Source organism: Streptomyces olivaceoviridis (genome assembly GCF_014650115.1).
In the GTDB taxonomy this organism is placed as follows: Bacteria; Actinomycetota; Actinomycetes; order Streptomycetales; family Streptomycetaceae; genus Streptomyces; species Streptomyces olivaceoviridis.
Genome location: NZ_BMUI01000013.1, coordinates 56,116 through 170,933, shown reverse-complemented (window position 1 = coordinate 170,933; position 114,818 = coordinate 56,116). Strand labels below are relative to the sequence as shown.

The following is a 114,818-nucleotide window of genomic DNA, read 5'->3' as shown; positions in this document are numbered from 1 at the left end:
CGGCCCCGAGCACCGTGCCCGTCAGTGCCGTCGCCAGCCCCACCTGCGAGCCGAACAGCGCGCCCGCGGCCAGGTTCAGCAAGGGGCGCGGCACGAACGCCACGGTGCACAGTCCGTACGCCGCCGCGAAGACGACGGCCGCCGCGGCCCCGCCGAGCTGTGGCGGCCAGCCGTGCGTCAGCAGCCGCTGCGGCTCGAAGAGCAGCACGCACGCGGCGGCACCCACGAGCAGGGCGACCAGCAGCGACAGCCGTGCGTACGGGGACAGCAGTACGCGGGTGCAGCGGGCGGCCAACCCCGCGGGGCGCAGGGGGAGATCGGGGGCGACGAGCTCCTGGGCGGCGGCCCGGGGAGAGGCCGTGGCGGTGCCAGAGCGGTTGGCATCGAGCATCCGTCGACAGTAACCGACGAAGGTGTGTGATCGCCGTCAGCCGGGTCCCGTGACCGTCACGGCACGGCACCGGCGTCCCCCGGGGCCGGTGGACGGGAAGGCGAACGAGAAGGGGTCCAGGCGTCCGTGACGCCTGGACCCGTGCCTCACGCGGCGAGCCGGACCGCGTGCCTCATGCGGCCAGGGCGTGACCAGGGTGCAGGACCACCTTGGTGTAGCCCTCGATCCGCTTGTCGAACTTCTCGTACGCCTGCGGCGCCTGGTCCAGCGGCAGCTCGTGGGAGACCACGAAGCTGGGCTTGGCCCGCCCGGCGATGATCATGTCGCGCAGCTGGCGGTTGTACCGCTTGACGTTGCACTGACCGGTGCCCATCTGCTGGCCCTTCTCGAACATCCGGCCGATGGAGACCAGCAGCTGGCCGTGCTTGGCGTGCTCGTCGGGACCGCCGGGGTCCGAGGGCACGTACAGACCCGGTACGCCGAGCATGCCCGTCGGCCGTACCGTCTCGACCAACTCGTTGAGGACGATGGCGGGTTCCTCGTGGCTGGCGTCGTGGCTCTGGGCCTGGTAGCCGACGGCGTCGACGCCCTTGTCGGTGCCCTCACCTCCGGTCTGTTCCTTGATCTGCTCCGCCGGGTCGCCCTTGGTGAAGTCGATGGGGATGGCTCCCATCTCCTCCGCCTTGGCCAGCCGCTCGGGCACCCGGTCGACGGAGAAGACCTTCGCCGCGCCGCGCAGCAGTGCCGAGTAGGCGGCCATCAGGCCCACCGGTCCGGCGCCGTAGACGGCCACGGACTCACCGGGGGACACCTGGGCGAGTTCGCAACCGTGATAGCCGGTCGGGAAGATGTCGGCGAGCAGCACGAAGTCCGTCTCGAACTCCTCGCCCGGAGGCAGCTTCAGGCAGTTGAAGTCGGCGTACGGTACCCGCAGCCGCTCGGCCTGGCCGCCGATGAACGGCCCCATCGCCACATAGCCGTAGGCCCCGCCGGCGAATCCAGGGTTGACCGTCAGACAGAACCCGGTCTTTCCGACGAGACAGTTCTTGCAGAATCCGCAGGCGACGTTGAACGGCATCACGACGCGGTCGCCCTGGGACAGGGAGGTCACGCCGTCGCCGACCTCCTCGATGATGCCCAGGTTCTCGTGTCCGAAGACGATGCCCGCCTGGGCCGCCGTGCGTCCCTCGTACATGTGCAGGTCCGAGCCGCATATGGCGGTCGACGTGACCCGTACGAGGACATCGTTGGGGTGCTGGATCTGAGGGTCCTGGACCTCCTTCACCGTCACGCTGAAAGGCTCTTCGTAGACGACGGCTTTCACGTCTGTCACCTCCGCGTCGAGCGTCACCCCCTCTTCCAGGGAACGCCCCTCCGGAAGGGGTCGCAAGCCACGTCGAGAACGATCGATGTATCGGGCATCTAAGCCGCGGACGTGAACGAATCCGAAAACCATTCGACGCCGGACGCGGCCGTCGGCGATGATCGACGGCATGTTCCGGTACGCCTTCCTCGTCGCAGCGTCCGCCGTCGCGGATGCTCCGAAGGCTGCCGTCCCGCACCTCGTGGCCGCCGTCGACGGCGCCCGAAGCTGACCCTCTCCGGATCGTCCGGCGGACCCCGCAGGGGGAGGGTCGGCCGGTTCCCGGGGTCCGGTGTCTTCTGTCACGGCTGAGAGGCTTCGAGGTACAGCCATGTCCAAAACGGCCTACGTGCGCACCAAGCCGCACCTGAACATCGGCACCATGGGTCACGTCGACCACGGCAAGACCACCCTGACCGCCGCCATCACCAAGGTCCTCGCCGAGCGCGGCACCGGCACCTTCGTACCGTTCGACCGCATCGACCGCGCCCCGGAGGAGGCCGCCCGCGGCATCACCATCAACATCGCCCACGTCGAGTACGAGACCGACACCCGGCACTACGCCCACGTCGACATGCCGGGCCACGCCGACTACGTCAAGAACATGGTCACCGGCGCCGCCCAGCTCGACGGTGCCGTCCTGGTCGTCTCCGCGCTCGACGGGATCATGCCGCAGACCGCCGAACACGTCCTGCTCGCCCGGCAGGTCGGCGTCGACCACATCGTGGTCGCGCTGAACAAGGCCGACGCGGGGGACGAGGAGCTGACCGACCTGGTCGAACTGGAGGTCCGCGACCTGCTCACCACCCAGGGGTACCCGGGCGACGCCGTCCCCGTCGTCCGCGTCTCCGGGCTGAGGGCGCTGGAGGGCGACCCGCGCTGGACGGCGTCCATCGAGGCGCTGCTCGACGCGGTGGACACCTACGTGCCGGTGCCGGAGCGGTATCTGGACGCGCCCTTCCTGCTGCCGGTCGAGAACGTGCTGACCATCACCGGGCGGGGCACGGTCGTGACCGGCGCCATGGAGCGCGGGACCCTCCGGCTGGGCGACCGGGTGACGGTGCTGGGCGCGGACACCGACACCGTGGTCACCGGGATCGAGACCTTCGGCAAGCCGATGGAGGAGGCGCAGGCCGGTGACAACGTGGCGCTGCTGCTGCGCGGGGTGCCCCGGGACGCCGTCCGGCGCGGACACGTGGTCGCGGCGCCGGGCAGTGTGGTGCCGAGCCGGCGGTTCACGGCGCGGGTGTACGTGCTGTCCGCGCGCGAGGGGGGTCGTACGACGCCGGTCGTCAGCGGCTACCGGCCGCAGTTCTACATCAGGACGGCGGACGTCGTGGGCTCCGTGGACCTCGGTGAGGTGGCCGTCGCCCGGCCCGGGGACACGGTCGGGATGAGCGTCGAGCTGGGACGGGAGGTTCCGTTGGAGCCGGGGCTCGGCTTCGCGATCCGTGAGGGCGGGCGGACCGTGGGAGCGGGGACCGTCGTCGCCGTGGGGTGAAGGGACGGGGACGCGGACACCGACAATGGAGAAGTGAACGCATCGATACCCGTCACCCGCACCACCGACCACGGCACCGCCAAGCTGATGCCCGACGTCGACCGTGAGCGGGCCTGGCTGCTCACGGTCGACGGGGCACCGCAGTCGTACGTCGACCTCGACGAACCGGAATACCTGGAGTTCGAGTACGCGCGGCGGCTGGGGTACGTCCTGGACGCCGTCGCCGCGGCCGGGCGGGCGGTGGACGCGGTGCACCTGGGCGGGGGCGCGCTCACGCTGCCGAGGTACCTCGCAGCCACCCGCCCCGGTTCCCGGCAGGACGTCGTCGAGGCCGACCGGGGACTGCTGGAGCTGGTCACCGAGCGGCTGCCGCTGCCGGACGGCTCGGGCATCGCGCTGCACGCCGCCGATGCCCGGGCCTGGCTGGAGGGCGCGCCGGACGACCACGCCGATGTGCTGGTCGCCGACGTGTTCGGCGGGTCCCGGGTGCCGGCGCACCTGACCACGCTCGCCTACGTCCGTGAGGCCGAGCGGGTGCTGCGGCCCGACGGGGTGTATCTGGCCAACCTGGCGGACGCGGCGCCGTTCGCGTTCCTCCGGTCCCAACTGGCCACGCTGGCGACCGTGTTCGAGGAGCTGGCGCTGATCGCGGAGCCGGGCGTGCTGCGCGGCCGGCGGTTCGGGAACGCGGTGGTCGTGGCCTCGCACCGGCCGCTGGACATCGCCACGCCGGCCCGGCGCGCCGCGGCGGACGTCTTTCCGGCGCGGGTCGAACACGGGGCGGCCGTGCGGGAGTTCATCGGCGATGCGCGGCCGGTCGAGGACATCGACGCCGTACCGTCACCCGAGCCCCCCGACGGGGCGTTCGGCATCGGCTGACGGCGCCGGGGAGCCGGCGACCGGGTGCGTGCGGCGGGTGAGGTCGCGGACGTCCGGGACCAGCAGCACCAGGGCGGTGACCAGGACCACCAGGCCGGCACACCCCCACAGGGCGGCCGTGCGGCCGACGGCGGCCTCGGCCGGGCCGGCCAGGGCCGTGGCGAGCGGCATGAGGGAGACCGAGCCGAACCAGTCGTAGGCCGAGACCCGGGAGAGCTTGTCCTCGGGGATCTCCTGGTGCAGCGCGGTCATCCAGGAGACGCCGAACACCTCCACCGTCGTACCCGCGACGAACATCACCCCGTACAGCACGCCCGCCGGCACCGGCACGGCCAGCGCGGCCCCCGGCAAGGCCAGCGGGAAGACGCACAGCGTGCCGGCGAGCAGCAGACGGCGGGGCTTCCAGCGGGTCATCAGCAGGGCCCCGGCCACCGTGCCCGCGCCGAACGCGGCCAGGGCCAGGCCCCACGGGCCCGCGCCGCCCAGGCTGTCCCGGGCGACGAGGGGACCGTAGACCGCGTCGGCCGCGCCGACCACCGCGTTGGCGATCGAGAACTGCACGACGATGGCCCACAGCCAGGGCCGGCCGGTGAACTCCCGCCAGCCCTCGCGGAGATCGGCCAGCATGCCCCCGCCCGGCGCCCGCGGCGGGATGTGGCTGACGTCGAGGAAGGAGCGCAGCGCGGCGGCGACGGCGAAGGCCGCCGCGTCGAGGGCGAGCACCCAGCCGGGGCCGACGGCCGCGACCAGGGCGCCGCCCAGTGCCGCGCCGCCGAGGGCCGCGCCCTGGGTGGCCATGCGGAAGACGGCGAACGCCCGGCCCGCCTGTTCGCCCTCCACGGAGGACATCAGCATGCCCTCCGCGGCGGGGCCGAAGAACGCCTGGCCGGTGCCGCCGAGCGCGGTGAGCAGCATCATCTGCCACAGTCGGGGCTCACCGGCGAGGACGAGGGCCGCGAACGCCGCCTGGGAGAGGCAGTTGAGCGTGTTGGCGGCGACCATCACCCGGTGCCGGGGGAGCCGGTCCGCGACCGCGCCGCCGATGAGCAGGAAGACCACCAGCGGCAGGGTGCGGGAGGCGGCCACCAGGCCGACGTCCCCGCCGTCGCCGCCCGACTCCAGAACGGCGAACGCGGCGGCGATCAGCGAGCCGTTCGCACCGAGGCTCGTCACGATGGCCGCCGCGGTCAGCAGCGAGTAGTTGCGCCCCGCCCAGGCGGGTCCACGGGGGCGGACGGGGGAGTTGGAGGTCTGGGTCACCGGCCGACTATCCCCGCCCGGCTTCCGGCGTGCCAAGTGGTTTCGCGGACGTCGTGGGCGGGTGGCGGACCCCGTGGTGGTCAGTCCACGATCGGGTCGCCGTGCAGCCGCACCGTGCTGAGGATCTTGTTCATCGTCGCGTCGGGCACTTCGTCCTCGACGCCCTTCGCGCCGTAGAACGTCCACGAGACGAAGCTGCCCGTGGAGTTCTTGAAGGCGAAGGTGGTGGCCTTGCCGTCGGTGTCGCACTTGTTCTTCTTCGGCACGCCGAGGACGTACGACGTCGCGACGCTGCCCTTCACACCCGAGGTCGTGGTGAAGGGCTTCGCCTTGCCGATCCGCAGGTACTTCTTGGCGGCCTCCGACTGGTCGGTGTAGCCGCCGAAGGCGAAGGTGGCCGAGTCGCCGCGGGCGATGCTCGCGGTGTCCTTGGCGCCGTTCTCGCCCTTCGTGCCGCCGGCCGCGAGCGCGTGCGACTCCTTGGTGCCGCTGTCGTCGGAGGTGCAGTAGTCCGGCTTCAGGAACGTGGAGCCGGAGAAGCCGATGTACGCGGAGCCGTCGCCCTTCGTCTCGTCCTCGAAGAAGGAGAAGACGCCGGGCCGCTCGACCTCCCAGTCGGCGGGCACGTCGAAGGCCGTGCCGTACTTGGGGTTGACCACGACCTTCCAGCCCGCCACGGTCGGCTTCTCGGTCTCGTTGCCGCGCGGGTCGCCGGTCGCGGACGCCGTGGGCGAGGCGGGCTCGGTGGCCGTCGGCGACGGGCTCGTGTGCTGTCCGCCCTTGCCGTCGTCCGCCTCGTCGTCCTTCGAACCGCCCAGCACCAGATAGCCGGTCACGGCGGCGGTGACGACGACCGCCGTGGCCGCGACGATCGCGACGAGCTTGGTGCGACCGCCACCGCCGCCCTGCGGGGGCTGGGGCACGGGCGCGCCGGGGGGCTGCCCCGGCTGCCCCCACTGCGGCTGCTGTCCGTACGGGCCGCCCTGCGCCTGCTGACCGTAGGGGCCGGCCTGCGGGTACTGCTGGTAGCCGGGCTGCTGGTACGGGTTCGGCTGCTGGTAACCAGGCTGCTGATACGGGTTGTTCTGCTGGTTCTGCTGCGGGTTGGGCGCGCCCCCTGGCGGCTGCTGATCTGGCCACATGGCCAGTAACCCTAGTGGCTTCCCTGGTCAGGCTCGGCTACCCATGAGTAACATGACGGCCATGAGCGCAGACCAGATGTCGATCGGCGACATGCTCGCCGCCACCGTGCCCATGGCCCGGACCCTCAACCTGGAGTTCCTTCAGACCGCGCCCGACAAGGCCGTGGTCTCCCTGCCGGACCAGAGCGCCTACCACAACCACGTGGGCGGCCCGCACGCCGGCGCGATGTTCACCCTCGGGGAGTCGGCCAGCGGTGCCATCGTGCTGGCCGCCTTCGGGGACCAGCTCTCGCGCGCCGTGCCGCTCGCCGTGCGGGCCGACATTGCCTACAAGAAGCTGGCCATGGGCGTCGTCACCGCGACCGCGACGCTGGGCCGCCCGGCCGCCGAGGTCGTCGCCGAACTGGACGCCGGGCAGCGCCCCGAGTTCCCGGTGTCGGTCGAGATCCGGCGCGCGGACGGCGCCGTGACCGGCGAGATGACCGTCGTGTGGACCCTGCGCCCGACCGACCCGCGGAAGTGAGCACCGCGCCCCCGCGGAAGGCGGCGCGGTAGGCGCTGGGCGAGGTGCCCGGCGCCGCGCGGACGTGCTGCCGCGGACGGGCGCGGACCTCCGGGCAAGCGGGTCTCTGGGCAGGTGCCGCTCAGTCGAGACAGAACTCGTTGCCCTCGATGTCCCGCATGCCGATGCACGCGTCGGTGCCGTCGTACAGGAGTCGCTCGCGTACCGCGCCGAGCGCGACCAGTCGTGCGCATTCCGCCTCAAGCGCGGCCAGGCGCTCCTCACCCACGAGCCCGGTACCGACCCGCACGTCGAGATGCACCCGGTTCTTGACGACCTTGCCTTCGGGGACGCGCTGGAAGAACAGTCGCGGGCCCACGCCGGAGGGGTCACTGCACGCCCACCATGAACCCCGGTCCTCAGGTGGCCGCGAGCGATCGAAATCGTCCCACGTGGCGAACCCCGCCGGTGGCGGCGATACGACGTACCCCAACACCTCGCACCAGAAACGAGCGACGCGCTCGGGTTCCGCGCAGTCGAAGGTGACCTGGAACTGCTTGACCGATGACATCGGCGCACCATAGCAGGGGGCTGATCGGGGAGCGGTCGGAAATACCGACGGTAACTCTCAAGGCCGGTTCACAACACCTTCGCCCGGATCAGCGCCGACAGCACCAACGCCCCGGGCAGCAGCGGCACCCAGTCCGACAGCGCCCGGTACCCGATCACCGTGGCCGTCGCCACCGCAGGTCCCGCGCCGAACGTGACCAGCGTCCACACCAGCGCCGCGTCGACCGCCAGCCCGCCCGGCGCCGGCACCGCCCCGACGGCCGTGCCCGCCGCCAGATGGGCGAGCACCACCTGCTCCCACGGCAGTCCCAGCCCGAGCGAGGCCCCGACACAGGCGAGCGTGCCCGCCTGCACCAGCGGCATCGCGACCGCCCCGCCCCACAGGGCGAGCACCCGGCGGGGCCGGGAGTGCACCGCGCGCGCGTCGGCCAGGGCCGAGCGCAGCAGCCCGGTCACCGGCCGCCGTAACGGCCGTACGACCGTCAGCAGCACCCCCGCCACCGCGACCGCCCCGCCCGCGACGGCCGCGAGCGGCACCAGCAGCCGGCCGTCCGGGACCAGGTCCCCGAGGCGCCGCCAGGCCGGGGACACCGCCAGGAAGACCAGCAGGACCAGCGTCTTCGCCGTGGACCTGGCCAGCGAGTACAGCCCGATCGACGCGGTCGCCCGCTCCAGCGGCACCCCCCGCCCGCGCAGGAAGCGCAGGGTGACCGCGTGGGCACCGAGCCCGGCGGGGAGCGCGTGATTGGCGGCGCCGGCCGCGAACTGCGAGGCCAGCAGCAGCCCCGGCGGCAGCCGGTCGGGCAGGGCACCCTGCCGGGCACAGGAGGCGGCCACCCAGGTCAGACAGGTGAAACCGGCTCCGGCCAGCAGCCACCCCGGGTCGGCCGCGACCAGCCGCCGTACCCCCTCGTACACCACGGGCCGGTTGGCCACGGCCCAGCCGGCGGCGAGCAGCAGGGGAGCCAGGCACAGGGCCAGCCGTACCGGCCGGGCGGACATGCGGGACGCCGGCCGGGCCGTGGCCGTGGTCCCGGGACACGCCCCGGTGGCCGACGGGGCCGGTGCGGCGCACTCGGGGCGGGCGGCCGTGTCCGGGGGCAGCGAGCCGGACGGGGACAGTGAGGGCACGGGGACGTCGTCCTTCCGCGGCGGGCCCCCACGGGGGCCTGGGGGGAGGCGGGCCGGGCGGAACCGCGGAGAGCCTTCCCCTCCCGCGTGACACCGGGATGGCCGGAAACGTAAGGGGCGGGGGCGGGACGGTGCCGCGGGCCGGGCGCGGGCGAGCGGCCGTTCACCGCCGACCAGGTAGCCTTCCCTTGGGGCGCGCTTTACATGCGGTGACCCGACGGGCAGGGACAGCGACAGGGGAGGACCGGCGGTGCACGTCCAGGAATGGCTCGACTCGGTGCCGGCGGTCGCCGTCTACGCCGCGGTGGCTCTGGTGATCGGTCTGGAGAGCCTGGGCATCCCGCTGCCGGGGGAGATCATCCTGGTCTCGGCGGCGCTGCTCTCCTCCCAGCACTCGGGTGTCAACCCGGTCGTCCTCGGTGCCTGCGCGACCGCGGGCGCGGTGATCGGCGACTCCATCGGCTACGCCATCGGCCGCAAGGGCGGACGCCCGCTGCTGGCGTGGCTCGGGAGGAAGTTCCCACGCCACTTCAGCGCGGGCCATGTGGCCACCGCCGAGCGGTCCTTCGAGAAGTGGGGCATGTGGGCGGTCTTCTTCGGCCGCTTCGTCGCCCTGCTGCGCATCTTCGCCGGCCCCCTCGCGGGCGTCCTGCACATGCCGTACTGGAAGTTCCTCATCGCCAACGTCCTCGGCGGCATCTGCTGGGCCGGCGGCACGACGGCCGTCATCTACTACGTGGGCATCGTCGCCGAGGACTGGCTGAAGCGCTTCTCGTACGTGGGCCTGGGAGTGGCGGTGCTGATCGGCCTGGCCTCCATGCTGATCCTCAGGCGCAAGGCGAAGAAGGCCCAGGCGGACCAGCGAGAAGCGGAACCGGTGGGCGCCGGGGAGTGAGGCCCCCGGCACCCGCCGCCGCGCACGCTCCTACTGGTGCACGTCCTTGTGCGCCTTGCCCAACTCCGCGTACAGGGTGCCGTTGAGGGTGACCCCCTCCCGCTCCTCCTCGGAGAGGGGCCGCTTCACCTTCGCCGGCACCCCCGCCACCAGCGAGCCGGCGGGCACCACCATCCCCTGCGGCACCAGCGCCTGGGCCGCGACCAGCGATCCCGCGCCGATCACCGCGCCGTTGAGCACGGTCGCCCCCATCCCGATGAGGCAGTCGTCCTCGACGGTCGCCCCGTGCACCACCGCGTTGTGCCCGATGGACACCCGCTCCCCGATGGTGACGGGGAACCCGGCATCGGAGTGCAGGGTGACGTTGTCCTGCACATTGGCCTGCGCCCCCACGGTGATCCTCTCGACGTCACCGCGCAGCACGGCCCCGTACCAGACACTGGCCTCCGGGTGCAGGACGACGTCCCCGATCACGGACGCCGTGGGCGCCACGAACGCCTCCGGATCGACCTGCGGCTCCTTGCCCCCGATACCCACGATCAGCGCCTTGTGCGTCATCACCGTCTCCTTGTGTCAGCGGTACACGGCACCGTACGGCACCCGGTGGGGCAAAGATCACAGCAGCCCGCCCTCTGCGCCGGAAGCGACCGGTGAGTAACGTGACCCCGTGCCGAAGCGCAAGAACACGTTCTCGTCCTGGCGACAGGGCCTCGCCCAGCGAGCCGTACACGCGGCCTGGTCCTGGATGCAGCGCACCGGGTCCGTCACGGCCGAGCGCCCCGCGGGCTTCCGTTTCGGCTCCATCGGCGAGGCCACCCGGCTGGCCTTCCCGCTCGGCACGGTCTTCGGCGAACCCTGGATCCGGCTCGGCTCGCACTGCATCATCGGCGAGCAGGTCACCCTCACCGCCGGCCTGATGCCCGATCTGGACCTCGGTCCGGAGCCGATCCTGCGCATCGGCGACGGCGTGGTCCTCGGCCGCGGCAGCCACGTCATCGCGGACACCACGGTCACCATCGGCAGCGACTGCTACTTCGGCCCGTACGTCTACGTCACCTCCACCAACCACTCCTACGACGACCCGCACGAGCCCATCGGCAGGCAGTGGCCGCGGATGGAGCCGGTCGAGATCGGCCCGGGCTGCTGGATCGGCACGGGCGCGGTGATCCTGCCGGGCGCGCGGATCGGCCGGAACGTGGTCGTGGCGGCCGGCGCGGTGGTGCGGGGCACGGTGCCCGACCACGCGGTGGTGGCGGGCGCGCCGGCCAGGGTCGTACGGCGCTGGACGCCCGACGAGGGCTGGCAGCCGCCGTTGCGGACCCCCGCGCCGGTGCCGATCCCGGACGGCATGACGCCGGGGCAGCTGCGGGCGCTCGCGGATCTGGACGAGGACGCGGTGGCCCGGCTCGCCGCGCTGGAGCCCGAGGGCTGACGCGGGCCGGGTCAGCCGGTCGCCAGCAGCAGTGTGCCCAGCAGGGCCAGGCCCGCTCCCGCCGCCTGGACCGCGCGCAGCCGCTCGCTGAGGAAGCCGCGCGCGGCCAGCGCGGTCACCACCGGATACAGCGAGGCGAGCACGGCCGCGACGGTGACCGGGCCGCTCCGGGCGGCGACGGCGTACGTGCCGTTGGCCGCCACGTCGGCGAGTCCGACGAAGGCCAGCGCGGGCAGCGAGGCCCAGGGGAAGCCGCCCTCCGGGAGGGCGGTGCCGCCGCGCCGGACCGAGACGGCGAGCGCGGCCCCGCCCACCGCGACATTGGTCAGCCGCTGCGCGAACAGGGCGAGGAACAGGCCCGTGACATTGGTCGCGGCCTCCGTGATCAGCGCGAACACCGTGCCGAAGCCGAGCGCCGCGACCAGCGTGAGCAGGATCGCGCGCCGCTGCACGGCCGCGCCCCGCAGTTGCGGGCCGCCGGCCAGGACGACGCCCGTGACGGCGACCGCGATGCCCGCGACCTGGAGCAGCCCCGGCCGCTCGCCTAGGGCGAGGCCGACCCCGAGGGGGACCGCGACGCTGAGGGTGGCGAGGGGGGAGACGACGCCCATCGGGCCGAGGGCGAGGGCCTGGTAGAAGGAGAGCAGGGCCACCGGTCCGACCAGGCCCGCCGCGAACGCGAACCACAGCCGGGGCTCGGCCTCGCCCCAGCCGCCCGTGGCGAGCACGATCGCGCCCAGGACGGCCGCCGCGATGGCCTGCGAGACCACCACGACCGTGAGCGCCGGGGTACGCCGGGTCAGCAGTCCGCCGCCGAAGTCGGCCAGCCCCCACAGCAGGCTGGTGGTCAGGGCGAAGAATGCTGTCACGGCCGGCCTCGCAGTACAGTGCGGTGAACGATCAGGTGCACCTCACCGTAATGCAGTTCACTGAACTGAATCATCAATTATATTGAACTTCCCGAATATTGGACCCTACGTGTCGGACCTCGACCTGCTGACCCAGTCCCTGGCGCGCAACGTCAAACGGTGGCGCACCGAACGCGGCTTCACCCTGGACACGCTCGCCGCCCGCGCGGGGGTCAGCCGCGGCATGCTCATCCAGATCGAGCAGGCCCGGACGAACCCCAGCATCGGAACCGTCGTCAAGATCGGTGACGCGCTCGGCGTCAGCGTCACCACGCTGCTCGACTACGAACAGGGACCCAAGGTCCGCATCGTCCCCGCCGAGCAGGCCGTACGGCTGTGGCACACCGAGGCCGGCAGCTACAACCGCCTGCTGGCGGGAACGGAGGCGCCCGGCCCGCTGGAGATGTGGGACTGGCGGCTGATGCCCGGCGAGCAGAGCCCGTCCGACCCGCATCCGGCGGGCACCGTGGAACTCGTCCACGTCACCGCCGGTGAACTGACCCTCACCGTCGACGGGGTGAAGCACCTGGTCCCGGCCGGGGCGAGCGCCACGTTCGAGGCGAGTACGCCGCACACGTACGGCAACGAGGGTGCGGAACCCATGGAGATGGTGATGGCCGTCTCGGTGCCGCCGGTGCGCTGAACCGTGCCGGAAGGGGCTGCTAGCGTGCGGCCATGCGCGCACCCATCGGAGACTTCGACACCGCTGTTCCGGCGCCGGACTGCCTGGACGAACTGACCGCCCCCGTCGCCGACGCCGTACGCGACTGGCAGGGCGCGGTCCCGGCCGACCGGATCCTGTACGTCGACACCGAGCCGCAGTGGGCCGACACGGCCGTCTTCGTGGAGCACTACGGCCGGGACCTGCTGGAGCGGTCGGCGAACTGTGTCGTCGTCGCGGGCAAGCGGGCCGGCGAGACCACGCTGGCCGCCTGTGTGGTGCTCTCCACCACCCGGGCCGACGTCAACGGGGTCGTTCGGCGCCAACTGGGCGCCCGCAAGGCCTCGTTCGCCTCGATGGAGACGGCGACCGGCGAGAGCGGCATGGAGTACGGCGGCATCACCCCGCTCGGCCTGCCCACGAGCTGGCCGGTCCTGCTGGACTCGGCCGTCGTCGACCTGCCCTACGTCCTGGTGGGCAGCGGTCGTCGTCGCGGCAAGCTCCTGGTCCCCGGCAAGGCCCTGGCCGAGCTGCCCGGCGCGGTGGTGCTGGACGGCCTGGGCATCGCCTGACCGCTCGGCCGGCCCGTCGCCGGCGCGGCTCACGTCGTCGCGTGATGGGCCAGGGCCAGGTGCGGGTCCGCCTCTCCGGGGATCGGCGCCGGGTCGGCGTGGACCAGGGCGGCCGTCAGGCGGGGTACCGCGTGGAGCAGGGCGTGTTCGGTCGCGACGGCGATCGCGTGGGCCTGGCGCAGTGTCGCCTCGCCGTCCACCACCACCGCGAGCTCGGCCCGCAGGCGGTGCCCGATCCAGCGCAGGCGCAGCTCGCCCACCGCGCACACCCCCGGTACCTGGCGCACCGCGTGCTCGGCCCGGTCCACCAGCGCCGGGTCGACGGCGTCCAGCACCCGCCGGAACACCTCCCGCGCCGCGTCCCGCAGCACCAGCACGATCGCGGCCGTGATCGCCAGCCCCACGAGCGGGTCGGCCAGGTGCCATCCCAGCGCCGACCCGCCGGCGCCCAGCAGCACGGCCAGCGAGGTGAACCCGTCGGTACGCGCGTGCAGCCCGTCGGCGACGAGCGCGGCCGAGCCGATCTCCCGGCCCACCCGGATCCGGTACCGGGCCACCCACTCGTTGCCGGCGAAGCCGAGCAGCGCGGCCAGCGCGACCGCCGGCACCTGCGCGACCGGGCGCGGGTCGAGCAGCCTGCCGACGGCCGCCCACGCGGCGAACGCCGCCGACGCGGCGATGGTCAGTACGATCACCAGCCCCGCGAGGTCCTCGGCACGGCCGTACCCGTAGGTGAACCGGCGGGTCGCCGCCCGGCGGCCCAGCACGAAGGCGATGCCTAGGGGTACGGCGGTCAGCGCGTCGGCCGCGTTGTGCACCGTGTCCCCGAGCAGCGCCACCGATCCGGACACGGCCACCACGGCCGCCTGGGCCAGCGCGGTCGCCCCCAGTACGGCCAGCGAGACCCACAACGCGCGCATGCCGCGCACCGACGACTCCAGCGCCGGATCCAGTTTCCCGGCGGTCTCGTGGGAGTGCGGGGTGAGGAGATGGGCCAGGCGATGGCGCAGGCCGGGGGTGCCGTGCGCATGCCCGTGCGGGCCGTGCTGGTGCGGGCCGTGCTCATGAGGGTGCCGGTCGCTCACGTCGATCCCCTTCCGGTGGGCGGGAGTGGACGCTCGGCGCCCACGGAGCCATTATGTGCGTATGAGCGCACGCATGCACCTATCACCTGCGCACCATGCGCACGAGCGCAGCCCGGGCGAGGAGCAGTTCGCGCTCGCCGCCGAACTCCTCGCCCTGCTCGGCGACCGCACCCGGCTCGCCCTGCTGCACACCCTCGCGGCCGGCGAGGCCGACGTCGGCACGCTCACCGAGGCGTGCGGCGCCGCCCGGCCGGCCGTCAGCCAGCACCTGGCCCGGCTGCGGCTGGCCGGAGTGGTGGACACCCGCAAGGAGGGCCGCCGGGTGATCTACTCACTGCGCCACGGACACCTGCGGCGCCTGGTGGAGGAGGCTCTCAGGACGGCCGACCACCGCCTCGCCGAACGGGGCGGCGGGGTGGCGCGCTGACCGGATCAGCACGCTTCGGCGGTCCCGAGGTACTGCTCGGCGAAGGCCGCCGCCGCGACCGGCGAGGTGAATATCCGGCGCAGCCGGGCCAGCGTGGTGCCGGCGCGGTAGGGGTCGCCGGAGGAGGTGCCGTGGTAGATCTCGGACAGCCACTCCGAGAACTCCTGGTAGTCCCACACCCGCCTCAGGCACGCGTCCGAGTAGCCGTCCAGTCCCGTGGAGTCGCCCCCGGTCAGCTGGGCGACGAGGCCGTCACCGAGCAGGAACGCGTCGTGCAGGGCCAGGTTCATGCCCTTCGCGGCGATCGGCGCGACGAGGTGCGCGGCGTCTCCGGCCAGGAACAGCCGGCCGAACACCATCGGCTCCACCACGTAGGTGTGCATGTCCAGCACACGCTTCTCCAGCAGCCGGCCCTCCGTCAGCGGCGGGCGGTCCGCCGCACGCAGCCGCCGCTGGAGGTCGGCCCACACGCGCTCGTGCGACCACGCGTCCGGGTCGTCGCCGGGCGGGCACTGGAGGTAGTAGCGGGTCAGCTCGGGGCTGCGCGGCATGTGCCCGGCGAACCCGTCCGTGTGCATGCCGAACAGCACGCGGTCCGAGGACGGCGGCGCCTCGGCCAGCAGCGCCAGCCAGCCGATGCCGTAGTCGTGCCGGGAGATCCGCGCCCGTGACGGCAGCGCGGCCCGGCTCGCCCCGCGGGCCCCGTCGCAGCCGGCCACGAACTCGCAGGTCACCAGGTGCCGTTCCCCGCTGTCCGGGTCGGTGTACGAGACAGCGGGCCGGTCCGAGTCCAGGTCGTGCAGGCGTACGTCCCGCACGCCGAAGCGGATCTCCCCGCCGCGCACGTCGGCGTACTCGCGCACGAGGTCGGTCACGAGCAACGGCTGCGGGTAGACCCAGTGGTGGTAGCCCGTCAGCTCGGTGTAGGCGAAGCGGTGGCCACGGCCGTCGAAGCGGAACTCGCACTCGGTGTGCCGCTCGGCACGCTTCGGCAGGTCGCCGGCCAGGCCGCGCTGTTCGAGGCCGCGTACGACCCGTTCCTCGATCACGCCGGCACGCGGCCGCTGTTCGATGAACGCTCTGCTCTCGGTCTCCAGGACCAGGCAGTCGACACCGGCGGCGCGCAGGATGTTGCCGACGGTCAGGCCGGCCGGTCCGGCGCCGATGACGACGACCGGACAGTGCGCGGCGGAAGGGGACTCGGGATGGGGGGAAGGAGGCGTCACGCGGGGCATTATGACGGTGTCCCGTCAGCCGGTCGGCCGACGGGACACCGTGGGGGCGGTCAGTGCGCGGACGCGGTCAGTGCGCGGGCGCGTCCGTCACCACGACCTCGTCGATGCTCCGCTCGATCGCCTCGGGCCGCGACGCGGTGGCCTTGGCCCAGTAGTAGACGACCAGGGAGAAGGCCGCCACGATCAGCATGTCCCACCACAGGCCGATGGTGCCCCGGCCGCCGCCGAAGCCGCCCAGCCAGGAGATCAGGCCCATGCCCACCAGGTAACCGGGCAGCCACTGCGCGGCCCTGAAGTCCAGGCGCGGCGCGTCCGGCAGGCGCTTGCGGATCGCGTACCATGCGTACGAGCCGAGCAGCACGTAACCGAGCAGGATCGCGAAGCCCAGGCGCCACAGGGTGCCCCAGCCGGCCCAGTAGATGATGAGGTCGGCGACCACGAAGGACAGCGGGGAGACGATCTTGCCGCCGGGCAGCCGGTACGGGCGTTCACGGTGCGGCAGTCGGTCGGCGAACACACCGTAGGCCAGCGGCGCGCCCGCGTACATCAGCACGCTCGCCGAGGTGATGAATCCGACCAGCGTCTGCCAGCTCGGGAACGGCAGGAAGCAGATCACGCCGGTGACGAACGAGACGATCAGGCCGAACCACGGCACGCCGCGCTTGTCGGTCCTCGTGAACAGCTTCGGCGCGTAGCCGTTCTTCGCGAGGCCGTACGACACCCGGGAAGTGGCCGTCGTGTAGATCAGCCCCGTGCCGCCGGGCGAGATCACCGCGTCGATGTACAGCACCACGCTCAGCCAGCCCAGGCCGACCAGGGTGGCCAGGCCCGCCCACGGGCCGCTGATGCCCGGGAAGTCCAGGTGGGCCCAGCCGTGCGCGAAGGAGGCGTGCGGCAGGGCGGCGATGAAGACGATCTGGAGCAGGATGTAGATGGCGGCGCCGATCGCGACCGAGCCGAGGGTCGCGCGCGGCAGGTCCCGCTGCGGGTTGCGGCTCTCGCCGGCCAGCTGGATCGCCTGCTCGAAGCCCAGCAGGGCGAAGATGATGCCGCTGTCGCTGATGGCGCTGAGCACGCCCTTGGCGCCGAACGGCGCGAAGCCCTCGGAGGTGAAGTTGCCGGGGTGGAAGTTGCCGATCGCGATGATGAAGATCGCCGCGAGCGGGACGGCGATCTTCCACCAGGTGGCGGCGCTGTTGGTGTGCGCGAGGGCGCGGACGCCGAAGAAGTTGACGCCGACGAAGACCAGCATGAGGACCACGGCCACCGCGAAGCCGCTCGGGGTCAGCGTCTGGTCGTGGTGCTGGAGGCCGTCGGCCCAGCGCCAGTGCTTGGCGTAACCGATCATGGCCTCGACCTCGATCGGGGCCACCGTCGCCGCCTGGAGCCAGGAGAACCAGCCGAAGGACATGCCGGCCAGACCGCCGAACGCGTAGTGCGGGTAGCGGGCCGTGCCGCCCGCCACCGGGAACATGCCGCCGAGCTCGGCGTGGACCAGGGCGAGCAGCACGATCGCCACCGTGCCGATCAGCCACGAGATGATCGCGGCCGGGCCAGCCGCGACGACCGCCTTCTCGGCGCCGAAGAGCCAGCCGGATCCGATGATGGAGCCCACCGAGGCCCACATCAGACCGATGAGCCCGACGTGCCGGCGCAGACCGCCGGAATCCGTCGTGGCTACCGGCACAGCATGGTCGACTTTCGGCATGTCAAGTGGCCTCTCGGATCGCTGACGCGGGATTGACGAGCAAGGAGGCCACAGATTAGGGACGATTTCCGCGCCGACAGAAGACTGATAACCAAGTTTTGACTCGGGATCTCCGGTGTCTTGGTCGAGTCTTCGCACAGGTCAGCGCGGTACGGGAATGTCAATATTCAGCGCCGAATTGTGAGAAGAAAGTGAGACAGGCTAGTTCAGGCGGGGAATTTCGATCGCCGGGCACCGGTCCATCACCATCTCCGCACCCGCGGCCCGGGTCCGCTCGTAGGCGCCCTCGTCGACGACCCCCAGCTGGAACCACACCGCCCGCGCGCCCTTCGCCACGGCCTCGTCCGCCACCGCGCCTGCCAGGTCGCTGTTGACGAAGACGTCGACCACGTCCACGTCGAAGGGGATGTCCGCGAGGGAGACGTAGCCCTGCTCCCCGTGCACCGTCTCGGCCTTGGGGTGCACCGGCACGATCCGCTTGCCGAACTGCTGGAGCACCCGCGCCACCCGGTAGGCGGGCCGGTTCTGGTTCGAGGACAGGCCGACCACCGCCCAGGTGTCGCCCAGCTCGGTCAGGATCCTGCGGATCGTCGCTTCGTCGCCGTACATCGGCCGCCTCCTCGGGCTGCGGGGAACTGTGCGTCGGGGCAACATCGCCGCGACGGGTGCGGATTCCCGCCCTACCCCGCCACGTTGTCCGGAATCGGCGCAAGCCGCTGCATACGGCCGCCCGCCCGCCTACGCTCGCCCCGTGCAGCGCATTCTCGACGCCCGAACCGGTGAGCCCGTCCCCGCCGCGCCCGCCCGCCGCGGCCTGACCCGCATCGAGGCCCACGCCTCCGGCCTCGACCCGACGGCCCTGCGGGTGCTGCTCACCGCGGACCTGCTGGTACGGGCGCTGGAACTGGGCGGCACCCCGGTCTGGACGATCCTCACGGCCCCCCGCGACCAGCCGGAACTCCGCACAGCCGCCACCCACCTCGCCATCCGCCCCTTCGAGGACGACCGCGACGTCGCGTCCGGCTTGGGCGAGGCCCAGGTGATCCACGTCGCACGATGGCCTACGACGGGCGGGCGGGGGGTGGCGCCGGGGGAGCGGGGTGAGGGGCCGTTGGCCGCTGTCGCCCCGGTGGAGTGGGCCGGGTCGCAGCCGTCGCTTCCGGCCCTGCTCGCCGACCCCGCCGCGCTGCGGCTCGCCCTGCTCCGCGTCCCCCGGCACCAGCCCGCGCGGCTGGACGGCAGCGCCCTGGACCGGGCCGCCGGGCAGCTCGCGGACTGGCGGCGGGCCGTGGCCGGATGGGCGCGGCACCCCTCACGACCGGTACCGGAACCGGTGCGCGGACGGTTGCGGGCCGCCTGGGAGGACGATCTCGACCTGCCGGGGGTGCTGGACGTGCTGCGGGACGTGGCGTGTGCCCCGGACCTCACCGACGGCGCCCGCTTCGAGACGTACGCCTACGCCGACCGCCTGCTCGCCCTCGACCTCGCGCACGACCTCGGGAACCCCGCGTGAACGCGCCGACCGGTGCTGTTGCGGCGGGCCGAGTCCGGGGGGCCTCGGGGTGGCGGGGGCCGTGGTGGGTCGCCCGTGCCGCGGGGTGTCGGGAGGTCCGCGTGAACGGGTCGTCGGGTGCGGGTGCGGGTGCGGGTCGGCTGGGGCGGCTGCTGGTGTTGCGGCCGGCCGAGTCCGGGGGGCCTCGGGGTGGCGGGGGCCGTGGTGGGTCGCCGGTGCCGCGGGGTGTCGGGAGGCCCGCGTGAACGCCCCGGCGGGTGCGGGTCGGCTGGGGCGGCTGGTGGTGTTGCGGCCGGCCGAGTCCGGGTGGCCTCGGGGTGGCGGGGGCCGTGGTGGGTCGCCCGTGCCTCGGGGTGTCGGGAGGCCCGCGTGAACGCCCCGGCGGGTGCCGGTCCGCTGCGGCGGCTGGTGGTGTTGCGGCATGCGAAGTCCGCGTGGCCCGAGGGGGTCGAGGACTACCGCAGGCCGCTCGGGCCGCGGGGGCTGCGGGACGCTCCGGCCGCCGGGCGCGCCCTCGCCGCCGGCACGCTGCCCGACCTCGCCCTGTGCTCCACCGCCGTACGCGCCCGCCAAACCTGGGAGCTGGCCTCCGCCGAGTGGGCCACGCCGCCGCCGGTGCGCTACGACCGGCGGCTGTACGCGGCCGGCGTACCCGAGCTGCTGGAAGTCGTGCGCGAGGCGCCGCCGGAGGTCCGGACGCTGCTGCTGATCGGCCACAACCCCGGCCTGGAGGAGCTGGTCCTGGCACTGGCCGCGGACGGCCTCGACGACTCCCTGGACCGGGTACGGGCGAAGTTCCCGACCAGCGCCATCGCCGTGCTCGCCTGGCACGGCACCGACTGGCCGGCCCTCGCCCCGGGCGCGGCCCTGCTCACCTCGTTCACGGTCCCGCGCGGGAAGAAGAAGCGCTGACCGGGGGCGTCCCGGCGCTCGCATAGGCTGGCGGGATGCAGGACGAGTACCGCACAGTCGCCCGCGCGGGCGTGCACGAGACCGAGATCAACCGCTCCCGCTTCCTGTGCGCCCTCGCCCCGGCCGCCACCGAGCAGGAGGCCCAGGACTTCATCGCCGCCGTGCGCAAGGAGCACGCCGACGCCACCCACAACTGCTGGGCGTACGTCATCGGCGCCGACGCCTCCGTGCAGAAGGCCAGCGACGACGGCGAACCGGGCGGCACCGCCGGCGTGCCCATGCTCCAGATGCTGCTGCGCCGCGACATGCGGTACGTGGTGGCCGTCGTCACCCGCTACTACGGCGGCGTGAAGCTCGGCGCCGGCGGGCTCATCCGCGCCTACGGCGGCTCGGTCGGCGAGGCCCTGGACGCGCTCGGCACGATCACCCGGCGCCGCTTCCGGCTGGCCAGCGTGACCGTCGACCACCAACGCGCGGGCAAGGTCCAGAACGACCTGCGCGCCACCGGACGCGAGGTGCGGGACGTCCGCTACGGCGAGGCCGTCACCATCGAGATCGGTCTGCCCGACGCCGACGTGGACGCCTTCCGCGCCTGGCTCGCCGATGTGACGGCGGGCACGGCCGGCTTCGAACTCGGCGGCGAAGCCTACGGAGATGCCTGATAATTGGAGTGAATCGGGCATAACGGGCCTGCGCGGTGCCGGTCGTGACGGGCTGGTACGGGAGTAACCGCCCGTGATGTCAGACCCGGCCGTTAGTCTCGGGGATCATGAGAGTCCTGCACACGTCCGACTGGCACCTCGGCCGGGCCTTCCACCGGGTGAACCTGCTCGGGGCCCAGGCCGAGTTCATCGGTCACCTCGTCGCCACCGTGCGTGAGCGCGAGGTGGACGCGGTGGTCGTGTCGGGCGACGTGTACGACCGAGCGGTGCCCCCGCTCCCCGCGATCGAGCTGTTCGACACCGCCCTGCACCGCCTCGCGGACCTCGGCGTGCCCACGGTGATGGTCTCCGGCAACCACGACTCGGCCCGCCGCCTCGGCGTCGGCGCCGGGCTCATCGGCCGCGCGGGCATCCACCTGCGCACCGAGCCGTCCGCCGCCGGCACGCCGGTCGTGCTCCGGGACACCCACGGGGACGTCGCCTTCTACGGCCTGCCGTACCTGGAACCGGCCCTGGTCAAGGACGAGTTCGGCGTCGACAAGGCCGGCCACGAGGCCGTGCTGGGCGCCGCCATGGACCGCGTCCGCGCCGACCTCGCCACCCGCGCGCGGGGCACGCGTTCCGTCGTCCTCGCCCACGCCTTCGTCACCGGCGGCCAGGCCAGCGACAGCGAGCGGGACATCACCGTCGGCGGGGTCGCCGCCGTACCGGCCGGCGTCTTCGACGGCGTCGACTACGTGGCGCTCGGGCATCTGCACGGCTGCCAGACCATCACCGAGCGCGTGCGCTACTCCGGCTCGCCGCTCGCCTACTCCTTCTCCGAGGCCGGCCACCGCAAGAGCATGTGGCTGATCGACCTGGACGCGGACGGATCCGTCACCGCCGAACGCGTCGACTGCCCGGTGCCCCGCCCGCTCGCCCGTATCAGCGGCGCTCTCGACGACCTCCTCGCCGATCCGGAGCTGACCCGTCACGAGGACGCCTGGATCGAGGCCACCCTCACCGACCCCGTCCGCCCGGCCGACCCCATGGCCCGGCTCACCGAGCGCTTCCCGCACACCCTCAGCCTGGTCTTCGCCCCCGAGCGCGCCCCGGACGACCCCCAGGTGTCGTACGCCCGCCGCCTCGCCGGCCGCAGCGACCAGCAGATCGCCCAGGACTTCGTCGCCCACGTGCGCGGCGCCGGACCCGACGAGCACGAGGCGGCCGTGCTGCGCGAGGCGTTCGACGCCGTGCGCGCCGACGACGCCGTGCGGGAGGTGGCCCGGTGAGGCTGCACCGGCTCGACATCACCGCCTTCGGGCCCTTCGGGGGCGCCCAGAGCGTCGACTTCGACGCCCTGTCCGCCGCCGGACTGTTCCTGCTGCACGGCCCCACCGGCGCCGGCAAGACCTCCGTCCTGGACGCCGTCTGCTACGCCCTCTACGGCTCCGTTCCCGGCGCCCGGCAGAGCGGCCAGGGCATGACCCTGCGCAGCGACCACGCCCGGCCGGGCACCCGCACCGAGGTCCGTCTCGAACTCACCGTCGCCGGACGCCGGCTGGAGATCACCCGGCAGCCCCCGTGGGAGCGCCCCAAGCTGCGGGGCACGGGCACGACCGTCGACAAGGCCCAGACCTGGCTGCGCGAGTACGACGGCACGGCCGGCGTCTGGACGGACCGCAGCCGCTCCCACCAGGAGATCGGCGAGGAGATCACCCAGCTGCTCGGCATGAGCCGGGAGCAGTTCTGCCAGGTCGTCCTGCTGCCCCAGGGCGACTTCGCCCGCTTCCTGCGCGCCGACGCCGAGGCCCGCGGCAGGCTCCTCGGCCGCCTCTTCGACACCCAGCGCTTCGCCGACGTCGAGAAGCGCCTCGCCGAACGCCGCCGCGCCACCGAGGCACGCGTGCGCGAGGGCGACACGGCGCTGCTCGCCGACGCCCACCGCATGCAGCAGGAGGCCGACGACGCCATGGAGCTGCCCGACCTGGCCCCGGGCGACCCGGGACTGGCCGGGGCCGTCCTCGGCGCCGCCGCCGTGGCCCGCAGCACCGCCCGGGAACGCCTCACCGTCGCCCACTGCCGGCTCTCCGCCGCCGAGTCCGCCCACGCCGCGGCCCGCCGAGCCCTGGACGACACACGCGAACTCGCGCGCCTCCAGGCCCGGTTCACCGAGGCCCGGCAGCGTGCCGAGCGCCTCCAGGAGCGGTCCGGCGCCCACCGCGAGGCCCAGCAGCGCATGGAGCGCGCCCGCAAGGCGGAGGCGGTCGCGCCCGCCCTGGAGCTGTGGGACGCCACCGAGGCGGAACACCGCCGGGCCACCGCGGCCGAGGCACACGCGCGCGGACTGCTGCCCGACTCCCACGCCGACGCGGGCGCGGGCGGACTCGCCGCCGCCGCCCGCCGCGCCGCCGAGGAACTGGGCGGCCTGGACGCGGCCCGGCGCGCCGAACGAAGGCTCGCCGAAGTCGCCGAGGAGCGGGCCGGACTCGACCGGCAGGAGCGCGCCGACGAGGACGTCCTGAGCGAGGCCGAGGCCTGGCTCGCCGACTGGGACGGCGTCCGCGCGGCCCTCCAGACCCGCGTCGACGCCGCCCAGGAGGCGGCCACCCGCGCCGAACAGCTCGCCGTCCAGCGCGCCCCCATGCGGCGCCGGCTCGACGCGGCCCGCACCCGCGACCAGCTCGCCGCCGACCTCGAACGGGCCCAGCAGCAGGCGGATGCCGCGCGGCAGCGTGCCCTCGACGCCCGCGCCCACTGGCTCGACGTCAAGGAACAGCGCCTGAACGGCATCGCCGCCGAACTGGCCGCCCATCTCACCGACGGCGAGCCCTGCGCGGTCTGCGGAGCCACCGAACACCCCGCCCCCGCCCGCAAGGTCGCCGGACACGTCGACCGCGAGGCCGAGGACCAGGCCCTCGCCGTCTGCCGGCGGGCCGAGGAGCGGCACACCGAGGACGAGCGGCGTCTCGGCCACCTCCGCGAGGCCCTGGCCGCCGCCACCGCCGAGGCCGGCGACACGCCCACCGGCGAACTCGCCACCGAGGCGGACCGACTGGAGCAGGAGTACGCCCGCGCCCGCCGCGCGGCCTCCGCGCTGCACCCCGCCCAGGAGGAGCTGCGGCGCGCCGAGGGGGAGCGCGAGCAGCGGCTCGCCGACCGCCAGCAGGCCGCCGTACGGGCAGCCTCCCGGCTCACCCGCCGCGACACCCTGGAGCGCGAACAGGCGCAGCTGCGAGCGGAGTTGGCGCAGGCCCGGGGCAGCGCCGACAGCGTGGCCGCACGTGCCGCCCAGCTGGAGCGGCGGGCGGCCCTGTTCACCGAGGCCGCCGCCGCCGTGCGCGCCGCCGAGGACGCCGCCCAGCGGCTGAAGGACGCCGACGCCCGCCTCGCCGACGCCGCCTACCGGGCCGGTTTCGACACCCCGCAGGCCGCCGCCGCGGCCCTCCTGGACCCGGCCGCCCACCGTGAACTCCAGCACCGCCTGGACGCCTGGCAGCAGGAGGAGGCGGCCGTCCGCGCGGTCCTCGCCGAGCCCGGCACCGCGGCGGCTGCCCAGCAGCCGCCCGCCGACCCGGCCACGGCCGAGCGGACCGCTTCCGCCGCGGAACGGCGGCTGCGCGAGGCGGCCTCCGCGCGTGACGCCGCCGCCCGCTGCTGCGCGCAGCTCGACCGCCTCTCCGCCCGGGCGGCCCAGGCCGTACGCCGGCTCGGCCCGCTGCGCGAGGAGTACGACCGGGTGGCCCGGCTCGCCGCCCTCACCGCGGGCACCTCCGCCGACAACGAACGCCGGATGCGCCTGGAGTCGTACGTCCTGGCGGCCCGTCTGGAGCAGGTCGCCGCCGCCGCGACCGTCCGCCTCCAGCGCATGTCGTCGGGCCGCTACACCCTCGTCCACTCCGACGACCGCACCGGGCGCGGGCGCTCCGGGCTGGGACTGCACGTGGTCGACGCCTGGACCGGACGGGAACGGGACACCGCCACCCTGTCCGGCGGCGAGACCTTCTTCGCCTCCCTCGCGCTCGCGCTCGGCCTCGCCGACGTCGTCACCGACGAGGCGGGCGGCGTCCGCCTGGACACCCTCTTCATCGACGAGGGCTTCGGCAGCCTGGACGACCAGACCCTGGACGAGGTCTTGGACGTCCTGGACTCCCTGCGCGAACGCGACCGCAGCGTCGGCATCGTCAGCCATGTGCCCGACCTGCGCCGCCGAATACACGCCCAGCTGGAGGTCGTCAAGGACCGCTCGGGCTCGACGTTGCGGCAGCGGGGCGTCTGACGGCTGGCCAGCAGGCACCTGGCGGCCGGCTCGGTGCCGCCGGTCCGGACGGATGCGTCACCTGTCTCCGTGTCGTCGCACGGCGGCTGCCTATCGTGACCGATCCTGGGACAGGATGACGGCGCTGTAGCGACCGATGCCTATCTTGCCCGCCCAGGGCAGCCCGTCCAGCTCTGCGTCGTCCGCTGTGACGTCGTGGCTGGGTGACCCCTTGAACTGGGAGTCGTACTCCGTCGAGTCGCTGTGGAACCGTACTCGCCAGAGTCCCGGCCCCGGCAACCCCAGCCGGTAGTCGTCGTAGTCGTTGTCACCGAAGTTGAGGACGACGACGGTACTGTCGCCCGGACCGCCCTGGGCATAGCGGTGGAAGGCGATGACCTTGGCGGTGTCGTTGCAGTGGTACACATGCACCTGATCGCCTCTCAGGCCGGCAGTGGTGTAAGTGCGGTTGCGCCGCAGGGCGATGAGATCGCGGTACATCCGCACGATGCCGGCATGGCGTTCCCGCCCGGCCCAGTCGAGCGGGGTGCGGTCGTCGAACGGCCTGGTCTCGAGGAACTCCTGTCCCTGGAAGATCATCGGAATGCCAGGCGCGGTCATGACGGCGGCGGCGCCGAGCGTGGCCCGCTTCTTGGCGTGCAGACCTTCAGCGTCCCCAGGACAGACAGCCGCGGGGACGCGGCCCTTGCCATCTGTCACGTCGTCGTGGGACTCGGTGTAGACGACCCGGGCGAGCGCACGGCCATCGAGACGATGCTCGATCGCGTGGCGTACCTGGTTCATGTCGCGGTCCGCGTCGTCCACGGCCGTGAGCGCCGCGCGGAGCGCATGGCAGAAGCCCGCGTCCCACTGGGAGTCGAATCCGGCGCCCTCCGGGGTGCCAGTGGTGATCCAGGGGTCGTCGCGCAGGTCCTCCGCGATGCTTGCCTTCCAGGGCTGGCGGGCATTGATCTCATCGTTGACCTCACGGAGCAGACGCCAGCCGTCGGCCAGGTCCTTGCCCCGGTCGTCGCCGCCGTCGACGTTGCGGATGTACGCGGTGGCGTCCCAGCGCAGGCCGTCCACGCGGTACTCCTCCAGCCAGGACAGCGCACTGTCGCGCAGGTACTGGCGGACCTCGGGTCTGCCGTAGTCGGGACGCGTGTCGCCCCACGGGGTGCTGCGGCGCCAGTCGTTGTAGAAGTAGATGCCGTCGCCGTCGTTCTCGTACCAGCCGTCGAAGCGTCGCAGCCCGGCGTCGAGATCGGCCCAGCCGAAGTGGTTGTAAACGACATCGAGCAGCACCGCCAGACCGTGCTGGTGAGCCGCGCTGACCAGCGTCTTGAAGTCGGTGGGGGACCCGTAGTCGCCCGCCACCGCGAAAGCCGTCACGGGGTTGTAGCCCAAGGACGTCTCACCGGCGTACTCGGTGACTGGCATGAGCTCGATCGCGGTGACGCCGAGTTCGGCCAGTTCCTCCAGCTTCTCAACCACGCCCGAAAACCGGCCGGGTCGGTCGGCGGAGGTGCGGTTGAAGGTGCCGACGTGCACCTCGTAGATGACGAGTTCGTCCCAGCCCGGGGACCGCCACGGATGTGCGCCCCATGCGAAGTCCGCGGCGTCGATCACCGCATTCCCCGTTTCCGTCGAGCTGGTCAGCCGGCGCGCACGCGGGTCGATCTTCCACCGCTCGCCGCTCCGGCTGGTCACGACGTACTTGTACTCGTCGCCCGGCCCGGCGACGTCCAGTTGAGTGGACCAGCATCCGCCGCCGTCCATGGCCATCGGATGTCTCGCCGCCCACCCGTCGAACGATCCGGCCACCTCCACGCCCTTTGCGTGCGGGGCCCAGACGCGGAAGGTCGTGCCGTTCGGGCGGGCGACCGCACCCATGTCCGCGCCCATGCGAGCCTCCTTGGGCAGCAAGCTGTCTGGTTCGCCGCCCACCCAGGTCACGTCCTCGACGTCCGGTTCCTTGATCCAGCCGGCGTCCATGGCCTTCTCGACGACGTCGCGCCAGTCCTTGGCCTTGCCGCGCTTCTCGCCGCCGATCTTGACTTCGCCATCCGAGTAGACCGTTATCGGTTTGACCGACTCCCTGTAGAGCTGTAGGTACTTCTCACCCATCTTCGTTATTTGAAGATATTTTTTCAGAGGGAAGAATCCGTCTTCGGATTCCATCGCGTTTCTCAGGTCTGGCAGATCCGGCAGACCGGCGCGAGGCTTCAGATATCCCAGGTGCTGGAGGCGTACCAACTCCCGGTACATCTCCCACCTGTACTGCACCGAATCGTCACCTTTGCCGGCCAGTTTCCTCAGATGGCTGCGCTCGTGGCGGCTGAGCAAGCCGATGACGGCCAACTGGATCGACTCAAGCGTGGCTTCAATCCTGGTGATCCGCCATCGTACCTTGAATGGACCGAACGACAGCTCTTCGAGGGCTCCCGGACTCGCCAGTGCCAGAAATGCGAGAAGCAGCGCGCCGAGCACGCCGATGATCGAAGCTCCCTTACCGTTCTTCGAATCACCGAGGAACGTTTCAATGAGCATCCAGAGTACGGTCAGTGCGATCCCCACAGTGAGTATCTGAAGCACTCGGATGGCGGACTTCTGGGTGCACACCACCTGTCTCATTCGCTTGAGCTTGAGCCTGAGCCTGAGGTGGTGATCCCGGGTCGGTAGCGGGCGTGTCCCCATGTCGACCCTCCACGGCGAGCGTCGGCATTCACATTTTCGGGATGAGGTTCGCGGCGACGAGGCTGTTGTACGCGGCGTCGAGGTGCGAAGTCTGGGTCCGGGCGGGGTTGCTGCCCTTGGAAACGGGGACGAGGACATCGGACAGCGGATCGTCATCGCGTGGTTGTTCCAGGGTCAGGACGTCCCCGATGCCGGGGGCGGCGGCGTCACGACCCGTCAGTGGCTCCACGGCCCATCTCTGTTCGATCGTCTTGAGCAGCGACGTGTGGTCCAGCGGCACGCTGCCGTCGGGGACGCGGAAGACGGTCCCGGGCTTGATGAGGGGCGAAACCAGCACCGTGGGCACGCGTACCCCGAACCGGGTGAAGTCGAAGTCGAACTCCACTCCCTTGATGTCGTCGGGTGGCGTCGCGCCGGCGGGCGGAGGTACGTGGTCGTAACAGCCGCCGTGCTCGTCGTAGGTCACGACCAGCAAGGTCCTCGCCCAGTCCGGTCCGCGGCGCAGGGCCTGATACGTGTCGTACACGAGATGCTCGCCCAAAGCCACGTCATCGTTGGGGTGCTGGCTGTTTCCCGTGTTGCCCCACGACGGCTCCAGGAAGGTGAACGCGGGCAGTCGGCCGTTGGCAGCCGCGTTCGTGAAGTCCATGAACTGGCCGAAGTGACTCCTGTCGGCCTGCTGGGTGTCGGGGAAATCAGCCATGGTCTTCGGCCACTTGTTGTACCCGTAGACCATCCAGTCGATTGTGTCACCGAGTCGACCGAAGATGCTCGGCGTGTCGAACATGGGTTTCTTCGTTTGTTCCGCGAGTTTCAGACTGGTCTTGTCGAGCAGGTAGCCCAGGCTGGTCCCGGCAAGGGCGAAAGCCCGGTTGGGCAGGGTCTGGGTGGGAACCGAGCAGTACCAGTGGTCGCATACCGCGTAGCCCCGGGCCAGCCCGGACAGGACCGGCACCCCTTCCGGGGTGAAGCAGCCCATGATGTCGCTCGCGGTGACGCCTGGAGAGTTGCCGCTCCGCGTCGGATAGACCTGCGCGTAGTCGATGACGAAGCCGTCGTTGGTCGCGTCGGGGGTGGGGGCCGGCGGATGCTCCGTGCCGAACAACTGGACGTTCACCCGGTCGAATTCCTCCCCGGGGATGGAGCCCGGCATGAAGTACGCCCCGGGTTTGGCCGGGTCGATCCGGAAGACGGTGACCTTGCCGCCGTTCCCGTCGGGGTTGGCCTCCGCGCCGGTCAGTCCCTCGAAGGCATCGCCGGAGGGCGAGCGGTTTTCCTGGTCGGTGTAGAGGAATCCGAGCATGTTGTCCAAGGAGCGGTTTTCCAGCATGAGGACCACGAGATGGTCTATCTGGTGCAAGGGTGTGGTGTCCGATGTCATCTGGAATCTCCCGCGGTTCGCGCGGACTGGGGGGTGAGGCCCCACCGGCCACGGCGGTGGCCCCACTTCCACCGTAGGACGAAGGGCCATACCTCGCTCGGCGGCGGCGCGCATCCGGAAGACGCGGCCGGCGGACCATGCCGGCGAAGCCGGCCCGAGGAACGGGCGGGCGTCCAGGGCGTTGAGCACCCCAACGCCTTCCGGAACCGCGGAACTTCACATGATCAGTGTCGATCTCCGTGAGCGATCACACCGCACACTGGGTCGACCCCGATCCGGCCGTCGCGGCAGCGGGAGCGGTCTAGCGGCCCAGCGGGCGCCGGGGCAGCGGGGACGAGTACACGACGCTGGTGGTCACCGAGCCCAGCGCGCCGATCCGTCCCGAGATCTCCTCCAGGTGGGACATCGACCGCGCGGCGACCTTGATGACGAAGCAGTCGTCGCCCGTGACGTGGTGCGCCTCCAGGATCTCGGGCGTCGCCGCGACCAGGTCGTGGAACGGCTTGTAGTTGCCGTTCGGATAGCGCAGCCGCACGAACGCCAGGATCGGCAGGCCCAGCCGCTCGGGGTCGACCACCGCCGCGTACCCCTGGATCACACCGGCCTCCTCCAGCCGCCGGACCCGCTCGGTGACGGCGCTGGGCGACATGGACACGGCCCGCGCCAGCTCGGCGTAGCTGGCCCGTCCGTCGCGCTGGAGGACGTCGAGGATGCGCCAGTCGGTGGCGTCCGGGGAATGCGCGGTCACCCCGGATGGATAGCAGGGGAATCCCCGGCCGGGCAAGGGCGATCCCGGGGATCGTGCCTTCAGGGGCCGGCCGCCGGACCGTAGATTTCCCCACATGATCAACACCGCTAGCGAGAACCCCGTCCTGCGCGTCGCCCCGGCCCCTCCCGCCCAGGCCGCCGCCTACTTCCGGGCGAGCCTCGCCTTCCACGCCGACGTCTCCGACGTCGCCGCCGCGCTCGCGGCCGGCGGCGACCCCGGCTTCGTCGTCGTGGACTCGCGCTCCACCGAGTCCTGGGACCAGGGCCACATCCCCGGCGCGGTCCACCTGCCGACCGCGCTCGTCCCGGAGCAGGCCGCACGGCTCCTCGACAGGGACGTGCCGGTGGTGACGTACTGCTGGGGCCCCGGCTGCAACGGCGCCACCCGCGCCGCCCTCGCCCTCGCCGAACTCGGCTACCGGGTCAAGGAGCTGCTCGGCGGCTTCGAGTACTGGGCCCGCGAGGGCTTCCCCTACGAGACCTGGCAGGGCCCGGCGCGCCGGGACGCCGACCCGCTGACGGCGCCCGTGGCGGGCGAGTGCGGCTGCTGAGGCGCGCCCCACGCGCCGCGCCGCGGTCGACCGGTCGGCGCAACGCAGGTGGCCCCGGCACCCCGTCCGGGTACAGTCGGGCAGTGCCCGAGCTGAAGCGGCTGCACGCCAGCCACGCCCCCGCGGTCCTGGACTTCGAGCTGTCGAACCGCGCCTACTTCGCCGCCTTCGTCTCCGACCGCGGCGACGACTACTTCGAGCAGTTCACCGACCGCTACAACGCCCTGCTGGCCGAGCAGGAGGCCGGCAGCTGCGCCTTCTACGTGCTCCTCGCCGAGGACGGATCGGTCCTCGGCCGGTTCAACCTGGTCAACATCGAGAACCGCACCGCGGAACTCGGCTACCGGGTCGCCGAGCACGCCGCCGGCCGCGGCGTCGCCACCGAGACCGTCCGGGAGCTGTGCCGCCTGGCGGCACGCCGGTACGGACTGCGCGTCCTGCGGGCGGCCACCTCCCACCAGAACGTCGCGTCCCACAGGGTGCTGACCAAATCGGGGTTCGTCCCGATCGGACCGGCCGACCCGGCCGACCTCGGCGGCAAGCCGGGTACCTGGTACCAGTGTGACCTGGCCACGCTGCGGCCGTAGACCCGGTGGGACGACCCGCCGACCGGCGGGGGTGGTCCGGCCACCTGCCGGAGGTTGCGGGAGCACCTTTCCTGGAACCTTGTGACCAAGGGAAACGGCTCTGCCCCGGCTGGTCCGCCGGCCGCGTGGCCCTCCCGATCGGAGAAGGAGGTCGGACAGTGACGGTGCGACTGACGATGCTCTGCGCGACCACCGCCGAAGGCGGCCTCGGCCGGGCCTTCGGGGACGGTGCCGTGAGCGAGCGCCGCCGGCGTGAGCTGGCAGCCATGACAGCGACCCTTCCGCCGTACGCGGTGGCCCTGCGGGGGCCCTCCGACCGCTGCGCGCAGACCGCCGATGCCCTCGCCGTCGCCGCCGTGCCCGAGTACGCCCTGCGCGACCTGGATCACGGCACGTGGGACGGCCGTACACCCGAGGACGTCGCCGCGGTGGACCCCCATGGTCTGTCCGTCTGGCTGACGGACCCCGACGCCGCGCCGCACGGCGGCGAGACCGTCCGCGAGCTCTGCCGCCGCACATCCGCCTGGCTGGACACCCTGCCCGCCGACACCGGACGCGTCCTCGTGATCACCGAGGCGTCCGTCATCAGGGCCGCGCTGATCCACGCCCTGTCCGTCCCCGCCCGCTCCTTCCGGCACCTCCAGGTCCCGCCCAAGTCCGCGGTCACGCTGACGCTGAGCGACGGCCGCTGGAGCACCCGGACCGACCGGCTCACCGTCCCCCGGCGCCGGAAGCCGGCCGACCGCGTCCCCACCGTCGCGGTGCCGGCCCTGCCCACCACGCGACAGCGCATGTGCCTCACCGGCCGGCCCTGACACGACCGGGGGGACGCGCCCCCACCTGAGCACGGCACCGACAGCCATGGCCCCTGTCCGTACGGCGCCCGGCGGCGAAACCGCCCCGGGCGTGGTACGAATCGGACAGTGGTTCCATACAGGCTGGAGCGCACGTGATCCGGGTACTGGTGGTCGACGACGAAGCCCTGATCCGCACGGGCTTCCAGCGCATCCTGGCCGCCGCCGACGACATCGAGGTCGTCGGCGCGGTGTCCGGCGGCCAGGCCCTGCGGACGGTGCGCGAGAAGCGCCCCGACGTGGTGCTGCTGGACATCCGCATGCCGGACGTGGACGGGCTCACCCTCCTGGGCGAGATCCGCCGGCTGCGGGAGCCCCCCGTGGTGGCCATGCTGACCACGTTCGACATGGACGAGTACGTGGAGACGGCACTGCGCTCGGGCGCCGCCGGCTTCCTCCTCAAGGACACCGATCCCGAGGCGCTGCCACTGGCCGTGCAGAGCCTCGCCCGCGGCGGCACGGTACTGTCGCCCAAGGTCACGCGCACGGTGGTGGACGGCTATCTGAGCGCCGGGGCGCCGGAGCGCCCGCCCAAGGCCCTCGCACGGCTCACCGGCCGGGAGCGTGAGGTGCTGCTCCTCATGGCCGAGGGCCTGTCGAACGCCGAGATCGCCACCCGGATGCACCTGAGCACCGGCACGGTCAAGGACCATGTCAGCGCCATCCTCACCAAGCTGGAGGTCAGCGGCAGGGTCCAGGCCGCCCTCTTCGCCCAGCGGGCCGGGCTCCTCGCGGAGGAGACGGGATGACCCGCCGTCCGTCCCCGCTGCTGCTGGACTGCGTGGCGATGGCCATGGCCCTCCTCGACGTCTGGGCCCACTGGGACATCGCCGAGCCGTTGCGGATGGCCTGCGCCCTGGCCGCCGCCGTCGTCCTGCTGCTGCGCCGGCGGCAGCCGCTGCTCACCTTCCTGCTGACCCTCCCGGCCGTCCTGCTGTCCGACGCGGTCGTCGCCTGCCTGGCCGCGCTGTACACGCTCGCTTCCCTCAGCCGCCCCCGGACGCTGCTGCTCCTGTGCGTCCTGGCCTTCGCGTTCTGCGACACGACGGCCCTGCCGTCACCGAACTTCGATCTGACCCGGCTCGCGAGGCTCATCCCGTTCGGCTACAGCGCCGCCACCGCCGCCGCCGCCGTGTTCCTCGGGCAGCTCGTACGGACCCGGCGCGACCTGTCGCTCAGACTGACCGAGATCTCCGAGGCGCGCGACCACCAGCAACTGCTGACGGCCCAGGCCGTCCTGGCCAAGGAGCGCGCCCAGCTGGCGCGGGAGATGCACGACGTCGTCTCCCACCAGGTCAGCCTGATCGCCGTGCGCGCCGGAGCGCTCCAGGTCGGCGCGGACGACGCGGACACCAAGGAGGCCGCGGCGACGATCCGGCGCCTGAGCGTGCAGACGCTGGACGAGCTGCGCCACATGGTCGGCGTCCTGCGCGCCTCCGGCGGCCACCCCACGGAGCTGACCCCGCAGCCGGCGCTCACCGACATCCAGCGGCTGGCCGACAGCTGCGGTATCGAGACCGAGTTGAAGACGGACCTGCCCGAAGGACTTCCGGCCACCGTCCAGCGCGCGGTCTACCGCACGGTCCAGGAAGCGCTGACCAACACCCGCAAACACGCTCCCGGCGCGAAGGCGCGTATCGACCTGCTGCACGCCGACGGCTCCGTCCGGGTCCGGGTCACCAACACCGCGCCGACCCAGCCGCCGCTGCCGCTGCCCGGTGCCCACCACGGCCTGATCGGGCTGCGTCAGCGCGCCGAACTCCTCGGCGGCACCATGACCGCGGGCCCGACGAGCGACGGCGGTTACGAGGTCTGCGTGGTGCTGCCGGCGGACATCACGGGGTGAGCGGACGACGTGCTCAGCGCAGCCCGTCGAAGGCGACGCCCAGGTGCCGGGGGCCGCGCAGCACGGCGTTGCGCCGGTACGGCGGCGGGTCCTCGACCAGACGGGGGCCCTCCAGCCGCCGGGCCAGCTCGGACAGCGCGATCTGGGCCTCCAGCCGGGCCAGCGGGGCGCCGAAACAGCTGTGGATGCCGCTGCCGAAGCCGAGGTGCTGGATGTCGCCGCGGTCCGGGTCGAACCGCTGCGGGTCCTTGAACCGCTCCGGGTCCCGGTTGCCCGCGGCGAGCACCAGCCAGATGCGCGAGCCCTTGGGGATCGTGACCCCGCGCACCTCGATGTCGGCGATGCAGGTGCGCTGCGGCACCAACTGCACGGGCGGTTCGTACCGCAGCAGCTCCTCCACGATGTTGACCGACAGACCCGGGTCCTCCCGCAGCCGCTGGAGGATCTCCGGGTGGCGCAGCAGGGTGAGCATGCCGTTGGTGATCAGGTTGACCGTCGTCTCATGACCGGCGATCAGCAGCAGCACCGAGGTGCTGAGCACCTCCATCATCGACAGGGAGCCGTCCGGGCCCCGGCCGGCCGCCAGGTCGGACAACAGGTCGTCCCGCGGTTCCCTGGTGCGCTCCTCGACCAGCCCGGCCAGGTACATGCCGAGCTGCATACGGGCTTCCCGCGCCGCCTTTTGGGCGTCGGTGTCCCGGTCCGGGCCGGCCGCCGGGTCGAGGCTCGCGACCAGCGGGTCGACCCAGGCGCGGAACCGCGGCTCGTCCTCCCGGGGAACCCCGAGCAGCCGGCAGATCACCGTCACGGGGAACGGGTAGGCGAACTGGTCGACCAGGTCGACCTGGCGCGCGTCGCCGAAAGCGTCGATCAGCCCGGTGACGATCTCCCGCATCTCGCCCCGCATGTTCTCGATCCGCCGCGGCCGGTGCGGCGGTCCGAAGGCGCTGTTGGCGATGCGCCGCAGCCGGTCGTGCTCGGGCGGGTCCAGACGCAGGAACGACGGCGGCAACCCTCCCGTCTCCTCCGTCCGGTCCAGCTCGTCGCCCCCGGCGGCGGCCACGTTGGCGGCGTCGGAGCTGATCCGCGGATCGTGGAGGAGGGCCTTGATGTCGTAGTACGAACTGATGAGGTACGGGCCTCCCTCCTCCTCGTGCAGCACAGGCGTCCTGCGGAGTTCCTCGTAGACCGGGTACGGGTCGGCGCGGTTGGCGTAGTCGGTGATCTGGCGCGCGATCGAGGCGTGCGGCATGGCGGGTCCTTGGGGCGTCGGGGCCGTGGGCGGGGTCAGTGGCGGGCGGGGTGGAAGACCAGCTGCTGGTCGGCCGGCGAGTAGCCGCTGAGGGTGACCATGGGGCCGTGCGTCGGCAGGGACGGGTCCGGGAATCCCGCCGGCACCGGCCGGCGGCCCTCGGGACGCCGGTCCACCGTCGGGTACTCCACCGGGAACGGCGCCCCCCGCTCGATCTGCCCCCGGTAGAACTCCAGCCACCGGGTGTTGTCGAAGCTCACGGCGGCCACGACCCGGCCCTGGTAGCCGTAGACCCCGACGAACCGGCGCTCGGCCAGTGAGCCCTGCGTGATCATGAGCTGCTCGCCCATGGGCGGCACCCCGACCGACTTGATGTTCACACCGAACATCGACGACCAGAAGGCGGGCATCCACAGGTGTGGCCGCCGGTCGGCGCCGTGGCAGATCATGTTGTGCGCGGCGGTCTCCGCCTGGGCGACCGCATTGCCCCAGTGCTCCAGCGACAGGAACTGGTACCCGAAGAGCGCGTGCGGGGAGCGCGCCACATCGCCCGCCACGAAGACGTCGTCCGTGACGATGCCCCGGAAGTCGAAGGCCCGGCAGCCCGCGTCACAGGCGATGCCCCGGGGCCCGGCACCGAGCCCCGACCCGGTCAGCCACTCGGTGTTCCGCAGCGAACCCAGCGAGACCACGACCACGTCCGCCTCGACCACGCTCTCGTCGGACAGATGGACGGCCCGCACCCTGCCGACCGCGTCACCCACCAGCGCGGTCACCGTGACATGCGTGCGCAGATCGACGCCGTTCTCGGTCTGGAGGTCCGCCGCGACCGCGCCGACGACCCCGCCGAGCGCGCCCACCAGCGGCGCGCCCGCGCGCTCCGCCACGGTCACGGGCAGGTTCATCTCCCGGCACGCCGAGGCGACCTCCGAACCGGCGAACCCGGCGCCGATGACGAACACCCGGCGCGGCCCCGCCCTCAGCCGCCGGTACAGGTCCGCCGCGTCCTCCCGCGTGCGCAGCAGACAGACGCCGTCCAGCCGGGCCTCCTCCTCCTTCGGCCACGGCCGGGCCCGCACGCCGGTCGCGATGAGCAGCCGGTCGTACTCCACCTCGTCCCCGTCGGCCAGCCGGACCCGCTTGGCCGTCAGGTCCAGGCCGGTCGCCGCCACGCCGAGGCGCCACTTGGCGTCGATCTCCCGGCGGTGCGGCAGCTCGGTGTGGTGCGGGGACGCCTTGCCCAGCAGCACGGCCTTCGACAGCGGCGGCCGGTCGTACGGCTCGTGGGGCTCGTCACCGACCAGGGTCAGCTCACCGGCGAAACCCTCCGCGCGCAGCGTCTCGGCGGCCCGCAGACCGGCCAGCGAGGCACCCACGATCACGATCCGGCCCTCACGCCTGAGCCACTCCACGTAGTCAGCGACCATCGGAGGCCTCCCGCACCCCTCCCGTGCGATCCAGTCCGTCGGCCGTGATCGCCTGCACGGGGCACGCGGCCACGGCACGCGCCACCCGCTCCCGCTGCTCCTCGTCCGCGCGCGGGTCGTAGATCAGCGCCTCCTCGCCGTGCATGGCGAAGACGTCGGGCGCGAGGAACGCGCACTGCGCGTACCCCTGACACTTGTTGAGATCGACGACGAGCCTCATCGACGCTCCGCCCTTCCCATGGCCCAGGTCCGGGCGTACCGCGCGGCGAGCGCGGGCGGCTCCGGACGGCGGTCGGCCCCCGCCCGCCAGCATGCGAGCCCGGACGGGGTGACCGCGCGCCGGGCACGCCGATCGAGTGAGCGGCCGGCGCCCCGGGCGTCATCAGGCGACGGCGGGCCGGGGACCGTCCCGGCGGCCGGCCACGAGGATGTGCACGCCGAGCAGCAGCGACCAGGCCGGGAAGACGAGTTCCGCCCACGGCACGTTGGACGACAGGAACAGCAGCGTCACAGCGGTGAGGAGGCCCAGGACCGTGAGCCAACGAGGCAGCACACCGAGGCGGTGGCCGATGACCGACATGGACGACACGAAGACGGCCGCCATCCGCATGGCGTACTCCGTCAGCAGCGTGTACGCGAGGTGGCGGCCGAAGTCCCAGGTCGCCGGCGGCGGTGACACACCGGCCGGGTGGGCCACCACGAGCACGGCACTCGCCGCCGAGGCCGCGCCGAACAGCGTGGCGGTGAAGACCAGCCCGCTGCCCAGGAAGACCGTCGCGACGAACTTGTCCTCGCCCGCGCCGACGTGCGCGCGGATCGCGCCGATGAACCACAGGAAGAAGATGCCGGCGAACGGCACCAGCGCGAGGGCCGTCCGCACCGCCCGGCGCTGCGTGGAGTCCGTGAAGCCGGCCGCGGCGACCGCACCGGCCCCTTCCGGGATCCCCAGCCGGACCAGGACGATCGCCGCCGCCAGCAGCAGCGCGAAGACGACCCCGGCCAGCCCCGCGGCGCGCGGTGTCCGCAGCGCCTGCTGTCCCGGCCCCGTCTTCCGCATGCCCGGCCCGCCTTCCGCATCGGCCCCGGGCACCAGCTAGCCGTCCGGGGCCCGCCCGTGCCACCGGAGGCGGCCGTACGGCCGAGCGGGAAATCCGCTCGCGCCCCCGGGCCGTGCTTCCTAAGGTGTGCCTCCATGCCCACACCCCCGCGGCCGACCCCGGCCGAACTGCGACGCGACCCCCTGCCCCTGCGCGGCCGTACCGCACTCGTCACCGGCGCGAGCCGGCGGGCCGGGATCGGGCACGCCGTGGCCCGGCGGCTGGCCGCCTACGGCGCCAGTGTGTACCTGCACCACCACGTGCCGCACGACGCCGCCATGCCCTGGGGCGCGGACGACCCCGACGCCGTCGCCGACTCCGTGCGCGAGGCGCTCGGCGCCCCCGGGGCGCGGGTCGTGCCGGGCCCCGGCGACCTCGCGGACCCGACGGAACCGGCCCGGTTGGTCGCCACCGTGGTGAAGGAGTTCGGCCGCCTCGACATCCTCGTCGCCAACCACGCCCTCAGCGGCTCCGACGGCACCCTGGACGACATCGACGCCACGATGCTCGACGCCCACTGGGCCGTGGACACCCGCTCGGTGCTGCTGCTCGTCCAGGCGTACGCCCGTGCGCGCGCCGACCTGCCGCCGGGCACGCCCGGCGGGCGCGTGGTGCTGATGACGTCCGGACAGCACCTCGGCGGCGGCCTGCCGGGCGAGATCGCCTACGCCCTCCAGAAGGGCGCCCTCGCCTCCATCACCCGCTCCCTGTCCACGACGCTCGTGGAACGGGGGATCACGGTGAACGCCGTGAACCCCGGCCCCGTCGACACCGGGTACGCCACCGGCGAGGTCCACGCGGCCGTCGCCGAGCGGTCCCCCGCCGGACGCTGGGGCGCGCCCGACGACCCGGCCCGCCTCATCGCCTGGCTGGCCACCGACGAGGCGGGCTGGATCACGGGGGAGGTCGTCACCTCGGAAGGCGGCTTCCGGCACTGACGCGGGCGGTCACCGCAGGGCGGCCCGGGTGGTCACCGCCGGACGGCGCGAGCGGTCACAGCCGGGACAGCTCGTCCACCAGGTCGTCCAGGCCGAGGGAGCCCTGCGACAGCGCCGCCATGTGCCAGGCCTTCAGGTCGAACGCGTCGCCGTGCCGCTCGCGCGCCTTCTCCCGGCCCAGCAGCCACGCCCGCTCCCCGAGCTTGTAGCCGATCGCCTGGCCCGGGATCGTCAGGTACCGGGTCAGCTCGCTCTCCACGAAGTCCGCCGGGCGGCTGCTGTGCGCGCCGAAGAACTCCTGGGCCAGCTCCGGCGTCCACCGCTCCCCGGGGTGGAACGGCGAGTCCGCCGGGATCGGGAGCTCCAGGTGCATGCCGATGTCCACGATCACCCGGGCCGCCCGCATCATCTGCGCGTCCAGGTAGCCGAGCCGCTCCTCCGGGCCCGTCAGGTAGCCGAGCTCGTCCATGAGCCGCTCCGCGTACAGCGCCCATCCCTCCGCGTTGGCGCTGACCCCGCCGACCGTCGCCTGGTAGCGGGAGAGGTTCTCGGCCACGTGCGCCCACTGCGCGAGCTGGAGGTGGTGGCCGGGCACGCCCTCGTGGTACCAGGTCGAGACCAGGTCGTAGACCGGGAAGCGGGTCTGGCCCATCGTGGGCAGCCAGGTGCGGCCGGGCCGGGAGAAGTCCTCCGACGGGGCGGTGTAGTAGGGGGCCGCGGCGCCGCCGGGCGGGGCGATGCACGACTCCACCCTGCGCACCCGCTCGGCGAGTTCGAAGTGGGTGCCGTCCAGCTCCTCGATCGCCTTGTCCATCAGGCCCTGGAGCCACTCCCGGACCTCGTCCACGCCCTCGATGTGCCGGCCGTGCTCGTCCAGGTGCGCCAGCGCCACCCACGGCGTCTCCGCGCCGGGCAGGATCTTCTCCGCCTCCGCCTTCATCTCGCCGAGGATGCGGTGGAACTCCGCCCAGCCGTACGCGTACGCCTCGTCCAGGTCCAGGTCCGTGCCGTTGAAGTAGCGGGCCCAGCGCGCGTACCGCTCCCGGCCGACCACGTTCGGGGCGCCCTCGATCGCCGGCGCGTACACGTCCCGCAGCCAGTCCCGCAGCTCCACCAGGGCGCCGGTCGCCGCACGCGCCGCCTCGTCCAGCTCCGCGCGCAGCGCCTGCGGGCCCGCGGCGGCGAAGTCCTCGTACCAGCCGCGGCCCGTGCCGTCCGTGTCCGTCCACTCGGTGAGCTGGTCGATGTAGGTGGCGGTCGGCCGGGGAGCGGCGAACAGCTTGCGCTCCAGGCCGAGTCCGAGCGAGGCGCGGTAGCCCGCGAGCGCGCCGGGCACCGCGCGCAGCCGCTCCGCAATCGCCGCCCAGTCCTCCTCCGTGTCCGCCGGGGTGACCGTGAAGATGTCCCGCACCGAGTGGCCCGGCGTGCTCATGTTGCCGATCGCCCGCAGGTGCTCGTCCGCCTCGTGCACGGCGAGTTCGGCGGTCAGCCGCTCCCGCAGCAGCCGCGCGCAGCGCCGCTCGACGTCGCTGTCCGCGCCGGGCCGCCGCTCGGCCTCGTCCAGCTTCGCGAGGGTGGTCCGTGCCAGCGCGGCCAGGGCCTCCTGACCGGCCGGCGAGTAGTCGGGCAGCCTGCTCGAACTCTCCTTCACACCGAGGTACGTACCGGTGACCGGGTCGAGGGCGATGAGGTCGTCCACGTAGGCGTCGGCGACCTGACGGGGCAGCGGGCTTAGGGTCTCAGACATGCGGCCCATCCTCGTACGAGGACGATCGCCGCGTCATCCGTGTTTGCCGGGATTCAGCTCTGGGCGTGGCCGGGCGGCAGCAGCGGTCCGCACTCCCACTGCTGGAAGATCAGCCGGGTCTCCACCCGGGCCACCTCGCGCCGGGCCGTGAACTCGTCCAGCACCAGCCGCTGGAGATCGGTCATGTCCGCGACGGCCACGTGCACCAGGTAGTCGTCGGGCCCGGTCAGATGGAACACCGACCGCGCCTCCGGCAGCGCCCGGATCCGCTCCACGAACGGTCCCACCAGCTCCCGCCGGTGCGGTCGCACCTGCACCGACAGCAGTGCCTGGAGGCCACGCCCGAGCTTGGCCGGGTCGAGCCGCAGCCGGTGCCCGAGGATCACGCCCGAGCGGCGCAGCCGCGTCACCCGGTCCAGACACGTCGACGGCGCCACGCCCACCTGCGCGGCGAGGTCGCGGTAGGTGGTCCGGGCGTCGTTCTGCAACAGCCGCAGCAGATGCAGATCGACCGGATCCAGTACGACGGAATCGGCCACCGGCCGAACGTAGCACGGCATCCGGCTCCCAGGAACCGTTCGCTGTTCACCCTTCCGGCCATGGACACATCGAGCCCGAGTGCCTACGACGACGTACGCACCGCATCGAGAGCGCTGGCCACCGAGGCCGTGCACGCCGGCCGCGACGACCTCGCCCGCCAGGGCCTGCACGCCCCGCCGATCGACCTGTCCACCACCTACCCCTCCTACGACAGCCGCGCCGAGGCCGCCCGCATCGACGCCTTCGCCACCGACGGCGCCGACCCCGTCGGACCGCCCGTCTACGGCCGCCTCGGCAACCCGACCGTCGCCCGCTTCGAGACCGCGCTCGCCCGCCTGGAGGGCACCGGGTCCGCCGTCGCCTTCGCCAGCGGCATGGCCGCGCTCAGCGCGGTCCTGCTCGCCCGGTCCGCCATGGGCCTGCGCCACGTCGTCGCGGTACGGCCGCTGTACGGCTGTAGCGACCACCTGCTCACCGCCGGGCTGCTCGGCACGGAGGTCACCTGGACCGACCCGGCCGGCATCGCCGACGCGCTGCGCCCCGACACCGGTCTGGTGATGGTCGAGTCCCCGGCCAATCCGACCCTCGCCGAACTGGACCTGCGGGGCATCGCGCACGCCTGCGGTTCGGTGCCGCTGCTGGCCGACAACACCTTCGCCACGCCCGTGCTGCAACGCCCGGCCGAGCAGGGCGCCCGGCTGGTGCTGCACAGCGCCACCAAGTACCTGGGCGGCCATGGCGATGTGCTGGCCGGGGTGGTCGCCTGCGACGAGGAGTTCGCGGGTCGGCTACGGCAGATACGGTTCGCCACCGGGGGAGTCCTGCATCCGCTCGCGGGCTACCTGCTGCTGCGGGGGCTGTCCACGCTCCCGGTGCGGGTGCGGGCCGCCTCCGCGAACGCCGCCGAGCTGGTCCGCCGGCTCGCCGCCGACCCGCGGGTGGCCCGGGTGCGGTATCCGCGGCTCGGCGGCGCGATGATCGCCTTCGAGGTGCACGGCGACCCGCACGAGGTGATCTCCCGGGTCCGGCTCGTCACCCCCGCGGTCAGCCTGGGCAGCGTCGACACGCTCATCCAGCACCCCGCCTCCATCAGCCACCGCATCGTGGACGCCGAGGACCGCCGCGGGGCCGGGGTGAGCGACCGGCTTCTGCGGTTGTCGGTGGGCCTGGAGGACGTCGACGACCTGTGGTCCGATCTGGACCAGGCCCTGGGCGCGCCCCGCGAACGCCGGGTGACGCCGCTGCGGGAGGCGGTGCGCTGAGCAGGAGGCCCCCTCTCGGGTGCTCCGCGCGGGGCGCGGCACCGCCGGTGACCGCCGAAGTGGCCGAGCGCCGCCGCGGCTGAGTGCCGAAGTGGCTGAGCGTCGTGGTGGCGGAGCGAGGGGGCCGTCAGCCGAGGTGGGGCGGCTGGGGGCCGGGCGTGGTGGCGACCGGCGCGGGATCGAGGCGGGCCGTGATGACCAGGGTGCCCTCCTCGACCTGGTAGTCCAGCGGCAGACCCAGGCCGCGCATCGCGGCGACCATGCCGGTGTTGGACGCCTTCGTCACGGCGTACACGCTGTCGCAGCCGGCCTCCGCCGCCAGCGCCACCAGCCGGCCGAGCAGCTCCCCGCCGACACCGCGCCGCTGCCAGTCGTCCTCGACCAGCAGTGCGACCTCGGTCTCGTCGCCGTCCCACAGCAGGTGCCCGAGGCCGACGATCCGGCCGGAGCCGGTCTGCGCGGCCAGCGTCCGGCCGAAGCGGGGGCTGAGCAGGTGGTTCAGATAGCGGTCCGCGTCCCCGACGGGGCCGTGGTAGCGCAGGCCGAGGGTGTGCGGCGAGCACCGGTCGTGCATCGCCCGGGCCGCCGCCAGGTCCCCGGTGTCGACCCGGCGCACGGTGATGTGGTCGCCCTCGGGCAGGGTCAGCACATCGTGACCACGGGGGATCCGGGGTCCGAGCCGGGTGTCCAGCTCCACGAGCGCACGGGCGCGCGCGAACTCGGTCGGGGTGAACGGCAGATACGGCCGCTCCACGGTCAGCACACCGCCCTCGGGCGCCGGCAGCCGCATCACGGTGTCCTCCAGGACCCCTTCGACCGGTACCGGCTCGGGACCCCGGCCGCCCCCGGCCGGCGTGCCGGGCAGCGTCCGGATCGTGCAGCGGCCCAGCAACTGGCGCAGCGCGAGGGGCAGTTCGGCGGTGTCCAGGGCGGTGCGGGCGGCCAGCCCGAGCACCCGGGTGGGCGCGTCGACCAGGTCATGGGCGTCGGCCCGCTCGATCCACGTGTCCGTGCCCCCGGCCAGCGCGACCGCCCGGGTGATCTCGGCCGCGGCGAGCGCGCCCGGCGCCCGCAGCAGGAACTCGTCCACCGTGCCGTCGGCCAGCGGATGCGTCTGGAGGCTCAGGATGTCCACCCGGCCCTCGGCGAGCGCCGTGCACAGGACGGCCAGGGAGCCCGGCTCGTCCTTCACCGTCGTCCGCATCCGCCACAGCGCGCCCGTGACCTCGTCGGCGGCGGGCTGCTCGGAAGGCCCGGCCGGCCGCGTCTCGGCGGCCGGCCGGGCACCGGTATCGCTCACCGGCGGCGCGTGTCCGTGGCGGCGTGACCACCACACGTGGAAGCCCGCCGTCGCGGCCAGCACGATGGCCGAGATCACCAGCAGGGCCGGGCCGTCGGGCCCGTGTCCGATCAGGTTGGCCACCGCGTCCGCGACGGCCACGGCGGTGAAGAGCGCGGCGAGTTCGACGACGTCCCGCCGCCAGTGGTGCACGGGCCGCCCGTGCCTCGCCCGGGTCACGTCAGGCATGTCTGGAGTCATGCAGCCACTGTGAAGGAAGGGTGTTGCGTGATCACGAACTGATTGTGACCGATGGGTAAAGCATGCTTCCGTCCTCTTTGTTGCATTTTCTACTGTTGAGGGGCGCGGGAACTGGAGCGGTCGCGGGCGTCGCGGTCCGGATCAGGCGGCCACCTCCACCCCCGAGGGCGTCCCGCAGCCGCCGGGCCTGGGCGACCAGCCGGGAGGAGCCGGCACGGTCCGCGGTCTCCGGCAGATGCGGCACGTCTCCCCGGGCCCCGCACCGTTCGCCGCACTCCGCCGCGACGGCCGGCAGGTCCCCGAGGCCCCGAGCCGCCACGGCCGCCGCCTCCGGACGGGCGGTCGCGAGACCCGCCAGCGGAACGGGCAGGGCGTGCCGCAGTACCTCCCACACCGTCGCATGCGCTCCCGTGGCGGCCCCGGTCCGCGCCGACTCGGCCGGCCGCCGCGCCTTCACCGCGCCTCGCCCCACAGTTCCCCCGGATCCGTGCCCAGCCGCACCGCGTCGAGCCGTCCCCGAGCGGCGAGCACCAGCAGGGCGTCCACCGCGGCGAGCCGGTCCTCGTGCGGGCCGGCGGGGACGGAGCCGGGCCGCGCACTCGGGCGCCGCGTGGTGCCGCGCACCGGAAGCGGCACCGGTGCGCGGCACGGTCCGAAGCGTCCGGGAGCTCCTGGCGGCGGCCCCGCGGATGCCCCTACTGACCGACCCGGCCCGGCTGGAGCGTCTGTGTGAACAGCACGGTGCCGTCCTGCTCCCGCAGCCGTACCGTCAGCTCGCCGCTGTCCCCGTCGATGTCGACCTCGCCGAAGAACTGGTAGCCGCCCGCGGGCGAGACGTTCGACGCGGTCGGCGCCTTCACGAACACCCGCTCCGGGCCGAACGTGTCGTCCAGCGCGCTGGCCGGGAACGCGCCGGCGTTCAGCGGTCCCGAGACGAACTCCCAGAACGGCTCGAAGTCGGTGAACGCGGCCCGTGACGGCTGGTAGTGCTGGGCGGAGGTGTGGTGCACGTCCGCCGTCAGCCACAGCGTCCCGGTGATCCGCCGGTGCTTGATGAACCGCAGCAACTCGGCGATCTGCAACTCACGGCCGAGCGGGGCGCCCGGGTCGCCCTGGGCCACCGCCTCGAAGTTCGGCTTGTTCTCCACCGGGTCGGGGACGACCAGGCCGAGCGGCATGTCGGCGGCGATCACCTTCCACACCGCGCGGGACCGGGCCAGCTCCCGCTTGAGCCACTCCAGCTGCTCCCGGCCGAGGATGCCCTGCGGGTCCACGGTCTGGTCGTCGGGGGAGTTGGCGTTGCGGTAGGTCCGCATGTCGAGCACGAACACGTCCAGCAGCGGGCCCTGGCGCAGCACCCGGTAGACGCGGCCCTCCTTGGCGCCGGGGCGCAGCGTGGAGAGGGGGAAGTACTCGCTGAACGCCCGCCGGGCCCGCGCGGCGAGGACGTCGATGCTCTTCTCCGTGTAGCGGGTGTCCGAGGAGGCGATCACCTCGCCCGGGTACCAGTTGTTGCGCACCTCGTGGTCGTCCCACTGGATGATCGACGGCACCTGGGCGTTGAACCGGCGCAGGTTGGCGTCGAGCAGGTTGTAGCGGAAGTTGCCCCGGTACTCGGCGAGGGTCTCGGCGACCTTGGACTTCTCCTCGGTGGTGATGTTCCGCCAGGTGCTGCCGTCGGGCAGCGCCTGGGTGGCGGTGATGGGGCCGTCGGCGTAGATGTTGTCGCCGCTGCACAGGAAGAAGTCCGGGTCCAGCTTCGCCATCGCGTCGTAGATGCGGTAGCCGCCGAGGTCGGGGTTGATGCCCCAGCCCTGGCCGGCCAGGTCGCCCGACCACAGGAACCGCACGCCGTCCCGGCGGCGCCGGGAGACCGTGCGGAAGGTGCCGGTCACGGGCTCGCCGGTGCGGCGCGGGTCGTCCGGGTCGGCGAGCAGCACCCGGTAGTGGATCTGCTCGCCGGAGGGCAGGCCGTGCAGCCGGGTGGTGCCGGTGAAGTCCGTGCCGGCGTCCAGCAGCGGGCCGTGCCATCTGCGGGGGTTGCGGAACGACTCGGTGGCCGAGGTCTCCACGGTCATCCGGGCGGGCCGGTCCGAACGCACCCACACCAGACCGGAGTCGGCGGTCACGTCACCGGTCTGCACGCCCCAGCCCGCCGCGGGCCGTCCGGAGCGGGCGAACGCCGGGGCCGCGCCGAGGCCCACGGGCAGGGTCAGGGCCGCCGACGCGGCGAGGGAGCCGCGCAGAACGCTGCGGCGACCGGGGAGCGGGTGGTGGGACATGGCTGCGCCTCCAGGGACGGGATCCGGCCAGTGTGCAGAGCCACACCTACTGGGGCGCTGCGGCGCGCACACGAACCGGAAGTGAACTCCAGTCGGCCGGAGGGCGGTCAGCGGTGCTCAGCGGCTGCCGTCCAGGATGACCCGCGCGACCAGCGCCGGGTCGTCGTTCATCGGACAGTGGCCGCAGCCGGGCAGCCGCACCAGCCGGGCGTGGGGGATGAGCTGCTTGGCGCGGACGCCCTGGCGGCGCACGAGGATCCGGTCCCGGGTGCCCCAGGCCACCGTGACCGGCAGACCCGACAGGTCGTCGGTGAACCGGACGGTGGTACCGGCGCGCAGGGTCGCCTCGAAGCCGGCGGCGCCGACGAGCGCGAGCGTCTCGGCGACCACCGCCTCCGGCGGACGGCGCGCGGGACGGGCGTAGATGGTGCTGGTCAGCGCGGTACGGCCGGCCGCCGTGCGGGACAACTGCTCGACCAGCGGGAGCGGGAGCCGCTGGGCGATGCCCCGCATCGCGAGCAGCACAGTGAACGCGTACCGCCGCTCGGCCTCGGACCAGAAACCGGCGGGGGACAGGGCGGTGACGGACCGTACGAGCTTCTCCCGGCCCAGCTCCAGGGCGAGCAGGCCGCCCAGCGAGTTGCCGGCGACGTGCGGACGCTCCAGTTCCAGCGCCTCGAACAGGGCGCCGAGCACGGAGTTGGTGGTGGGCAGGTCGTAGCTCAGGCCGTCCGGGAGTCCCGGGGACGCGCCGAAGCCCGGCAGGTCGACGGCGATCACCTCCCGCTCGGTGGCGAGGATGTCCACGACCGGGTCCCAGGCCTGCCGGTGATGGCCGATGCCGTGCAGCAGGACCAGGGGTTCGCCGCGGCCCACGCGCGCGTAGGACACGCTGACATCGCGCGGGCCGTGCGGGGTGGGGACCTCGAAGGAGACGGTGGCGGACATGGGGTGCTCCTCGGCTGGGCTGCTGACGGACGCCGTAGACAGCTTGTCAGCAATTACTACCGGCCGGTAGCCCCCGGCGTCGTCCCCGTAAACACGTCCCCGTAGCACGGTCCCTTCGCGAGGCCCTGTCGTACGGCCCCTTCGCGCGGACCCGTCGCACGGCCCTGTCGTACGGTCCTCAACGCGCCCGGCGCACCTCGACGTTGAAGTCGGCGTTCCCGAAGCGGCCGAAGAGCGCGAGCCACAGGGGCAGATACATCTCCACCGCGCGTGCCGACCGGATGCCGCCCAGGTCCAGCACCCGCCCGGCCGGCCAGCCGAACTCCCCGAGCAGCGCCGTCACCTGCTGCTTGGCGCCGGGGTCCGCCCCGCACACGAACACGTGGTGGTCGCCCGGGACCCGCCGCGGGTCCACCATCACCTGGCAGTTGACCGTGTTCAGCGTCTTGACCACGCGCGCGTGCGGGAACGCCCGCTGGATCCGCTCGGCCACGCTGTCCGACTCCACCGGATCCAGCCGCGGCTGACCGTCCTCGAACGCCAGCGGATTGGAGACGTCCACCAGCACCTTGCCGTCCAGGTGCTCCGCGCCCGCAGCCGCCAGCGCGTCCAGCGCCACCCGGCCGCCCACCGCGTTGACGACCACCTCGCCCGCCGCGGCGGCGTCCGCGAACGTCCCCGCGTGCGCCCGGCCGGCCGCGGCCGTCGCCCACTCCGCCGCCACCGGGTTGTCCCGGGAGCGGGACCCCAGGGTCACCTCGTGCCCCAGTTCCAGCAGCCGGCCGGCCAGCGTGCGGCCCACCTCGCCCGTGCCCAGCACCGCGTACCGCATCGCCCACCTCACGGTCACCGGCCGCCGACCGCCGGCGGTCCGCGGTCATTGTGATCCGGACCGCTCCTGGAGCCGGGCATTCCGGGTGGACAGCGCACGGCGTGTCGGCTGGGATGGACCCCGTGACCGCCGACCTCGCCACCGATGTCTTCGAAGAGCACCGGCCCCTGCTCACGGGGGTCGCGTACCGCATGCTCGGCCGGGTCGCCGACGCCGAGGACGTGGTCCAGGAGGCCTGGCTGCGCTGGTACCAGGCCGACCGCGCGGCGGTCCGCGAACCGCGCGCCTACCTGGTGCGCGTCACCACCCGGCTGGCCATCGACCGGCTGCGCCAGGTGCAGTCGCGCGGCGAGGCGTACGTCGGGCCGTGGCTGCCGGAACCGTACCTCACCGAGTTCGCCGACACCGCACCGGACACCGCGGACCGCGCGGTGCTCGCCGACACGGTCTCCCTGGCCGTCCTGGTCGTCCTGGAATCGCTGTCCCCGCTGGAACGGGCGGTGTTCGTGCTCCGGGAGGCGTTCGGCTACCCGTACGCCGAGATCGCCACGCTGCTCGACCGCGCCGAGCCGGCGGTACGGCAGCTCGCCGGGCGTGCCCGCCGGCACGTGGCGGAAGGGCGCCCCCGGTACGAGGTGGACCCGGTGCGGCGCCGGGACCTGACCGAACGTTTCCTCGCCGCCGCGTCCGGGGGCGACCTGGAGGGGCTGCTGTCCCTGCTCGCCCCGGACGTCCGGCTGGTCGGCGACAGCGGCGGCAAGGCCAAGGCGCCGGTGCGCGTCCTGCACACCGCCGACAAGGTCGGCCGCTTCCTCGTCGGCGCCGCGCGCTCGGGCCCGGCGGACCTCTCCTACCGCCTCCTGGAGACCAACGGCGGCCCGGCCCTGCTCGTCCTGTCCGGCGACAAGCCCGACAGCCTCTTCCAGGTGGACATCGCCGACGGCCGCATCACCGCCGTCTACATCGTCCGCAACCCCGACAAGCTGCGGCACCTCACCGGCCACTGAGCCACCGCCCCGCCGCGCGCCCGAGCCCCCGTCGTCCGGCGGGGGCTCCGTCGTGCGACAGGCGCGTTGCCGCGATGTCACACGTACCGCCGCACACGAACGCCCGGTGAACGCCGCGCGCGGGTCACCCGTCCGTTCCCGCAGGGACCGAGGATTGGTCTTGACCAAGGGTGACGGCCGCCCTATCGTCGCAGAGAAGTGCAACAACCTTTAATAAACAAGGGCGCTAAAAACCGCCGGACCACGGCTCTTGCGGAGGACAGGGTGGGGACCACGCAGCTGGAATCGGTACCGGAACCGAAGTACTGGCATCTGAAAACCGTGCTCACCGAGGCACTGGACTCCGAGTTCTCGGTCGGCGAGATCCTGCCCAACGAGCGTGATCTCGCGGCCCGCTTCGGCGTGGCCCGCGCCACGCTCCGCCAGGCACTCGAACAGCTGGAACTGGAGGGCCGGCTCCAGCGCCGCCGCGGGGTCGGTACGACCGTCGCGCCCCCGCGCGTGGGCGTGGCCGTCGGCACCGAACAGCACACCTGGCCCGGCGCCGCCGGAGACGCCTGGCAGCCCGTCGACAGCGTCCAGGCGCCACCGCCCGCCGCCGTCGCCGCGGCCCTGGAGACCGGCGCGGACGAGCCCGTCCACACCGTGCGCCGCTCCCGCATGTCCCACGGCCAGCAGGTCGCCACCGAACTGCTCTACATCCCGGTGGCCTCCGTGCCCGGCCTGACCGCGATCGACGCCCCGTCCGGCGCGGCACGCGCGCGTGCGGTGCTGCGCGAGTTGCAGCACCTGCCGCTGGAAGGGGAGGACCGCGCCGTCGAGCTGGGCTCCGCGCGCGCGGACGACGCCAAGGAACTCGACCGGCTCCCCGGTTCACCCGTCCTCGTCGTCACCACCCGCTTCTTCGTGCAGGGCCGTACCGCGGCGCTCTCGGTCGCGACCTACCGCGCCGACACCTGCCGGCTCACCTTCGGCGAGTCGGCCGGGGTGGAAATACACCACGACCCGGAGAAGCGAGCCTCCTGACGCCGGGCGGACAGCCGCCCCGGGGGCGCGGGGCCGCATTCAGGTGCGGCTCCGCCGTGCGGGCGCGACCCGCGACGAGGCGCCCCACCTGGCAGGATCACCCCACCTGGCAGGATCACCCCACCTGGCAGGATCACCGCGCCTGGCCGGACCACCGCAGCGGCAAGAGCGCCGCAGCGGCAGCAGCGCCGCACCAGGCAGGATTCGCTGGACCCGGCGCGACCGGCGCGATCGGCGCACCCGGCGTCCTGGTCACCGGCGGGCGGTCACCGTGCCGTCGACCGCGAACAACTGCTCCTCCACGTGGTCGAGCGCCAGCCGCAGTGCCCCCGTGGCCACGGCCGCCTCCCCCAGCATGGACAGCGCCACCCGGGGCGGTCGCAGGCAGTAGCGGGCCAGCTCGCACCGCAGCGGCTCCAGGACCCCGTCCAGTCCGGCCGCCCACCCCCCGATCACGACCAGCTCCGGATCGAGCGCCAGCACCAGCGCGGCCACGTCGTGCACCAGCCGCTGGATGAACCGCTCCACGGCCGCCCGGGCCCGCTGGTCGCCCTTGCGTGCCAGCGCGAACACCTCGGCCACCGCCTGCTCGTCCAGCGGGTGCAGCGGCTCGTCGGTGGTGGACAGCAGCGCCTCCGGCGTCGCCTCCCGGCCCAGCAGGTGCAGCGCGCCGATCTCCCCGGCCGCTCCGCCGTAGCCCCGGTGCAGCCGTCCGCCGATCAGCGAACCGGCCCCCGGGCTCAGCCCGGCCAGCACGAACACCACGTCGTCCGTCTCGGCCGCCGCGCCCTTCCAGTGCTCGGCGACCGCCGCCGCGTTGGCGTCGTTCTCCACCAGCACCGGACACCGGAAGGAACGGCTCAGCCGCTCGCCCAGCTTCAGACCCGTCCACTGCGGCAGGGCCGTGCCCAGCCGCACCGTGCCGTCCGCCTCCACGATGCCCGGCGTGCCCACGCCCACGGCCCGCAGCGAGCTGCGCGCGACCCCGGCTCGGCGCAGCAGCTCCGCGACCGCGCCGCGCAGCCGGTCCAGCCGCTCGTCCGCCGGGGCCGTCTCGCCGACCTCCTTGGCCTGCGCGCCGAGCACCCGCCCGTCCAGGTCGGACAGGAGCGCGGCGACCCGGTGCGGACCGATCTCCAGGCCCAGCAGATGCCCCGCCTCGGCCCGGAACCGGAACCGCCGGGCGGGCCGCCCCTGCCGCCGGGCACCGCCGTCCTCGGGCGCCGTCTCCACCACCAGGCCACCCTCGATGAGGCCCTCCACGACGCCCTCGACGGTCGGCCGGGACAGTCCGGTGACGCGGGTGATCTCGGTGAGCGTCGCGCAGTCCGTGGTACGCAGCGCGTGCAGCACCACCGCGGAATTGATCCTTCGCAGCAGCGAGGGATCGCCACCGGTCAGCTGCCCCACCGTCCGTCCTCCCAGCTCGCGGGCGTGTTGGCCGGATCGTACTCGGCCCGGTCCGCCCCCGGCGAGTGTCGGGCCCCGCTCGCGGCCGGGCTCTTCGTCACCCAGATTCCATGAACCCGGACTCGTAGGCCGCGATCACCGCCTGGGTGCGGTCGCGCGCGCCGAGCTTGGCCAGCACGGCGCTCACATGCGACTTCACCGTCTCCGCGCCCACCACGAGCCGGGCGGCGATCTCCGCGTTCGACAGCCCCCGCGCCATCAGCCGCAGCACCTCCGCCTCCCGCTCCGTGAGCCGGGTGTGCGGCGGTGTGGCCGGCGCCGGCCGGGCGCCGTCGCCGTACCGGACGGCGAGGCGTCGCACGGACGCCGGGAACAGCAGTGACTCGCCCTCCGCGACCAGCCGCACCGCGTGCACGATCTCGGCCGGGCGGGCCCGCTTCAGCAGGAAACCGTCGGCACCCGCGCGCAGCGCCTCGTACACGTACTCGTCGTCCTCGAAGGTGGTCACCACGAGGATCTTCGGCGGTTCCGCCACGGTGCGGAGCACCGCGCGCGTGGCCTCGATGCCGTCCATCAGGGGCATTCGCACGTCCATGGCGACCACGTCCGGCCGCAGTCGCCGTACGAGCGGGATGACGGCCGCGCCGTCGGCCGCCTCGCCCACCACCTCGATGTCGGGCTGCGCCTCCAGCACGGCCCGCAGACCCGCGCGGACCAGGGGTTCGTCGTCGACGAGGAGTACGGTGACCGGCATCCGGCCAGCGTAGATCAGCCGACCGGCAGCTCCGCGCGGACCTGCCAGTCGCCCTCGTCCGGGCCGGTCCGGGCGGCGCCGCCGAGCAGCGCCGCCCGCTCCCGTATGCCCCGCAGGCCGCTGCCCCGCCCGGCGCCGGGTATCGCTCCCGGCAGCGGATTGCGGACCTCCAGGGCGAGCGTCCCGTCGCCGACCGTGACCCTGACCCGTACGGCCACGGCCCCCGCGTGCCGCAGCACATTGGTGAGCGCCTCCTGGAGGATGCGGTAGCCCTCGCGGGACACCGGGCCCGGCAGGGCCTCGACCGGACCCGTCACCTCGGCGTCGACCTTCGCCCCCGAGGCCCGCGCCGACTCCAGCAGCCGGCCCGCGTCGGCCAGCGTGGGCCGCGCGCTCACCGGCCGCTCGGCCTCCCGCAGCACGCCCAGCACCCGTTCCAGATCCTCCAGCGCGGCCCGGCCGGTCTCCTCGATGGCGCCCAGCGCCCGGTCGGTGAACTCGGGATCAGCCGCCGCCCGCGCCGCGCCCGCCTGTACCACGGCCACCGTCAGGGCGTGCCCGATCGAGTCGTGCAACTCCCGCGCGATCCGGGCGCGTTCCAGCAACTGCTCGGTGCGCTCCTCCAGCGCGGCGAGCCGCTCGGCCGCCGACGGCCCGAGCAGCCGGCGCGCACCGGCGGTGACCAGCTCCCCGAGCCCGACGACCAGTCCGTACAGGGCGATCAGCGGCAGCGGCGCCAGCAGCGCCCAGGCGCGGTGCGCCGGCAGCCGGTCCAGCAGCGGGACCCCGTCCGGCGCCTCGCCCCAGGCGCACCGCGCCAGTTCGAAGCAGAGGACGGGCAGCCACACCGAGGCGAACACGGTCACGGCGCCGAGCAGCATCCGCAGCTCCAGCCACAGCACCGTGCGCAGCCGGTCCCGCCAGGTCGCCGCCGGCGCCTCGGAGATGCCCGGCTCCGGCTCGCAGGGCGTGAGCAGCAGCCGCGCCTGCACACCCTCGCCCCTGCGCACCGCGGGCACGAGACCGAGCGGGACGAGGAACAGCGCGGGCACCCAGGGGGTCGACGGGACGACGAAGAGCCAGACGCTGACCACCAGCATCGGCACCCACAGATGCAGCAGGCGCGTGTACGTCGTCCCGCGCAGCAGCGGGCGCAGAAGGCGAGCCATGACCTCATCGTCGCAGGCGGCACTGACAACGGACCTCCCCCGCACGGGGGAGACGGTCCCCACCGGCGGGGGAGGAGCCAACCGCCGTTCCCGGCGAGGCTGTCGCCATGACCAGCATCGACGTGCGAGACCTCACCAAGGACCACGGCGGCCGGCGCGCCGTCGACCACCTCACCTTCCGCGTGCGCCCCGGCCGGGTCACCGGCTTCCTCGGACCCAACGGCGCCGGCAAGTCCACCACCCTGCGCCTCGTCCTCGGCCTCGACCGGCCCACCGCCGGCACCGCCACGATCGGCGGCCACCCCTACCCGCGGCTCGGCGAACCCCTACGCAGGGTGGGAGCCCTGCTCGACGCGGGCGCCGCGCACGGCTCCCGCACCGCCCGCGATCATCTGCTGGCCCTCGCCGCGAGCAACCGCATCCCGGCCCGCCGGGTCGACACGGTCCTGGAGGAAACCGGGCTGGCCCCCGTGGCACGGCGCAGGGTACGGACGTACTCCCTCGGCATGCGCCAGCGGCTCGGCATCGCCGCCGCCCTGCTCGGCGACCCCGAGGTCGTGCTGCTCGACGAACCCGCCAACGGACTCGACCCCGAGGGCATCGTCTGGATCCGCACACTGCTGCGCCGGCTCGCCGCCGAGGGCCGTACGGTCCTGGTCTCCAGCCATCTCATGGGCGAGACCGCCGCCTTCGCCGACCACCTGCTGATCCTCGGCCGGGGCCGCCTGCTCGCCGACACACCGGTGCGCGAGTTCATCCACGCGCGCGTACGGCCCCACGTCCGCGTCCGCACCACCGACCCCGCGGCCCTCGCCGACCTCCTCGCCCGGCACGGCCACGACGCCTCCAGGGACGAGGACGGGACCTGGACGGTACGGCACGCGCGCGTGGACGACCTGGGCCGGCTGATGTCCGAGGCGGGCGTCCCCGTCCTGGAACTCTCCGCCCACGAGGCCACCTTGGAGGAGGCCTACCTCGATCTGACCGCCGCCGAGGCCGAGTTCACCGCACAGCCCCAGGGGGCCTGACCATGTCCTTCGTACCCGCGCTCCACGCCGAGTGGATCAAGATCCGTACCCTGCGCCCGCTGCTGGGCGCGCTCGCCGCCGTCCTCGTCGCCACCGCCGCGTTCTCGGCGCTCGCCGCGGCCGACACCGGCGACGCCGACCCGCTGTTCTCGGTGTTCTTCGGCGTCAACTTCGGGCAGATCGCCGCCATCGCCTTCGGTACGACGGCCGTCGCGTCGGAGTTCCGCGGCGGCGCGCTCCGGCTGACGCTGTCGGCGGTGCCCGACCGGGGGCGCTGGTTCGCCGCGAAGACGACGGCGATCGCGCTGCCGGCGCTGGCCGTCGGGCTGCTCACCGGGTTCGTCACGCTCCTGGTGGGCCGGGCGGTGCTCGGCGCGTCCGCTCCCGGCTGGGCCGAGGGCGTGCGGGGCGCCGTCGGCTGCGGCCTGCACCTGACGCTGATGACCCTGTTCGCCGCCGGACTCGCGGCCGTGCTGCGCAGCGCCGTCGCGACCCTCTCCGTGCTGATCCCGTTCCTGCTCATCGTCTCCTTCGTCGTCGGCGATCTCTCCGGCGGTGCCGCCGACTTCCTCCCCGACCGGGCCGGCCAAGTCGCCCTGCACAGCACCTGGGACGGCACCCTCGGCCCGTGGAGCGGGCTGGCGGTGACCGCGCTGTGGACGGCCTCGGCCCTGGTGGCGGGCGGGTGGAGCGTGCGGCGCAGGGACGCCTGACTGACGCACCGCCAATTGTCAGTGGCCCCCGCTTTACTGGATCCCATGGACATCGCGAAGTGCCTGACCCTCATCGACCTGCTGTGCGCCCGGGAGTTCCCGTCGGCATACGGCAGGACGGAGCACGGCGAGAGCGGGCCCGGCTACCACATAGCCGCTTTACAGACGAGCGAGGAGTTCTGGGAGGGCGACGGCAGCGAACGGGAGGAGACGGAGGCACAGTACGAGGCCGACCGGGACGGCCTCGCGGAGCGGCTCGGGGAGCGGTGGGGCCCACCGCAGCACATCAGCCTGTACAGCTCGTTCGACCGGACGATGGCGGGCGAGGACATCGCGGAGCCCTGGGCCGGGCTCAGCGGTCACGTCCCCGACGTCCACCTGTGGCGGGTGCCGGAGACGGGCCGCTGGATCGCCCTCGGTGTGTCCCAGTGGGACAAGGAACTGCCGTTTCAGCTGCTCGGGATAGTGACGGAGACCGACCCGCCCTGATCCGGCGCGCCCGCCGCCTCCCGCAGCCGGGCGAACTCCTGCGCCATCGTCGCCGCCGTCCAGTGCGCGTTCAGCCCGCTGGGGTTGGGCAGCACCCACACCCGGGTGTCCCCGATCGTCCGCTCCTGGGGACCGACCTGGGCCGTGCGGTCACCGAAGGCGGCCCGGTACGCGGTCACACCGACCACGGCCAGCCACCTCGGCCGCAGCCGCGTCACCTTCTCGGTCAGCAGCCGCCCGCCCTCGACGTACTCCTCGGCGGTCAGCTCGTCGGCCCGCGCGGTCGCCCGCGCCACCACGTTGGTGATGCCGAGGCCGTACGAGAGCAACTCCCGCTGCTCGGCCGGCTTCAGCAGCCGGGGCGTGAAGCCGGACAGGTGCAGCACCGGCCAGAACCGGTTGCCGGGACGGGCGAAGTGGTGGCCGGTCGCGGCCGTCATCAGCCCCGGGTTGATGCCGCAGAACAGCACCCGGAGGCCGTCCGCGACCACGTCCGGGACGAGACGGTCCCGGGCGGCCTCCAGCTCCGCCTTGGTGAAGCGCGGTGAGCGCGGTGAGTGCGGTGTGCGCGGTGTGCGGGGTGCGCCGGTCAGAGGATCGCTCCGGGGGTGTAGCCGGCGGCCTCCGGGTGCTGCTTGACGATCTCCTCGATCCGGCCGAGGACCACACCGACCTGGTCGGCGGCGGCGCCGGTGAAGGAGAGCTTGTCGGCCATCAGCGCGGCCAGCTGCGCGCGGTCGAGCGGCAGCCGCTCGTCGGCGGCGAGCTTGTCGAGCAGGTCGTTGCGCTCGGCGCCCTGCTCGCGCATCGCGAGTGCGGTGGCCACGGCGTTCTCCTTGATCGCCTCGTGCGCGACCTCACGGCCGACCCCGGCCCGCACGGCGCCCATGAGCACCTTGGTGGTGGCCAGGAACGGCAGGTAGCGGTCCAGCTCACGGGCGATGACGGCCGGGAAGGCGCCGAACTCGTCGAGGACGGTCAGGAAGGTCTCCAGCAGGCCGTCCAGGGCGAAGAAGGCGTCCGGCAGCGCGACGCGGCGCACCACCGAGCAGGACACGTCGCCCTCGTTCCACTGGTCGCCCGCCAGCTCCCCGGTCATCGAGGCGTAGCCGCGCAGGACGACCATGAGGCCGTTGACACGCTCGCAGGAGCGGGTGTTCATCTTGTGCGGCATCGCCGAGGAACCGACCTGGCCCGGCTTGAAGCCCTCGGTGACCAGCTCGTGCCCGGCCATCAGCCGGATCGTCTTGGCCAGCGAGGAGGGCCCCGCCGCCAGCTGCACCAGCGCGGTGACGACCTCGTAGTCCAGCGAGCGCGGGTAGACCTGGCCGACGGAGGTGAACGCCTGCGAGAAGCCCAGGTGCCGTGCGATCCGGTTCTCCAGCTCGGCCAGCTTCGCCGCGTCCCCGCCCAGCAGGTCCAGCATGTCCTGCGCGGTGCCGACCGGGCCCTTGATGCCGCGCAGCGGGTAGCGGGCCAGCAGCTCCTCCACCCGGCCGTGGGCGACGAGCAGCTCGTCGGCGGCGGTCGCGAACCGCTTGCCGAGGGTGGTGGCCTGCGCGGCCACGTTGTGCGAGCGGCCGGCCATGACCAGCTCGGCGTACTCGCCCGCGAGCTTGCCGAGGCGCGCCAGCACGGCCACCGTACGGTCGCGCATCAGCTCCAGCGAGAGCCGGATCTGGAGCTGCTCGACGTTCTCCGTGAGGTCGCGGGAGGTCATGCCCTTGTGCACGTGCTCGTGCCCGGCGAGGTCGTTGAACTCCTCGATCCGCGCCTTCACATCGTGCCGGGTGACCTTCTCGCGCTCGGCGATCGAGGCCAGGTCGACGGTGTCGAGCACGCGCTCGTAGTCGGCGATCGCCTCGTCGGGCACCTCGATGCCGAGGTCCTTCTGGGCCCGCAGCACGGCGAGCCAGAGCTGACGCTCCAGCTTCACCTTCTGCTCGGGGGACCAGAGCGTGGCGAGCTCGGCGGAGGCGTAGCGTCCGGCGAGGACGTTCGGGATGCGGGGCTTGGCGGGCGCAGAAGTCACGTGTCCAGAGTCTACTGGCGGTTCGTGCAGGCCAGCGCCATGGGTGGGTTCGGCGGAAGCTACGAGACCCCGGTCACCTCGTCGGCGCCGGCCCGCTTCCTCTCCCGGGAGCGGCCGACGTGGACCGCGCCGGCGGGCGCGTGTTCCGGCCGGGGACCGAACGTGTGGATCCGGCCCCGGACACCGATGACACGCGAGGTCATGCCGGGGAGGCTACGCCTGGCCCTCGTACGGCAGCAGCTCCGCCCGCTTCGGCGGGAGGCCGTCGCCCGAGGAGCGGCCGGTCAGGCGCCGGCCTATCCACGGCAGCAGGTGCTGCCGGGCGAACCGGACGTCCGCGGCCCGGCGCGTGACCCAGCCCGGCGGGGCCGTCGCCGCCATCGGCACGTGCCACTCGGTGTCCTCGGCGTCGTACCCGAGCGTCTGCCACACCGCCTCGGCGACCCGGCGGTGTCCCTCCGCCGTCAGATGCAGCCGGTCCACGTCCCACAGCCGCGGGTCGGCCAGCGCGGGCGCCCCGTACAGGTCGACCACCAGGGCGCCGTGCTTGTCGGCCAGCTCGTCCACGCAGGCGAACAGCTCCTCCATGCGCGGCCGGAACCGCTCCAGCACCGGGCCCTGGCGGCCGGGGCTGCGCATCAGCACCAACTGCTTGCAGGACGGCGCGAGCCGCTCCACGGCCTCGGTGAGCAGGCCCCGGACCCGGCCCATGTCGCACTTGGGGCGCAGGGTGTCGTTCAGCCCGCCGACCAGGGTGATGACGTCGGCGTTCATGGCCGCGGCCACCGGCACCTGCTCGTCGACGATCTGCCCGATCAGCTTCCCGCGCACGGCCAGGTTGGCGTACCGGAACCCGGGCGTGCGGGCGGACAACCGCGCGGCGAGCACGTCGGCCCAGCCGCGGTAGGAGCCGTCGGGCAGCAGATCCGACATGCCCTCGGTGAAGGAGTCGCCGACCGCGACGAGGCTGGTGTACGGCGGAGGTGTGGGGTTCGTCTGCATGGCGACAGAGATGGTATCCCGAGGCCAATACCTGCCGGTCGGTCGGCTCGCCCCGCCCGTACGGCCCAGCAGCCTCGGGCAGCCGCGGCACCGGCGCGCCCCGGGCCACCGCGGCCGTCCCGCGTCAGCGCCCCCTCACCCCTGCACCGGCTGGCCGAACAGTTGTCGGAGCACGTCCTCCATCGTCACCAGGCCCGCCAGCCGGCCGTCCTCGCCCAGGACGGCTGCCAGGTGGGTGCGGCTGCCGCGCATCGCGGTGAGGACGTCGTCCAGCGGGGTGCTCTCGCGGACGCGGGCGATGGGCCGCATGTCGCCCAGGCGGAACGGCAGGTCCCGCGGCGAGGCGTCCAGCGCGTCCTTGACGTGCAGGTAGCCCACGATCCGGCGGCCGGTGTCGACCACCGGGAAGCGGGAGAACCCCGACTCGGCCGACAGCCGCTCCAACTGCTCCGGCGTGACGCCCACGCGCGCGTAGACGACGCGTTGCAGCGGTACGACCACGTCGCGCACCGGCCGGCTGCCCAGCTCCAGCGCGTCGTGCAACCGCTCCTGCGCCCGGTCGTCGATCAGGCCGGCCTCGCTGGCGTCCTTGACGATCTCGGCCAGCTCGGCGTCCGTGAAGGTCGCCGCGACCTCGTCCTTCGCCTCCACGCGCAGCAGTTTCAGCAGCCCGTTCGCGAAGGCGTTGATCGCGAAGATCACCGGACGCAGCGCCCGGGACAGCGCGACCAGCGGCGGGCCGAGCAGCAGCGCGCTGCGCACCGGTTCGGCGAGCGCGATGTTCTTGGGCACCATCTCGCCCAGCAGCATGTGCAGATAGGTCGCGAGGCTCAGCGCGATCACGAAGGACACCGCGTGACCCGCGCTCGTGGGCACGCCCACCGCGTGGAACACCGGTTCCAGCAGATGCGCGATGGCCGGCTCGGCGACCACGCCCAGGACCAGCGTGCACAGCGTGATGCCGAGCTGGGCGGCGGCCAGCAGCGCGGACACGTGCTCCAGACCCCACAGCACGCTCCGCGCGCGCCGGTCGCCCTCCTGGGCCAGCGGCTCGATCTGCGAGCGGCGCACGGAGATCAGCGCGAACTCGGCGCCGACGAAGAAGGCGTTGACGACGAGGGTCGTCAGACCGATCAGCAACTGTACGGCGGTCATCGCGTCCCCTCCCGCGTTCCGCGGTGCCCGTCGGTCCCACGGCGTCCTTCGTTCCCGCGGTTCCCTCCGGTCCCGCGGCGCTCCTCGGTCCGGCGTCCCCTGGTGCGATCGGTCCGGTCGGGTCCGACGGGGCGTTCGTCGTCCAGCGGCGCGTGCATCAGCACGCGGGCGGCCCGGCGGCCCGAGGCGTCGACGACGTCCAGCAGCCAGCCGGCCACCTCGACGCTGTCCCCGGCGGCGGGTATCCGGCCCAGCTCGGTGGCGACCAGTCCGGCCAGGGTCTCGTACGGGCCCTCGGGCACGCGCAGTCCCACGCGCGCGAGCTGGTCGGTGCGGGCGGCGCCGTCCGCCGCGTACAGGGCCCGGCCCCGCTCGTCCGCGCCGGCGGGGGCGAGGTCGGGCGTCTCGTGCGGGTCGTGCTCGTCCCGCACCTCGCCGACGACCTCCTCCACGATGTCCTCCAGGGTGGCGACCCCGGCCGTACCGCCGTACTCGTCGATGACGACGGCCATGGTGCGCCTGCCGCCGAGCCGGTCCAGCAGCCGGTCGACGGTCAGGGACTCGGGCACCAGCAGCGGCTCGCGCATCACCTGGGCGACGGTGCGGTGGCGCCGCTGGTCGGCGGGGACGGCCAGCACGTCCTTGATGTGGGCGGTGCCGACGACCGAGTCCAGGTTGCCCCGGTAGACCGGGAACCGGCTCAGGCCGGTCGCCCGGGTGGCGTTGGCCACGTCCTCGCAGGTCGCCTGGGTGTCCAGGGCGACGACCTGGACGCGCGGGGTCATCACGTTCTCGGCGGTGAGGTCGGCCAGGTTCAGCGTCCGGACGAACAGCTCGGCGGTGTCCGCCTCCAGGGCGCCCTCCTTGGCGGAGTGCCGGGCGAGGGCGGCCAGCTCCTGCGGCCCGCGCGCGGAGGCCAGCTCTTCAGCGGGCTCGATGCCGAGCCGGCGCACGAAGCGGTTGGCGGTGTTGTTCAGGTGGGTGATGAAGGGACGGAAGGCGGCGCTGAACAGGCGCTGGGCGTTGCCGACCCGCCTGGCCATGGTCAGGGGCGAGGAGATCGCCCAGTTCTTGGGCACCAGCTCGCCGACGACCATCAGGACCACCGTCGACAGGGCCGTGCCCAGGACCAGCGCGGCCGAGCTCGCCGTGGTCCGTGACAGACCCGCCGCCTGGAACGGCCCGGCGAGCAGTTTGGCGATCGACGGCTCGGCGAGCATGCCGACCACCAGGTTGGTGACGGTGATGCCGAGCTGCGCGCCGGACAGCTGGAAGGTCAGGTTCCGTACGGCCTTCAGGGCGCCGGCGGCGCCCCGCTCGCCACGCGCGGCGGCCCGCTCCAGCTCGCCGCGTTCCACCGTGGTCAGCGAGAACTCCGCCGCCACGAAGGCGCCGCAGGCCAGCGACAGCAGGATCGCCACCAGAAGGAGGAGCACTTCGGTCATCGGGTCACCCCCGTCCCAGGATCGGACAGGGTTCGGGAGAACGCGCGGTATCGCGGACTGGGAGGCTCGCCCATGGGCGGACGCTCACAACCTTTCATAGAGGGCCGAGTGCTCCCTCAAGCGTAAAGGATGAGCAAAGAAGCTTTTCGATCTCAGTCCGTGAGCGGCTTCACCCAGCGCCGCCAGTGCTCCTCAGGCCCGTACCCGGCCGCACCCCAGGCGTGGTGCGCGGTCGCGTTGCGGACCAGCACCATCGCGTCCGCGCGCCGCCCCCCGAGCCGTACGAACCGCTCCTCGGCGGCGGCCAGCAGCGCAGAGGCGATGCCCTGCCGCCGCCGCTCCGGGTGCACCGCGAGCCGGTACAGATGGCACCGCCAGCCGTCGAAGCCGGCGATCACCGTGCCGACCAGCTCGCCGTCCTGTTCGGCGAGGATCAGGGCCTCCGGGTCGCGGTCGGTCAGCCGCTCCACCCCGGCGCGGTCGTCGCTGATGCTGGCGCCCTCGGCGGCCGTCCTCCAGAACGCGAGGACGGCGTCGAGATCGTCGGACCCGGCGGTGCGCAGACGCAGATCAGTCATGCGCTCATCATGATCGGGACCGTCCGCGCGCCGCCCCGGATTCCGTCATGCGGACTCCGCGCGCAGCCGTTCCATCACCGGCGCGAACGCCTCCATGAAGGGCTCCAGCACGGTCAGGTACGAGAACCCGAACCGCTCCCGCTGGGCCCGCGCCTTCGCCACGACCTCCTGAAGGGGGCCGACCAGCACGAGGGGCAGCGCCAGCACCTGGTCCACGGTCAGGTCGGGCCGCCGCTCCAGCAGCGGCCCCAGCACCGGCTCGGGGTCGTCGGTGACGGCCACGGCCTGGACCAGCAGGTTCAGCTCGGCGGGCGCCGCCCGGTCCGCCGCCAGCGCGCGGTAGCGGGCCACCCGCTCGTCCAGTTCCTCGGCACCCAGCGGATCCAGCGTGCCGGGCGTCCTGCCCGGCCGGGCCCCGGTGAAGGCCGCGATGTCCGCGTGGGCGGCGGTCAGGCGCAGCATCCGGTCTCCGTTGGCACCGATCAGCACCGGCACCCGGCACTGCACGGGCCGCGGCTCGTGTTCCGCGGAACCGAGCAGCCGCCCCAGCTCCGCCACCGTGCGCTCCAGGTGGTCCACCCGCTCGCGCGGGGAGCCGTACGGCAGCCCGGCCGCCTCGTGCTCCGCCTGTACGTATCCGGTGCCGAGGCCGAGTTCGAGCCGGCCGCCGGTCAGCGCGTCGGTGGTCGCCACCTCCCGGGCCAGCAGTGCCGGGTTCCAGAAGCCCGCGTTGAGCACGAACGTGCCGAGCCGCGGCCGTTCGGTCGCCTGTGCCGCCGCGACCAGCGCCGGGAACGGCGCGACCATGCCGAGGTGGTCCGGGACGAGGATCACGTCGTACCCCAGCTCCTCGGCGCGGCGGCACTTGGCGCGCCACTCGTCGGCGGGCGCGGAGGCGAGCAGGTTGACTCCGAAGCGGAACGGACGCGTCATGAACTCTCCTCGGGCAGCGCTGACTTGAGTCGCTTCCATCATGTCCGACCCCGGCCCGCACCGACCGGGAACACCCCCGTGCCCGGCGCCGTGCTTCCGTGCGCCCTTGCCGCCGCTAGCGTTCCGGCGCTAGCGTCGAGGCATGGCGAAGACCCAGCTGAACGTGCGCGTGGACGAGGGCACCGCCCGTGCCGCCCGCGAGCGCGCCCTGGCCCGCGGCATGAGCGTCAACCGCTACATCGAGGAGCTGGTCAGACAGGACACCGGCGAGGCGGGCCGCACCTTCGTCGAGGCAGCCGCCGACTTCATGAAGCAGTACGAGTCCGTGTTCGCCGAGGAGTTCACCGAGACCCGCGGCACCGACGCCGGTGAAGGCCGCCGCTGATCCCTTGAACGATCTCAGCATCGACCTCGCCTGGCTGCTCATGCTCGCCGAACAGAAGACCCCGGGGGATCCGCAGGTCACCGACTGGGGCGCCCTGGTCGCCGCCGTCGCCCGGCACCGGGCCGAGATATTCGGCGTGCCCGTGTACGACACCCCGCACGCCCGCGCCGCCTCCCTGCTCCAGCTGCTGATCCACGTCCCCGCGCTGGAACGGGCCAACGCACTGTTCGCCTCGGCGGTCGCCTACGCCTATCTGGTCGCCAGCGGCGAGAAGATCGCCACCACACCCGAGCAGGTCCGGGACCTGGCACGGCTGGTCAAGGACGGCTCCGCGAGCGTCGACGACATCGCGCGGGAGCTGCGCGGCTGGAGCCTGTGATCAGCGGGCCTCCGGCTCGTCCGGCCGCCAGGCGACGCCGAGCGCGCAGTAGGAGGTCGGCAGCGCGGGGCCCTTCTCCGGCAGCAGTACCCGTCGGTGCGGGCCGAGGCGGAATCCCGCGGCGCGCAGCGCGGCGACCGGCTCCCGGGAGAGATGACAGCCGCCGTTCAGCACCGGCCAGAGGGTGCGGTCCAGGGCCTGCTGGGTCACCGTCATCAGCCGGCCGCCGCCCCGCCCGTGCTCGAAGAACCGCACCTCGCCGCCGGGCCGGAGCACCCGTCGTACCTCGCCGAGCGTCCGCGCGACATCCCGCACGCTGCACAGGACCAGCGACAGTACGGCCGCGTCGAACGCCTCGCTCTTGACCGGCAGGGCCTCCGCCGCTCCCGGCACCACGTCGACCGGCACCTCGGCGCGCAGCGCGGACTCCAGTGCCATCTGCCTGAGCAGGGGTTCCGGTTCGATCGCGACGACCTCCGCGACGGTGCCGGGGTAGTGCCGGAAGTTCAGCCCGTTGCCCGCGCCGATCTCGATCACCCGCCCGGCCAGCCCGGTGAGCAGCCGTTCCCGCATCGCGGCCATGCCGAGCCGGGACTCGGCGGCGACGCTGATCCGGGCGTAGGAGCGGGCGAACAGCGGATGGTGGACGGGACCCCGCGCCACCTGGCCGGAACGGGTGGACAGCAGCCGCATGGCAACCTCCCTGGACAGCACGCCCCTGGGAAGAGTGTCCCCCGGCCCACCCCGGCGCACCCCCACGGAGCAGCCTGCGGCACGCCCGGCCGGGCACCGGGTCGGCTACCCCAGGCCGTACGCGGGGAAGCCCGCCCGGCACGGCTGCCCGTTGCTGGGGAGGGGGGCGGCGGTTGAGTCGTTCCTGTCACCCCTTCGGCGCTGCCGGTGAGCCGGCCGGGTCACCTGGGCACCGCCGCCGACGACCCGGTACCGCTACGGTGCCTCGCGCACCCGGAACGCCTCCGCGTCCCATGTGCCGTGCAGGCGGGGGGACAGCCAGGTCGGGGCCGCCGTGCGGAACTCGGCGGGGGGCAGGGCACCGGCGCCGGCGGGCAGCGCGCCGAGCAGGGGAGCGGCGGCGACCTCCGGCAGGTCGGCGACGTTGCAGCGGGTGGCGAGATCGGGCGTGGCGGGCCAGCTGCCGATCACCACACCGGCCGGCTCCAGGCCCCGCCGCCGTAGTTCACGTGCCGTCAGCTCCGTCACGTTGAGCGTGCCGAGCCCGGCCTGCGCGACGACCAGCACCGGCGCCCCCAGCAGCCTGGCCGCGTCGGCCAGCGTGCCGCCGGCCGCGTCGAACCGGACGAGCAGCCCGCCCGCTCCCTCGACCAGCACCAGATCGTGCTCGGTGGCCAGCTTGGCGGCCCGCTCGGCCACCTCGTGCGGACGCACCGGCGCCATCCCGGCCCGCCGGGCAGCCGTACCCGGCGCCAACGGCTCGGTAAATCGGGCGAGTTCATCGGTCGTGACCGGGCCGGCGAGGCGCCCGACCTCGTCGGCGTCCCCACGCTCGTCCGGCCCCACGCCCGTCTGGGCGGCCTTCAGCACGGCCACCGAGCGTCCGGCCGCGAGCGCCGCGGCGGCGACGGCGGCGGTGGTGACGGTCTTGCCGATCTCCGTGCCCGTCCCCGTGATCACCAGTACCGGCATGTCATCCCTCCCGCGCGGCGGAGCACACCGCACGCGCGATCCGTGCCACGTCCTCGTCCGAGGTGACGTACGGCGGCATCGTATAGATCAGGTCGCGGAACGGGCGCAGCCACACGCCCGCCCGTACGGCGGCGTCGGTCGCGGCCTTCATGTCCACCGCGTGGTCGAGCTGGACGACCCCGATCGCGCCGAGGACGCGGACGTCCCGCACCCCGGGCACGTCGAGCGCGGGCGCCAGGCCCTCCCGCAGGCCCGTCTCGATCCGCTTGACCTCCGCGAGCCAGTCCTGTCCCCGCAGCAGCTCGATGGAGGCGCTGGCCACGGCCGCGGCCAGCGGGTTGCCCATGAACGTCGGCCCGTGGGCGAGCACCGGCACCTCGCCCCGCGAGATGCCGTCGGCGACCCGTGAGGTGCACAGGGTGGCCGCCATCGTCAGATAGCCGCCGGTCAGCGCCTTGCCCACGCACATCACGTCCGGGCTGACGGACGCGTGGTCCGCCGCGAACAGCGCGCCGGTGCGGCCGAAGCCGGTGGCGATCTCGTCGAACACCAGCAGCACGTCGTGCGCGTCGCACGCCTCGCGCAGCACCCGCAGATAGGCGGGGGAGTGGAACCGCATCCCGCCCGCCCCCTGCACCACCGGCTCCACGATCACCGCGGCCAGCTCGTCGGCGTGCCGCGCGATCAGCTCCCGCAGCTGGTCCGCGTACGCCTCCTCGTACCCGGCGGGCGGCGCGTCCGCGAACACCTGGCGGGGCAGCACGCCGGTCCACAACTGGTGCATCCCGCCCTCGGGGTCGCACACGGACATCGGGTTCCAGGTGTCGCCGTGGTAGCCGCCGCGCCAGGTCAGGAGCCGCTGCTTGCCCGGACGGCCGAGCGAGCGCCAGTATTGGAGGCACATCTTCACCGCGACCTCGACCGACACGGACCCCGAGTCGGCCAGGAAGACGTGCTCCAGACCGTCAGGCGACATGTCGACAAGGAGCTTCGCGAGCCGGACGGCGGGCTCGTGCGTGAGCCCGCCGAACATGACATGGCTCATCCGCCCGAGCTGCTCGCGCACGGCCTCGTCGAGGACCGGGTGGCGGTAGCCGTGGATGGCCGACCACCACGACGACATGCCGTCGACCAGTTCGCCGGCCCCGTCCGCCAGCCGCAGCCGGACCCCGCTCGCCGCCTCCACGACGAGCGGTTCCGCGCGCCCGGGCATCGGGCCGTACGGATGCCACACGTGCCGCCGGTCCAGTTCCAGCAGCTCCGGCACGCCGAGCTCAGGCATTGGGCGCGAGGTCCGTCCCGGCGCCCCGGCGGCGGACCGCGACCAGGTCGGTCCGCGGCTCGCCCGCCACCGCCGGCGCCGACCCGCGGACACCGCCGCCCTCGTGGCAGCCCCCGGTGTCCCCGCAGCCCCCGATCTGCGACCGGTGCTCCGGCAGCGTCACCTGGTCGGCGCCCTCCACCTCGAACCCGGCGTCCGCGATCATCTCCAGGTCGGCCTTGCCGGCCTGGCCCTCGCTGGTCAGGTAGTCGCCGAGGAAGATGGAGTTGGCCAGGTGCAGTGCCAGCGGCTGCATCGTGCGCAGGTGGACCTCACGGCCGCCCGCGATCCGGACCTCCACGTCCGGGCAGACGAACCGGACCATCGCGAGGATCCGCAGGCAGCGCTGCGGGGTGAGGTTCCACTCCTTGGCCAGCGGGGTGCCCTCGAACGGGATCAGGAAGTTCACCGGGACCGAGTCCGGGTCCAGCTCACGCAGCGAGAACACCACGTCGACCAGGTCCTCGTCGCTCTCGCCCATGCCCGCGATCAGGCCCGAGCAGGCGGACAGACCGGCCGCGTGCGCCTTCTGCACCGTGTCCACCCGATCGGCGTACGTGTGGGTGGTGGTGATGTCCCCGTACGTGGACTCCGAGGTGTTGAGGTTGTGGTTGTACGCGTCCGCACCGGCCTCGCGCAGCCGTTCGGCCTGGCCGTCGGAGAGCAGGCCCAGGCAGGCGCACACCTCGACGCCCTCGTTCTGCTCCTTGATGGCCTTGATGGTGTCCGAGACCCGGTCCACGTCCCGGTCCGTCGGGCCGCGTCCGCTGGCCACCAGGCAGACCCGCTTGGCGCCGCCCGCGAGGCCCGCCGCGGCGGCCTGCGAGGCCTCGTCCGGCTTGAGCCAGGTGTACTTCAGGATGTCGGCCTTGGAACCGAGCCGCTGGGAGCAGTACGAGCAGTCCTCCGGGCACAGGCCCGACTTGAGGTTCACCAGATAGTTGAGTTTCACCCGGCGCCCGAACCACTGCCGGCGCACCTTGCCGGCCGCGGCCACCACGTCGAGCAGGTCGTCATCGGAGGTGCCCAGCACGGCGAGCGCTTCCTCACGGGTCGGCAGCTCGCGCCGAAGCCCCTTGTCCACCAGCGTGTTCAGCAGGTCCATGAGGCCTGATCCTGTCCTACGGGACCGCCCCGGGCCAAGGAGACTTCACACAACGGAGCAGGTTCACCGTGTGGGTATTGCCACACCCTGGGCGGCTGGTCGTACCGCTAGGGTCTGTCCGCTACCTACAAAAGCACCGGAGGATCCATGGCGTTCGGCTGGATCGACGAGGAGGCCCGGACGCGCCGCCGCGCCGGACTCGTCCGCACCCTGCGTCCCCGTCCCGCCGACACGCCGCTGCTGGATCTGGCGAGCAACGACTACCTGGGTCTGACCCGCCATCCGGAGGTCGTCGAGGGAGCGGCCGAGGCCGCCCGGACCTGGGGCGGCGGCTCCACCGGCTCCCGGCTGGTCACCGGCACCACCGCCCTGCACACCGAACTGGAGCGGGCGCTGGCCGCGTTCTGCGGGTTCGAGGCGGCCCTGGTGTTCTCCTCCGGGTACGCCGCCAACCTCGCCGCGGTCACCGCGCTCGGCCCGCACGGCTCGCTGATCGTGTCCGACGCGGGCAACCACGCCTCCCTCATCGACGGCTGCCGGCTCGCCCGGGGCGGGACACAGGTCGTCGGGCACGCCGATCCGGAGGCCGTGCGCAAGGTCCTGGCCGCGCACACGGGAGCCGCGATCGTCGTCTCCGACACGGTGTTCTCCGTCGACGGGGACCGCGCACCGCTGACGGCGCTGGCCGAGGCGTGCCGGGAGCACGGCGCGGGACTGGTGGTGGACGACGCGCACGGGCTCGGCGTGCTGGGCGACGGCGGCCGGGGCGCGCCGTACGCGGCCGGGCTCGCGGGCGCCGAGGACGTGGTCGTCACGGCCACCCTGTCCAAGTCGCTGGGCAGCCAGGGCGGGGTGGTGCTCGGCCCGGCCCGGGTGATCGACCACCTGGTCAACGCGGCACGGACGTTCATCTTCGACACCGGCCTGGCGCCGGCGGCGGCCGGTGCCGCGCTGGCCGCGCTGCGGCTGCTGGAGCGTGCACCCGAACGGGCGGCGCGGGCCCGTGAGGTGGCCGCGGAACTGTACGCACGGCTGACCGCCTCGGGTCTGGAAGCGGTGCGTCCGGACGCCGCGGTGGTCTCCGTGCGGGCTCCGTCCCCGGAGCGGGCGGTGCGCTGGGCGGCCGACTGCCGTACGGCAGGCCTGGCCGTGGGCTGTTTCCGTCCTCCCTCCGTGCCCGACGGCATCTCACGGCTGAGGCTGACCGCCCGGGCGGACCTCTCCGGGGCGGAGATCGAACGCGCTGTACGAGTCATCGGCGAAACGCGACCATGAGTCGGCGTACACGGTCGTGTGTCGCACGAGGGTGATGAACGGGTGAGGGGGTCTGGTCAGGGGAAGGCGACCTCTGATCAGAGTGTGGTGACGAACTCCGCCCAGCTGCCGGCGGAGAAGAGCAGCGCGGGTCCGGCGGGGTTCTTCGAGTCGCGCACGGCGAGCAGTCCGGCCGCGGGGCCGGAGCGCGGCCGGGCCGTCTCCACGCAGTTGTTCGCGCCCGTGCTGTAGCTGCTGCGCAGCCAGCGCACGGCGTGCAGGTCGGTACTGGCAGGGACGTTCCGAGGCAGAGCTGACATGGTGCCTCCTTACGCGCCGTCACCTATCCCGGCGATGTAGTCCAACGATTCCTCGGGGGAAAGGGCGTGGAACTGAAGGGTGTTGAAGGCCTCGGAGTAGGCCATGAGGTCTTCTTTCCGCTCCAGGTAGAGGCTACTCGTCAACTGGTCGAGAACAACCACGTCCAGATCAGAAGTGCTCGGAAAGGAGAAGATAACGAAAGGCCCGGTGAGTCCGACATGCGCCCCCGCCGCGAACGGCAGCACCTGGAGCCGTACCTGCGGCAGCCGGGCCGCCTCCATCAGCCGTTCCAGTTGCCGGGCCATCACCTTCGGACCGCCGACCTCCCGGCGCAGCACCGCCTCGTCCAGTACGGCGCTCAGCACCAGCGGCGGATCGGAACGCAGCACGTCCTGCCGCGCCAGACGCACCTCCACCAGGGTGTCCAGGCGGTCCTCGTCCAGGTCCTTCACGGCGGCCCGGGTCACCGCGCGGGCGTACTCCGGCGTCTGGAGCAGCCCCGGCACCACGGTCGTCTCCAGGGTGCGCATCGCGCTCGCCTGCGACTCCAGGCTGATGAAGTCGCGGTAGGTGGGCGGCAGCACCCCGCGGTAGGCGTGCCACCAGCCGTGCCGGCCGCCCGCGTCCTCCGACCCCGCCAGCATCAGCAGCAACTCGCGCAGATGCGCGTCCCGCACCTGATAGGCGTCGAGCAGTAACCGCAGGTCGGCCGGTTTCACACCGCTGGCGCCGGTCTCGATGCGGCTCACCTTCGACTGGTGCCAGCCGACCAGCCGGGCGGCCTCACCGCTCGTGAGCCCCGCACCGGTACGCAGCATGCGCAGTTCGGCGCCCAGTTTGCGGCGGCGCACTGCCGGACCGTTCTGCATGGGCTCCTCCTTACTCCTTCCGGGCCGCCCACATACGGTTTCGCGTCGCAGAGTTCACCGCTTCGAGCGACAGATATATGCATATCCTGGTGGATCGCTCCCCGTGACCGCCCGTTGGTGGCAGTCTGGCGAACAAGCACCAGTCCGGGACCGTACTCGAACCCTCCGCCACATGTCGGACCACGGCCCCGTGGGAAAGGGACGACGTCGCCATGGCAGACCACCTGGAAGCATCCGTCACTCTGCCGAGCGATCCGGCCTCGGTCTCGGCCGCCCGCTCCTACGTCGTGGGCACCCTGGCGGAGTGGGGCCTGCCGTCCGACACCGACGTCGCCGACACCGTGCGGCTCATCGTCTCCGAACTCGCCACGAACGCCGTACAGCACACCTTCGGCCAGTCACCCACCTTCACGGTCGACATCGCGCTGCACCATGACGAACACCTGCGCATCGGCGTCACGGACAGCCATCCCCGCTTCCCGAAGAGACTGCCCGCCGCCGTCCAGCAGGACAACGGCCGCGGCATGGTCATCATCCGCTGGCTCACCGCCGAGTGCGGCGGCAGACTCCGCATCCGCCCCACGCGGGAGGGCGGCAAGACGGTCTCCATCGAACTCCCCTGGACGCTCCCGACGGCGCCGGTACCGGCGGGCCAGCAGGAGCCGTAGCCCCCGGGCAGGGCGGAGGCGTTGTCAGATGGGCTCGGAGGGGGCGAGCGGTGCACCCGGCGCGCTACGGTGGCTGGGCGCGGGGCAGCCGGCGGACACCGCCGGCACCAGCGGCGCCGGTGTGGCCCCCGCCTCGGCGAGCGGGGCCCCGATCTCCCGCCGGGTCGGAGGGTACGGCGCCACACTGATCAGCGGCTGCCCGGAGAGCTCCACCAGGCGGAAGCCGGGACGAGGTTCGGCGAACGCGTGCCCCGGGGCGGGCGGTCACCAGGACCGGTTCCTGCACCTGGGTCGGCCCCGGCCCGGCCGCCACCGCGGTGCCCCGGGCCGGCCGGTCGTAGTCCATGGGCGAGACGCGTACACCGGGATGCGCCCGGCGGACCGCGCTCAGCGCGGGCGGCAGCAGATGCCGACGGCGGCCGGGAAGGTGCCGAGCCGTCACGTCCGGGTGAGCCCGGTCGGCCAGGCCCGTTCGTGCCGGGCCCGCTCCAGTTCGGGCTTCGCGTCCCGAGGGCGCTTCGGGGGCACGCTCGGACGCCGGAGGGAGGCGCGGTCCGGGACCGCCCGTCCGTGTCGGCCCCGGACCGCCCGCGAAGGGTCGCGGGCGGGCGTCGGAGCGGCGCTGGGAGCGGCCCTGCTGCTGGAGCCGCTCCTGGCCCGGGGGCGGGTCAGCTGACCCGGCCGTACCAGACGCTCCTCGTCCAGATCCTCTCCAGCTTCACCACGTCCCCGGTCTTCGGGGCGTGCCAGATCTTGCCGTGACCGGCGTAGATGCCGACGTGGTAGACGTACGAACCTGAGTGGAAGAAGACCAGGTCGCCCGCCTTGCGGCTCCTGGAGGAGATGTGGTGCGTCTTGTTGTACTGCTGGGCGGCGGTGCGCGGCAGCTTCTTGCCGACCTTCTTGTACGAGTAGAGCGTCAGCCCCGAGCAGTCGAACCGGCGCGGCCCGGTGGCTCCCCACGCGTAGGGGGCACCCTTCTTCGAGGCCGCGACCTTGAGCGCCTTCGTCGCCATGGTCGCGGCGGAGGCGTCGGTGGCGAGACCGGGCACCGCGATCGAGCCGCCCACGGCGGCGAGGGTCAGAGCCGAGGCCGTGCCGGCCCGGGCCATCAGCGACGGGACACGATTGAGCGCAGTCATGCGCAACCCTTCGTCAGCCGCCTGTGAAGGATGACCTGTCGGATTCGGGCTGGCGAAGTTGCCCGGCCGCGTTGCCACGGCTTCACCCCAAGGGTTGCCCGGAGCCGACGACCGTCCGTGTCGTACGGACGAACATCTGTTCCGGCGACCCGTCTTGCTCGGGTCCTCCACTCCTGCCGATCCACTCCGTCGACCGGTCATCCGGGCGGCGGCAGGACTCGGCGTCCGCCCGGATCGCCCCGCCGCGGTGGCGGGGGCTTGTCGTCAGACACGGATCTTGGCTCACAACTGTCGGAAAATCCCAACGCAATCGGGGATTTGTGGCGTTACTCACCACTCACCCGTTCGGGTGGACACTGCTCTGTTCGAGCGTCCGTCAGATCCCGGACGTAGCCGCCGACCTGGGGCGAAGCGCCTCCCGGCGGCTCATGTCGTGGCGCTTGGCGCAACTCGGCGGGCCCGGAAAACGATCTGGATGTACACCGGTCGGCGGTACGTCGTTCGGGCCGTTTCAAGTCCCGCCCGAACGACGCGTGTCGACGCGCGGGCCCGCCGAGCCGGCGGAGCGTCCGCGTCAGCCGACGCCGTCCGGCGGGAGCGCGACGCGAGCGGCCCGGCGCTCACCGTCCAGCACCCGCAACGCCCGTGCCAGCGTGTCCCCGTGCAGCTCCGTCTCGCCCCGTTGGTGCATCAGCGCGAGCGCGTCCCGCAGCTCTGCCGCCTTGCGCACCAGGGCCTGGGCCGCGCGCAGCCCGCGGTAGGTGTCCCCGGGCCGGGCCGGGTTGATGCGACCCAGCAGGTCGACGGCCTCCAGGTAACGGTCGATCAACTCACCCTCGGCGCGGGTCAGCGCGGGCAGTGGTGGGAGGTCCGGCAGCATGGGCGGCTCACCTCGCGTCCGGTGCGCCGGGCGTGTCCCGGCGGCTCGGCACGATGCCGTCCACGAGACCGTAGGCGACCGCCCCGGCGGCGTCCAGGATCAGGTCACGCTCCAGGTCCTCGTGGACCTGCCCGGCCGTGCGCCCCGTGTGCCGCGCGAGCATCTCCGCGAGCGTCGCGCGGATCCGGGTCAACTCCTCCGCCTGGATGAGCAGGTCGCTGGGCTGTCCGCGCACCGGCTCGGGCAGCGCGGGCTGCTCGATCACCATGCGGGCGCCGGGCAGGGTGAACCTCTTGCCCGGGGTGCCGGCCGCGAGCAGCACCGCGGCCGAGGCGGAGGCCTGGCCCAGGCAGTAGGTCGCCACGTCGCAGCCGACGTACTGCATCACGTCGTAGATCGCCGCCATGGCGTCGAACGAGCCGCCCGGCGAGTTGACGTACAGCGTGATGTCCCGGTCCGGCGCCGCGTGCTCCAGGTACATGAGCTGGGCCGTCACGTCGTTCGCCGCCGCGGTGTCGACCGGCGTGCCGAGGAAGACGATCCGGTCCTCGAAGAGCTTCGCGTACGGATCGAGGGTGCGTACTGCGCTCCCGGTGCGCTCGGTGAACTCGGGCAGGACATGACGGGCGGACGGTCGGGACATGGACGTACCCCTCCTCATGACGAGGCCCCGATGGGCTCGGCTCCTGTAAAAAATGTACAGGATGTACGTGACGTTATGATGGACCGAATTCTAGTGATCAGGTCAAAGCCCAGGTCAGAGGGCCTTTTACTCCTCGCTGGTCACAGATACCTCACAACTGTTCCTGGAACTGCGGCAATAAGGCCGAGATGCATCGGATGACCGGGCGGGTCGTCGAGTGCCCGATCGACGAGATGGGCCGGCCGCGGGGATCCAAGGACGCAGCCCTGCGGATCCCGCCGACCGAGCCGGAGGGGGCTTGTGCGAGCGCAGGTCAGATCGGCGGCGCTCAGAAGCTGTTGTCTTTCCGAGAGTGACGGGTGCCTCTCCGCTGGTCAGGTGTAGGTGCGGTGTTTCGGCGGCAGGGACGAGGTGTCGTGTCGTCTGTTCGGTGGAGGTGCCGGGATGTCGTCGGTGATGGGGTTGCTGGAGGAGCGTGAGCGCGCCGCTCGGCAGCGGGTGGAGGAGGCTCCTCAGGCCGAGCTGCGGGAGGCCGAGGCCGTGTGGGAGCGGTTCGTGATCGCCCGTGAGACGGTGGGCGAGGTTCTGGCGGAGCTTCGCGGTGGTGAGTCCGTCCCGCCAGTCGTGGTGGCCCGCGAACGGCCAGTACGGGTCACGGCGGCGGTGCCCGGTTCGGTGGTGCCGCACTGGCAGGAAGGACTCGCCCCGACGGTTCTCGCGCCGGGCTACCAGCGGATCATGGACGTCCTGGCCGGTGGGACCGGGACGCACGGGGAGGCGATGGACTGCCGGCAACTCGCGGCGATTGTCGGGCTGGAGCCGGTCCCGGCGAAGGTGGAAGGGGTGCGGTCGAAAGCGAAGCGCCTGGCCGCACGGGGCTGGCTGGCGCAGGAAAGCCCGGGGCTGTTCAGCGTGCCCGTCGCACGAGCCGGCGGCTCATGACCATGCTCATCGACCACCGGATCACCGCCTCCGAGGTGTCGGTGCGTGTCTCGCAGTCGCGGGCCAGTCGGCGTGAGTGCATCAGCCACGCGAACGTGCGCTCCACCAGCCACCTCTTCGGCAACACGGTGAAGCCGCTGGTGTCGTCGCTGCGTCTGACCACCGTCAGCGCGACGTGCAGGACACCGCGGGCGAAGTCGACCAGGCGCCCGGTATGGCCTCCGTCGGCCCACACCCGCGTGACGCGCCAGTGCCGCTCACGCAGCCGGACCAGCAGGGTCTGCCCCGCATCCCGGTCGGTGACCGAGGCCGCGGTCACCATCACGGCCAGCAACAGTCCGAGGGTGTCCACCACGATGTGCCGCTTGCGGCCGTTGACCTTCTTTCCGCCGTCGAAGCCCCTGGTCGCGGCCGGCACCGACGCGGCTTCCCTCACCGACCGAGCGTCGATGACGGCCGCCGTCGGCTCCGGATCCCGGCCCGCAGCCATGCGGACCCGGTCACGCAGCCGGTCGTGGAACTCGGCGGCCAGGCCCTCGTCCCGCCAGCGCCGGAAGAAGGCGTAGGCGCGATCCCACGCGGGGAAGTCCGCGGGCATCGCCCGCCAGGTGATGCCGCCCGCGACCAGGTAGCGCACCGCGTCGACCATCTGCCGGTGGCAATAGCTCTCCGGCTGCCCACCGCGGCCCTCCAACCAGCCGGGGACCGGCATTGCGTCACCTACGACCGCCCACTCCGCGTCGCTCATGTCGGACGGATACCTCGGTCGCCTGTACGGCCGATCCCCGGCGTTCCCGAACCGGTGAGCGAGACAATCACACGACAGGTACGCCGAGTTGGACGACATCAGCGCCGGCACGGAAGAATGCAGCACCAGGGGCCTCCTATTGCTCGGTTGGATTCGACACCCACGAGCTGTGCGGGAGGCCCCGCTCTCATGCCCGGACAGCCAGAAGATCACCCGACCGAGTCGACGATTTCGAACTCACGCTCACCAAGATCGATAGAGCAACGGTTTCTGAGGAACACCTGCCACCACAGGTCCACGTCTGCCGGGGCGGCGTCGGTCCTAGAGGACCACAGCCATACCGGCGGTGCCTCCCAAGGTGCCCTCGACGACGGGGAGTTCACCGTCGTGCTCCAGCCAGGCCGAGCGGTGGGTCAGCCTCGGGTGGACTCGGTCCCACGCCTGGGCTTCGGCCTTGCCGTAGTTGGTGGTGTCGGTGACGGTGGTGATCGCCGCCTCGGGCCAGGTCTCGGGTTTGGCGAAGCGGAACTCCTTGCCGTGCTTCGGCTGCCGGCCGCCCTGGGGATAGGCCAGGGCGTACTCCTTGGGCGAGGGCTTCGGCAGCCGCATCACCCGGTCGCTGCGGATTCGCCCGACCAACTCGACAGGAAGATTCCGCAGAACCCAGGCCAGGCGGGTGACGTCGTAACCCGCGTCCATGACGATCGTGATGTCCGGGTCGCCGGGTGTCCACTGGCCGGCTGAGATGAGCGGCTCGGCCACCGCTCGGAGTTGGGCGGCGGTGACGGCGGTCGCATCATCTCCGGGTCCCAGCCGGACCACGTCCAGGATCGATGTCCACGAGGTGGCTCCCGGTTCGAGGACGGCGACGAAGGAGTACGGCCAGCCCGGGATGAACTGGGAGGCGGACTTCGCCCGGCCGTAGACGTGGCAGAACAGCCGGTCTGCCGAGCACGGCACGTCCGAGCGCAGCCACGGCGACACGTCGACCGCCAGCACCAGGTGGCCGCCCTCGAACCGGGGCAACGGCAGCCCGGCGAGCAAGGTCCGCAGCCTCTCGACGTCGATCCGGCCCCGGTTGAGAGCTCCGTACAACGCGCCGTGCCCACGCCGGTGCTCGGGCACCATCGTGAGGTCCACCGGCGAGGTGACCGGCCCGCGGACGCACAACAGCGCGTCGGCTAGTTCGAACAGTTCGTCACGCCGGGGAGAACAAGCTCAGCATGACCCACACATCAAGCAGGAGAGCCCAATAGTCCACCAGGGCACTGCTGCTATTTCGCAGTGCACTGATCCACCGTGAAGGCGTGAGAGGCGGTGCGACTCCTGCCAGGATCGATTCCGAGCAAGTGAGGACGCACCCCGCAGCACACGGGTCCGGCACGGCCCGGACCGATCCTTCGATTAGACGCACGGAGCGAACCGTTCGTCCTCCACTCCCCGCCCTCCCGCAGGAGTTCTCGTGACCAGTACCAGTACGGTGCAGATCGGCACGGACCGCGAAGCCGACTCGGCCGAGGCGCCCCACCGCTCGTGCGCATCAGGGGTCTCGACAAGTACTACGGCGCCACCCAAGTGCTGCACGGCGTCGACCTCGACGTCGCCGCCGGCGAAATGGTGGCGATCACCGGGCCGTCCGGCTCCGGCAAGTCGACGCTGTGCCGCTGCGTCAACCGGCTGGAGTCCGCGACCGTGGGCACCGTCACCCTCGACGGAGTGCCCCTGCCCGCCGAGGGACGGGAACTCAGCCGGCTCCGAGCGGAGGTCGGCATGGTCTTCCAGTCCTTCAACCTCTTCGCCCACCTGACGGTGATGCAGAACCTCATGCTCGCCCCGGTCAAGGTCCGCGACGGGCCGCGCCGCCGGGCGCCGCCCCATGCCCGCCTGTCCCCGACCGCGCCGCCCTGCTCGCAGCCGAGGCTCGGGGGCTCCGCCCTGCCGGGCGCCGGTCGGCTGAAGATGGCACGCGCCGGTGTGCCATGGCCATCAGAGCCAGATTCTACCTAACAAGTCTATTGAGGTGACACCGACTCATGTCCACTCCCCAGCCGGGCGCATCCGTGATGTATCGCCTCTTCTCCCGCCAGGCGGCAGCGCACGCCGACAAGACGGCGGTCCGCGACGACCGTACGGCCCTGACCTACCGGGAGTTGTCGCAGCGGGTCGACGTGCTCTCCGCCGCTCTCCGTGAGCGCTGCCCGCAACCCGGCGCGCGCATAGGACTCTTCCTGGGCCGCACCGTGGACCTCCTCACGGCCGTCCTGGCGGTGACCGCGGCCGGTCACGCCTACGTACCGCTCGATCCGGCCTATCCGGCCGAACGGGTGAGCTTCATGGCGGCTGACAGCGGACTGTCCTTGGTGCTGTCCGACCGGGCGGTACCGGAGGAGTTCGCCGTCGAGGACCCGCTGCGTCTGGACCAGGTCGACTGGTCGCACCGGGTGCCCCCGCAGCCGGGCGCCGACACCGATCCCGACGCGGTGGCGTACGTCATCTACACATCGGGGTCGACGGGCCGCCCCAAGGGCGTCGAGATCCGCCGGCGCGGTGTCGTGGCGATGGTGGACGCCATGTGCCGGCGGTACGACTTCACGGACCGCGACGTGTGGACGCTCTTCCACTCCGCCTCCTTCGACTTCTCCGTGTGGGAGATGTGGGGCGCGCTCACCGTCGGCGCGACCCTCGTGGTGGTGCCCGCGGAGACGGCGCTCTCCCCCCGAGCCGCTGCCGAACTGCTGGTGCGCGAGCGGGTGACGGTGCTGAACGTCGTGCCCTCGGTGTTCCGCTATCTGACCGCCGCCGCCCGGGAGTCAGCGGAGCCGCCGGTCACCGTACGGCGGATCGTCTTCGGAGGCGAGGCCGTCGACGTGGCGGACATCCGCTCCTGGCGGCGATCGGTCAGCGCGGACTGCGCCTTCGTCAACACCTACGGCCTCACGGAGGCCACGGTGTTCGTGAGCACCCGGGAGCTGTCCGCAGAGGAACTGGACGCCACGACGGACGACCGCGAGTTCGCCACCGATCTCGGCACTCCGCTGAACGGCTGGGACTACCACGTCCTCGACGAGCACGGCCGGCCGGTGGAGAGCGGCGGGACGGGGGAGATCTGGGTCTCCGGCGAGGGGCTCGCGGTCGGCTACGCCAACCGGCCCGAACTCACCGCGGAACGATTCCGCCTGCTGGACATCGACGGCGGCGCCGCCGTCCGCTGTTACCGCAGCGGTGATCTGGCGGTCAGGGCCGCCGGCGGTGCCTTCTGTTACGCGGGCCGGGCCGACGACCAGGTGAAGCTGAACGGTTTCCGTATCGAGCCCGGTGAGATCGAAGCGGTGCTGCGGCAGGTGCCCGAAGTCCGCGATCTCGCGGTGGTCCGGGTCCGCAGCAGGATCGGCGGAGACATCCTCGCCGCGTACTACGCCTCGGACACCGGATGCGACCTGCCCGAACTCGCGGACCGGGCCAAGGCCCTGCTGCCCCGGCACATGGTGCCCAGCCGCTTCCTCCGGCTGGAGGCACTGCCGCTCACCCCGTCGGGCAAGACCGACCGGCGAGCGCTCGCGGAGACGTCGTGACGAACCAGGGAAAGGAAGCCGCCGCCATGGCAACGGCCACCCGCAACTCCGACAGCGATCCGGACCGGGAGAGCTTCCTGGAGGAGCTCTACCAAGGCCGGTTCCGGTGGGACCTGATCCGTGACTTCCCCGAGCAGAGCAGGCAGGACGCGGAAGCCGGCGACGCGTTCATCGAGGAGATGACGGACCTGCTCCACGAGCGGGTCGACCCCGATGCCGTCGACCTCGACAAGAGCCTGCCCGACGGGTTCCTCGAGGAGATGGCCGGCCGAGGGTACTTCAAACTGCAACTGGACTCCGGACTCGGTGGCCACGGGCTGTCCCACTACAACACCTTCCGGGTCATGGAGGCGGCGGCCCGCTGGTGCGTACCCGTGGCCATGTCCCTCGCGATCGAGAACACGCTCGGCTCGGCCGCCTTCCTGCCCCTAGTACCCGAGGGCCCCTTGCACGACCTCCTGCGGCGGCACGTACTGGACAACGGCCTGTCGGCCAGCGCGGACACGGAACCCGCCGGCGCGGCGAACCGGGGCAGGACCACCACCGCCACGGCCGTTCCCGGAGCGGACGCCTACCGGATCAATGGGGAGAAGGTCTTCGCCGGGCACGCACCCGTCGCCGGCCTGGTGGGCGTGACGGCCACGGTGGGCGATGGCGCGGACGCCCGGATACGGGAGTTCTTTCTGCGCACCGACAGCCCCGGAGTGACGGTGGGGCAACTGCACGAGTACATGGGTGTGAAGGGGTTCCCCAACGGCCATCTGCGGCTTGACGACGTGGTCGTACCCGCCGGCCAGATGCTCGTCGAACCGGACACCGAGCATCAGGTGAGGATGACGGCCACATCGTCGGCTCTGGTCAAACGGGGAAGGTTGCACCTCATCGCGGCTCCCTCGCTCGCGGCAGCCAGGCTCTGTGTTCGGTGGATCCGGGAGTTCGCCGTACGGCGGACGGTCGACGGACGGCCCCTGGGACAGTACGACGAGATCAGACACCAGGTGGCTGAGTCGCTCGCCGACACCTTCGCCATCGAGACGGTCACCCAATGGTGCCTGATCCCTGAGGATCAGGGCGGAAAGATCAACCTTCAGTTCGAACGGAACGCCATCAAAAGCATCACCTCCGAACTCGGCTGGGCCCTGGTGGACCGGACGATGTCGCTGATGGGAGCCGAGGGGTACGAGACAGCCGAGAGCAAGGCGCGGCGGGGTGCACCCGCGGTACCGGTCGAACGGCTCATGCGGGACGTGCGCAACTTCCGTATAAGCGGCGGGGTCAATTTCCAGATCGACAACTGGATCGCGCAGCGCTACATCCTCTCCTACTACTATCCCGAGCCGGATGCGACCGAGCGGGCCGGGACGGATCCAGCCGACCCCGGTACCGGTGCCGCCGCCCTGAACGACCGCAATCTCGCCCACCTCGCCGCCGTCGCCGCCGCGGTCCACGAGTTCGGGCGCACCTGCTCCGGTCTGGCCCGCGCGCACCCGGTCCGTTCCGATCTCCTCGAGAAGGAACGCACCCTCATCCAGTTGACCAGGCTCGCGAGGGAACTGCTCACCATGTCCCTCGTCCTGGCCCGCGCCTCGGCCATGACCGAGCGGGGAGACGACGGTGGGCAGGACCTGGCCGACGTCTACTGCACCTCGGCCCGGCACCGCCTCGCCGACCTGCGACGGCGGCTGTCCGGCGCCCCGTCGCCCGCTTTCGCCGTGCTCAGTGACTCCTGGCTGGCCGGCCCGTCTCCAGCGCCTCCCGTACCGGACGCGCCCGCCGCCGCCCGGAACGGCAGCACGGAAGGAACGCAGTCGTGAACGACCCCGTCGAACAGATACCGCTCTCCGTCGGTCAGGAGGCGATGTGGATCGTCTGGCAGCGCGACCCCGGGCAGTGGATCCACATCATCCCCAGCCCCTTCGCGGTGCGCGGCACGATCGATTTCGCGCGTCTCGGCCAGGCCGTCGCGGCCCTCGGCTGTGCCTTCCCCCAGCTCCGCGGCCGGGTGGTCCCGAGCGCGCGGGGGCCGGTGCTCGACTGGTCCGACGCCCCCCACATCCCGGTGCGGGAGTCGACCACGTCCCTGGCCTGCGACGAGGCCGTACGCCGCGTCTGGCAAGTGCCCTTCGACCTGCGCCGCGGACCGCTGGCCCGGGTGGACCTGCTGCACGGGCCCGATTACACGGTTCTCGTCCTCGCCGTCCACCACCTGGTGTCCGACGGCACGTCCGTCCTGATCCTGGCCGACGCGCTGCGGCGCGCCTACGCGGGCGAGCCGTTGCCCGCCGGTGACCCCGCACCCGCGCTGCGGGCCTTCGCCGACCGCTCCCGGGAGCTGGCCGACACCCCGGCGGGCGAAGCACACCGCGCCTACTGGAGGCAGGCCCTCGGACAGGACGCGCCGGGGCCGCTGCTGCCGCGCAGCGTGGACGAGCCGGCGTACACCGCGCTCGGCGAGCCCCTGCCGGCCGACCTCGTCGCCCGCCTCCGCTCCAGGGCGGAAGAACTGGGCGTCTCCTACGTCACCGTACTGCTGGGCGCCTACTACGCCCTGCTGCACCGGCACAGCGGCGCGAGCGACCTGCTGGTGTTCCTGCCCTTCCACGGCCGGACCGACGACGCCCTGCGGGACCGGGTCGGCTATTTCGTCAACCCCCTTCCGATCCGTCTCACGGTGCACGAGCGCGATACCTTCGCGGACCTGCTGTCCCGGGTCCGCGGTCGGATGAAGGACGGCATGCGCCACGGCGACCTGCCGCTGCCCGCCATGATGCGTGCCGCCGGACTGACCGGCCCCGACGCGCACGCCCGCACCCACCAGACCGTGTTCCAGTACTGGAACAACGGGCGGCGCGACGGCGTGGACCTGACGGAACTGCGGCTCGAAGCCCCCGGCTCGTCCGCAGTCCTGAGCCTGCTGGACAACGAGAGCAGCGCCGGTTTCCCGCTCACGTTGATGGTGCGCGAGGAGCGCAACGAAACCCACGTCCTGTGGAAGGACCCGACCGGGGCCGTGGGCCCCACACAGGTGTCGGCGCTGGCCGCCGGCTACCGGGAGGCGCTGGAGGCGATCGCCGCCGACCCGCACACGCCGCTGCCCGCCCCGGACCCTGCGACCGCGGCCGGGACACCGGCCGCCGAACCGGCGCCCGGCACGGACCCCGTGTCCCACGCGCCCGCACGGTCAGTCCCGCCGGCGCCGGCGGACCCGGCTCCGGAGACACCGGCCCCGGTCGCCCCGGGGAGCCTGGCGGCGATGCGGCGGGTCTGGGAGGACGCCCTGGGCATCGAGGGCATCGACGAGCACGACTCGTTCTTCGAACTCGGCGGACACTCGCTGCTCGCCGAACGGCTCACCCTCGCGGTCTCCGACCAGTTCGGCCGCGAGGTCCCGCTCCGCACCCTGTTCGAGCACCCGCGGCTGTCGGAGTTCACCGCCGCCGTCCTGCCCGAGGACGCGGCGGAGCCCGCCGTGACGGACGCCGCGCCCGTGCCGGAACCGGTCCCGGCCTCCGCCTTCCAGCAGCGCGTCTGGCTGGCCGAACAGCTCGAGCCCGGGCGCGGCGCCTACAACGTGCCGATGGCCTGGCGGGTCGCGGGCGATGGGCTGGACCCGGCGGCACTGCGGGACGCGCTGGCCCGGCTGGTGGAACGCCACGAGATCCTCCGCACCGCCTTCCTGGAGCGCGACGGAGAACCGTGGCAGGTGGTCGGACCGCCCTGGGTGCCCGAGGTCCGCCACGTCGACCTGCGCCACCGGCCCGACCCCGAGGCGGCCCTGCGCGACTGGCTGCACGAGGCATGCCTGGAGGACTTCGACCCCGCCTCGGGACGGTTGCTGACCGCCGCCCTCGTCGAGACGGGACGAGGCGGCCAGGTGCTCTTCCTGTGCGTCCACCACCTGCTGTGGGACGGCGAGTCGACGGGTGTCCTGCTCAGGGAACTGGCCGCCCTCTACTCCCTCCCCGCCCCGGCGGGGGCCCCCGCCGGATCCGCCGCAGTCCGTAAGGCCGCTCTGGTGCAGGAACGGCTGTGGTCCGCCGCACCGGACGGCCGGCCCGGACTCTCGGTGTCCCTGCGCCTGTCCCGCCTGCCGGGCGACGAGGCACTCCTGGAGGCGGTCCACCGGGTCACACTGGCGCACGACGCGCTGCGCACGCACCTCGGCCTGGCCGGGGACCGGGTCGTGCAGTACGTACGGAGCCAGGCGGCGGTGACCCCGGTCCGGCTGCCCGTGCGGCCCTCCACCGGGAACGCCGAGGTGCCGGACGCGCTGCGGGACTGGGCGGCCGAGCCCTTCGACCTGGCCCGCGGCCCCCTGTTCAGGATCGCGGTGCTGCCCGAGGAGTCCGGCGGCGGCTGGCTCACCCTGGCCGGGCACCGGGCGGTGCTGGACGAGCGGTCGCTGCGACTGGTCGCCCGGCAACTCCTCGCGGCCCTCGACGACGCCGCGCTGGCCGAGCCCAGCAGCTTCCCCGACTGGCTGGAGAACACCGCACCCGCGACCACGGCGGAGGAACTCGAGGCGCGCGCGGCGGCGCTGCGTCCGGCCGCCGAAGCGCTGGCACTGCCCGAGCGGCGGCCCCGGAAGACGGACGCCCCCGTCCAGGAGTACGAGGAGGGGGTCGTCACGTTCGCCGTGCCGGGGGAGCGGGCGGTGCGCGAGGCGGCCGATCGCCTCGGTGTCGGGCACCGGGACCTGCTGCTCGCGGCCTTCGCCGCCCTGCTCGGCTGGTACACCGGCCGGCAGGACCTGCTGGCCGGCGTCGCACACGGGGCCCGGCTGCCGGCGGACCGCTACGTGGTGGGCCCGCTCGCCACCGTCCTGCCCGTGCGGCTGCGGCCCGAGGTGGGCGAGGACTTCGCCACGCTCGCCACCCGTACGGCCGCCGAGCTGGCGGAGGCCACCGCCCACGCGGGGACACCGGCCGAGGAGCTGATGCGGCTCGTGGACCCGTCGAGGACCGACCGGCCGGCCCCGCCGACCGAGGTGCTCTTCGACTTCGACGACCACGACGGCTTCGACGGCTTCGACGGCTACGCCGGAGACGCCGACGGGTCCGCACCGGACGTGCCCGCTTCCGCGACCGGCGCGGTGCGCGCCGTCGTGGAGACGCCCGGCGGCCAGGACGCTTATGACGTGGCCCTGCTGCTGCGGCGCCGGTCCGGGCGGCTGGAGGGGCGGCTCGTCTTCGACGCGCGGTACTTCGACCACGACCAGATGCGGACGCTGGCCGAGCACTACCTCCGCCTGATCGAGTTGTTCGTCGAGGCACCCGGCCGAGCCGTCGGCGAAGCCGATCCGCTGACCGAGGCCGAGCGGCACACCCAGTTGGCCGTGTGGAACGGCACGGAGGCCGACTACCCGGGGACACCTGTCCACGAGATGATCCGGCGGCACGCCCTCGCCCGGCCGCACGCCGTCGCGGTGACCGCCGGCCAAACCGAACTCACCTACCGGGAACTGCTGGAGGACGCCGAGGCCATGGCCCGCGGGCTTCGGGCGGCGGGCGTCCGAAGCGGCGACCTGGTGGCCCTGGTGCTCCCCAGGGGAGCCGAGCAGGCCCTGACGACACTCGCCGTCCTGTTGGCGGGCGCCGCCTACCTGCCGGTCGACCCCGCCGTCCCGGCCGACCGGCTGAGCTTCCTCCTCACCGACTCCGGCGCCCGCTGGGCCGTGCTGCCCGACGAGCCGGCCGCGCCCCATCCGGGCCTGGAGGGGTTCGGGGGGCAGGTACTGCGCGGGAGCGGGCTGCGTACCGCCCCGGACGGCGTCCCGCTGCCCGCCGTTCCGCTCGACTCGCCGGCCTACTGCATCTACACCTCCGGTACCACCGGCCGTCCCAAGGGCGTGGTCATCAGCCACCGCAACGTGGTCCGGCTGCTGCACAACGACCGGTTCCCGTTCTCCTTCGGCTCGTCCGACGTCTGGACCCTGTTCCACTCCTACACCTTCGACGTCTCCGTGTGGGAGCTGTTCGGGGCGCTCAGCCACGGGGGCCGGGCGGTGGTCGTCTCCGAGGAGCAGGCCAAGGACCCGGTCCTGTTCTGGGACCTGGTCCGGCGGGAGCGGGTCACGGTGCTGTGCCAGACGCCCTCCGCCTTCCGCGGCCTGATCCAACCCCAGCCGCGGCTGGCCCCCGCCCTCGACGCGCTGCGGTACGTGTTCTTCGCGGGCGAGGCACTGCACCCCGCCGTACTGAGCGCGTGGGCGGAGCGCCATCCGCACGTACGGCTGGTGAACATGTACGGCCCCACGGAGACCACCGTGTACGCCAGCGTGCACACCGTGACCCGGGCCGACATCGACGCGGATGCCAGCGTCATCGGCCTGCCGCTGCCCACCACCACGCTGCTGCTCCTGGACCGGCACACCGGCCGCAGGCTGCTGCCGGTGGGCGCGGTGGGCGAGATCCACATCGGTGGCGAAGGAGTCGCCGAGGGCTATCTCAACCGTCCGGAACTCACCGCGGAACGCTTCGTGGACTCCCCGGTCGGGCCCGGCCGGCTCTTCCGCAGCGGTGACCTCGCCAGCTACGGCCCGGACGGCGCGCTGCGCTACCACGGCCGCGCCGACGCCCAGCTGAAGCTGCGCGGGTACCGGATCGAGCCCGCGGAGGTCGAGGCGTGCCTGCGCCGGCATCCGGCCGTCACCGACGCGGCGGTCTTCGCCGAGGACGAGCGGCTGGTCGCCGTCGTGCAGAGCGCCGAGCCGCCGACCGCCGAGGCGCTGCGCGCCCATCTCGCGGCGACACTCCCGCAGTACATGGTCCCGTCGCTGTTCAAGACGGTCACCCGGATGCCGCTGACGCCTCAGGGAAAACTGGACCTGAGGACACTGCGGTCGACCGCCGCCGTCCTCGCGGCCTCGGACCGGTCACGGCCCCTGACCCCGACCGCCACCGCGCTGGCCGACATGTGGGGCCTGCTGCTGGACGTCCCCGCGGCCGGCGCCGACGACTCGTTCTTCCTGCTCGGCGGGCACTCCATGCTGGCGGTCGAGCTGACGAGACGGATCGGCGAGCGCTTCGCCGTCACCCTGCCGGTGCGGGCCGTGTTCGAGCAGCCGCGGTTGCGGGACCTCGCCGACCTCGTCGACCGGGAACTGGCCGCGCGCACCGATGAGACCCCGGACCTGCCGCACGCCGGGCCGGCCACCGGACGCGTGCCCGCCGCCGCCTTCCAGCGCGGTGTCTGGCTGGCGGAGCAGGTGGAGGGCCGGGGCCGGCACAACGTGTCCCTGGCCTGGAAGACGTCCGGCCGGCTCGACACGGAACGGCTGGAGAGGGCGTTCGCCCTCCTCGTCGACGGGCACGAACTGCTGCGCACGGCCTTCGTGGCCGAGGACGGCGTCCTGCACCAGGTGGTGAACGAGCCCTGGCGCCCGCGGGTCGACCGGCTCGACCTGAGCGCGTCGCCGGTCCCCGACCAGGAGCTGACCCGCCGGCTGCACGAGGAGGCCGATCACCTCTTCGACCCCGCGTCAGGCCGCCTGCTGCGGGTCGCACTGGCCGAACTGGGCGCTGGAGAGCAGGCCCTGCTGGTCTGCGTGCACCACCTGGTCATCGACGGCGAGTCCGTCCCGGTCCTCCTCCGTGAGCTGGAGCGCTGCTACACGGCCGCGGCCCACACCGACCCTCCGGAGCCCCCGCCGGTGCAGTACCGCGACTTCACGGCGGCACAGGAGGCGCTGCGCGGCACTCCACGGCACCAGGCCGACCTGGCCCACTGGCGGGAGGCACTGGCCGGCGTCCCGGTCCACACCGACTTCCCCGAGCCCGCGCGGACCGGACCCGACGGGGTGGTGCCGGTACCCCTGCCCGCAGGCCTGGCCGACACCCTGCGACCGCTGCTGACCGAGCACCACGCCACCCCCTTCATGGCGTTCGGCGCCGCGCTCGCCCTGGCGCTGCACCGCTGGACGGGACAGCGGTGCCTCACCTTCGGCGTGCCGATGACGATCAGGGACCGCGCCCGCTTCCGGGACCTGCTGGGCCCGTGCCTCAACACGGTGGTACTGCGCTCGCGGAGCGGTGCGCAGACCGGTCCGGGGACGGACGCACGGACCGGCGCGGAAGGCGGAGCGGCCCCGGACGCGTTCATCACCGCCCTGCGCGCGGTGCGCCGCGAACTGCTGGCCGCGGGGGAGCACTCCGCGGCGGCCTTCCCGGACGTCATGGACACGCTCCGGCCCGAGCGGGCCGCGGGACGCACCCCGTACGTCGACGTGATGCTCAACATGAACCCGCGCCCGGGCACTCCTCCCGTGCTCGGCGGCGCCCCGCTGGAGCCGTACCAGCCCCCCTCCCTGCTGTCGCACGCGCCCAAGTTCGGCCTCGTACTGACCGTCACGGAGCGGCAGGGCGAGCTGACGGCGCTGCTGTCCTACCAGGGTGACCGGGTCGCCGAGGCCGACGCCCGTGCCCTCGCCGACGACCTCGCGCGGCTGCTGACCCGGTCGCCCGGCGAGCGGCCGGCACCCGCCCCGGACCCGGCGTCCGCACCGGCCCCGGAACGGACCGCGCAGTACCGCGACTTCACCGCGTCCCAGGAGGCGCTGCGCGGCACCCCCCAGCACCGGGCCGACCTGGCGCACTGGCAGCGGGCACTGGCCGGCGCGCCGGCCTACGCCGACTTCCCCGTCCCCGAGGAGCCCGGACCCAACGGCCTGGTGGACATTCCGCTGCCCGCCCGGCTGCCGGAAATCCTGCGGCCCCTGCAGGCCCGGCACGGTGTCTCCCTCTACATGGCCGCCCTGACCAGCCTGGCGGCGGTCCTCCACCGCTGGAGCGCGGAGCCGGACCTGGTGATCTCCAGCGAGATGAGCAACCGCGGCGCGCCCGGCCTCGCGGACGTGCTGGGACCGTGCCAGAACACCGTGGCCCTTCGCTCCCGCATCACCGAGGGCACCACCTTCCTGGATGCCCTGCTCGCCCTGCGCGCGGAGGTGCTGGCGGCCCTGGAACACGCGCAGACACCCTTCGACGAGGTGGTGCGGCTCCTCAACCCGCCGCGCCTGCCGGGGCGGACGCCCTACGGCGACGTGTCGCTGGAGTTCCGGACCGCCCCCGGGAGCGGAGCGGCGCTCGTCGGAGGGCAGGCCCTGCACGCCGTCGGCGTCGGCCGGACCGGTGCGGGATTCCTCGGCAAGACCGGCGTCACACTGTCGCTCGTCCTCGACGGCGACCAGGTGTCCGGTCGGATCAGCTACCGCGGCGACCGCTACCGGCGGCAGGACATGGAGCGGCTCGCCGCGGACTTCGGCCGGACGCTGGGGAGCCTTCCGGACCGACTCGCGGAGCCGGTGGCCGACCCCGCGGAACGGGACACCCCGCGGACACCGCCACCGGCCCTCGTCCTGCACGGCCGCCGGGACACCCCCGAGGCCGGGAACGCCCGCGCCCCCCGGCCGGAGGCGGCCGAGCCGTCGGCCGCCGGACTGGAACGCCGTTTGCTGGCCCTGTGGTCGAAGGCGCTGGACGTTGACGGCATCGGGACGCACGACAACTTCTTCGACCTCGGCGGGACCTCGGCGGCCCTGGTCCAGCTCCGCGGCGCGCTCAACGCCGAACTGGGTCGGGAACTGCCGGTCACCTGGCTGTTCGAGCACCCCACCGTCGAGGCGCTCGTCAGGTCGCTGACGGCCGGGGACGGCCGGTCGGACGCACCCGCGGCCGCCGCGCCGCAGCGGAGCGCCCCGGAGCGGCGGCGGGAACTCTCCGGCCGGCGGAGGCGGGGCTGACGTGGCCGTCGCACGAACGGATGCCCTACGGCTGAGCGCCCATCCCGTGCTGCGGGTCGTGCTCGCCGCCGAGGCGGTGTCGATCCTGGGCACCCAGCTCAGCGCGGTCGCCACACCCTGGCTGGTACTCACGCTCACCGGCTCGGCGCGCACCGTGGGGCTGGTGACGGCGGCCCAGTTCGCCGCCGTCACCGCGTCCGGACTCTTCGGCGTCTCCTGGGTGACCCGCCTCGGCCCGCGGCGGGTGATGCTGTACGGAGACGCCCTGTGCGCCGTGCTCATCGCCCTGCTGCCTCTCCTCCATGCCCTCGGCTGGCTGTCGGTCGGCGTGTTCGCCGCGGTGATGTTCCTCGTCGGACTCACCTTCGCGCCGTACATGGCGAGCCAGCAGAGCCTCCTGCTGGACCTCGTCGGAACCGACGAGTCCCTGCTGAGCAGGGCCAACGCGGCGTTCCAGGCGGCGACACGGCTGAGCATGCTCCTCGGACCGCTCCTCGCCGGGCTCCTCATCGCCACCCTGACGGCTTCCCAGGTGCTGCTGCTGGACGCCCTGAGCTTCGCCGTCTCCGCACTGCTGCTGTACCGGCGGCTGCCCCCGGCCACCGGCACCGGCGGCCACGCCGACCGCCCGCCACTGCGCGAGGGGCTGCGCGCGCTGCGCTCGGACCGGCTGGCGACGCGCTGGACACTGGGCCTGGCGCTGAACGAGGCCGCCTGGCAGGCGATGTTCGCGATGATCCCGCTCGTCGCCCTGATCAGAGCGGACGCCTCCCCGGTCGCCGCCGGGGCGCTGCTGGGCTCCTACGGCGGCGGGACCCTGCTGGGGACCCTGGCCGTGGGACGGCTGCTGCGCCGCGTACCGCCGCGCGCCCTGGCCGTGGCCGGACGCGTGGCCCTGGCCGCCGCGTTCCTGGCCTTGCCGCTGCCCCTGGGCCTGGGCGCGATGGCGTGCTGCCTGGTCCTGGTGGGCCTGCTCAACGGCGTGTCCCTGGCACCGGCCACCGCGGTGCGCGCCCTGCGCCTGCCGGAGCGCTCCCGGACCGAGGGCCTGACCGTCGCCACCGGCCTCACCCTGGCCGGTGGCACGGCGGGGTGGGCCCTGGCCGGCTTCGCCGCCCAGTCCGCGGGCCTGAGCACGACGTTCCTGGGCCTCGGAGTCCTCCAGGCAGGCGCAGCCGTCCTGTTCGTGTCCGGCGCGCTCGGAACGCGGGCCGGCACCTCCCGGGGCCGCGGCACCCCGGACCCCACCACGCGTACCCGATCCGACGACACCGTCCCCGTGGCGTCGGCCCACACCGACGCGCCGACCGCCGGCACACCGGCGGAGCAGGAAGGCACAGCATGACAGCCACTGATCCCACAGGCCCCGCACACCGCACACACCCCGCGGACCGGACCGACCCGGCGGACCCGACCGACTCCGCGGACCAGGCCGGCCACATCGCCGTCATCGGCATGGCGGGCAGATTCCCGGGCGCCCCCACGGTGGAGCGTTTCTGGCGCAACCTCCTGGACGGCCGGGAGTCCGTCACCGTACTGCGCGACAGGCTTTCCCCCCACCAGCCCGAGTACACACCCGCCTACGGGGTGCTGACCGACGCGGCCGCGTTCGACGCGGAGTACTTCGGCTACTCCCCCCAGGACGCGCTGATCATCGACCCCCAGCAGCGACTGCTCCTGGAGTGCGCGCACGAAGCGCTGGAACGCGCCGGACACGGCAACCCCGACAGACCGCTGACGGGGGTGTTCGTCGGCGGATCCAACACCCGGCACGGTGAACGCGTGCGGGCGCGACTGGACGAGCTGCCGTTCGTCGACGAGTGGCGGATCGCCCACGGCAACGACGCGGACTTCCTCAGCACGCGCATCGCCTACAAGCTCGGCCTGACCGGACCCGCGGTGTCGGTCCTGACGGCGTGTTCCACCTCCCTCGTCGCCGTGCACTCGGCGGTCCAGGCGTTGCTAGCCGGAGACTGCGACATCGCCCTCGCGGGCGGGGCCAGCGTGCTGCCCGAGGCTCCCGCGACACGCTACGTGCCCGGCAGTGTCATAGCCCCCGACGGCCACTGCCGCGCGTTCGACGCCGCCGCGGCGGGCACCGTAGGAGCCAGTGCCGTGGGACTGGTCGTGCTGCGCCCGCTCGCCGACGCACTCGCGGACGGCGACCACGTGCACGCGGTGATCCGCGGCTCGGCCGTCAACAACGACGGCCGCGACAAGATCGGATTCACCGCCCCCAGCGTCTCCGGCCAAGCGACGGCGGTCCGCAACGCCCAGCTCGTCGCCGGGGTGGACGCCGAGGAGATCGGCTACGTGGAGGCGCACGGCACCGCCACCCCGCTCGGCGACCCCATCGAGGTCGCCGCCCTCACCAAGGCGTTCCGCGAGAGCACCGACCGGCGCGGCTACTGCCGGATCGGCTCGGTCAAGACCAACATCGGCCACGCCGACGCCGCCGCAGGCGTGGTCGGGCTGATCAAGACCGTGCTGTGCGTGGAGAACGGGATGCTCCCCGCCAGCCTCCACTTCGAGTCCCCCAACCCGGACATCGACTTCGCCGCCTCCCCCTTCGAGGTCAACAGCAGCACCCGTCCCTGGGACAACGCGGACGGCAGGCCGCGCGTCGCCGCTGTCAACTCGCTCGGCGTCGGCGGGACCAACGCCCACGTGGTGGTGGCCGAGGCACCGCCCCCCGTTCCGACGACGGGAGCACGGCCGCAGCAGTTGCTGCTGGTGTCCGGCAGGACACCGGCCGCGGCCGACCGGGCGGCCCGACAACTCGCGGAACACCTCGCCGACAACCCCGCGACCGGCCTGGCGGACGCGGCGTGGACGCTCGGGACGGGCCGCGACCACCACGCGCACCGGCGGTTCGTGGTGGCGGACGACACGGCGCGGGCGGCGGCCGCCCTCCGTGCCGACGGTCTCGCCGGCGGGACCGCCGAGCCGACCGGACGACCCGTGGCCTTCATGTTCCCCGGCCAGGGCGGTCAGGACGTCGGCATGGCCGCCGAACTGTACGCCCACGAGCCGGTGTTCCGCCGGTACCTGGACGACATCAGCGAACTGGCCACGGACCCGCTGGGGATGGATCTGCGCGACGTGCTGTTCCCCGACGGCGAGCGGGAGCGCGCTGCCGCGGCCGAGCGGATGGGCTCCATCGCGGTCGGCCAGCCCGCCGTCTTCGCCGTGCAGTACGCCCTGGCGCGCCTGCTCGTGTCCTGGGGCGTACGGCCGCGCGCCGTCGTCGGGCACAGCCTCGGCGCGTACGCCGCCGGCTGCCTGGCCGGGGTCTTCTCGCTGCCGGACGCCGTACGGCTGGTGGTCGAACGCGGCCGGCTGCTCGGTTCCCTGCCGGCCGGCGGCATGGCCGCCGTACGGCTCCCGGAGTCGGAGGTGACACCGCTGCTGCCCCCCGGCCTTTCCGTGGGAGCGGTCAACGGACCGGGCCAGTGCACCGTCACCGGACCGGCCGACCTGGTGGCCCGCTTCGCCCGGCAGCAGGCGGACAGAGCGGTCGAGACCCGCCTGCTGCGCATCGCGACCGCGGGACACTCCGCCCTGGTCGAGCCGATCATGGCGCGGTTCGCCTGCATCCTGTCCGGCCTCGAGCTGACAGAACCGCGGCTGCCCATGGTCTCGGACACCACAGGGGAGTGGGCCGGACCCGGCGCCCTGCGGTCGGTGGACCACTGGGTCAACCACCTCAGGCGTCCGGTCCGCTTCGGCCAGGCCCTCACCACGCTGTTCGACTCCCCGGACCTCTCCCTGCTCGACATCGGCCCGGGCCGGACGCTCGCCACGCTGGCCCAGCAGCACCCCGGGTACGACGGGCGCCTGGTGGCGCACGCCTCACCCCACCCCGCGGAAGCCACCTCCGCCCGGACCACCCTGCTCCGCGCGGTGGGCCGACTCTGGTCGTCCGGGACGGACGTGGACCTGGACGCCCTGCACTCCGGCGAACGCCGCCGCCGGGTGGCCCTGCCCACCTACCCGTTCGAACGGCGCCACTTCCTCGTACCCGCCACCGCGCCCGGGCGCACGGGGACCGGGACGGCCGGGCACACGCCCACCCTCTGGACCGGCTCACCGGCCACGGAGGCGAACCGGGGGACGCCGCCCGGCGGGACGGCGGAGGGGCACTCCCCGGACCGGCACCGGCCGCGGGAGGCGGCGGACGAGCGCCAGGACGGACACGAGGTGCTGGAAGCGGTGGTCGACGCCTTCCGGAACGCCCTCGGGATACCGGATGTCGAGCCGCACGACGGATTCCTCGACCTCGGCGGCGACTCCCTGCTGGCCGCCAAGCTCGCCGCCTGGGCCGCGGCGGAGTTCCGGGTACCGGTCTCGGCCGCCGACGTGCTGCGCGGTACCGACGCCGCGTCGCTCACCCGGCTGATCCGGGAACGCGGCCGTACCGCCGCCGTCCCGGCCCCCAGGCGGGCCCCCGACACGACGGACCGGAGCGGCATATGACCACCGAGCACACCCGCGCGGCAGGCCCGTGGATCGTGGGCAAGACCGCGCCGGGCGATCCCGACGTCGTCCTGTACTGCTTCCCCCACTCCGGCGGTCTGGTGGGCGAGTACATCCGCCTCGGCCGGGAACTGCCCGGCGTGCAGGTCTACGGCGTCTCCCTGCCGGGCAGGGGCGGCCGCGCGGCGGAGCCCGGCCTCGCGGACATCGGAGAGCTGGTCACCGCCCTGCTGGACGACACACGGTTCCGCGGCCCGTTCGCCTTCTTCGGGCACAGCCTCGGCGCGCTCGTCGCGTTCGAGGTGACCCGTGAACTGCGCGCACGCGGACGGGAACTACCCACCCGGCTGATCCTGTCGGCGTACCCCGCCCCGCACCTGCCCCGCGCCTTCCCCGGTCTGTCGTCACTGCCCGACCACGAGCTGACCGGAGCCGTGCACGACCGCCACGGTGGGATACCCGCGGAGATCGCCGCGGACGACAGCCTCATGGAACTGCTGCTGCCGGCGCTCCGGACGGACTTCGCGATCCTGGAGAACTACCGGTACCGCCCCGACGAACCGCTGCCCGTACCCCTGGAGGTCCTGGGCTCGGACCAGGACACGGTGACGGCCGGACAACTGGCGCCGTGGTCACGGCACAGCACCGCCGGCACCCGGACGCACACGTTCACCGGCGGCCACTTCTACTTCCGCGAGGACCCGGCCGCGCTGACCGCGACCCTGCGCTCGGTCCTGACCCCCGACCGGTCGACGGACGCGGCGGAAGGACACCGGCGCCCGGCGCGGACCGGCCCGGACACCAGCCCAGCGAAGGAGAGCAGCACGATGGACGCCCCGGACCGGTCTCTCGCCGAACTCGGGGGACCCGTCGAGCCCGACGAGCAGGTGCCGCACGCTCCCGACGACGGACGGCACGCCTGCGACGGTCCCGTCCGGAGCGACGCCCCGGCCCGTGCGGCATCGCTGGATGAGGCAGTGCTGCCGGAAGCCGGGCCCCCGTCCCCGCGGACGCTTCTCGACGTCTTCCGGGCCACGGTCGCCGATCACCCGGCCCGGCACGCGATCGACGACGGAGCTACCGTACTGAGCTATGCGTCCCTGGCCGCGGAGGTCGAAGCGGGCGCCGAGCGGCTCCGCGCGCACGGCATCGGCGTCGGGGACCGGGTGGGCGTGCGCATCCCCTCCGGAACCGCGCAGCTCTACGTGGCGATCCTCGCCGTCCTCGCCTCCGGCGCGGCGTACGTCCCGGTGGACGCCGACGACCCCGACGGCCGCGCCGAGCGGGTGTGGTCGGAAGCCGGAGCGTGCGCCGTCCTCGAGGCCGGGGGAGCGCTCCGCCTGCGCGACGGCGTTCCGGCCCGGTCCGTGACCGGCGCCGCGACGCCGGACGACGACGCGTGGGTGATGTTCACCTCCGGCACCAGCGGCCGTCCCAAGGGCGTCGCGGTCACCCACCGCGCCGCCGCGGCGTTCGTCGACGCCGAGGAACTGCTGTTCGCGCGGAGCGGCTTCGTGGACTCCGGCGACCGGGTGCTCGCCGGACTGTCCGTCGCCTTCGACGCCTCCTGCGAGGAGATGTGGCTCGCCTGGCGCAACGGGGCGTGCCTGGTCCCCGCCCCGCGCGTCCTGGTCCGCGCGGGAGCCGAGATCTGCCCGTGGCTGGTGGAGCGCCGCGTCACCGTCGTCTCCACCGTCCCCAGTCTGGTAGAACTCTGGCCCGCGCAGGCGTTCGCCGGCATCCGGCTGCTGGTACTGGGCGGCGAGGCGTGCCCACCGGAACTCGCCCACCGTCTCGCCGACCACGTCGACCAGGTGTGGAACAGCTACGGGCCGACGGAGGCGACCGTGGCCTCCTGCGCGGCCAGGCTGACCCGGACGGACATCGTGCGGATCGGTCTGCCGCTGGCGGGCTGGCGGCTCGCGGTCCTCGACGGCGACTCCCGGCCCGTCCGGTGGGGCGAGGTCGGCGAACTCGTCATCGGCGGAGTCGGCCTGGGCCGGTATCTCGACGCCGCGGTGGACGCCGAGCGTTTCGCTCCGCTGCCCGGACTCGGATGGCCACGGGCGTACCGGACCGGCGATCTGGTGCGGGCCGAGCGGTCAGGGCTGGTGTTCCTCGGCAGGGCGGACGAGCAGGTCAAGATCCGCGGACACCGGATCGAACCGGCTGAGATCAGCTCACTGCTGGCCGCGCATCCGGCGGTCGGGCAGGCGCATGCCAGGGCGGTCGACGACGGCGACGGGCCGTACCTCGTCGCCTACGCGGTGACCGGTGAGGAGAACATCGCGGAACTGCGCACGTATCTCGCCGAGCGCCTGCCCGCGGTGATGCGTCCCGCCGTGATCATCCCGATGACGGGTCTGCCGCTGGCGACCAGCGGAAAACTGGACCCGCGCGCGCTTCCGGCCCCCTCCTTCCGGGCACCGGAGAGCCTCGCGCCAGACTCCCCGAAGACCACGCAGGAGATCGTGACCCACGCCTGGCTCAGTGTGCTGAGGGCCGAGCACGTGGGCACGGACGACAACTTCTTCGATGTGGGGGGCCATTCGATGCTGCTGGTCCAACTGCGGCGGCAACTGGCCGACTCGCTCGACCTTTCGATCCCGGTCGTCGAGCTGTTCGCGCATCCGACGGTACGCGGGATGGCCACCTATCTCGAAGGTCTCCGAGCCGGAGCCTGACGCACGCGAGCGGCCGGACTCCAGCCGGGCCCGGCCGCTCCGCCCACCGATCGGACCGGAGCGGCCGCCGGCCATCGGCGCCGTGTGTGGGTGCGGGTGCGTGTGGCGTGCGCGCGTGCGTGTGGCAGACGGTTGGGCGCATCCCGCCAGCGCGTGGCCCCGAGGCTCCCCCGCCGTTCGCGGCGATCCGGCCGTCCCCCGCCCTCGGCGGCATCTCCGGGCGCCCCCCTCCTGCTGCTCGCGATCGTCCTGCTGGCCGGCTCCGCCCCCGCCAAGGCCGTCCTGGTCACGCCGCCTGCGGCAGACGTCGACCTTGGCGACGTTCACGCCGAATGTGTACGGATTACCCGATACCGGCCGCCAGTTCAGCGGCCGGGCGGCGTTGGTAGCCTGCGATCCGGCTGGTCCGGTTGGCGGTCAATACCCCGACCATGTTCCCCCGGCGGTAGTAAACGACCGCGAGGCGCCGAGCGATGGAGTCGCTCTCAACAACCTCCGCCTCGTCACCCAGGGCCGGAATGCCTACGGAGCGGAACCTCACGCCGTATTGTTCGGACCAGAACGACGGCACGGGCAGATAGGGACTCAGCTCGCCTTTCTTTGCCAGGAGTGTTGCTGCTGCAGCCTCCGCCTGCTCGATGGCGTTGCTCCAGCGCCCGAGGGAGACGGCGCTGTCGCCAGCCCAGGGATGAGGCCATCTGGCCACGTCCGCGGCCGCCACTACGGCAGGCGCGGGGCTGCCGTTGGACAGCAAGGCGCGGCACTAGGTGTATTGCCCTGTGAGGTTGGGGACGCGGCTGGCGGGTGGTTGGCCCTTGAGCGCGGTGTGTCCGCGGTGGTGATTGTAGGTGTGCAGCCAGGCGGGGAAGGCGTCGCGTCGTTCCTGCTCGGAGCGGTAGGGGCGGGCGTAGGCCCATTCGTCGAGCAGGGTGCGGTTGAAGCGTTCGACCTTGCCGTTCGTCTGGGGCCGGTAGGGCCGGGTGCGCTTGTGGGCGATCCCGGCTGCCGCCAGGGCGTCGCGCCAGTCGCGTGAGCGGTAGCACGAGCCGTTGTCGGTCAGTACCCGTTCGACGGTGATCCCGGCCTGGGAGAAAAACGCCTGGGCCCGCTGCCAGAAGCCGGTGGCGGTCTCCTTCCTCTCGTCCGCGTGAATCTCGCTGTAGGCGAGGCGGGAGTGGTCGTCGACGGCGGTGTGCAGGTAGCTGTAGCCGGTGCCGGAACGTTTCTTGCGGCCCGCTTGTCGGCCCAGGACCTTGTGACCGCCCCCGTCGGGGATATTGCCGAGCTTCTTGATGTCGACATGGACCAGCTCGCCGGGCCGGTCGCGTTCGTAGCGGCGTATGACTTGGCCCGTTGCCCGGTCCAGGTGAATAAGACGGGCCAGGTTGTAGCGGGCGAGCACGCGGTGGACCGTGGAGGGCACCAGGCGCAGCAGGCCGGCGATGCGGGCCGGCCCCACCGGCGCAGGACGCGGACCTTGATGATCCGGCGCTCTGTCCGGGTCGGGGTGCGGCGCGGGCTGACGTGCGGGCGGCTCGAACGGTCGGTCATGCCGCTTCGCCGTACTGCCGGTAGCGGTCGGCCCATCGCTGGGCCGTGGTCGGTGAGACCTGGAAGCGTTCAGCGGCCCTGCGCAGGGTCCAGCCGTCCTCGACCACGCAGCGGGCAAGGCGCAGACGGCCGGTCTCGGTCAGGGGTGCATTACGGTGGGGCACGAGGGCCTTTCTGTTGCCGGTGCAGATGTCGCAATCCACACCGAGCCAGAGGGCCCTCACCCATTTCAAGATCTCTCAGCCGAGACCTGCGTCACCAACCTCCGTGAAGAGAACAACTAGAGCACATACCGCCATTCGTGGCACCGGTCGTTGCTGCACCGAGCGCAGTGACACGCGATCCGGTGGCACTGCGCATTGCCGAGGCGATACGGGACGTGTTCGGCGCCTTCGGCTCCGAGCACGGCCTGAGCCGCGGTGAGATAGCCCAGGCGTGTGCAGCGGTGGCTTCCGCCGGCGAGTTTGATGCGAGATTCCGGGTCTTCATCAAGCTTCGTCTGCTGGAGTCGCTGCGCGGCAAGGCCCACGATGATCCAGGTGCGGGAAGATCGAGAAATCAACCGCGCCCAGCGCGCTGTCGCCGCCGGTGGGCGGCTTCCAGCTCACGAACTCCTCCCCGACGCGGGGGGTCATCACACAGCTCCCCGCGCTGAGACCCACGTAGACCGTGTCGGGCAGCGACGGCAGGAGTTCAGCCAGCCCGGACTCCCGCATCCAGTGGCACAGGTACAGCGTGTCACCGCCGTTGACCAGCAGGACGTCGGCCTCCCGGACCCAGGAGACCCAGAGCGCCGCCTCGATACTGGGCAGCGCGGTGAGCTCCAGCACGCCCATCGACTTCCACCCCAGCTCGGTCATGGGGCTGGGAGATCGTCCGCTGATGAATCGCCATGGCCCGCCCGGATCAGCGTACGGGCCCCGTACCCCGCGGTGGGGATGCACAGGGCGCTGGACTCGGCAATCGGCTTACCCAGGAGGTCAACCAACGCATCCTGGATGCTCGCGTTCTTGACGCCGGAGTCGGTGAGGAGAAGCTTCATCGTGTCCTTCCCGGGGAACGCCGCACGCGCCAACAACAAGCCGTTCGTCAACGTGTCACAGACGCCACCATGTCATGGCCGCATCAGGACAGGCACTCGGAATCACGGAGCACGAGCCTCTCGGTCCTGATGGGGGCCGGCGGCCAGGCGACTCACATCCCCCTCCAACGGGCCATAAGCCGCGCCGCTTCACCCTGCGGGTGCAAGGTGAGGTTCTGACGTCATTTCTCGTGAACATCCACGGCCCCGCCGACCGCCCATCGCCACCCAAACTGATGGACAAACGCTGCTGCTTGAAGTGAACGAAGCCACTCGTGGTCACCGACAGCGCCACCCAGTAGCACCCCTGGAGCGCCGAGCCCTGCCCTTCCCGGCCGGGCGCGGCGCTCCGCCGTTCCAGCCCTTCGCTCCGGGCAGGAGGCTCCCTTGCATCCGATCCGTCTGATCTCGTTCGGTTACCTGCATCTGCCCACCGGCCCGGACGGCTCCCCGGTCCCGCCCGCCGCCGACCGGATCGAGGACGTCCACGACCGGCTCCGCGACCCGGCCGCCGCCCGCGACATCCTCGACCTCGACGGTCTCAACCCCCGCGCAGGACGTCGTCCTGAACACCTCCGGCACCCGCGAGCTGCTCGCCAACCTCGCCGACTACGCCGACCTGCCCGCCGGCCCCCGCCGCATCGCCATCGGCTGTGCGGGCGGCAGGCACAGACCTGTTGACCGGACTATGGGAGGACACGCCGGGCGGGAGTGCATCCCCGCTCGGGCGTCGACGGTTTCTACGACTGGCCGGTGGCATCGGATGGCCGCTTTGCCAGGATGCGCCGGTTCCCGCCCGGAGCCGACCGCGTGGTCAGCCCAGTGCGGGGCGTGTGCGGCGTGCGGTGTGCGCGGGCCGCCCGACTGCGGCGTACCAGACCAGGGCCGCACATATGAAGGCCGTCGCCGCGGAGACCAGTGACCTTGTGAGGGTGTCGTTTCGTGCGCCGGAAACGAGGGCGATGACCAATGCCACCGTCAAGGTGATGACGGGCAGCGCACGGGTGCTCCGCGTGGCGCCTGGCGCGGCGGCCGGCGGCAGCAGCCAGGTTGCGAGGCCGTACCAGGCACAGGCCAACAGTGTGGCCCCCAGCACTTCGCTGGGCCGGTGACCGCCCATGGTCGCGCTGGCGGCGGCGATGCAGGCGAGCCAAAGCACACCGGCCGTGGCGATGTAGGGGCGGATGCGGGGGGAAACCACGAGGACGGCGGCGAGAGTCAGCGCGGCGGGGATGGCGGTGTGTCCACTGGGGAAACCCTGATCAAGGAGATTCTCGGGCGCGCCCACCAGATCGGGGCGGGGCAGGGTCGATTTGAGCACCTCCTTGCCTCCGGTCGTGAGAATGACGACGCCGAGCGCCGCGCACCCCTGCCACCAGCACCGCCGCACCAGGGTGAGGACCACGATGACGGCCAGGCCCACCATCAGGGTGGGCTTGGCGCTCAATTCCAGCGGCGGCAGGGGCGTCGAGCCGTAGGCCGCTCCTGACAGGGGGTAGATCCATGCTTCTTCGCCGCCCTGCTTACCGAGACCAAACAGGGCGTTCTCAGCTCGTTGCCCCCACGGGGTGCAGATGGCGAGCAGGTAGACCGTCAGGAACCCCAGGGTGTACAGCAGAGCCGGCATCCACGGCCGTGTCGTACGCGACAGGCTGGGGGCGTCGGGGGCCTCGGGGGCCTGCCCGGAGGCCCCCGGACGGTGCGCGGGCAGGGCCGGAGAATCGTGCTGAGTCATCGCTCTGTTTCTTCCGTTGAGGGGAGTTGGGTCACGCACGTCTTGTGGCACGACGTGGGCCGCCGGGCTCGGCCGACCCACCAGGGGTCCGCTCCTATTCGGGGAGCGCCTGCCCCTGTTGGCGCTGGGCTGTGATTGCCAGGGCGGGTAGGGGCGCGATCAGCAGGAGGAAAACGACCAGGTCCGGAAGGGACTGCATGAACGCGTCAGGCTGGACGACGATCGCCTGCGTGCGGACGATCGCGACAGCCGCGACGGGGATCAGCCACCGGTGGTCGCCGGTGGCGGCCGTCGCCACCCACGCGCCGAGCAGCGCGGTGACCTCGAGGACGAACAAGCCGCGCTGGAAGGCCGGACTGACGGAGATGATGTGCAGGCCCCCGGCCACGAACATGGCGAGCACGACAGGGGCCAGCCAGCGGTAGGAGTGGCGTCGCAGGCGGCTGGGACGGCAGAGCGCCAGCACGGCGCACGCGGCGCACAGTGTCCCCGAGAGCACCAGGTCACGGGCTGTCAGCGGGGCGCCCAACCCGTAGTAGCTCAAGCCCGCCTTGCCCTCGCTGCCGAACAGGGTGCGGCCGTGGGTCGTGGCGCCGGCCCAGATCATGGCTGCCGCGGCCGGCAGCGCGATCCACGCTCTGCCACGCAGCAGAGCGGTCAGGCAACCCAGCGGGAGCAGCCCGTAGGGCAGCAGCCGTATCCGCGTGGGACCTCCGGCCCACGGATACCAGCCGGAGAAGTGGAAAGCGATGGCATGCTGTCCGGGGTCGATGTGCAGTGCCCAGTGCCACACGTCCTGTAGGTACGGAACCAGCGCCAGCGCGGCGAGGGCCAGGGCGGCCAGGTGGATGCCGTCCAGCCACCACGGACGAGCCGCGTCGTCGACGACGGCACGGGCGCGGGCCTGCACCCCGGCACACGCCAAGGCGGCAACTTCCCGTGGCGGGGGCCAGGAACGGCCGGGATACGCCTCGGCCAGACAGGCCAGCAACTCCTCTCCTTGCAGGGAACGGTAGGACTTGGGATAGGCCGCAAGCAGCAAACGGTTCATGCCGGGGCCGCTCCGGCATCCCGCGAGCGTCCGATGACGACAGCCGCCGCCTGCTGCATCCGCAGCGCCTCCCGGCCGAGCGCCCCGGTGCCGTCCTCGGTGAGCCGGTAGTAGCGCCGCGCCCGCCCGTCCACGATCTCCTCATGGTCGGCGGCCAACAGCCCGGCCCGCTCCAACCGTTCCAGCGCGCCGTAGAGAGTGCCGACAGCGATCCGGAGCCGCCCGTCGCTGGCCCGCTCGGCAGCCTTGATGATGCCGTAACCGTGCAACGGTCCATCCATGAGCGAAGCCAGGATGAAGTACTGCGGTTCCGTCAAGGACGGGTTCTGGCGTGTCATGCGTCGAATATATATCGAGCCGCGAAGTATCCTGCCGACCCTGGGTGATCATCGGCGGCACCTCCACGCCCGCGGCGAGCGTCACCCTCCCCCAGCCGGCGGGCGCGACGGCGGTCTCCTCGACACCCCCGCGCGGCGTTGACGGATGCCCACCGCGACCTGGTCCGGGAGCCATGTCATTCCCACCGTGTCCGCCGGACCCGACTCGTCTCCGATGAATCTTCCATGGACGAGACTCTGTTCACCCGGGCCGACAGGGCGCAGCCGGCGAGGCAGAGTCCGCTGAGGCCCGGCCCGAGCGGCCGCTTCCCCAGTGCCTCCGGGAAGCGTAGATCGCCGCCTATGGCCGTCTGCCATGCCCCGTCGATGATTCCTCTCGGAAGGTCTTAATCCGGTTAAGGGCAGCCGGACTCACCGAACTCCTGGCCCGCGCACTCCGGGACCGCGGCCGCGAGGTCGAGCACCTACACGTCCATCTGCCACGCGTCCTCAAGACGCCCGCCGGGCCCCGCGCCACCAACCCCGAGCAGGAGACCGCCCGATGACCCGTCGCTTCCGCCGCTGCGGCGGCAGGCCAAGCACGGGCCAGGCCGGCTCGCTGCCGACCTACAGCGGCTGCACGGCGTCACACTCGCGCCTGCGACCGTTCACCGCATCCTGGTGAGGCGAGTACTCACCCGGCTCCGGGACCTCGACCTATCGGCCGGCGAGCAGCTGCGCGAGGTCATCCGCTACGAGCACGACGGGGTCGGTGGCCTGGTCCACGTCGACGTCAAGAAGCTCGGACGCATCCCGACCGGCGGCTGGCGGATGCACGGCGTCGGTACCGAGTCCGCCCGCGCCTGCCAGCGCACCGGTCCCGGCACCGGCAAGGTCGGATACCGTACCTGCATTCGGCGCTCGACGACCACTCCCGGCTCGCCTATACCGAGGCCCTGGACGATGAGAAGGCCGTCACCGCGGTCGTCTTCTGGCACCGGGCCGTTGCCGTCTTCGCCGCCCACGGCATCACACCGATCCGCCGCTGCCTCACCGACAACGGCGCGTGCTACCGGTCTACGACCTGGGCTGACGCGCTCGCCGCGACCGGTACGAAGCACAAGCGGACAAGGCCGTACACGCCGCGCACGAACGGGAAGGTGGAGAGGTATCACGGGACGCTCTCCCGCGAGGGGGCGTACGTCCGCGACTACACAACCGAGCGTGAACGCCGTCGCACTCGCGGAATTCGTGAATTACTACAACCACGAGCGGCCGCACGCCGCGCTCGGCGGCCGGCCGCCCTTCAGCCGGACCGCCGGGAGCGACTACCGGATCGTCTTCGACCAGCCGCCCGAACCACTCGCGGACATCCCGCAGCAGCTCACCTTCGAGGACTTCGTGTAACCAAGGTCCCGAGACACCACACCTAACGGCAGGACGCATCCTGGCCGGCGGGCGCACTGCCCGCGGGACTTCCCGGCCGACAGCCTCCGGCCGCTCAGCGAACGCATGACACGTGACATGGATCGGGCCGCCCCAGGGACATGGCAGGAGTGGACGCAGTACCAACGGCCGATCCACGGCCCCTGTCTCGCCGCGATGGACTGGGTCGCCACCCGGCTCGGAGCACCGATGACCATCTCCGCCGGACACGCCGACGCAATCGTCGACATTCACTGCCCCACAGTAGGCAGGCCGCCACGGACGTCACTTGCTGGAGCCTCGGACCGCCCGTGGGGCAGTGGGGTGGCGCAGAGGGGCGCGGCACCGCAAGGATGGGCCGGACCACCAGCCCCGAGGGTATGGAGGCTGGGTGGAGATCCGCCCAGCCTTCGGTGCGTCGACGGGCAAGCCACCCGGCCGGCCGGAGTTCTGCGCAGGGCCGGTCGAGCGGGGCGTTCCGCTGCACCGGAGACCTGCCAGGATTCAGTGCGACCAGATAGCTCTTCGTCTCACTTCGTCTCACACATTTCTCACAGACGAGAGCGCAGGGGAGTACACGAGAATCCCTGACCTGGACATTTGATGTCGGCACAGACCACGGTGGACCAGGTAGACCCGCCGTAAACTAGGGGTATGGCCTACGAGATTCCGGTGACGCAAGCCAGGGCTGAACTCGCCGACCTGATCAACCGCGTGGTGTACGGCGGTGAGCGCGTCGTCGTCACCCGGCACGGCAAGCCGCTGGTGGCGCTGGTCTCGGCCGCCGATCTGGAACGGCTCGACGCCCTGGACGAGCCGGCCGAGGAGCAGATCATCAGCTCGGTCTCCGGAGTCCACGAGGCCGGTTCCGCGCCCCGCGAACAGCGCCGCTTCGGGATCGCGGCGGAGCACCGGAGGCCGGGCGCCTCCTGATCGCCTTGTCTCCACGGGAGCCCATCGGTCGGTCATGGGCCGGCCAAGGTCTGGTTAACGTCGTTGAAACTCCGGCGTTCTAGCCTGCCGATCCACGCCACCAGGGGTTTTTCTGCCCGGATTGACGAAACTCCGGGGATTTGTCTGTGTGTTACACCTGTCCCCGTCGTGGTGGCTGCGGCAACCGGACCCCGCACGGTCCGGAGCGAGGACTGTGAGGTGGGACGTGCAACTGACCCCGCATGAGCAAGAGAGGCTGCTGATCCATGTGGCGGCCGACGTGGCCGAGAAGCGCAGGGCCCGCGGTCTCAAGCTCAACCACCCGGAAGCGGTCGCCCTCATCACGTCGCACATCCTGGAGGGCGCGCGGGACGGCCGCACCGTCGCCGAGCTGATGTCCTCCGGCCGCAAGATCCTGACCAGGGACGACGTGATGGACGGGGTCGCCGAGATGATCCATGACGTCCAGGTCGAGGCCACCTTCCCGGACGGCACCAAGCTCGTCACCGTCCACGAGCCGATCATCTGAGGGGCCGCGATGATTCCCGGAGAGATCCTGTTCGCGGACGCCCCCGTCGTCTGCAACGCGGGCCGCGAGGTCACCCGGCTGACCGTCCTCAACGCCGCCGACCGGCCGGTCCAGGTCGGCTCCCACTACCACTTCGCCGAGGCCAACCCCGGTCTGGAGTTCGACCGCGCCGCCGCCCGCGGCAAGCGGCTGAACGTCGCCGCGGGCACCGCCGTCCGCTTCGAGCCCGGTATCCCCGTGGCGGTCGAGCTCGTGCCCCTGACCGGCGCCCGGATCGTGCCGGGGCTGCGCGGGGAGACCGGAGGTGCCCTCGATGCCTGAGATCTCCCGCGCCGCCTACGCGGACCTGTTCGGCCCCACCACCGGCGACCGGATCCGGCTCGCCGACACCGATCTGCTCATCGAGATCGAGGAGGACCGCTCCGGCGGCCCCGTAAGCTCCGGGGACGAGGCGGTCTTCGGCGGCGGCAAGGTCATCCGCGAGTCCATGGGCCAGTCCCGCGCCACCCGCGCCGAGGGCACCCCCGACACCGTGATCACCGGCGCCGTCGTCGTCGACCACTGGGGCGTCGTCAAGGCCGACGTCGGCATCCGCGACGGACGGATCACCGCCCTCGGCAAGGCCGGCAACCCGGACACCATGGACGGCGTCCACCCCCACCTGGTCATCGGTCCCGAGACCGAGATCATCGCCGGCAACGGGCGCATCCTGACCGCCGGCGCCATCGACGCGCACGTCCACTTCATCTGCCCGCAGGTGGCCGACGAGGCGCTGGCCTCCGGCGTCACCACCCTGGTCGGCGGCGGCACCGGACCCGCCGAGGGCTCCAAGGCCACCACGGTCACCCCCGGACCCTGGCACCTGGCCCGGATGCTGGAGGCGATGGAGGCCTACCCCGTCAACGTGGGCTTCCTCGGCAAGGGCAACACCGTCAGCCACGAGGCGATGCTCTCCCAGATCCGCGGCGGCGCCGTCGGTCTCAAGCTGCACGAGGACTGGGGCTCCACGCCCGCCGTCATCGACGCGGCGCTCACGGTCGCCGACCGCACCGGCATCCAGGTCGCCATCCACACCGACACCCTGAACGAGGCCGGGTTCGTCGGCGACACCCTCGCCGCCATCGCGGGCCGGGGCATCCACTCGTACCACACCGAGGGCGCCGGCGGCGGCCACGCCCCGGACATCATGACGGTCGTCTCGCAGCCGAACGTCCTGCCCAGCTCCACCAATCCGACCCGGCCCTTCACCGTCAACACGACCGAGGAACACCTCGACATGCTGATGGTGTGCCACCACCTCAACCCGGCCGTCCCCGAGGACCTGGCGTTCGCCGAGTCCCGGATCCGGCCCTCCACCATCGGGGCGGAGGACATCCTCCACGACCTCGGCGCGATCTCGATCATCTCCTCCGACTCCCAGGCGATGGGGCGGGTGGGCGAGGTGATCCTGCGCACCTGGCAGACGGCCCACGTCATGAAGCGCCGGCGCGGTGCCCTGCCGGGCGACGGCCGTGCCGACAACCACCGGGTCCGGCGCTATGTCGCCAAGTACACGATCAACCCCGCGCTCGCCCAGGGCCTCGCCGCCGAGATCGGCTCCGTCGAGACGGGCAAGCTCGCCGACCTGGTGCTGTGGGAACCCGCGTTCTTCGGGGTCAAGCCGCTCCTCGTCATCAAGGGCGGGCAGATCGCGTACGCGCAGATGGGCGACGCCAACGCCTCCATCCCCACCCCGCAGCCGATCCTGCCCCGCCCGATGTACGGCGCCATCGGCCGGGCCCCCGCCGCCAACTCCGTCAACTTCGTCGCGGACCTGGCGATCGAGGACGGGCTGCCGGAACGGCTGGGACTCGGCAAGCGGTTCGCGGCGATCGAGTCGACGCGCGCGGTCACCAAGGCCGACATGCGCGAGAACGACGCCCGGCCGGACGTGAGGATCGACCCCGACAGCTTCGCCGTGCACATCGACGGCGAACTCGTCGAGGCCACCCCGGCCGCCGAACTGCCCATGGCCCAGCGTTACTTCCTCTTCTAGTGTCCAGGGCAGCACTGCTCGTCCTGGCCGACGGCCGGTTCCCCGCCGGAGGGCACGCGCACTCCGGCGGGGCGGAGGCCGCCGTCAAGGCGGGCCGCATCACCGACGCGCCGGGCCTGGAGGAGTTCTGCCGGGGCCGGCTGCACACCTCCGGGCTGGTCGCGGCGGCACTGGCGGCGGCGGCCGTCCTAGGCGCCGACCCGGGCGAGCTGGACGCGGCGGCCGACGCGCGTACGCCGTCCCCGGCCCTGCGGGCCGCCGCGCGACGCCTCGGCCGGCAGTTGCTGCGGGCCGCGCGGGTGACCTGGCCGTCCGCCGAACTGGACGCCGTGGCACGCCGGTTCCCCAAGGGCGCGCATCAGCCCGTCGTGCTCGGTCTCGCCGCCCGGGCGGCCGGGCTCGCACCCGAGGACGCGGCCCACTGCGCGGTGTACGAGAGCGTGAGCGGGCCGGCGACGGCCACCGTGCGGTTGCTGAGCCTCGACCCGTTCGACGCGACCGGGGTCCTCGCCCGGCTGGCCCCCGAACTGGACCGCGTGGCGGACCGTGCCGTGGAGGCGGCGCGGCGGGTGGCCGACGAGGGGGTCGACGCGCTGCCCGCGGCGTCAGCGCCCCTGCTGGAGGTGGGTGCGGAGTGGCACGCGGGCTGGCCCGTGCGGCTGTTCGCGTCATGAGTCCGCCCACCCGCACACCCGACGCGCTCGGCTGAGAACCGACCGATCACAGGAGCCGTACATGCACCTCGACCACACCCACCCCGCCCCCGCCGCCCTCAGCGCGGACGCGCGCCGCCCCGACGGGACCCGCCGGGCCCTGCGGATCGGGCTCGGCGGCCCGGTCGGGTCGGGCAAGACCGCCACCGTCGCCGCCCTCTGCCGGGCGCTGCGCGAGCAATTGTCCCTCGCCGTCGTCACCAACGACATCTACACCCGCGAGGACGCCGAGTTCCTGCTCCGGGAGGCCGTGCTGCCGCCCGAGCGGATCACCGCCGTCGAGACGGGCGCCTGCCCGCACACCGCGATCCGCGACGACATCTCCGCCAACCTCGAAGCCGTCGAGGACCTGGAGGACGCGGTCGGCCCCCTGGACCTGATCCTCGTCGAGTCCGGCGGCGACAACCTCACCGCCACCTTCTCCAAGGGGCTCGTGGACGCCCAGATCTTCGTGATCGACGTGGCCGGCGGCGACGACATCCCGCGCAAGGGCGGACCGGGCGTCACCACCGCCGACCTCCTCGTCGTCAACAAGACCGACCTCGCCCCGCACGTCGGCTCCGACCTCGCCCGGATGGCCGCCGACGCCAAGGCACAGCGGGCAGAACTCCCCGTCGTCTTCCAGTCGTTGCGCGGTGGGACCGGTGTCGCCGACGTGGCCGCCTGGGTCCGGGAGCGGCTCGCCGCATGGACGGCGTGACCGTCACCGGAGTCCGGGGGAGCGCCCGGATCGTCGCCCGCGCCGACGGCCGCGGCGGTACGGCCCTGCCCGTCCTGGACGGCGAGGGCCCACTGGCGCCGCGCCGCACCCGGTCGGCCGGAGCCGAGGCGAGGGTCATGGTCGTCGGCGCCATGAGCGGGCCGCTCGGCGGGGACCGCTTCACGCTGGCCGCACGGGTGGAGGAGGGCGCCCGGCTGCACGTGGGGTCGGCCGCCGCCACCCTCGCCCTGCCGGGACAGGCCAAGGGCGAGGCCCGGTACGACGTTCGGCTCGACGTGGCCGACGGTGCCGAACTGCACTGGCTCCCCGAGCAGTTGATCTCCGCAGGCGGCAGCGACCTGCGCGTCACCACCCGGGCCGACCTCGCCGCCGGCGCCCGGTTCGTGCTGCGCGAGGAGCAGGTGCTGGGGCGGGCCGGGGAACCGTCCGGACGCCTCACCAGCCGGCTCACCGTGCGGGTCGCGGGCCGGACCGTACTGGACCAGGAACTGGCCTGCGGTCCCGGCGCGCCGGGCGGCTGGGACGGGCCGGCCGTGCTGTCGGGGTATCACGCGGTGGGGCAACTCGTCGTCGTACGACCGGAGTTCGCCGAGGCTCCGGTGACCGCGCGGATGCTGGGGGAGTGTGCCTCGCTGGTGCCCCTGGCGGGTCCCGCCGCCCTCGTCACCGCCGTCGCGCCGGACGCCCTGCTACTGCGAGGACTCCTGGACGAGGCACTGGCCGGGCTCGGCTGAAGCACCCGGGTCCTCCGAGGAACCGAACATGATCATCCGGTTATCGGATTGGTAAAGATAGGTGGCGACCCCTGTTCTCAGCCGACTCACAGCCGAGAGGATCCCCGCCTGACAACCCACAGCGAGGTACGGGGAGGGGCCCACTTGAGGGAGAACAGACCGAAGAGCCGCCTGATGGCACTCGGTTCCGCTGGAGCACTCGTCACCGCCACCCTGATCGCCGGCGCGGTCTCGGCTCCCACGGCCGGTGCCGCAGGCCGGCCCGCGCAGGACCGGGAGGCCAAGGGCGTCGAGATCGCCGCCGCCCGAGCCGCCAAGACGGGCGTCAACTGGCAGGACTGCCCAGCCGACTGGGGGCTGGAGAAGCCCATCCAGTGCGGCTGGGTCAGCGTGCCGCTCGACTACGCCCACCCCTACGGCAAGCAGATCAAGCTCGCCGTGGACCGCATCGGCAACACCGGCACCCAGAGGGAGCGCCAGGGCGCGCTGGTCTACAACCCGGGCGGCCCCGGCGGCTCCGGTCTGCGCTTCCCGCGCCGGGTCACCACGAAGGCCCCGGTCTGGGCGAACGTGGCCAAGGCCTACGACTTCGTCGGCTTCGACCCGCGCGGCGTCGGCCACTCGGCGCCCATCTCCTGCATCGACCCGCAGGAGTTCGTCAAGGCACCCAAGATGGACCCGGTGCCCGACAGCGAGGCCGACAAGACCGCCCAGCGCAAGCTGGCCCGTGAGTACGCGGAGGGCTGCGCCGAACACAGCGGTGCGATGCTGCCGCACATGACCACGCCGAACACCGCCCGCGACCTCGACGTCATCCGCGCCGCGCTCGGCGAGAAGAAGCTCAACTACCTCGGCGTCTCCTACGGCACCTACCTCGGCGCCGTCTACGGCACGCTCTTCCCGGGCCACGTCCGCCGCATGATCGTGGACAGCGTGGTCAACCCCTCCCGCGAGAAGATCTGGTACGAGGCCAACCTCGACCAGGACGTCGCCTTCGAGGGCCGCTGGAAGGACTGGCAGGACTGGGTCGCCGCCAACGACGCCGCCTTCCACCTCGGCACCACCCGCGCCGCCGTCCAGGACAAGTGGCTCCAGCTGCGCGCCACCGCCAAGAAGAACCCGATCGGCGGGGTCGTCGGCCCGGCCGAGCTGATCTCCTTCTTCCAGGGCGCGCCGTACTACGACTCCTCGTGGGTGCCGGTCGCCACCGTGTTCAGCAAGTACTTCGCCGGTGACACCCAGGCGCTGGTCGACGCCGCCGCCCCCGACCTGTCGGACACGGCCGGCAACATCAGCGCGGAGAACGGCAACGCCGTCTACACGGCCGTCGAGTGCGCCGACGCCAAGTGGCCCACCGGCTGGCAGAAGTGGAACCGGGACAACACCCGGCTCAACAAGGACTATCCGTTTTTGACCTGGGCCAACGCCTGGATGAACCTGCCTTGTGCCACATGGCCGGGCAAGCAGCACACCCCGGTCGAGGTCACGACGCACCAGGGACTGCCGAAGGTCCTGATCGTGCAGTCCACGCGTGACGCCGCCACTCCGTACGCGGGCGCCGTCGAACTGCACAAGCGCTTCAAGGGCTCCCGCCTGATCACCGAGAAGAACGCGGGCTCCCACGGTGTGACCGGCCTGGTCAACCCCTGCGTCAACCAGCGCGTCGACGCCTACCTGCTCGACGGCACGCTGGACGGCAAGGACGTGACCTGCGCACCGCACGCCACGCCCAAGCCGTGACCGTACCAGCACGGTGACGAGGGGCGGCCGGACTTTCCCGGCCGCCCCTCTCCCGTACGGCCGCTAAGCCGTGCGCCAGGCGTCCTCCGCCGCGTAGTCGAACAGGGCCGGGTAGGCCTGGGCGAGCAGCGGAAACGCCTCGCGCCAGTCCCGGCCGTGCAGCGCCCGGGTCAGCCACTCCACCGTCTCCGGCAGGCTGTCGGCGTACGACACCACCGGCCGGTAGCCCAGCTCCCGCTCGGCGGCCGACATGTCGCACACCACCGGCCGCGGCACCGACCACGGCGTCTGACCCACCGAACCGGCCGGCGGCCCGTCGAGGTGCGCGGTGCGGGTCTCCACCCCCATCACGGCGTCGATAGCGGCACCGATACCGGCGACCGTCGGCGCCTGACCGTCACAGGCGTTGAGCACCCGGGAGCCCGGCCGGGCCGCCGCCAGCCGCACCAGTTCGGCGATGTTCCGGGCACTCGCCGGATGGAACCGGCTCTCGCCCCGGTACGCCAGCACCCGGTCGCGCCGCCCGTCCAGGTTCCGCCGCACGAAGTACAGTTCGCGCGGCAGCGGGCTGTACGGCCCGTGCACCGCGCCCGCCCGCAGTACCGTGACCGGCAGCCCGGCGCCGCCAGCGAGGAGTTCCCGCTCCAGCGCGGCCTTGCGGGTGCTGTAGGTGGCCTCGCCCGGAGCGACCGTCGGCTGGGTCTCGGGGACCGGTACCGGGTAGTCGGGGAAGCCGTCCGGCTCGCCCATCGTGTCGAAGCCCCGTCCCGCGCCGTCCTCGTACACGGACACACTGGAGATCACCACCGCCGAGCCGATCCGCCCCGTGAGCCCCGTCACCTGCCGGGCGTGCCCGGCGTCGTAGGCGACCACGTCGACCAGCAGGTCGCAGCCGTCGCCCACCACCGCGGCCAGGGCCGTGTCGTCGGCGCGGTCCAGCCGTACCGTCCGCACCCCCTCGTCCCACGCCGCGTCCCGGGCGCCGCCGCGCGAGGCGGCCGTCACCGCCCATCCGTCCCGCGCCAGCGCCTCCACCACCGGACGCCCGATCTGCCCGCCCGCCCCGATCACCACAGCTGTCTTCATACGGCGAGCCTAGGCATCCGGCCCCGGCCCGCTCCCCTCCTTCTGCCGAGGGCAGAGGTCAACTGAGCGGCGCGCGGGGGAACCTGCGCTTCGCGTTCTGCTCCGCCGCCTGCCGTTCCTTGACGACGGCCGCGTACTCGTCGACGTACTCCTGCCCGGACAGCGCCAGGATGGAGTAGACGATCTCGTCGGTGACCGCCCGCAGCACGGCCTTCTCGTGCTCCATGCCGGCATGGCGCGAGAAGTCCAGGGGCTCGCCGAAGCGGATGGTCACCGGGTGGATCCTGGGGACGACCTTCCCGGGCGGCTGTGCCTCGAACGTGCCGATCATCGCGCACGGCACCACTGGGACGCCCGCCGTGAGGGCCATCACGGCGACCCCGACCTTGCCCTTGTACAGCCTGCCGTCATGCGAACGGGTGCCCTCCGGGTAGATGCCGAGCAGTTCACCCCTGCGCAGCACCCCGAGCCCTTCCCGGATCGCGGCCTGCCCCGCCTCCTTGCCCGAGCGGTCCACCGGGATCTGCCCCGCGCTGCGGAAGAAGAACGCGGTGAGCCGGCCCTTCACCCCGGGGCCGGTGAAGTACTCCGCCTTGGCGAGGAAGGTGATGCGGCGCTTCAGTATCGCCGGCATCAGGAAGTGGTCGGAGAACGACAGGTGGTTCCCGGCGATGATCGCCGGCCCCGACGCGGGCACGTGCTCCAGGCCTTCGATCCGGGGCCGGAAGACCACTCTGAGCAGCGGGCCCAGGACCACGTACTTGAGCAGGTAGTAGAACACGGCTCGCTCCTCACTCGTCAGCCCAGGGGGCACGGCCATGGGCTGATGTGCACCTGCCGTCATCTGTAGCCATGTTCGGCCAGTCTCATGCTGACCAGGTGCTGCCCGGGCAGAACGGACGTCATCGGTGACGCCCCGGCGTGCCGGGGCTCGATCTGTAACGGTATTGCGGTAGGTGACGATGTCGGCATTGCCGTGCTGTGCGTGTGGTGCACCGTACTGTCGTGGGGTCGTCTACGGGCGGGGGAGCGATGACGCGTTCGACGGTATGCCCCGGATGTGGTCAGGGCGTGGCGACATGGTCCACGCGGTGCGGCGCGTGCGGTACACCCCTGACTGCCGCGCAGCCGGCCGCCGTGCGGACCAACCTTCCCGCCGCCGTGCCGCTCGCGGTCGGCGGGCCCACCATGTGGGGCGGCCCACAGCGCCGCATCCCCGCGATCCGGTGGGGTGGCGGCCAGGATGTCACCAGGTACCTGTGCGCTGCCGCGTACCTGGATCGCGCGTACGCCGAGTTGCTCATCAAGTAGATCGCCGCGGAACCCCACCTGGGGGTGGGGGCCGCCCCGGCATGCGATGTGCCCGTGGTGCTCCGCCACGCCTACGCGGCCAACGCGCGCCGTCACCAGCGGGACCTCCTGCTCACGCCACCGTGCGTGCTCGCCGTGCTCTTCTTCTTATGGGCTCACGACATCGGGGTGACCATGCTGGTGCTGTTCCTGGCCTGGGTCATCGTACTGGCCTTCGAATTGTCGACCCGATACGGCGACCACCTCCAGAGTCTGCGCCCGAACCGGTTCGACCCGGCGGCGGCGCCCCCGCCGCGCAACGCCGACATCGCGGCTCGGCTCAGTCAGATCAGCGCGTACGCCGGCGGAAACACCACCGTGTACAGCGGATATTCGCCCTTCGTCGGCTATGGGGCCCTCTCGACACATGGTCCCTGACGGATCCTCGGTTCCTCGCCGACCCCCTCGGCAGGCCCGTCCCACGGGTGGGCCAGGACCAGATCGACCAGCTGAAGCGCGCGCCCGAGGAAGGCGCCCGCCCCTATCTGGCCGTGCACTCCACGGGTTGGGGCGGTGAACTGGTCGCCTCGCTCTTCCTCCGCTTCGTCCGGTCCGACTCCAACCTGTGCGTGGAAGCGGTTCAGACGGTGTTGTTCCCCCTGGACGACCGCTACCGGATCATCGACACCCTCATGCCCCGGCCCTCCCCGAGCGAGGCGGTGAAGCTGATGTCGGCGACCCTGGCCGGCACCCTCCGCTGGGCACCCTCCGGCCGGAGGGCACCGGGAGCGCCACGGCCACGGGGCCTCGCGCGCCGGAGCGACAGGCTTCCCGGCCGAGGCCACCTCGGCGGACCGGCCGCGACCGGCGTGCCCCCGCACGCCGGCCGCATCCGGCCCTCGTACGATGTTCCCGATGACCGGCACCCGAGCACGCGCCCCGCGACCGCCCCAGCGGCGGCACCGCGGGCTGCTCGTGCTCGCCCTGCTGGCCGGACTGCTCGGGATGCACGCGCTGGCGCCCGGCGGGGGCATGGCGCACGCCGGAGTCTCCGGGCCCGCCCGGGCCGCGCACGGCGCGGTCGCCGTCAGCGCGCCGGACGACTGCCCGGACGCCGCCGGTCACTGCGGCGGCCACCGGCTGCACCACGCCGACCCGAGCTGTGCCTCGGGCGCGCTGGACGGCGGCCCCCAGCTGCCCGTGCCGGCCCCCGACCCGGCGGCCGTCGTCGCACCGGCCGCCTGCCCGCGCCCCGGTCCGGCCACCGCGCCGGACGGCGCCCGTGCCCCGCCCGACCTGACGGAACTCCAACTCCTGCGGATCTAGAGCCGCCCCCGGCCGCCGCCCTGCCACGGCGCAGGTGCCGCGGTCGTGTTCACGCGTGCCCGAAATCCCTTCAGAACAGCAGGAGTTCACCGCATGACCATCCGTACCCTGACGCGCCGTGCCGCCCTCGCCGCGGTCGCCGTGACCGGAGCCCTCGTCCTGGCCGCCTGCGGCGGCGACAACGACAGCGCCGGCGGCGGCACCGGACACGGCTCCTCCGCCGCCGCGAGCGCGACGGCCACTCCGAGCGCGTCGGCCACCGCGCACAACGCCCAGGACGTCTCCTTCGCGCAGGGCATGATCCCGCACCACCAGCAGGCCCTGGAGATGGCGAAGCTCGCCGACGACCGGGCCTCCTCCGCGCGGGTGAAGGACCTCGCCTCGCGCATCGAGAAGGCACAGGACCCGGAGATCCGCACCATGACCGGCTGGCTGACGTCCTGGGGCGAGCAGGTCCCCATGGCCGGCATGGACCACTCCGCCCACTCCGGGATGTCCGGAATGTTCGGGATGATGAGTGAGGCCGACATGACGGCCCTGGAGAAGGCCACCGGCAAGGACTTCGACACCAAGTTCCTGTCGATGATGGTCGGCCACCACGAGGGCGCCGTCGAGATGGCCACCACCGAGAAGGAGAAGGGCCAGTACGGCCCCGCCAGGACCATGGCGGACGCCATCGTCACCGCGCAGAACGCCGAGATCAAGGAGATGAAGCGGCTCCTCGGCACGGACTGACGGCGCGGCGGGCGGGGACCGGTGCCGTCACCGGCCCCCGCCCGTGCCTCAGGCCAGCACCTTCTCCAGGGCCCCCAGCGCCGACCGCAGCTCCTCCGCCGTGATCGTCAGCGGCGGCGCGAGCCGGATCGTGGACCCGTGGGTGTCCTTGACCAGGATCCCCTCGCGCATCAGGCGCTCGCTGATCTCGCGGCCGGTGCCGAGGGCGGGGTCGACGTCCACGCCGGCCCACAGCCCACGCACCCGGAAACCGGTCACGCCCTTGCCGGTCAGCTCGGTCAGCCCGTCCCGCAGCACCACGCCCAGCTCGGCCGCCCGGCGCTGGAACTCACCGGTCTCCAGCAACTCGACCACGGCCGTGCCGACCGCCGCGGCGAGCGGATTGCCGCCGAACGTCGAACCGTGCTCACCGGGGTGCAGCACCCCCAGCACCTCGCGCCGGCCCACCACCGCCGACACCGGCACGATGCCGCCGCCGAGCGCCTTGCCGAGCAGCAGCACGTCCGGGACGACGTCCTCGTGCTCGACGGCGAGGGTACGGCCCGTCCGGCCGAGGCCCGACTGGATCTCGTCCGCGATGAACAGGCAGCCCGTGCGGCGGGTCAGCTCCCGCACCCCGGTGAGATAGCCGTCGTCCGGGATGATCACCCCGGCCTCGCCCTGGATCGGCTCGATCAGTACCGCCGCCGTGGTGTCGTCGACCGCCGCCTCCAGCGCGGCGAGGTCGTTGTACGGCACGATCCGGAA

General features: G+C 72.8%; 102 protein-coding genes and 7 pseudogenes (2 of these 109 only partly in view). 52 read left to right on the top strand and 57 right to left on the bottom strand.

The annotated features are described in order from the left end of the window. A protein-coding gene (locus IE273_RS24545; protein ID WP_189817333.1) for a TVP38/TMEM64 family protein crosses the window boundary here: on the bottom strand, positions 1-391 show its 5' portion. Its footprint begins 377 nt before the window's first position; only the first 391 of its 768 coding nucleotides appear in the window; it begins with the start codon at positions 389-391; its stop codon lies beyond the left edge, outside the window. A gap of 172 nt (positions 392-563) precedes the next feature. Continuing rightward, positions 564-1,715 (bottom strand): glutathione-independent formaldehyde dehydrogenase, encoded by a 1,152-nt coding sequence (locus IE273_RS24540; protein ID WP_058083752.1) that lies wholly within the window; start codon positions 1,713-1,715, stop codon positions 564-566. A gap of 370 nt (positions 1,716-2,085) precedes the next feature. Here IE273_RS24540 and tuf point away from each other — a divergent pair, with 370 nt between their 5' ends. Both tuf and IE273_RS24530 read left to right on the top strand, forming a co-directional pair. After that, entirely contained in the window at positions 2,086-3,255 is a 1,170-nt protein-coding gene (tuf, locus tag IE273_RS24535) for an elongation factor Tu (RefSeq protein WP_189817332.1), read from the top strand. Positions 3,256-3,288: 33 nt separating this feature from the next. Next, positions 3,289-4,134 carry a spermidine synthase gene (locus tag IE273_RS24530; RefSeq protein ID WP_189817331.1) on the top strand — a complete coding sequence of 282 codons (846 nt, stop codon included), beginning with the start codon at positions 3,289-3,291 and terminating at the stop codon, positions 4,132-4,134. Here IE273_RS24530 and IE273_RS24525 read toward each other — a convergent pair. Next, positions 4,096-5,394, bottom strand: coding sequence for an MFS transporter (locus tag IE273_RS24525; RefSeq protein ID WP_189817330.1), 1,299 nt, complete (start codon positions 5,392-5,394; stop codon positions 4,096-4,098). The genes IE273_RS24530 and IE273_RS24525 overlap by 39 nt on opposite strands. A gap of 80 nt (positions 5,395-5,474) precedes the next feature. Next, the gene (locus tag IE273_RS24520) at positions 5,475-6,536 is read right to left on the bottom strand and encodes a DUF8017 domain-containing protein (RefSeq protein ID WP_189817329.1); all 1,062 of its coding nucleotides are present in this window, start codon (positions 6,534-6,536) and stop codon (positions 5,475-5,477) included. Positions 6,537-6,588: 52 nt separating this feature from the next. Here IE273_RS24520 and IE273_RS24515 point away from each other — a divergent pair, with 52 nt between their 5' ends. After that, a complete protein-coding gene (locus IE273_RS24515) occupies positions 6,589-7,059 on the top strand; it encodes a DUF4442 domain-containing protein (RefSeq protein ID WP_229887471.1) in 471 nt (156 codons plus the stop codon). Between the two features lie 121 nt (positions 7,060-7,180). Here the strand turns inward: IE273_RS24515 and IE273_RS24510 are convergent, their stop codons facing one another. Beyond that, positions 7,181-7,609, bottom strand: coding sequence for a VOC family protein (locus tag IE273_RS24510; protein WP_189817328.1), 429 nt, complete (start codon positions 7,607-7,609; stop codon positions 7,181-7,183). Positions 7,610-7,677: 68 nt separating this feature from the next. Beyond that, positions 7,678-8,739 (bottom strand): lysylphosphatidylglycerol synthase transmembrane domain-containing protein, encoded by a 1,062-nt coding sequence (locus IE273_RS24505; protein ID WP_189817327.1) that lies wholly within the window; start codon positions 8,737-8,739, stop codon positions 7,678-7,680. Between the two features lie 250 nt (positions 8,740-8,989). On the opposite strand from IE273_RS24505, the gene IE273_RS24500 reads away from it, so the two are divergent. Then, complete coding sequence (locus IE273_RS24500; protein WP_189817326.1) at positions 8,990-9,634, top strand: DedA family protein; 645 nt, start codon at positions 8,990-8,992, stop codon at positions 9,632-9,634. A gap of 30 nt (positions 9,635-9,664) precedes the next feature. Here IE273_RS24500 and IE273_RS24495 read toward each other — a convergent pair whose 3' ends face one another. Beyond that, the gene (locus IE273_RS24495; RefSeq protein ID WP_189817325.1) at positions 9,665-10,192 is read right to left on the bottom strand and encodes a gamma carbonic anhydrase family protein; all 528 of its coding nucleotides are present in this window, start codon (positions 10,190-10,192) and stop codon (positions 9,665-9,667) included. A 109-nt stretch (positions 10,193-10,301) separates the two neighbouring features. On the opposite strand from IE273_RS24495, the gene IE273_RS44735 reads away from it, so the two are divergent. Continuing rightward, on the top strand, positions 10,302-11,066 hold the full coding sequence (locus IE273_RS44735) for an acyltransferase (RefSeq protein WP_189817324.1): 765 nt from the start codon (positions 10,302-10,304) through the stop codon (positions 11,064-11,066). A gap of 11 nt (positions 11,067-11,077) precedes the next feature. Here IE273_RS44735 and IE273_RS24485 read toward each other — a convergent pair whose 3' ends face one another. Beyond that, positions 11,078-11,935 (bottom strand): DMT family transporter, encoded by an 858-nt coding sequence (locus tag IE273_RS24485; protein WP_189817323.1) that lies wholly within the window; start codon positions 11,933-11,935, stop codon positions 11,078-11,080. 109 nt (positions 11,936-12,044) lie between these two features. On the opposite strand from IE273_RS24485, the gene IE273_RS24480 reads away from it, so the two are divergent. Together IE273_RS24480 and IE273_RS24475 are read left to right on the top strand one after the other, a co-directional pair. Beyond that, positions 12,045-12,617, top strand: a complete 573-nt coding sequence (locus tag IE273_RS24480) for a helix-turn-helix domain-containing protein (RefSeq protein ID WP_189817322.1) — start codon at positions 12,045-12,047, stop codon at positions 12,615-12,617. 32 nt (positions 12,618-12,649) lie between these two features. Next, on the top strand, positions 12,650-13,207 hold the full coding sequence (locus IE273_RS24475; protein WP_189817321.1) for a YbaK/EbsC family protein: 558 nt from the start codon (positions 12,650-12,652) through the stop codon (positions 13,205-13,207). 29 nt (positions 13,208-13,236) lie between these two features. Here IE273_RS24475 and IE273_RS24470 read toward each other — a convergent pair whose 3' ends face one another. Then, on the bottom strand, positions 13,237-14,292 hold the full coding sequence (locus IE273_RS24470; protein ID WP_189817320.1) for a cation diffusion facilitator family transporter: 1,056 nt from the start codon (positions 14,290-14,292) through the stop codon (positions 13,237-13,239). Between the two features lie 61 nt (positions 14,293-14,353). Between IE273_RS24470 and IE273_RS24465 the strand changes: the two genes are divergently transcribed. Continuing rightward, entirely contained in the window at positions 14,354-14,719 is a 366-nt protein-coding gene (locus IE273_RS24465) for an ArsR/SmtB family transcription factor (RefSeq protein ID WP_229887470.1), read from the top strand. Between the two features lie 5 nt (positions 14,720-14,724). On the opposite strand, the gene IE273_RS24460 is transcribed toward IE273_RS24465, so the two are convergent. The 3 genes from IE273_RS24460 to IE273_RS24450 form a co-directional block, all read right to left on the bottom strand. Then, a complete protein-coding gene (locus tag IE273_RS24460) occupies positions 14,725-15,945 on the bottom strand; it encodes a 4-hydroxybenzoate 3-monooxygenase (RefSeq protein WP_189817319.1) in 1,221 nt (406 codons plus the stop codon). Positions 15,946-16,021: 76 nt separating this feature from the next. Beyond that, on the bottom strand, positions 16,022-17,662 hold the full coding sequence (locus IE273_RS24455) for an APC family permease (protein ID WP_189817318.1): 1,641 nt from the start codon (positions 17,660-17,662) through the stop codon (positions 16,022-16,024). Between the two features lie 201 nt (positions 17,663-17,863). After that, complete coding sequence (locus tag IE273_RS24450; RefSeq protein ID WP_189817317.1) at positions 17,864-18,271, bottom strand: CoA-binding protein; 408 nt, start codon at positions 18,269-18,271, stop codon at positions 17,864-17,866. A 142-nt stretch (positions 18,272-18,413) separates the two neighbouring features. Between IE273_RS24450 and IE273_RS24445 the strand changes: the two genes are divergently transcribed. The 5 genes from IE273_RS24445 to IE273_RS24425 all read left to right on the top strand — a co-directional run bounded on the left by IE273_RS24445 (position 18,414) and on the right by IE273_RS24425 (position 25,007). After that, positions 18,414-19,175 carry a hypothetical protein gene (locus tag IE273_RS24445; protein ID WP_189817316.1) on the top strand — a complete coding sequence of 254 codons (762 nt, stop codon included), beginning with the start codon at positions 18,414-18,416 and terminating at the stop codon, positions 19,173-19,175. A gap of 369 nt (positions 19,176-19,544) precedes the next feature. Next, positions 19,545-20,087: a SixA phosphatase family protein gene (locus tag IE273_RS24440; protein ID WP_189817315.1), complete on the top strand. Its 543-nt coding sequence runs from the start codon at positions 19,545-19,547 to the stop codon at positions 20,085-20,087. Positions 20,088-20,122: 35 nt separating this feature from the next. Next, positions 20,123-20,749 (top strand): YigZ family protein, encoded by a 627-nt coding sequence (locus IE273_RS24435; RefSeq protein WP_189817314.1) that lies wholly within the window; start codon positions 20,123-20,125, stop codon positions 20,747-20,749. Between the two features lie 107 nt (positions 20,750-20,856). Then, positions 20,857-22,020, top strand: a complete 1,164-nt coding sequence (locus IE273_RS24430) for an exonuclease SbcCD subunit D (protein WP_189817313.1) — start codon at positions 20,857-20,859, stop codon at positions 22,018-22,020. Beyond that, complete coding sequence (locus tag IE273_RS24425) at positions 22,017-25,007, top strand: AAA family ATPase (protein WP_189817312.1); 2,991 nt, start codon at positions 22,017-22,019, stop codon at positions 25,005-25,007. Before IE273_RS24430 ends, IE273_RS24425 begins: the two co-directional genes overlap by 4 nt. Positions 25,008-25,097: 90 nt before the next feature. On the opposite strand, the gene IE273_RS24420 is transcribed toward IE273_RS24425, so the two are convergent. The 3 genes from IE273_RS24420 to IE273_RS24410 form a co-directional block, all read right to left on the bottom strand. After that, on the bottom strand, positions 25,098-27,536 hold the full coding sequence (locus tag IE273_RS24420; RefSeq protein ID WP_229887468.1) for an alpha-amylase family glycosyl hydrolase: 2,439 nt from the start codon (positions 27,534-27,536) through the stop codon (positions 25,098-25,100). A 175-nt stretch (positions 27,537-27,711) separates the two neighbouring features. After that, positions 27,712-29,253 (bottom strand): alkaline phosphatase family protein, encoded by a 1,542-nt coding sequence (locus tag IE273_RS24415; protein WP_229887466.1) that lies wholly within the window; start codon positions 29,251-29,253, stop codon positions 27,712-27,714. A 112-nt stretch (positions 29,254-29,365) separates the two neighbouring features. Beyond that, entirely contained in the window at positions 29,366-29,812 is a 447-nt protein-coding gene (locus tag IE273_RS24410; protein ID WP_132788435.1) for an Lrp/AsnC family transcriptional regulator, read from the bottom strand. A 94-nt stretch (positions 29,813-29,906) separates the two neighbouring features. Between IE273_RS24410 and IE273_RS24405 the strand changes: the two genes are divergently transcribed. From IE273_RS24405 to IE273_RS24385, 5 genes are all read left to right on the top strand, one after another. Beyond that, on the top strand, positions 29,907-30,383 hold the full coding sequence (locus IE273_RS24405; RefSeq protein ID WP_189817311.1) for a rhodanese-like domain-containing protein: 477 nt from the start codon (positions 29,907-29,909) through the stop codon (positions 30,381-30,383). Positions 30,384-30,466: 83 nt separating this feature from the next. Continuing rightward, positions 30,467-30,970 (top strand): GNAT family N-acetyltransferase, encoded by a 504-nt coding sequence (locus IE273_RS24400; protein ID WP_189817310.1) that lies wholly within the window; start codon positions 30,467-30,469, stop codon positions 30,968-30,970. Between the two features lie 158 nt (positions 30,971-31,128). Then, positions 31,129-31,785 carry a histidine phosphatase family protein gene (locus IE273_RS24395; RefSeq protein ID WP_189817309.1) on the top strand — a complete coding sequence of 219 codons (657 nt, stop codon included), beginning with the start codon at positions 31,129-31,131 and terminating at the stop codon, positions 31,783-31,785. Positions 31,786-31,919: 134 nt separating this feature from the next. Further along, positions 31,920-32,573, top strand: coding sequence for a response regulator (locus IE273_RS24390; protein WP_189817308.1), 654 nt, complete (start codon positions 31,920-31,922; stop codon positions 32,571-32,573). Continuing rightward, on the top strand, positions 32,570-33,670 hold the full coding sequence (locus IE273_RS24385; protein WP_189817307.1) for a sensor histidine kinase: 1,101 nt from the start codon (positions 32,570-32,572) through the stop codon (positions 33,668-33,670). The genes IE273_RS24390 and IE273_RS24385 overlap by 4 nt, the downstream gene beginning before the upstream one ends. 13 nt (positions 33,671-33,683) lie before the next feature. Here IE273_RS24385 and IE273_RS24380 read toward each other — a convergent pair whose 3' ends face one another. The 4 genes from IE273_RS24380 to IE273_RS24365 all read right to left on the bottom strand — a co-directional run bounded on the left by IE273_RS24380 (position 33,684) and on the right by IE273_RS24365 (position 37,406). Beyond that, the gene (locus IE273_RS24380; protein WP_189817306.1) at positions 33,684-34,922 is read right to left on the bottom strand and encodes a cytochrome P450; all 1,239 of its coding nucleotides are present in this window, start codon (positions 34,920-34,922) and stop codon (positions 33,684-33,686) included. 35 nt (positions 34,923-34,957) lie between these two features. Further along, complete coding sequence (locus IE273_RS24375) at positions 34,958-36,349, bottom strand: NAD(P)/FAD-dependent oxidoreductase (RefSeq protein WP_189817305.1); 1,392 nt, start codon at positions 36,347-36,349, stop codon at positions 34,958-34,960. Further along, positions 36,339-36,569: a ferredoxin gene (locus IE273_RS24370; protein WP_189817304.1), complete on the bottom strand. Its 231-nt coding sequence runs from the start codon at positions 36,567-36,569 to the stop codon at positions 36,339-36,341. Before IE273_RS24370 ends, IE273_RS24375 begins: the two co-directional genes overlap by 11 nt. A gap of 162 nt (positions 36,570-36,731) precedes the next feature. Next, positions 36,732-37,406, bottom strand: coding sequence for a hypothetical protein (locus IE273_RS24365; RefSeq protein ID WP_189817303.1), 675 nt, complete (start codon positions 37,404-37,406; stop codon positions 36,732-36,734). A gap of 135 nt (positions 37,407-37,541) precedes the next feature. Between IE273_RS24365 and IE273_RS24360 the strand changes: the two genes are divergently transcribed. Continuing rightward, entirely contained in the window at positions 37,542-38,384 is an 843-nt protein-coding gene (locus IE273_RS24360; RefSeq protein WP_189817302.1) for an SDR family oxidoreductase, read from the top strand. A gap of 55 nt (positions 38,385-38,439) precedes the next feature. Here the strand turns inward: IE273_RS24360 and IE273_RS24355 are convergent, their stop codons facing one another. Next, positions 38,440-40,131 carry a DUF885 domain-containing protein gene (locus IE273_RS24355; RefSeq protein WP_189817301.1) on the bottom strand — a complete coding sequence of 564 codons (1,692 nt, stop codon included), beginning with the start codon at positions 40,129-40,131 and terminating at the stop codon, positions 38,440-38,442. Positions 40,132-40,184: 53 nt separating this feature from the next. Beyond that, positions 40,185-40,670, bottom strand: coding sequence for an Lrp/AsnC family transcriptional regulator (locus IE273_RS24350; RefSeq protein WP_189817300.1), 486 nt, complete (start codon positions 40,668-40,670; stop codon positions 40,185-40,187). Positions 40,671-40,730: 60 nt separating this feature from the next. Here IE273_RS24350 and IE273_RS24345 point away from each other — a divergent pair, with 60 nt between their 5' ends. Beyond that, the gene (locus tag IE273_RS24345) at positions 40,731-41,933 is read left to right on the top strand and encodes a trans-sulfuration enzyme family protein (RefSeq protein WP_189817299.1); all 1,203 of its coding nucleotides are present in this window, start codon (positions 40,731-40,733) and stop codon (positions 41,931-41,933) included. A 127-nt stretch (positions 41,934-42,060) separates the two neighbouring features. Here IE273_RS24345 and IE273_RS24340 read toward each other — a convergent pair whose 3' ends face one another. From IE273_RS24340 to IE273_RS24320, 5 genes and pseudogenes are all read right to left on the bottom strand, one after another. Beyond that, positions 42,061-43,473 (bottom strand): GNAT family N-acetyltransferase, encoded by a 1,413-nt coding sequence (locus IE273_RS24340; RefSeq protein WP_189817298.1) that lies wholly within the window; start codon positions 43,471-43,473, stop codon positions 42,061-42,063. A 163-nt stretch (positions 43,474-43,636) separates the two neighbouring features. Further along, a pseudogene (locus IE273_RS24335) lies at positions 43,637-44,037 on the bottom strand (DUF6493 family protein); the annotation flags it as partial. 131 nt (positions 44,038-44,168) lie between these two features. After that, entirely contained in the window at positions 44,169-45,755 is a 1,587-nt protein-coding gene (locus tag IE273_RS24330) for an alkaline phosphatase D family protein (RefSeq protein ID WP_189817297.1), read from the bottom strand. 117 nt (positions 45,756-45,872) lie between these two features. After that, the gene (locus IE273_RS24325; RefSeq protein WP_189817296.1) at positions 45,873-46,703 is read right to left on the bottom strand and encodes an alpha/beta fold hydrolase; all 831 of its coding nucleotides are present in this window, start codon (positions 46,701-46,703) and stop codon (positions 45,873-45,875) included. 178 nt (positions 46,704-46,881) lie between these two features. Next, positions 46,882-47,535 carry an NADPH-dependent F420 reductase gene (locus tag IE273_RS24320; protein ID WP_189817295.1) on the bottom strand — a complete coding sequence of 218 codons (654 nt, stop codon included), beginning with the start codon at positions 47,533-47,535 and terminating at the stop codon, positions 46,882-46,884. 122 nt (positions 47,536-47,657) lie between these two features. Here IE273_RS24320 and IE273_RS24315 point away from each other — a divergent pair, with 122 nt between their 5' ends. Both IE273_RS24315 and IE273_RS24310 read left to right on the top strand, forming a co-directional pair. Then, positions 47,658-48,542 (top strand): RNA polymerase sigma-70 factor, encoded by an 885-nt coding sequence (locus tag IE273_RS24315; protein WP_189817294.1) that lies wholly within the window; start codon positions 47,658-47,660, stop codon positions 48,540-48,542. A 264-nt stretch (positions 48,543-48,806) separates the two neighbouring features. Next, positions 48,807-49,568, top strand: coding sequence for a GntR family transcriptional regulator (locus tag IE273_RS24310; RefSeq protein WP_189817293.1), 762 nt, complete (start codon positions 48,807-48,809; stop codon positions 49,566-49,568). A gap of 252 nt (positions 49,569-49,820) precedes the next feature. Here IE273_RS24310 and IE273_RS24305 read toward each other — a convergent pair whose 3' ends face one another. From IE273_RS24305 to IE273_RS24295, 3 genes are all read right to left on the bottom strand, one after another. Further along, a complete protein-coding gene (locus IE273_RS24305) occupies positions 49,821-50,978 on the bottom strand; it encodes an ROK family transcriptional regulator (RefSeq protein WP_189817292.1) in 1,158 nt (385 codons plus the stop codon). Between the two features lie 97 nt (positions 50,979-51,075). Further along, positions 51,076-51,732: a response regulator transcription factor gene (locus tag IE273_RS24300; protein ID WP_189817291.1), complete on the bottom strand. Its 657-nt coding sequence runs from the start codon at positions 51,730-51,732 to the stop codon at positions 51,076-51,078. A 14-nt stretch (positions 51,733-51,746) separates the two neighbouring features. Continuing rightward, positions 51,747-52,901, bottom strand: a complete 1,155-nt coding sequence (locus IE273_RS24295) for a sensor histidine kinase (protein ID WP_189817290.1) — start codon at positions 52,899-52,901, stop codon at positions 51,747-51,749. Positions 52,902-53,008: 107 nt separating this feature from the next. Between IE273_RS24295 and IE273_RS24290 the strand changes: the two genes are divergently transcribed. Genes IE273_RS24290 through IE273_RS24280 form a run of 3 tightly spaced genes read left to right on the top strand, consistent with a single transcriptional unit; the run spans position 53,009 to position 55,131 of the window. Next, positions 53,009-53,929: an ATP-binding cassette domain-containing protein gene (locus IE273_RS24290; protein WP_189817289.1), complete on the top strand. Its 921-nt coding sequence runs from the start codon at positions 53,009-53,011 to the stop codon at positions 53,927-53,929. 2 nt (positions 53,930-53,931) lie between these two features. After that, positions 53,932-54,642: an ABC transporter permease subunit gene (locus IE273_RS24285; protein ID WP_189817288.1), complete on the top strand. Its 711-nt coding sequence runs from the start codon at positions 53,932-53,934 to the stop codon at positions 54,640-54,642. A 45-nt stretch (positions 54,643-54,687) separates the two neighbouring features. Continuing rightward, positions 54,688-55,131, top strand: coding sequence for a hypothetical protein (locus tag IE273_RS24280; protein WP_189817287.1), 444 nt, complete (start codon positions 54,688-54,690; stop codon positions 55,129-55,131). Here IE273_RS24280 and mug read toward each other — a convergent pair. The 8 genes from mug to IE273_RS24240 all read right to left on the bottom strand — a co-directional run bounded on the left by mug (position 55,092) and on the right by IE273_RS24240 (position 62,276). Then, positions 55,092-55,622 (bottom strand): G/U mismatch-specific DNA glycosylase, encoded by a 531-nt coding sequence (gene mug / locus IE273_RS24275; protein ID WP_268257517.1) that lies wholly within the window; start codon positions 55,620-55,622, stop codon positions 55,092-55,094. The two genes, IE273_RS24280 and mug, sit on opposite strands and share 40 nt — an antisense overlap. Before the next feature lie 98 nt (positions 55,623-55,720). Continuing rightward, complete coding sequence (gene purB / locus IE273_RS24270; protein WP_189817286.1) at positions 55,721-57,163, bottom strand: adenylosuccinate lyase; 1,443 nt, start codon at positions 57,161-57,163, stop codon at positions 55,721-55,723. 59 nt (positions 57,164-57,222) lie between these two features. Continuing rightward, positions 57,223-57,366 (bottom strand): hypothetical protein, encoded by a 144-nt coding sequence (locus IE273_RS24265; RefSeq protein WP_189817285.1) that lies wholly within the window; start codon positions 57,364-57,366, stop codon positions 57,223-57,225. Between the two features lie 10 nt (positions 57,367-57,376). Then, positions 57,377-58,165, bottom strand: a complete 789-nt coding sequence (locus tag IE273_RS24260) for an SGNH/GDSL hydrolase family protein (RefSeq protein WP_189817284.1) — start codon at positions 58,163-58,165, stop codon at positions 57,377-57,379. Positions 58,166-58,300: 135 nt separating this feature from the next. Continuing rightward, complete coding sequence (locus IE273_RS24255) at positions 58,301-59,320, bottom strand: hemolysin family protein (RefSeq protein WP_189817283.1); 1,020 nt, start codon at positions 59,318-59,320, stop codon at positions 58,301-58,303. Further along, positions 59,317-60,765, bottom strand: coding sequence for a hemolysin family protein (locus tag IE273_RS24250; protein ID WP_189817282.1), 1,449 nt, complete (start codon positions 60,763-60,765; stop codon positions 59,317-59,319). Before IE273_RS24250 ends, IE273_RS24255 begins: the two co-directional genes overlap by 4 nt. A 152-nt stretch (positions 60,766-60,917) precedes the next feature. Beyond that, a complete protein-coding gene (locus IE273_RS24245) occupies positions 60,918-61,343 on the bottom strand; it encodes a GNAT family N-acetyltransferase (protein ID WP_189817281.1) in 426 nt (141 codons plus the stop codon). A gap of 45 nt (positions 61,344-61,388) precedes the next feature. Further along, entirely contained in the window at positions 61,389-62,276 is an 888-nt protein-coding gene (locus IE273_RS24240; protein ID WP_189817280.1) for an LLM class F420-dependent oxidoreductase, read from the bottom strand. A gap of 142 nt (positions 62,277-62,418) precedes the next feature. On the opposite strand from IE273_RS24240, the gene IE273_RS24235 reads away from it, so the two are divergent. Both IE273_RS24235 and IE273_RS24230 read left to right on the top strand, forming a co-directional pair. Next, positions 62,419-62,661, top strand: a complete 243-nt coding sequence (locus tag IE273_RS24235) for a toxin-antitoxin system HicB family antitoxin (protein WP_189817279.1) — start codon at positions 62,419-62,421, stop codon at positions 62,659-62,661. A gap of 4 nt (positions 62,662-62,665) precedes the next feature. Further along, positions 62,666-63,040, top strand: coding sequence for a fic family toxin-antitoxin system, toxin component (locus IE273_RS24230; protein ID WP_189817278.1), 375 nt, complete (start codon positions 62,666-62,668; stop codon positions 63,038-63,040). Here the strand turns inward: IE273_RS24230 and IE273_RS24225 are convergent, their stop codons facing one another. From IE273_RS24225 to bioB, 4 genes are all read right to left on the bottom strand, one after another. Then, on the bottom strand, positions 63,041-63,733 hold the full coding sequence (locus tag IE273_RS24225) for a class I SAM-dependent methyltransferase (protein ID WP_189817277.1): 693 nt from the start codon (positions 63,731-63,733) through the stop codon (positions 63,041-63,043). It abuts the gene before it with no gap. Between the two features lie 255 nt (positions 63,734-63,988). Then, positions 63,989-64,705: a dethiobiotin synthase gene (gene bioD / locus IE273_RS24220; RefSeq protein ID WP_189817276.1), complete on the bottom strand. Its 717-nt coding sequence runs from the start codon at positions 64,703-64,705 to the stop codon at positions 63,989-63,991. Between the two features lies 1 nt (position 64,706). After that, positions 64,707-65,987, bottom strand: coding sequence for an adenosylmethionine--8-amino-7-oxononanoate transaminase (locus tag IE273_RS24215; RefSeq protein WP_189817275.1), 1,281 nt, complete (start codon positions 65,985-65,987; stop codon positions 64,707-64,709). Beyond that, complete coding sequence (bioB, locus tag IE273_RS24210) at positions 65,980-67,131, bottom strand: biotin synthase BioB (protein ID WP_189817274.1); 1,152 nt, start codon at positions 67,129-67,131, stop codon at positions 65,980-65,982. Before bioB ends, IE273_RS24215 begins: the two co-directional genes overlap by 8 nt. A gap of 147 nt (positions 67,132-67,278) precedes the next feature. Between bioB and IE273_RS24205 the strand changes: the two genes are divergently transcribed. Then, on the top strand, positions 67,279-68,406 hold the full coding sequence (locus tag IE273_RS24205) for an 8-amino-7-oxononanoate synthase (RefSeq protein ID WP_189817273.1): 1,128 nt from the start codon (positions 67,279-67,281) through the stop codon (positions 68,404-68,406). Positions 68,407-68,483: 77 nt separating this feature from the next. On the opposite strand, the gene IE273_RS24200 is transcribed toward IE273_RS24205, so the two are convergent. Further along, positions 68,484-68,705, bottom strand: a complete 222-nt coding sequence (locus tag IE273_RS24200) for a DUF397 domain-containing protein (protein WP_189817272.1) — start codon at positions 68,703-68,705, stop codon at positions 68,484-68,486. Between the two features lie 9 nt (positions 68,706-68,714). Next, the gene (locus IE273_RS24195; RefSeq protein ID WP_189817271.1) at positions 68,715-69,575 is read right to left on the bottom strand and encodes a helix-turn-helix domain-containing protein; all 861 of its coding nucleotides are present in this window, start codon (positions 69,573-69,575) and stop codon (positions 68,715-68,717) included. A gap of 212 nt (positions 69,576-69,787) precedes the next feature. On the opposite strand from IE273_RS24195, the gene IE273_RS24190 reads away from it, so the two are divergent. Further along, entirely contained in the window at positions 69,788-70,243 is a 456-nt protein-coding gene (locus IE273_RS24190; RefSeq protein WP_189817270.1) for an ATP-binding protein, read from the top strand. A 668-nt stretch (positions 70,244-70,911) separates the two neighbouring features. On the opposite strand, the gene IE273_RS24185 is transcribed toward IE273_RS24190, so the two are convergent. The 3 genes from IE273_RS24185 to IE273_RS24175 all read right to left on the bottom strand — a co-directional run bounded on the left by IE273_RS24185 (position 70,912) and on the right by IE273_RS24175 (position 72,908). After that, complete coding sequence (locus tag IE273_RS24185; RefSeq protein ID WP_189817269.1) at positions 70,912-71,385, bottom strand: C40 family peptidase; 474 nt, start codon at positions 71,383-71,385, stop codon at positions 70,912-70,914. A gap of 574 nt (positions 71,386-71,959) precedes the next feature. Beyond that, complete coding sequence (locus tag IE273_RS24180) at positions 71,960-72,265, bottom strand: hypothetical protein (RefSeq protein WP_014671287.1); 306 nt, start codon at positions 72,263-72,265, stop codon at positions 71,960-71,962. Between the two features lie 7 nt (positions 72,266-72,272). Next, entirely contained in the window at positions 72,273-72,908 is a 636-nt protein-coding gene (locus tag IE273_RS24175) for an ATP-dependent Clp protease proteolytic subunit (RefSeq protein WP_189817268.1), read from the bottom strand. Positions 72,909-73,352: 444 nt separating this feature from the next. Between IE273_RS24175 and IE273_RS24170 the strand changes: the two genes are divergently transcribed. Next, positions 73,353-73,850: a hypothetical protein gene (locus tag IE273_RS24170; protein WP_189817267.1), complete on the top strand. Its 498-nt coding sequence runs from the start codon at positions 73,353-73,355 to the stop codon at positions 73,848-73,850. Here IE273_RS24170 and IE273_RS24165 read toward each other — a convergent pair. Beyond that, positions 73,816-74,598 carry an IS5 family transposase gene (locus IE273_RS24165; RefSeq protein ID WP_189817266.1) on the bottom strand — a complete coding sequence of 261 codons (783 nt, stop codon included), beginning with the start codon at positions 74,596-74,598 and terminating at the stop codon, positions 73,816-73,818. The genes IE273_RS24170 and IE273_RS24165 overlap by 35 nt on opposite strands. A gap of 269 nt (positions 74,599-74,867) precedes the next feature. Continuing rightward, positions 74,868-75,792: pseudogene (locus IE273_RS24160) on the bottom strand (transposase); the annotation flags it as partial. Between the two features lie 339 nt (positions 75,793-76,131). Between IE273_RS24160 and IE273_RS24155 the strand changes: the two are divergent. The 7 genes and pseudogenes from IE273_RS24155 to IE273_RS24125 all read left to right on the top strand — a co-directional run. Then, positions 76,132-76,482, top strand: a pseudogene (locus IE273_RS24155) (ATP-binding cassette domain-containing protein); the annotation flags it as partial. A gap of 149 nt (positions 76,483-76,631) precedes the next feature. Next, the gene (locus IE273_RS24150) at positions 76,632-78,170 is read left to right on the top strand and encodes an amino acid adenylation domain-containing protein (protein ID WP_189817264.1); all 1,539 of its coding nucleotides are present in this window, start codon (positions 76,632-76,634) and stop codon (positions 78,168-78,170) included. 26 nt (positions 78,171-78,196) lie between these two features. Continuing rightward, complete coding sequence (locus IE273_RS24145; protein WP_189817263.1) at positions 78,197-79,984, top strand: acyl-CoA dehydrogenase family protein; 1,788 nt, start codon at positions 78,197-78,199, stop codon at positions 79,982-79,984. Beyond that, on the top strand, positions 79,981-87,909 hold the full coding sequence (locus IE273_RS24140) for a non-ribosomal peptide synthetase (protein WP_189817262.1): 7,929 nt from the start codon (positions 79,981-79,983) through the stop codon (positions 87,907-87,909). The genes IE273_RS24145 and IE273_RS24140 overlap by 4 nt, the downstream gene beginning before the upstream one ends. 1 nt (position 87,910) lies before the next feature. After that, positions 87,911-89,254, top strand: coding sequence for an MFS transporter (locus tag IE273_RS24135; protein ID WP_189817261.1), 1,344 nt, complete (start codon positions 87,911-87,913; stop codon positions 89,252-89,254). Further along, positions 89,251-92,385: a type I polyketide synthase gene (locus IE273_RS24130; RefSeq protein ID WP_189817260.1), complete on the top strand. Its 3,135-nt coding sequence runs from the start codon at positions 89,251-89,253 to the stop codon at positions 92,383-92,385. The genes IE273_RS24135 and IE273_RS24130 overlap by 4 nt, the downstream gene beginning before the upstream one ends. Further along, positions 92,382-95,069 (top strand): amino acid adenylation domain-containing protein, encoded by a 2,688-nt coding sequence (locus IE273_RS24125; RefSeq protein WP_189817259.1) that lies wholly within the window; start codon positions 92,382-92,384, stop codon positions 95,067-95,069. Before IE273_RS24130 ends, IE273_RS24125 begins: the two co-directional genes overlap by 4 nt. Before the next feature lie 343 nt (positions 95,070-95,412). Here IE273_RS24125 and IE273_RS24120 read toward each other — a convergent pair whose 3' ends face one another. The 6 genes and pseudogenes from IE273_RS24120 to IE273_RS24095 all read right to left on the bottom strand — a co-directional run bounded on the left by IE273_RS24120 (position 95,413) and on the right by IE273_RS24095 (position 100,825). Further along, positions 95,413-95,823 carry an oxidoreductase C-terminal domain-containing protein gene (locus IE273_RS24120; protein ID WP_189817258.1) on the bottom strand — a complete coding sequence of 137 codons (411 nt, stop codon included), beginning with the start codon at positions 95,821-95,823 and terminating at the stop codon, positions 95,413-95,415. A 9-nt stretch (positions 95,824-95,832) separates the two neighbouring features. After that, a pseudogene (locus IE273_RS24115) lies at positions 95,833-96,784 on the bottom strand (IS481 family transposase). A 366-nt stretch (positions 96,785-97,150) separates the two neighbouring features. Further along, a pseudogene (locus tag IE273_RS45220) lies at positions 97,151-97,662 on the bottom strand (Type 1 glutamine amidotransferase-like domain-containing protein); the annotation flags it as partial. A gap of 853 nt (positions 97,663-98,515) precedes the next feature. Then, positions 98,516-99,436, bottom strand: coding sequence for a phosphatase PAP2 family protein (locus tag IE273_RS24105; protein WP_189817257.1), 921 nt, complete (start codon positions 99,434-99,436; stop codon positions 98,516-98,518). Positions 99,437-99,530: 94 nt separating this feature from the next. Continuing rightward, a complete protein-coding gene (locus IE273_RS24100; protein WP_189817256.1) occupies positions 99,531-100,487 on the bottom strand; it encodes a hypothetical protein in 957 nt (318 codons plus the stop codon). Then, on the bottom strand, positions 100,484-100,825 hold the full coding sequence (locus IE273_RS24095) for a PadR family transcriptional regulator (RefSeq protein WP_189817255.1): 342 nt from the start codon (positions 100,823-100,825) through the stop codon (positions 100,484-100,486). Before IE273_RS24095 ends, IE273_RS24100 begins: the two co-directional genes overlap by 4 nt. 698 nt (positions 100,826-101,523) lie before the next feature. On the opposite strand from IE273_RS24095, the pseudogene IE273_RS45215 reads away from it, so the two are divergent. The 10 genes and pseudogenes from IE273_RS45215 to IE273_RS24050 all read left to right on the top strand — a co-directional run. Then, a pseudogene (locus IE273_RS45215) lies at positions 101,524-101,937 on the top strand (DDE-type integrase/transposase/recombinase); the annotation flags it as partial. A gap of 91 nt (positions 101,938-102,028) precedes the next feature. After that, complete coding sequence (locus tag IE273_RS24090) at positions 102,029-102,211, top strand: integrase core domain-containing protein (protein ID WP_189817254.1); 183 nt, start codon at positions 102,029-102,031, stop codon at positions 102,209-102,211. A 672-nt stretch (positions 102,212-102,883) separates the two neighbouring features. Then, positions 102,884-103,162 carry a type II toxin-antitoxin system Phd/YefM family antitoxin gene (locus IE273_RS24085; RefSeq protein ID WP_189817253.1) on the top strand — a complete coding sequence of 93 codons (279 nt, stop codon included), beginning with the start codon at positions 102,884-102,886 and terminating at the stop codon, positions 103,160-103,162. 226 nt (positions 103,163-103,388) lie between these two features. Further along, entirely contained in the window at positions 103,389-103,691 is a 303-nt protein-coding gene (locus IE273_RS24080; RefSeq protein WP_014671284.1) for an urease subunit gamma, read from the top strand. 9 nt (positions 103,692-103,700) lie between these two features. Continuing rightward, complete coding sequence (locus IE273_RS24075; RefSeq protein ID WP_189817252.1) at positions 103,701-104,012, top strand: urease subunit beta; 312 nt, start codon at positions 103,701-103,703, stop codon at positions 104,010-104,012. Then, positions 104,005-105,726 carry an urease subunit alpha gene (locus IE273_RS24070; protein ID WP_189817251.1) on the top strand — a complete coding sequence of 574 codons (1,722 nt, stop codon included), beginning with the start codon at positions 104,005-104,007 and terminating at the stop codon, positions 105,724-105,726. Before IE273_RS24075 ends, IE273_RS24070 begins: the two co-directional genes overlap by 8 nt. Continuing rightward, positions 105,726-106,400 carry an urease accessory protein UreF gene (locus tag IE273_RS24065; RefSeq protein ID WP_189817250.1) on the top strand — a complete coding sequence of 225 codons (675 nt, stop codon included), beginning with the start codon at positions 105,726-105,728 and terminating at the stop codon, positions 106,398-106,400. The genes IE273_RS24070 and IE273_RS24065 overlap by 1 nt, the downstream gene beginning before the upstream one ends. A 61-nt stretch (positions 106,401-106,461) precedes the next feature. Then, positions 106,462-107,139 carry an urease accessory protein UreG gene (gene ureG, locus IE273_RS24060; protein ID WP_189817249.1) on the top strand — a complete coding sequence of 226 codons (678 nt, stop codon included), beginning with the start codon at positions 106,462-106,464 and terminating at the stop codon, positions 107,137-107,139. Further along, the gene (locus IE273_RS24055; RefSeq protein ID WP_189817248.1) at positions 107,127-107,894 is read left to right on the top strand and encodes an urease accessory protein UreD; all 768 of its coding nucleotides are present in this window, start codon (positions 107,127-107,129) and stop codon (positions 107,892-107,894) included. Before ureG ends, IE273_RS24055 begins: the two co-directional genes overlap by 13 nt. Positions 107,895-108,068: 174 nt before the next feature. Beyond that, positions 108,069-109,634 carry an alpha/beta hydrolase gene (locus tag IE273_RS24050; RefSeq protein WP_189817247.1) on the top strand — a complete coding sequence of 522 codons (1,566 nt, stop codon included), beginning with the start codon at positions 108,069-108,071 and terminating at the stop codon, positions 109,632-109,634. Positions 109,635-109,697: 63 nt separating this feature from the next. Here the strand turns inward: IE273_RS24050 and IE273_RS24045 are convergent, their stop codons facing one another. Beyond that, a complete protein-coding gene (locus IE273_RS24045) occupies positions 109,698-110,720 on the bottom strand; it encodes an NAD-dependent epimerase/dehydratase family protein (protein ID WP_229887461.1) in 1,023 nt (340 codons plus the stop codon). Positions 110,721-110,778: 58 nt separating this feature from the next. Then, positions 110,779-111,501, bottom strand: coding sequence for a lysophospholipid acyltransferase family protein (locus IE273_RS24040; RefSeq protein WP_189817387.1), 723 nt, complete (start codon positions 111,499-111,501; stop codon positions 110,779-110,781). A gap of 356 nt (positions 111,502-111,857) precedes the next feature. Here IE273_RS24040 and IE273_RS43715 point away from each other — a divergent pair, with 356 nt between their 5' ends. The 5 genes and pseudogenes from IE273_RS43715 (at position 111,858) to IE273_RS24025 (ending at position 114,071) form a co-directional block, all read left to right on the top strand. After that, complete coding sequence (locus IE273_RS43715; RefSeq protein ID WP_229887459.1) at positions 111,858-112,031, top strand: hypothetical protein; 174 nt, start codon at positions 111,858-111,860, stop codon at positions 112,029-112,031. A 54-nt stretch (positions 112,032-112,085) separates the two neighbouring features. Continuing rightward, on the top strand, positions 112,086-112,448 hold the full coding sequence (locus IE273_RS43710; protein WP_229887457.1) for a hypothetical protein: 363 nt from the start codon (positions 112,086-112,088) through the stop codon (positions 112,446-112,448). Next, a pseudogene (locus tag IE273_RS45540) lies at positions 112,400-112,765 on the top strand (AbeC-like domain-containing protein); the annotation flags it as partial. The gene IE273_RS43710 and the pseudogene IE273_RS45540, both read left to right, overlap by 49 nt. 160 nt (positions 112,766-112,925) lie before the next feature. Beyond that, the gene (locus IE273_RS24030) at positions 112,926-113,336 is read left to right on the top strand and encodes a DUF6153 family protein (protein ID WP_189817246.1); all 411 of its coding nucleotides are present in this window, start codon (positions 112,926-112,928) and stop codon (positions 113,334-113,336) included. Positions 113,337-113,429: 93 nt separating this feature from the next. Beyond that, positions 113,430-114,071 carry a DUF305 domain-containing protein gene (locus IE273_RS24025; protein WP_189817245.1) on the top strand — a complete coding sequence of 214 codons (642 nt, stop codon included), beginning with the start codon at positions 113,430-113,432 and terminating at the stop codon, positions 114,069-114,071. A gap of 48 nt (positions 114,072-114,119) precedes the next feature. On the opposite strand, the gene rocD is transcribed toward IE273_RS24025, so the two are convergent. Next, a protein-coding gene (rocD, locus tag IE273_RS24020) for an ornithine--oxo-acid transaminase (protein WP_189817244.1) crosses the window boundary here: on the bottom strand, positions 114,120-114,818 show its 3' portion. 519 nt of this gene lie beyond the right edge of the window; only the last 699 of its 1,218 coding nucleotides appear in the window; the start codon falls outside the window, past its right edge; it ends in the stop codon at positions 114,120-114,122.

Bases quoted from the DNA above. Each gene is read 5' to 3' on its own strand.
- IE273_RS24385 (WP_189817307.1), top strand. From the start codon at position 32,570: ATGACCCGCCGTCCGTCCCCGCTGCTGCTGGACTGCGTGGCGATGGCC.
- IE273_RS24150 (WP_189817264.1), top strand. From the start codon at position 76,632: ATGTCCACTCCCCAGCCGGGCGCATCCGTGATGTATCGCCTCTTCTCC.
- IE273_RS24130 (WP_189817260.1), top strand. From the start codon at position 89,251: ATGACAGCCACTGATCCCACAGGCCCCGCACACCGCACACACCCCGCG.
- IE273_RS24125 (WP_189817259.1), top strand. From the start codon at position 92,382: ATGACCACCGAGCACACCCGCGCGGCAGGCCCGTGGATCGTGGGCAAG.
- IE273_RS24330 (WP_189817297.1), bottom strand. From the start codon at position 45,755: ATGTCCCACCACCCGCTCCCCGGTCGCCGCAGCGTTCTGCGCGGCTCC.
- IE273_RS24515 (WP_229887471.1), top strand. From the start codon at position 6,589: ATGACGGCCATGAGCGCAGACCAGATGTCGATCGGCGACATGCTCGCC.
- IE273_RS24200 (WP_189817272.1), bottom strand. From the start codon at position 68,705: ATGTCAGCTCTGCCTCGGAACGTCCCTGCCAGTACCGACCTGCACGCC.
- IE273_RS24430 (WP_189817313.1), top strand. From the start codon at position 20,857: ATGAGAGTCCTGCACACGTCCGACTGGCACCTCGGCCGGGCCTTCCAC.
- IE273_RS24465 (WP_229887470.1), top strand. From the start codon at position 14,354: ATGAGCGCACGCATGCACCTATCACCTGCGCACCATGCGCACGAGCGC.
- IE273_RS24345 (WP_189817299.1), top strand. From the start codon at position 40,731: ATGGACACATCGAGCCCGAGTGCCTACGACGACGTACGCACCGCATCG.
- IE273_RS24215 (WP_189817275.1), bottom strand. From the start codon at position 65,987: ATGCCTGAGCTCGGCGTGCCGGAGCTGCTGGAACTGGACCGGCGGCAC.
- IE273_RS24260 (WP_189817284.1), bottom strand. From the start codon at position 58,165: ATGCAGACGAACCCCACACCTCCGCCGTACACCAGCCTCGTCGCGGTC.
- IE273_RS24365 (WP_189817303.1), bottom strand. From the start codon at position 37,406: ATGCGGAAGACGGGGCCGGGACAGCAGGCGCTGCGGACACCGCGCGCC.
- IE273_RS24070 (WP_189817251.1), top strand. From the start codon at position 104,005: ATGCCTGAGATCTCCCGCGCCGCCTACGCGGACCTGTTCGGCCCCACC.
- IE273_RS24520 (WP_189817329.1), bottom strand. From the start codon at position 6,536: ATGTGGCCAGATCAGCAGCCGCCAGGGGGCGCGCCCAACCCGCAGCAG.
- IE273_RS24235 (WP_189817279.1), top strand. From the start codon at position 62,419: ATGGCGAAGACCCAGCTGAACGTGCGCGTGGACGAGGGCACCGCCCGT.
- IE273_RS24250 (WP_189817282.1), bottom strand. From the start codon at position 60,765: ATGACCGAAGTGCTCCTCCTTCTGGTGGCGATCCTGCTGTCGCTGGCC.
- IE273_RS24265 (WP_189817285.1), bottom strand. From the start codon at position 57,366: ATGACCTCGCGTGTCATCGGTGTCCGGGGCCGGATCCACACGTTCGGT.
- IE273_RS24240 (WP_189817280.1), bottom strand. From the start codon at position 62,276: ATGACGCGTCCGTTCCGCTTCGGAGTCAACCTGCTCGCCTCCGCGCCC.
- IE273_RS24190 (WP_189817270.1), top strand. From the start codon at position 69,788: ATGGCAGACCACCTGGAAGCATCCGTCACTCTGCCGAGCGATCCGGCC.
- IE273_RS24105 (WP_189817257.1), bottom strand. From the start codon at position 99,436: ATGACTCAGCACGATTCTCCGGCCCTGCCCGCGCACCGTCCGGGGGCC.
- IE273_RS24285 (WP_189817288.1), top strand. From the start codon at position 53,932: ATGTCCTTCGTACCCGCGCTCCACGCCGAGTGGATCAAGATCCGTACC.
- IE273_RS24325 (WP_189817296.1), bottom strand. From the start codon at position 46,703: ATGTCCGCCACCGTCTCCTTCGAGGTCCCCACCCCGCACGGCCCGCGC.
- IE273_RS24055 (WP_189817248.1), top strand. From the start codon at position 107,127: ATGGACGGCGTGACCGTCACCGGAGTCCGGGGGAGCGCCCGGATCGTC.
- IE273_RS24085 (WP_189817253.1), top strand. From the start codon at position 102,884: ATGGCCTACGAGATTCCGGTGACGCAAGCCAGGGCTGAACTCGCCGAC.
- IE273_RS24195 (WP_189817271.1), bottom strand. From the start codon at position 69,575: ATGCAGAACGGTCCGGCAGTGCGCCGCCGCAAACTGGGCGCCGAACTG.
- IE273_RS24245 (WP_189817281.1), bottom strand. From the start codon at position 61,343: ATGACTGATCTGCGTCTGCGCACCGCCGGGTCCGACGATCTCGACGCC.
- IE273_RS24075 (WP_189817252.1), top strand. From the start codon at position 103,701: ATGATTCCCGGAGAGATCCTGTTCGCGGACGCCCCCGTCGTCTGCAAC.
- IE273_RS24420 (WP_229887468.1), bottom strand. From the start codon at position 27,536: ATGCTCATTGAAACGTTCCTCGGTGATTCGAAGAACGGTAAGGGAGCT.
- IE273_RS24095 (WP_189817255.1), bottom strand. From the start codon at position 100,825: ATGACACGCCAGAACCCGTCCTTGACGGAACCGCAGTACTTCATCCTG.
- IE273_RS24295 (WP_189817290.1), bottom strand. From the start codon at position 52,901: ATGGCTCGCCTTCTGCGCCCGCTGCTGCGCGGGACGACGTACACGCGC.
- bioD (WP_189817276.1), bottom strand. From the start codon at position 64,705: ATGCCGGTACTGGTGATCACGGGGACGGGCACGGAGATCGGCAAGACC.
- IE273_RS24205 (WP_189817273.1), top strand. From the start codon at position 67,279: ATGGCGTTCGGCTGGATCGACGAGGAGGCCCGGACGCGCCGCCGCGCC.
- IE273_RS24225 (WP_189817277.1), bottom strand. From the start codon at position 63,733: ATGCGGCTGCTGTCCACCCGTTCCGGCCAGGTGGCGCGGGGTCCCGTC.
- IE273_RS24300 (WP_189817291.1), bottom strand. From the start codon at position 51,732: ATGCCGGTCACCGTACTCCTCGTCGACGACGAACCCCTGGTCCGCGCG.
- IE273_RS24360 (WP_189817302.1), top strand. From the start codon at position 37,542: ATGCCCACACCCCCGCGGCCGACCCCGGCCGAACTGCGACGCGACCCC.
- IE273_RS24455 (WP_189817318.1), bottom strand. From the start codon at position 17,662: ATGCCGAAAGTCGACCATGCTGTGCCGGTAGCCACGACGGATTCCGGC.
- IE273_RS24255 (WP_189817283.1), bottom strand. From the start codon at position 59,320: ATGACCGCCGTACAGTTGCTGATCGGTCTGACGACCCTCGTCGTCAAC.
- IE273_RS24045 (WP_229887461.1), bottom strand. From the start codon at position 110,720: ATGAAGACAGCTGTGGTGATCGGGGCGGGCGGGCAGATCGGGCGTCCG.
- IE273_RS24170 (WP_189817267.1), top strand. From the start codon at position 73,353: ATGTCGTCGGTGATGGGGTTGCTGGAGGAGCGTGAGCGCGCCGCTCGG.
- IE273_RS24175 (WP_189817268.1), bottom strand. From the start codon at position 72,908: ATGTCCCGACCGTCCGCCCGTCATGTCCTGCCCGAGTTCACCGAGCGC.
- IE273_RS24280 (WP_189817287.1), top strand. From the start codon at position 54,688: ATGGACATCGCGAAGTGCCTGACCCTCATCGACCTGCTGTGCGCCCGG.
- IE273_RS24185 (WP_189817269.1), bottom strand. From the start codon at position 71,385: ATGACTGCGCTCAATCGTGTCCCGTCGCTGATGGCCCGGGCCGGCACG.
- IE273_RS24375 (WP_189817305.1), bottom strand. From the start codon at position 36,349: ATGGTCGCTGACTACGTGGAGTGGCTCAGGCGTGAGGGCCGGATCGTG.
- IE273_RS24100 (WP_189817256.1), bottom strand. From the start codon at position 100,487: ATGAACCGTTTGCTGCTTGCGGCCTATCCCAAGTCCTACCGTTCCCTG.
- IE273_RS24510 (WP_189817328.1), bottom strand. From the start codon at position 7,609: ATGTCATCGGTCAAGCAGTTCCAGGTCACCTTCGACTGCGCGGAACCC.
- IE273_RS24340 (WP_189817298.1), bottom strand. From the start codon at position 43,473: ATGACTCCAGACATGCCTGACGTGACCCGGGCGAGGCACGGGCGGCCC.
- IE273_RS24165 (WP_189817266.1), bottom strand. From the start codon at position 74,598: ATGAGCGACGCGGAGTGGGCGGTCGTAGGTGACGCAATGCCGGTCCCC.
- IE273_RS24145 (WP_189817263.1), top strand. From the start codon at position 78,197: ATGGCAACGGCCACCCGCAACTCCGACAGCGATCCGGACCGGGAGAGC.
- IE273_RS24435 (WP_189817314.1), top strand. From the start codon at position 20,123: ATGCAGGACGAGTACCGCACAGTCGCCCGCGCGGGCGTGCACGAGACC.
- IE273_RS24320 (WP_189817295.1), bottom strand. From the start codon at position 47,535: ATGCGGTACGCGGTGCTGGGCACGGGCGAGGTGGGCCGCACGCTGGCC.
- IE273_RS24290 (WP_189817289.1), top strand. From the start codon at position 53,009: ATGACCAGCATCGACGTGCGAGACCTCACCAAGGACCACGGCGGCCGG.
- IE273_RS24025 (WP_189817245.1), top strand. From the start codon at position 113,430: ATGACCATCCGTACCCTGACGCGCCGTGCCGCCCTCGCCGCGGTCGCC.
- IE273_RS24405 (WP_189817311.1), top strand. From the start codon at position 29,907: ATGATCAACACCGCTAGCGAGAACCCCGTCCTGCGCGTCGCCCCGGCC.
- IE273_RS24030 (WP_189817246.1), top strand. From the start codon at position 112,926: ATGACCGGCACCCGAGCACGCGCCCCGCGACCGCCCCAGCGGCGGCAC.
- IE273_RS24050 (WP_189817247.1), top strand. From the start codon at position 108,069: ATGGCACTCGGTTCCGCTGGAGCACTCGTCACCGCCACCCTGATCGCC.
- ureG (WP_189817249.1), top strand. From the start codon at position 106,462: ATGCACCTCGACCACACCCACCCCGCCCCCGCCGCCCTCAGCGCGGAC.
- IE273_RS24450 (WP_189817317.1), bottom strand. From the start codon at position 18,271: ATGTACGGCGACGAAGCGACGATCCGCAGGATCCTGACCGAGCTGGGC.
- IE273_RS24380 (WP_189817306.1), bottom strand. From the start codon at position 34,922: ATGCCGCACGCCTCGATCGCGCGCCAGATCACCGACTACGCCAACCGC.
- IE273_RS24180 (WP_014671287.1), bottom strand. From the start codon at position 72,265: ATGCTGCCGGACCTCCCACCACTGCCCGCGCTGACCCGCGCCGAGGGT.
- IE273_RS24355 (WP_189817301.1), bottom strand. From the start codon at position 40,131: ATGTCTGAGACCCTAAGCCCGCTGCCCCGTCAGGTCGCCGACGCCTAC.
- IE273_RS24370 (WP_189817304.1), bottom strand. From the start codon at position 36,569: ATGAGGCTCGTCGTCGATCTCAACAAGTGTCAGGGGTACGCGCAGTGC.
- tuf (WP_189817332.1), top strand. From the start codon at position 2,086: ATGTCCAAAACGGCCTACGTGCGCACCAAGCCGCACCTGAACATCGGC.
- IE273_RS24495 (WP_189817325.1), bottom strand. From the start codon at position 10,192: ATGACGCACAAGGCGCTGATCGTGGGTATCGGGGGCAAGGAGCCGCAG.
- bioB (WP_189817274.1), bottom strand. From the start codon at position 67,131: ATGGACCTGCTGAACACGCTGGTGGACAAGGGGCTTCGGCGCGAGCTG.
- IE273_RS24475 (WP_189817321.1), top strand. From the start codon at position 12,650: ATGCGCGCACCCATCGGAGACTTCGACACCGCTGTTCCGGCGCCGGAC.